Raw genomic sequence first — 115343 nt, 5'->3', positions numbered from 1 at the left:
CGAGGTACTCAGTGATGGCGGTGCATTCAGAGATGTTGGTGCCGTCGTCCAGTTGCAACACGGGCACGGTGCCCAATGGATTGATGGCCAGAAACGCCGGTTGCTTGTGTTCCGCTGCAGGCAGATCGATTGTGATGAACTCAACCTTGGACGCCAGGCCTTTTTCGGCAAGGGCGATCCGGACGCGAAGGGGATTGGGGAAACCGGGAATATCGAAAACTTTCATGCGAGCTCCATAGCTGTCTACCTATCGGTAGGTATACACTGCGCCGAGAGGATTTGAGCTGTCAACGTCTATCTATCGATAGGAAGGTAAATTGTGACGATGGATACCCGGGAAACGATCATGGCGGCTGCCCGAAAAATGGTGCAGACCCGCGGCTATAACGGCTTGAGCTTTCGTGAGCTGGCAAAAGAGGTCGGCATCAAGAGCGCGAGCATTCACTACCATTTCCCCACCAAGGGCGATCTGGGCCAGGCACTCGCCAGGCGATATACCGAAGATGGTCTGGCGTACCTGACGGGATTGCGCGCGGATTCTGACGACCTGAATCTGTGGATGAAGGGCTACACCGAGATTTTTCGTATGGCGTTGGTCAACGACAATCGCATGTGCCTGTGCGGAATCATGGCCGCCGAGTACGACGACTTGCCCCCAGAAGTTCGGGCTGAGGTGGACGCCTTCACCGACGTCAACGTGCGCTGGCTGAGTGACGTGTTGTCCATTTGCCGCCCTCAACTTTCGGATGACGAAAAACAGCAGCAGGCGTTGGCGATCTATGCCGCTGTGGAGGGCGCGCAACTGGTTGCACGTGGACGCGATGACATCAGTGTGTTTGATGCCACCGTTCAGGCATACCGGTCAGCAGGGCTGTTGCCTTGACGGTTTCGGTTTGATGGGAGTGGCGTGAATGTAGTTCGCTGAAAGGGATGTCATGCGTCGCGTGGCTTTTGCGAAAAACGAGGCTAATCTGCAGTCTGTTTTGAGCGGAGGACAACAGTGAAAGCCAGATCCGATGAGTTACAGGTGTTCGTGTCGGTTATCGAAAGCGGCTCTATTTCGGCCGCTGCCGAGCAGATTGGCCAGACGCCTTCGGCCATCAGTCGCACCTTGTCGCGACTGGAGGCCAAGCTCGACACCACGCTGATCAACCGCACGACACGCCGCATGGACCTGACCGAGGAAGGCAAGTTTTTCCTGGAACGGGCCAAGCAGATCCTGGGGCAGATGGAAGAGCTGGAAGAGCGCATGTCGCATCGGCAGCAGACGCCCTCCGGGCGTTTGCGGATCAACGCGGCGTCGCCGTTCATGCTGCATTCCATCGTCCCGTACGTAGCTGAGTTCCGCTCGTTGTACCCGGACATTCAGCTGGAACTGAACAGCAACGACCTGATCATCGACCTGCTGGAACAAAGCACGGACGTGGCGATACGCATCGGCACGCTGGCGGACTCGACGCTGCACGCGCGTTCTCTGGGCACCAGCCCGTTGAACATCCTCGCCAGTCCCGATTACCTGAAGGAACACGGCACGCCCAAGACCGTTGAAGCGTTGAGCGGACATTCCTTATTGGGGTTCACCCAGACCGAAACGTTGAACCACTGGCCGCTGCGCCATGGGGATGGCGATCGCCTGTTCATTCACCCGACCGTGTCCGCGTCCAGCGGCGAAACGTTGCGCCAGTTGGCCTTGGCAGGCGAGGGCATCGTCTGCCTGTCGCACTTCATGACCCATGAGGACATCCGCTCGGGACGCCTGAAGGTCATTCTGCCGCACGCCAACAGCGGCTATCGCCAGCCGATTCACGCGGTGTATTACCGCAACTCGCAACTGGCGCTGAGGATTCAGTGTTTTCTGGATTTCATTCAGCAGAAGCTGGCGAATTATGCGGCGTAAGGTTTCGTCGAGACAGGGCGGGGCAAACGCGATCCTGTGGGAGCGACTTGAACCGGCGATCATGCGCTTCAAATCCCACTGAACTCCGCCCTCAACATCTCCACGAACGCTTCACGTGCGGGGTGATGCTCGGCGTTTTCGTGCCAGTAGAACAGGTTGTCGATGGAGGTCAGCTCCGGGAATTCATAGCCGACCCAGCCCGAGCCTTTGTGGTATTGCTCGAACACGCCCTTGGGCACCAGCGCGACGCCCGCGCCGGCACTGACGCAACCGACGATGGTGCCGTAGCTGGCGATGCTGATGATCGGCTGGGTCTGCCCGTTGTTCAGCAACCAGCGTTCGAGCGCCGCGCGATAAGGGCAACCCTCCGGCCACATGAAAATCGACTTGCCTTGCAGGTCCGCCGCGCTGCGAATCGGTCCCAGGGATTCGGCGGCAATCAACACCAGGTCCTCGCGGTACATCGACGTTCGCTTAAGCCGTGGCCGTTTGACGTCGATGGCGACAATCGCGCCGTCGAGCTTGTGGTTCACCGTGGCCTCCAGCAATTGCGGGCCTGTGCCGGTGGTCAATTCAAGTGACACGTCCGGGTAACGCGCGTGAAAGCGTGCAAGCAATCGAGGCAAGCGTGACGTGGCGGACGATTCGATGGCGCCGATTCGCAACGGCCCGGACGGCGCGGCATCCGGGTGCACCGCGCGCTTGGCTTCTTCGGCGAGGCTGAGCATGCGGCCCGCGTACGTCAGGAAGATTTCCCCCGCCGGGCTGATGCGCAGCCCGCGACCATGGCGGAAAAACAATTCGGTCCCCAGTTCGCTTTCCAGCGCCTTGACGCGCGCGGTGATGTTCGACGGTACGCAATGCAGCACCTGGGCGGCACGCGCGATGCTGCCGGTGTCGGCGACGGTCTTGAACATACGAATCTGGGCCAGTTCCATGCATCACCTAAAGTGAACGGTTGAGTCATTATTGTTCGGTTGTGGTGAGCATAAGTTGTTTCGATACTCGCAGCCAAGCGCGGGCAAAACGCTCGCGGACGGGAGCATCGACATGAGCGTGGTGAGTGAACCGGTTGCAGGCGTGAGCGGTTCTGACGGTTCGGGTGTGCGTTGGCAGGGGCTCAAAGTGGCGCTGGCGACGTTTTTCGTGGTGGCCTGCTGGGGCTTTTCGCCGACCGGAATTCGCATCGGCTTACAGGGGTATGACCCCGGCCATCTGGCCCTGCTGCGCTTTATCATTGCTTCGGTCTTCATGGCGATCATCGCCTCTTCACTGCGCATCTCCCTGCCGCGCCTTAAAGACCTTCCGCTGCTGGGTGTGCTCGGCTTCTTCGCCGTCAGCTTGCACCACATTGCCCTGAACTTCGGTCAGGCCGGTGTCACGGCGGGCGCGTCCAGCGTGTTGATTCAGTCGATGCCGCTGTTCACCGCACTGCTTGCGCACTTTGTGTTCAAGGAACGCGTCAGCGCCTGGCGCTGGACCTGCGTGGCGTGGGGGCTGGTGGGCGTCGCGATTGTCATCACCGGTGACCGTGGGTTTGGGCACATTGATGTGCGCGGGCTGCTGGTCTTGCTCGCGGCGTTTTCCTGGAGCGTGTATTTCTCGCTGCAAAAGCGTTACAGCCACCGTTATGACGGCCTGACCATGGTCTGTTACACCGTCTGGGCAGGGACGTTTTTCTTATTGATTTACCTGCCCGGGCTCATGGGCGAAATCGTCAATGCGCCGTTACGGGTGAACATCGCCGTGGGAGTTTTGGGGTTTTTCCCCAGTGCGCTGGCGTACCTGGCGTGGGCGTATGTGCTCAAACACATGGACGTCAGCCGCGCGTCGATGAGCCTGTACCTGACCCCGCCCATGGCGATCGCCATTGCCTCGGTGCTGCTGGGTGAAATGCCCTCGGCAATGGTGATCGTGGGGTCGTTGGTGGTACTGAGCAGCGTGCTGGCGCTGAACCTGCGGCGGGAGCGGGTGACACCTGTCCCGGTTCTCCAGGCGAATCGATGAGCGCTGTCGGAGGTGGCGACGGTGGCAGATGCGGTGTGTCAGAAAGGCCGCTTTCGCCACCGTCGTAACCTCCGGCAGCTCCTACAGGATTTGCAGTGCCTGCAGGATGGGCAGTGCATACCGGAAGCGAACGGCGCCCGATGGCTGAGTGTGATTCGTGATCTGCAGGCAATAGTCATTTGGCCTGACCTGCCTTTTTCGTAATGAATCACGCGCCGATACTGAGTCCATCACTTACTCAGCAGGAGTCCTCTCATGAACATCTTCATAACCGGCGCCGCAGGTTTTATCGGTGGCTCCATCGCAACCGGCCTGGTCAAGAAAGGTCATCACGTTACCGGGCTGGTGCGCAGCGCCGAGCAGGCGGACGAGCTGGACGCGCTCGGCATCGTCCCGGTCATCGGGACGCTGGATGACACCGCCCTGCTGATCGAGCAAGCCCGTAAAGCCGATGGCGTGATCAACGCCGCCAGCAGCGATCACCGGGGAGCGGTCGAGGCGCTGATCGAGGGGTTGAAGGGCTCGAACAAGCCGTTTCTGCACACCAGCGGTTCGAGCATCGTCGGTGATGCCTCCGGCGGCAAAGGCACCGACGAGGTCTACTACGAAGGCCAGTTGCCCGCTGCGACGCCGGACAAGGCCGCGCGCGTGGCCATTGACGATCTGGTGATCGCCGCAGCCAAAGAAGGCGTGCGTTCGGCGGTGCTGTGCAACACGCTGATTTACGGCCACAGCCTGGGGGTCGATCGTGACAGCGTGCAGCTCCCGCGTCTGGTCAAGCAGGCACGCAAAAGTGGCGTGGTTCGTCACGTCGGCACCGGCGGCAACATCTGGTCCAACGTGCACATCAATGACGTGGTCGAGCTGTATGCGCTGGCCCTGGAAAAGAGTCCGGCGGGCACCTTCTACTTCGTCGAAAGCGGCGAAGCCTCGTTCCTCGACATGAGCAACGCCATTGCAGAGGCTCTGCACCTGGGCAGGGCGCAAGACTGGCCGTTGAAGGATGCCGAAGCGGAGTGGGGTTACGAAATGGCCAATTACGGCCTGGGCTCCAACAGCCGGGTGCGCGGCAAGAACGCTCGCGAGTTGCTGGGCTGGTCGCCCAAGACGACGTCGGTGCTCGACTGGATCAAGCACGACATGCTCAAAGCCTGAGTCGCCAACCTGTAGGAGCACGCATGCCCGCGATCTGCCGCGCAGCGGCAGTAAAAACGGTTGATGCGGTGCGTCAGTGCAACCGGATAAGACGTTTCTACGACTGCTGCGCAGCCGATCGCGGGCAAGCGCGCTCCTACCGTTACGCGCAACGGCGGCCACCTTCGGGTGGCCGTTTGCGTTTACGGGAAGTTTCATCATTAATGAGTGACTGGACCTTTAGTCTCGTCAGCGTTCAGACAGCTTCCATACAGCACGCGCGTACGAAGCTGTCGCCTCCGCTCATTAAGGAAACCCTATGCGAGCCGTGACACTCAAGACCCTCGCCTTGTCGGTCATCTTTGCCGTCAGTTCGCCCGTGTACGCCGTCGTGCTGGAAGGTGGGGCCGTTGCAGCGCCTGACCAGTACGGCGCCGACGTCGCCGCGCAGATCCTGAAAAAAGGCGGCAACGCCGTCGATGCGGCAGTCGCCACAGCGTTCACCCTGGCCGTGACCTATCCCGAAGCCGGCAACATCGGCGGCGGCGGGTTCATGACCCTGTTCATGAAGGGTAAGCCTTACTTTCTCGACTACCGCGAAACCGCACCCAAAGCCGCCAGCCGCACCATGTACCTGGATGAGAAAGGCGACGTGATCCCCGGCATGAGCCTGGTGGGCGCGCGCGCATCCGGGGTGCCCGGCACGGTGATGGGGTTGTGGGAAGCGCATCAGAAGTTTGGCAAGCTGCCGTGGGCCGAGTTGCTGACACCCGCCATCGGCTACGCCAAAAACGGTTTCAAAGTGGCCGACAAGCAATACCTGTATGGCGAAGCCGCGATCAAACAGCTCGAGGGCAAGACCAACTTTGGCGACTACTTCGGCGGGATGAAAGCAGGCGAGACGTTTCGTCAGCCGGAACTGGCCAAGACGCTTGAGCGGATCGCCGACAAGGGCGCGAACGAGTTTTACCAAGGCGAGACAGCCGACCTGCTGGTCGCGCAGATGCAGCACGACAATGGTCTGATTACCCGGCAGGATCTCGCTGACTACAAGGCGGTATGGCGCAAGCCGCTGCGCGTCAACTTCGACGGAAACACCCTCTACACCGCGCCACTCCCCAGCTCGGGCGGTGTGGCTTTGGCGCAGTTGATCGGCATCAAGCAGCAGTTGAGTGACGACTTCAAGGGCGTGCCACTCAACTCTGCGCGTTACATTCACCTGTTGGCGGAAATCGAAAAGCGGGTGTTCGCCGACCGCGCCAACTACTTGGGCGACCCTGACTTTTCACAGGCGCCCGTGAGCCAGTTGACCGACCATGTGTACCTGGTTCAGCGCGCCCATGAGGTTAACCCGAACGCGATTTCTCCCACCGAGCACATTAAACCCGGGCTTGAATCGCACCAGACCACGCACTTTTCCATCGTCGACTCCAAGGGCAACGCGGTCAGCAACACCTACACCCTGAACTGGGATTACGGCAGTGGCGTGGTGGTCAAAGGCGCGGGCTTTTTGATGAACGACGAGATGGACGACTTCAGCGCCAAACCGGGTGTGGCCAATGCGTTTGGCGTGGTGGGCGGCGATGCCAACGCCATCGAGCCGGGCAAGCGCATGTTGTCGTCGATGAGCCCAAGCCTGGTGACACGCGACGGTGCCGTGACGCTGGTGCTGGGAACGCCGGGCGGGTCGCGGATCTTCACCACGGTCTTTCAGGTGCTCAACAACCTTTACGATTTCCACATGCCGTTGAAGGACGCCGTGGCGGCGCAACGTGTTCATCACCAGTTGCTGCCGAAGGACACGATCTTCACCGAGAAATTTGCGCCATTGCCTACGCCGGTGGCCGAAGAGCTGAAGACCATGGGCTACACCCTCAAGGATCAGGGCTGGTCGATGGGCAACGTGCAGGCGATCAAGATTGACGGCACGAAAGTCGAAACGGCGTCGGATCCGCGAGGCAGGGGAGTGGGGAGGGTGGTGCAGTGAAGGGATGACGCTTGCCGCTGTAGGAGCGTGGCTTGTCCCGCGATCGGCGGGGAACCCGTCGTTAATCCGGCATTCGCGGTGCACCTGATGTGGTGGATCTTCAGGTATTGCTGCCGGTTCCCGGCAGATCGCGGGACAAGCCACGCTCCTACAGGTTTTGTCATGATCGTTCCCACGCTCTGCGTGGGAATGCATCCCTGGACGCTCCGCGTCCGCAGCAGGGTGACGCGGGGCGTCACGGTCGGCATTCCCACGCGGAGCGAGGGAACGATCATGGCAGGTTTATTGCGGTGCCAGCGCTTAGTGATGCTCACGCGTCGCACGGAATTTGATGTCCGGCCAGCGTTCTTCCATCAAGGCCAGGTTGACCCGGGTAGGAGCCAGGTAGGTCAGGTGACCACCGCCGTCCACTGCCAGGTTTTCCACCGCCTTGTTCTCGAATTCCTCGAGCTTCTTCTTGTCGCTGCTGTCGATCCAGCGGGCTGACCACACGGTGATCGGCTCGTAGGCGCATTCGACCTTGTACTCTTCCTTCAAGCGACTGGCGACCACATCGAACTGCAGCACACCGACGGCGCCGAGGATGATGTCGTTGCTGCGTGTCGGGAAGAACACCTGCGTGGCGCCTTCTTCGGCCAGCTGTTGCAGACCCTGACGCAATTGCTTGGATTTCAGCGGGTCCTTCAGGCGGACGCGACGGAACAGTTCCGGCGCGAAGTGCGGGATTCCGGTGAAGCCCAGCGCTTCGCCTTCGGTGAAGGTGTCGCCGATCTGGATCGTGCCGTGGTTGTGCAGACCGATGATGTCGCCGGCGTAGGCTTCTTCCAGCTGTTCACGCTCGCTGGAGAAGAACGTCAGCGCATCGCCGATACGCACATCTTTGCCCGTACGGACGTGGCGCATTTTCATGCCCTTGTCGTACTTGCCCGAGCAGATGCGCATGAAGGCGATACGGTCGCGGTGTTTGGGGTCCATGTTCGCCTGGATCTTGAACACGAAGCCTGAGAATTTCTCTTCGACCGGCTCGACGGTGCGCTCGTTGGCAACCCGTGGCAGCGGCAGCGGTGCCCAGTCGACGACCGCGTCCAGCACGTGATCGACACCGAAGTTGCCGAGTGCCGTACCGAAGAACACCGGGGTCAGCTGACCGTCGAGGAACTCCTGCTGATCAAAGGTGTGGCAGGCGCCCTGCACCAGCTCCAGTTGCTCGACGAAACGGTCGTACTCATCGCCCAGGTGGGCGCGGGCCTCGTCGGAGTCCAGATTCTGGATGATCTTGGTTTCGGTGCGCTCATGACCGTGACCGGCGGTGTAGACGATGATGTAGTCGTCGGCCAGGTGATAAACGCCCTTGAAGTCGCGGTAGCAACCGATCGGCCAGGTGATCGGCGCGGCCTTGATCTTCAGGACCGCTTCGATCTCGTCCAGCAGTTCGATCGGGTCGCGGATGTCGCGGTCCAGCTTGTTGATGAAGCTGACAATCGGAGTGTCGCGCAGACGGCAGACGTCCATCAGTGCGATGGTCCGCGGCTCTACGCCTTTACCGCCGTCGAGCACCATCAGCGCCGAGTCCACGGCGGTCAGGGTGCGGTAGGTGTCTTCCGAGAAGTCTTCGTGACCCGGGGTGTCGAGCAGGTTGATCATGTGTTCGCGATACGGGAACTGCATGACCGACGTGGTAATGGAGATACCACGCTGCTTCTCCATTTCCATCCAGTCGGAAGTGGCATGGCGATCGGATTTACGGGATTTGACCGTACCGGCGACGGCAATGGCCTTGCCCATCAGCAGCAGCTTTTCGGTGATGGTGGTCTTACCGGCGTCCGGGTGAGAAATAATGGCGAAAGTGCGGCGTTTCGCGACTTCGGCGGCCTGTCTGGTCATGGGAAATCGCCCGAGAGGTGATTCAAAAAAGGGCCGGGATTATAGCCTAAATGAAGGCGATAACCGAACCGTTCAGTCGATAAAGGGTGGCCAAATAGCATCTCACGTGGGAACCTTTCAGACCGTGGAGACGTCCACTCCCCCGTAACGACACGTTGCAGGGGCTGCAAAATTAGCAAGTTAGCTTGACGAAGCTGCGCTCATGGCTTGTGTTTTCGCCGAGGTTCAACCCTCTCCGGCGACCCACCCGCTGCTCTTCGCGAACGTTCGCAGACTGCCTGACAAGGCCAGCTCCATGCGAGGCGTTCGCCGACTGAAATAAGGAGTCCGCCCGTGGCTAATCGCTATGGCAAGGGGCTAATGGGAGGTGTGATTGTCATCGCACTCCTGGCCCTGCTGGTCCAATGGATCGGCATCAGTACTATCAGGCAGTATCAGGACGATCTGCTTTTTTATCTGCAAGCTCACGTGATGCTGGTGCTGGCATCGATGCTGGCGGCACTGGTGGTCGGAATCCCGACCGGCATTGTTCTGAGCCGACCGAACATGGTTGGCCGCGCCGAACGCTTCATGCAGATCTTCAACATCGGTAACACCGTTCCTCCTCTCGCGGTTCTGGCCATTGCTCTGGGTGTCCTGGGTATTGGCAGCGGACCTGCCATCTTTGCGCTGTTCCTCGCCTCGCTGTTGCCCATCGTGCGCAACACCTACGAAGGCCTCAAAAACGTTCAGGGTTCCCTTAAAGAAGCCGCCACCGGCATCGGCATGACGCCGCGTCAGGTGCTGTGGCGCGTCGAGCTGCCCAATGCCGTGCCGATCATCATCGGTGGCGTTCGGGTTGCCCTGGCGATCAACGTCGGCACCGCGCCGCTCGCCTTCCTGATCGGCGCCAACAGCCTTGGCAGCCTGATCTTCCCTGGCATCGCCCTGAACAATCAGCCGCAACTCGTACTGGGCGCCGCGTGTACCGCGTTGCTGGCCCTGTTCCTCGATGGCGCCGTGACGCTGGCAAGCCGTCTTTGGCTGGAACGTGGCCTCGCTCGTTGAGCGCAGAGAAAGGAATTCGCATGAAGAAGTTATGCACATTGATACTGGGCGCCGGCCTGTTGTTGTCCGGATTTGTCCAGGCGGCCGATGCACCGGCCGAGCGACCGCTGCTGCGCATTGGCGCACGGGTCTTCACCGAGCAGACCATCCTCGCCGAGCTCACCGCGCAATACCTGCGAGACAAGGGGTATCAGGTCCAGATCACCGGCGGCCTGGGGAGTAACCTGGCGCGCAGTGCGCAGGAAAGCGGCCAGCTCGACATGCTTTGGGAGTACACCGGGGTCTCGCTGGTGTCCTACAACCATGTCAACGAAAAGCTCGATAGTGAGCAGACCTATCAGCGGGTGAAAGAACTCGACGCGAAGAAAGGCTTGGTCTGGCTATCGCCGTCCAAGTTCAACAACACCTATGCCTTGGCGCTGCCGGACAAGATCGCCCGCCAGTACCCGCAGATCAACAACATCTCCGAACTGACCACTGTGCTCAAGGATGAGGCCGATAAGGATCATATCGTCGCCCTCGACACTGAGTTCGCCAATCGCTTCGACGGGCTGGTGGGTATGGTCAAGCACTACGACATGAACCTGAGTCGTGAAAACACGCGCCAGATGGACGCCGGTCTGGTGTATACCGCGCTGCGCAACGGTCAGGTGTTCGCCGGGCTCGTCTACACCACCGACGGCCGGCTGAATGCCTTCAAGCTCAAGGTGCTGGACGACGACAAGCACTACTTCCCGGACTACACCGCAGCGCCGGTGATCCGCAAGGAATTCCTGGACAAGCACCCACAACTGGCCGAACAACTCAAGCCGCTGGCGGCCTTGCTGGATAACCAGACGATGATTGATCTGAACGCGCGCGTGGATGTCGATCACGAAAGTCCTACCGTCGTGGCCGCCGACTTCCTGCGCGCGCATCCGATCAACCCTTCCGCTGAAAGCGTGCCGATCAAGCAAACGCCCGTAGAGCAGCAGGAGAAGAAACTATGAGCCTCCTTAGCGCTTTCTCCCATCTGGACTGGAATCAGGTCCTGCACCTGACCCTGCAACACATCACGCTGGTGGGCATCGCAGTGTCGCTGGCCATTCTGGTGGGCGTGCCGTTGGGCGTTTTCATGACGCGCTTTCCGGTGCTCGCCGGCCCCTTGCAGGCCAGTGCCACGGTGCTGCTGACCATCCCGTCGATTGCCTTGTTCGGCCTGCTGCTGCCGTTCTACTCGAAGTTCGGCCAAGGCCTGGGCCCGATGCCGGCGATCACGGCCGTGTTCCTTTATTCACTGTTGCCCATCATGCGCAACACCTACCTGGCGCTGACGGGTGTCGAGCCGGGCATTCGTGAAGCCGCGAAAGGCATCGGCATGACCTTCGGTCAGCGCCTGCGCATGGTCGAGCTACCGATTGCCGTGCCCGTGATTCTCGCCGGTGTGCGCACCGCCGTGGTCATGAACATCGGCGTCATGACCATCGCGGCCACCATCGGTGCCGGTGGCCTTGGCGTACTCATCCTCGCTTCCATCAGCCGCAGCGACATGTCGATGCTCATCGTCGGCGCCGTACTGGTCAGCATTCTGGCCATCTTCGCTGACCTGCTTCTGCAATGGCTGCAACGCTCGCTGACTCCAAAAGGATTGCTCAAATGACTGTCAAAACCATGATCGAACTTCAAAACCTATCCAAAACCTTCCAGAGCAACGGCAAGGAAGTGAAGGCTGTCGATTCCGTGAGCCTGACCGTCAACGAAGGCGAGATCTGCGTCTTCCTCGGCCCGTCGGGCTGCGGCAAAAGTACGACGCTGAAAATGATCAACCGCCTCATCATGCCAACCTCCGGCAAGGTGCTGATCAACGGCGAAGACACCACTCAGCTCGATGAAGTGACCTTGCGTCGCAACATTGGCTACGTGATCCAGCAGATCGGCTTGTTCCCGAACATGACCATCGAAGAAAACATCGTGGTCGTACCCAAACTGCTGGGCTGGGACAAGCAGAAGTGCCACGACCGTGCCCGCGAACTGATGAGCATGATCAAGCTTGAGCCCAAGCAGTACCTGCACCGTTACCCGCGTGAACTGTCGGGTGGTCAGCAACAGCGGATCGGCGTGATTCGCGCATTGGCGGCCGATGCGCCGTTGTTGCTGATGGACGAACCGTTCGGCGCGGTCGACCCGATCAACCGCGAGATGATCCAGAACGAGTTTTTCGAGATGCAGCGCGCGCTGAACAAGACCGTGATCATGGTCAGCCACGACATCGACGAAGCCATCAAACTGGGCGACAAGATCGCGATCTTCCGCGCGGGTAAACTGCTGCAGATCGATCACCCGGACACCTTGCTGGCTCACCCGGCCGACGACTTCGTCAGCAACTTCGTCGGTCAGGACAGCACCCTCAAGCGCCTGCTGCTGGTGAAAGCTGAAGATGCGGCGGATAACGCGCCTTCCGTCAGCCCGGAAACGCCGGTCGCCGATGCGCTGGAGATCATGGACGAACAGGACCGCCGCTACGTGGTGGTCACCGACGGCGACAACAAGGCCATGGGCTACGTGCGCCGCCGCGACCTGCATCGCCAGAGCGGTACATGCGAGCAATACCTGCGTCCGTTCAACGCCACTGCGGCATATGACGAGCACCTGCGCATCCTGTTGTCGCGCATGTACGAGTTCAACCGTTCATGGCTGCCGGTGCTGGATGCCGAGAACGTGTTCCTGGGTGAAGTGACGCAAGAGTCTATTGCGGCCTACCTGAGTTCGGGCCAGTCACGGGGCAAGAAGACCAGCATCGTTTCGCCAGCGGAAGTGGCAGAGCAGGTGGCATCGGTTTGAGGTAAGGGATCAGGTGCGTTACTCGCGCCTGACCTGACGCCCTCGCGAATGAATTCGCTCCCACAGTAGGAATGCATGTTTTCTGTGGGAGCGAATTCATTCGCGAACGATGTCGCAAGGCACCTCTTTTTACCGGTCGGGTACCGAACGGGAGATAGAAGGTATCGCCTGCTTCGGCGAGCCAGGGGAACATCGTCCTGTCACATCGGTCGGTTACTACAGGGTGATGAAACAAACGCGAATGCCCGTCTGGCAAAAACGGGCAGAAAAGCGACATTTTTTGTTGATCTTGAACCCCTCAAGTCCTAAAGTTCGCGCCGAACGTCCATGCTGGAAACGATCCATCCGGCTCAAGTACTGACGACGAGACAGCAAGGCCAACCGGGGAGGTGCACCGGATGGCCTTTTTGCTTTCGGCGAGCAGCCTTGGGAAGTAGGCGAACCAAAGTGGGGATACGGAGGACGTTCAAGAGGGCAAGGCCCTGACACCCATTGTTTTTTACCGTTTGCCAACAGGAGTCCCCCGCATGTCGATTCAGGTCGAAGACTATTTCGAGAAAAGCACCTTCGAAAAAATGAAGGCGTTTGCCGACAAGCAAGAAACCCCGTTCGTGCTCATCGACACCGCGATGATCAGCCAGGCCTATGACGACCTGCGCGCCGGTTTCGAATTTGCCAAGGTTTACTACGCGGTCAAGGCCAACCCTGCCGTCGAAATCATCGACCTTCTGAAAGAGAAAGGCTCGAGCTTCGACATCGCCTCGATCTACGAGCTGGACAAAGTGATGGACCGTGGCGTTGGCCCGGATCGCATCAGCTACGGCAACACCATCAAGAAGTCCAAGGACATTCGCTACTTCTACGAGAAGGGCGTGCGTCTGTACGCGACCGACTCCGAAGCCGACCTGCGCAACATTGCCAAGGCCGCTCCGGGCTCGAAAGTCTACGTGCGCATCCTCACCGAAGGCTCGACCACGGCCGACTGGCCTTTGTCGCGCAAATTCGGTTGCCAGACCGACATGGCCATGGACCTGCTGATCCTGGCCCGTGACTTGGGTCTGGTGCCTTACGGCATCTCGTTCCACGTGGGTTCGCAGCAGCGCGACATCAGCGTGTGGGACGCCGCGATTGCCAAAGTGAAGGTCATCTTCGAACGTCTGAAAGAAGAAGACGGCATCGAGCTCAAGCTGATCAACATGGGTGGCGGCTTCCCGGCCAACTACATCACCCGTACCAACAGCCTGGAAACCTACGCTGAAGAAATCATCCGCTTCCTCAAAGAAGACTTCGGCGATGATCTGCCGGAAATCATTCTGGAGCCAGGCCGTTCGTTGATCGCCAACGCCGGTATTCTGGTCAGCGAAGTGGTGCTGGTTGCGCGCAAATCGCGTACCGCGGTCGAGCGCTGGGTGTACACCGACGTGGGCAAGTTCTCCGGCCTGATCGAAACCATGGACGAAGCCATCAAGTTCCCGATCTGGACCGAGAAGAAAGGCGAAGTCGAAGAAGTCGTGATCGCTGGTCCAACCTGCGACAGCGCCGACATCATGTACGAGAACTACAAGTACGGCCTGCCGCTCAACCTGGCCATCGGTGATCGCCTGTACTGGCTGTCGACCGGCGCGTATACCACCAGCTATAGCGCTGTGGAGTTCAACGGCTTCCCGCCATTGAAGTCCTTCTACATCTAAGTGTGATGCCGCAACGCAAAAAGCCCGCGAGTGATCGCGGGTTTTTTTGTGCCCGGAATATCAGTGCCGCGCCGTTAGCTCGGCCTCATTCAGGGAAGGGATGGCAAGTTCCACCATCAACTGGAAATCGGCCCTGGAGATTGTGGAAAACAGCGTGCTGAACTCCCTCAAAGCAGTGCTCTGCATGCTCACCAAACGCGTGAATCCTTCACTCAGTTGCTCGGTGGCTTGAATCAGACTCTGCTGCTGTTGGGCGATTAGCGTGATCTCGGCGTTAAGGGCAGCGGTATTCGTATCGCCCTGGTTCTGATCGGGTTTATTTTTGCGGATGTACGTTTCAAGGGCGCCGCGCATGAAGTCCATGAAACGCGGCAGGATTTCCCGATTGTTCTGATGCAGTTGATTGAGAGTACCTGCGGCGCTTTCGAACGTCATATAGGTCTGCGACACCCTGGTTTTCATCTGCTGAGCAAATGGCCAGGCAGGTCCTACCGTGAGGACCAACAGCTTGCCCTCCAGCAAAAAAGGCTGTTTGCGCAAGTCGAGGCTTGAAAGAGGGGCTCTACGTTCTGCGGCAGGCATGGACGCAAGCGTGGCTTCAAAGATGGCATTGAACTGACGGATATCAGTATTCAGCCGTTGCTGATCATGGAAAGCGCGAGGGTAAATTGGGGAGAGGTCGGGCCACTGTGTCAGCCGGTTACTTGCGAGCCAAAGCGTCTCGTTGAGTGCCGGTTGATAAACCGTCAAAAACCGCGGGTCAGTGGCGATCCCCAACCGCTTTATTATCCGATCCGCTTGCTGCGGCAAATTAACGAGCGTCGTACGATATTGATAGAGCACATCGAACTGTCGGAAAGAAATGAGTGCGTCCTGCATGGTGATGGTTTCCATGTGCACCGGCGACAACGACGGTCCCTTGGACCGCCATTGTCCGGGTCATGAGCTTGGCGTTTAACGCACGGTCTCAAGGTAGCTGATCAGCGCCTGCGCTGTGTTGACGAAGCGGCTTTCCTTGTCATCATGATCTGCATTTTCGTTCGAGACCAACCGGTCGAATTGTTCGACGGAGTGCTTCACTTTTACCAGTTCATGGGTGACTGAAATGTACTCGGCATACAGGTTGAGAACCGAGTCAACCAGCACGATTTTGTGTCCGCTTTCCGTTTGCTTTTCTTCTACGCGACCACGCACCTCTGTCTCGACTTTAATCTTGGCGATGACACGTTCCCGCTCCTTGTACATCTCCAGATAGTTGAGATTTCGCCCAATGCCTTCCAGCACCTTTTGCATGTGCGCAATGGCAAGCTTGACCAGCTCTGCTTCTGGCGGACTCACACCCAGGTTGTTCACGCTTTCTGCGGACAGCAATGCGTCTTTGGCGATATCGGTAACCCGGTTTTTTCCAGCGGTAGCATGCCGTCGGTGAGCGTCTTACGCTCGATTTCAAGGGTTGCCATCCGGCTGTCGATCGCCGTGATCTCGTCATCGAAGCCTTGGGCGTCAGCTTTCAGCCCCGGTGTATAGGAGATGAGCTGTTCGGTGTTCAGCGTGAGGCCCTCTAGCTCGGACACCTGTTTTAGCAGCAGGCCGAGATAGTCCTTGTATTTTTTCTCCGCCGTACCTAGTTCGAGCTCACGGAGGTGCAGGTTATCGTCCTGATCCTCACTGTCCGTCAACTGAGGGTATTCACTGCGCAGTTTATTGAGCTGCTTCAGCGACCTGGTCAGGTGGATAATCACTGTCTCCGTGTGGCTGCGAATGTTCGTGCGGCCGAGGGAAGCCGTCTTGTACAGTTTTGCCCATTGGGTCTGAACGCCAGGAAGAAACGAGGTAACACTGAACGCATACCGGGCAGCCGCGTCCAGTTTGATCATCTGGGCCAAGCTGTTGTTCAACTGCGAAGCATCGGGATAGGAGAATTCGATTTCACTGTGGATGTTATAAATATTCATGATGTAGTCACTGATTAATTAATAAGATTTTTTGAGGTCTTTGGCCATCTCTGCATCGGCCTCTGCGAAGACGCTCAACAGTTGATCGGCCTCTTCGGCAATCAGCTTCCAGGGGGCAACGACTTGTTCGAAGTGGTAGACAAACAGAGTGGCTCGCATGGCATCGTCAATGCGTTCCGACTCTTCCCTGGATTGCAAGGCGTAGGTGTGAAGTTTGTTCCAGAGCGTGATCAGGTTCTTGGTGGCGCAGTCTGCTTCGATGGTCAGCATTTCCAGATCTTGCAAATCGGCTTTGATATAGCCCAAACGACCGAGGATGATGTCCATTTCGTACATATCATTGATCTTCTGGTCGCGCTTGTTTTTGAGATCATTTCGCTCTTTGCGGATTTTCTCCGCCTCGACCCCGAAGTAGATCGCCATGCCCAGGCCTACAACATTCAGGCCTGCCGCAGACTCCAGCGATGACATGACGGTTTTCTTGTAGGCGGCACTCTTTTCGTCGATTTCCTTATTGAGGTTATCGATTTCCTTCTGAAGTTTTACAATGTTCGCCTTGAGCGGAGAGTTCTCGATGGCTACTAACTGAAGCGCAATCGCGGGACGAACCTCATTCGACAGGTCGTCGCCGTAGTTCGCCAGATCATCTTTCAACTGTCTGGTACGCGCTTCATGATCGGTAACTTTGGCAATGATCCTGTCCAGCAGGTAGCCGAAGTCGATCGCTGCGTCTGCGTCGTCTGCATCGAATTCGATGCCTGGAAACGCGTCGCCCATTTCGATCTGAACACGTTTCAGATCTTCCAGCGTCTTGATGCCCAGCTGACGTAATGTCTGGGCGCTTTTAATGTCGGCAATAATGCTCTGGAAAGAATCGCCATACGTCAGCATCTGCGCAGCAAAGACTTTGAGCTCTCCACTCACATTTTTTACGCGGTGTTGTAGAGGGTTCCAGCGCAGTGCGTGATTGCGAACGACGGTAAAGCACCGTGCAAAATCGGCAGGCGCCAATCCCGGGCCAGCGATGGTGTTGCTGCCATACCCCAGGTAAGCAATAACCTTGCTGATCTCAGTGGGCAAGTTCAGCGCTTTCTTTTCATAACGATGAAGATCAATGATCTGATCTTTTGTGAGGATCAAACCTTTGGGACGGACACTGTTTTCCAATGTTCCCAAAGACGCTTGCATCAGCGTCTCTGACGCCGTGACGGTCTCTTCTATTGCGTCGGGCTGGGTAGAATTATTCATGTTCAGCTATCCTGTCTGAGTCATTAACAAGCCTTCCTGGCTTGGTGTAAAGCATGCGATTTAACAACGAGTGAGTTGTTATTAAGAAGAGTAGGGCGGGGCGTTAAAGCGTGTCAAAGGTAGAGTCTGGTCCGGATATTTCAATGTTTCAATACAACACGCTTCGCCGGCGTGTGCTGGCCTGCGCAGAAGTAACAGCCTGTGTATCTATCAGGCTGTGGTCTTCAAGATTTCGTTCAGGGCCATCTGATCCTGCCTATCACCGATTATCGACGCTTGGTGGTAATACTCGATTGCTAGCGCACGGATTTCCGGTTGAGCGGCCGACATTAGCGTTTCACGGCTCACTCGCAGAAAATTAAGGTTGCCGATGCGTAACGCGGTTCGAAGCCAGGTGATGGCCTCTTCAATATGCCCTTGTTCGGCCAGAACGGCAGCGTGGCTGAACTGGCCTCGGAAATCGCCACCTTCTGCCGAGCGTCGGTACCAGTCGTGCGCTGCGGGCAAATTCTGCTCACAGTACAGGCCTTCCTCCAGGTATCGCCCCAGCAGATTCATCGATTTCGCATGGCCCATGTGCGCTGCCTTGCGGTAACAGGCCAAAGCCCGCGCTTGATCCTTGTTCACGCCGCGACCGGTCGCCAGCAGGTTTGCGTAGTTATAAAAGCCCCAGTCGAGTTCGGCTTCGGCCGCCTGTCGATAGCACTCGGCAGCCTTGACGACGTCGGGTTCGCAACCCCATCCGTGTTCGTGGCAACGTCCTGCCATGTTGATCGCCATGGCGTGGCCGCCGCGGGCGGCGATCTGGAACCAGGTCAGCGCCAGGGCGGCGTCCTGTTCGATGCCGCTGCCATCAAGCAGGATCTGCCCGAGCAAGGCTTGCGCATCGGGCATGTTCTGCTGAGCGGCGATGAGGATCGCGCGCGCTGCGCTGGCAGGGTTGTCCTGCAGCATCGCGCGCAGTTGTTGGCCATCGAGTACTTCCTGACGTCGTAGATTCCAGCTCATCAATCAGACCTCGACCCACTGGCGCAGCAGGTTGTGATAGGTGCCGGTGAGTTGGATCAGCGACGGATGATCGGGCACGTCGCGGCTCAGTTGCTGAATCGCGGTGTCCATCTCGAACAACAGCGTGCGATGGCCGTCGTCGCGCACCAGGCTCTGGGTCCAGAAGAACGAGGCGTAACGTGCGCCCCGCGTCACGGGATTGACCTTGTGCAGGCTGGTCGCGGGGTAGAGGAGCAGGTCACCTGCGGGCAGCTTGACCTGTCGAGTACCGAAGGTGTCCTGAATCACCAGTTCGCCGCCGTCGTAATCGTCCGGGTCGCTGAAGAACAATGTCGAGGACAGGTCGGTGCGCACGCGTTCGACACTGCCCTTGGCCTGCCGTACCGAATTGTCGATGTGAAAATCGAAACTGCCACCGCCGGTGTAACAGTTCACCAACGGCGGAAACACTTTGTGCGGCAGCGCGGCCGACATGAACAACGGGTTATGCCACAGCCGTTCGAGCATTGCCGCGCCGATCTCTTTGGCCAGCGGATGACCTTCGGGCAGTTGCAAGTTGTGCTTGGCTTTTGCCGACTGGTGGCCGGCGGTGATCTTGCCGTCCGCCCACTCGGTCTGCTCCAGGGCTTCGCGGATGCGCTGCACTTCCTCACGGGTAAACAAGCCAGGAATGTGTAAGAGCATGGCGTCGCCACTCAGAATCGAAAAGGTAGCGAATGGTAGTGATTCTTATTGGCTGTGTAAAACCCTGCGGGCGCGCGTAGACGGACGAGTGTGAAAAAGCCGTAAAGGGAAAACGTAAAGAATGTAAGTTTTATGCGAATACAAATGATTCACAACTATATTCCGCGGCCTCAACATTCCTTGGGGAAGGAAAATGTCGCGCCAATCACAATCAACATCCGTATCGTCTCAGCGCTCGATCGCAGGCGCAGTGGGCGTCGCCATTGCTGCGATGTCTGCCGCGCATATGGCTCAAGCCGCAGAGGCCACCCAGGACAAAGCGCTGAACCTCGGGGCCACCACCATCGATGGTGAGCAGGACACTGGTTACAAGACTGAAGAGTCCGCTTCGAAGAAGTACACCGCTCCGCTGCGTGAGACGCCAAAAAGCGTTACGGTGATTCCACAACAAGTGATTCGCGATACGGCTGCGACCAGTCTGGCTGATGCATTGCGCACGACCCCAGGCATCACATTTGGCGCAGGCGAGGGTGGCAACCCGAATGCAGACCGCCCGATCATTCGTGGTTTCAACGCCGAAAGCGACGTGTTCATCGATGGCATGCGCGACGTTGCCGCTCAGAGCCGCGAGATTTTCAACGTTGAGTCCGTTGAAGTAAGCAAGGGGCCGGGCTCTGCGTTCACGGGTGCCGGTTCGACCGGTGGCAGTCTGAACCTGGTCACCAAGGGCGCTCATCTGGGTGATGCCTACAATGGGGGTTATACCTTCGGCTCTGACCAGACCCAGCGCTATACGCTGGACGTCAACCAGCAGATGACCGACACCTCCGCGGTACGCCTGAACCTCATGAAGCACGACGCCAACGTGGCGGGGCGTAACGACGTAGATGTGAGCCGTTGGGGCTTTGCGCCGTCCTTCGCCTTCGGTCTGGGCACCGACACCCGAGTGAAAGTGGATTACTACCACCTCACCACCGATGACATGCCTGACTACAGTATTCCGCTGACCAACACCACTGGTCGCAGCAAATATGTCGTCGACAAACCGGCTCACGTCAATGAGAACAATTTTTACGGCCTGACCGACCGCGACTACCGCAAGAGCGTGAACGACAGCGGTACTTTTCGGATCGAACATGACCTGAACGACAGCCTGACCCTTTCAAACAGCTTCCGCATGTCGCGTTCGACGCTGGATTACATCGTCACCAACCCGGATGACAGTCGTGGCAACGTTGCTAATGGCCTGGTGTCGCGTTCGGCTAAAAGCCGTAACTCCACTTCCAGCGGCTTCGTCAACCAGACCGACCTTCAGGCTAAATTCAACACCGGCTTTGTCGAGCACAGCCTGGTCACAGGTTTCGAATTCTCCTATCAGGACACGCACAATCGAGGCTATAACGTTCTAACCGCAACGGGCGGCACCATTGGCTCAACCTGCAATGCTGCCTTGTTGAGGTCCGGTGATTGCACAAGCCTCTACGACCCTACGCCAAAAGATGCCTGGAACGGCACCATAACCGATAGTCTGGCTTACACGGATACCGACACCAAGACCAGCGCGGCCTACGTGTTCGACACGCTGAAATTCAATGATCAGTGGTCGTTGAACCTTGGCTTGCGCTATGACGATTACGACGTGACGTCGAGCGGGTACAGCACGGGTGGACGTGGCTCGGTGGCCGGGACGTTCAGGCGTGAGAACACCAGCCAGCTCTGGAACTACCAGGTGGGCCTCACCTACAAACCGCTACCTAATGGCAGTATCTACGCGGCGTGGTCAACGTCGAGCAACCCGTCAGGCGAAACCAGTGGCAACGGTGGTCTGGAACTGGCGGCGAACAATACCGATCTTGATCCAGAAAAGAACCGCAACTATGAGATCGGCACCAAGTGGGACTTCTTCGACGACAACCTGTCGCTGACTGCAGCGCTGTTCCGTACCGAAAAGACCAATGCCCGGATCACGGATCCTGACAACGCGACCTTCCAGGTACTCGATGGTGAGCAGCGCGTCGACGGTCTTGAGTTGACTTACAGTGGCAACATCACCAGCAAGTGGAAGGTGTACGGCGGTTACACGTACATGGAGAGCGAAATCGTTAAGGCCAGCAGTGCCGCCGACGAAGGCAACCATATGCCTAGCACGCCGCGTAACAACTTCAATTTCTGGTCCACCTACGAACTGACGCCCAAGCTGACGGTAGGCGGTGGCGCCACCTTCGTCGATTCACGTTTCGGTAACGAGGCCAACTCGGTGGAGGTGCCGTCCTACTGGCGTTATGACGCTATGGCGACCTACGCATTGACCAAGAATGTTGACCTGCAACTTAACGTGCAGAACCTGACTGACAAGCGTTACTACGATCAAGTGTTCACCACTCACTATGCGCATATGGCCGCTGGCCGCACTGCTCTTATGAGCGCCAGCTTCCACTTCTAACCGCACGAGGAACAACTGAGCCCCGCTTGCTTTGGTAAGTGGGGCTTTTTGTGTGAAGGGCCGTCAGGTGCCACCGCCTTCGGTGTGTCGGATCTGAGACCGAATACAGAATCATATACGGATGAGAATAACTGTTGTTTGTGCGCATAATGCGCGTCGCTACGGGTTATCGAGGTGATCGAGGGTGTTGAAGAAAGTCCTGTTTCAGGTGCATTGGTTCTTCGGAATCACCGCTGGTCTGGTGTTGGCCTTGATGGGCATCACTGGCGCGCTGTATTCGTTCGAGGACGAAATTGTTGATGCGCTCAACCCCGAGACGCTGTTCGTTCAGCCGCAGGGCAATCACCTTTCGCTCGCTGAAATGGTCGCCAGGGTCGAGGCTCAGGCCCACGATAAAGTGTCCATGTTCCGCATCGAACCTGACAGTAACCGGATCGCCCAGGTCTGGTTTCAGCCTGCGCCGGGCCAGCGTCGTGGCGAGATGCATAACTTCAACCCTTACACCGGCGAGTTCACCGAAGACGCGGTGGGGCAGGACTTCTTTGGCTTCATTCTGAACCTGCACCGCTTTCTGGCGGCGGGTGAATACGGCAAGCAAGTGACGGCAGCCTGTACCCTGATTCTGGTGTTTTTCTGCCTGTCCGGTCTGTACCTGCGCTGGCCGCGTCAGGCACTGAACTGGCGCGTTTGGCTGACGCTGGACTGGGCGAAGAAGGGACGCAGTTTCAATTGGGATCTGCATTCGGTGTTTGGCACCTGGTGCCTGATCATTTATCTGTTGCTGGCTGTCACCGGGTTGATGTGGTCTTACGACTGGTTCAGCAACGGTGTGACCAAACTGATTGGCGATCCGCCCGTCGCCGGCGAACAGCGTCGGGGTGGTGGCGGTCCGCGTCCGGCTCCTGGCCCGCGGGACGCTGCACCCGTTCAAAGCGCAGCGGCGGATTACGCGGCGATCGCAGACACGGTCCAGAAAACCGCTGGCCCCGATCTCAAGGCCTACAACCTGCGCATGCCGCAGGGGCCGGGACAAATGGCGACCGTTTTTTATGTGCTCAAGGACGCGCCGCATCCACGTGCGCTGAACCAGATCACCCTCGATCCGGCCAACGGACAGCTCAAGGCCGTTTCTCGCTATGCGGATAAAAGCTATGGCGCGCAGCTGTTGGTCAGTAACTACTCGCTGCACACCGGCAGCTATTGGGGGCTCCCTGGCCGCATCGTGATCACGGTCGCGGCGCTGCTGATGCCGCTGTTTTTCATCACCGGCTGGTTGCTGTACCTGGATCGCCGTCGCAAGAAGCGTGAAGTCCGCGCTGCGCGTGGCGAAGTGTCAGCAAGCCCGAGTGGCTATGGCACTCAGGGGCCGGCGTGGCTCATCGGCTTCGCCAGCCAGAGCGGGTTTGCCGAGCAACTGGCCTGGCAGACCGCCGGGCAACTGCAATCGGCCGGACTGCCGGTGCGTGTGCAGCGCCTGTCAGACATGACCGAGCAGGATCTGAACCAGAGCCGCAATGCGCTGTTTGTCGTCAGTACCTTCGGTGACGGCGAAGCACCGGACAGCGCCCGTGGTTTCGAGCGCAAGCTGCTGGGGCGGCCGCTGTCCCTGGAAAACCTCAACTACGCCGTACTGGGACTGGGTGACCGGCAGTATCAGCATTTCTGCGGTTTCGCCCAGCGTCTGCATGTCTGGCTCGGCGAGCGTGGCGGCAGCACCTTGTTTGCGCCCGTGGAGGTGGACAGCGGCGACAGCACGGCGCTGCAACACTGGCAGCAACAGCTCGGTGAACTCACAGGTTCCAAGCCTGCGGCGGCGTGGAAAGCACCGGATTACGAGCACTGGACGCTGAGCCAGCGCGACCTGTTGAACCCGGACAGTGTGGGGTCGAAGGTGTTTATGCTGGGCCTGACGTCGGGCACCGGGACGGGCTGGGAAGCCGGGGATCTGGTCGAGGTCCTGCCTCGCAATGCGCAGTCCGCGGTCGAGCAGTTCCTCGCGGGGCTGGGCATCGCGGCCGACACGCAGGTCAACGTCGACGGTCTGAACGAAACCCTCGGCCAGGCCTTGAGCACTCGCCAGTTGCCTGCCAATCGCAGCCACCTGGTCGGTCTGCACGCGCAAGCGCTGGTCGATGCGTTGGTCCCGCTGGCGATGCGGGAGTATTCGATTGCGTCGATCCCTCAGGATGGCGCATTGCAGTTGATTGTGCGTCAGGAGCTGCATCCGGATGGCGGTCTTGGCTTGTGTTCCGGGTGGTTGACCGAGCACGCTGCAGTGGGCGCTTCGATCAGCCTGCGGGTTCGTCGCAACAGCAGTTTCCACCTGCCGAGCGACCCGGCACCGATGATCCTCATCGGTAACGGTACAGGGTTGGCGGGATTGCGCAGTTTGCTCAAAGCACGCATCGCGCAGGGCGAACAGCGGAACTGGCTGCTGTTCGGCGAGCGTAACGCCGCACACGATTTCCATTGCGCCGATGAGTTGAACGGCTGGCTGGCGCGTGGTGATCTGGCGCGGATGGACCTGGCGTTCTCCCGTGATCAGGCTGAGAAGATTTACGTGCAGGATCGCCTGCGTGAGGCGGCTGATGAATTGCATCGTTGGCTGGCGGACGGCGCGGTCATCTATATCTGCGGCAGTCTGGACGGGATGGCGGCGGGTGTGGATGAAACATTGAAAGCCTTGATCGGTGAAGAGGGCGTCCAAGCGCTGGTTGAGCAGGGGCGGTATCGGCGGGATGTTTACTGACTCGGGCCGGGCGGTATCGCTGTTGCTGTGGGAGCAGTCAGAGGTTACGACGGCCGCGAATGCGGTGGGTCAGAGCCTTCGTTGGTGCGTGGCACAACGCATTCGCTGCCGTCGTAACCTCCGACGTCTCCCACACGTCCTTCATCAACCTGCAGCCGTGCGGCTAGTCGCGTTTTGTGGTGTCTGGACTTTCTCGGTATGAAGATCAAAAGCAGAACCCAACGCAGCTTGCTGCTCTGCTTTTGACTCTGCCGAAGGCGTAGGAGCGCGGCTTGTCCCGCGATGTGCCGGGAACCGGCAGCAAACCCTGTGCGTGCGGAGTGTCAGGTCTCATGGCGTCGCCTGATTTTGCTACCGCTGCGCGGCAGATCGCGGGACAAGCCACGCTCCTACAGAGAAAGCGTCAAACTGATAGCCCTGCTCCTGCTCCTGCTCCTGCTCCTGCTCCTGCTCCTGCTCCTGCTCCTGCTCCTGCTCCTGCTCCTGCTCTTGCTCCTGCCGTTGATTTTGCTCTTCTACATCAATGGCCAAGACACCACCAAACGCGACTTGGGTGCAGGCCAAACGCAGACGACGCGGAGTGGGTCGAGCGGCATGGATGCCGCGAGAGCGCCGTCAGGGCATGGATGCCCGTTCGGCGCGGGCCCACGGAGTGTCGTCGGAGTGCGGGAATCCGACGAAGTCGGACCAAACCAGGAGCAGGGCCTTTTTGGTTACTTTTTCGGCTCTTGGAAAAAGTGACCCGCTGTAAGAGCGGAACCGTAATCAGCCTTGACCGCAGAAACGGATATACACACAACCCCAAACCCCAAACCCCAGCCATAAAAAAAGACCGCTACGCTCACACGCAACGGCCTTTCTTCACTCAGTAATCAGCAGCACATCACGCCACAAACTGCTCCGCGTAATGACACGCCACCTGACGGTTATCCACCGTCCGCAGTTCGGGAACCTCCGCACTGCAGCGCTCTGTCGCATACGGGCAGCGCTTGTGGAACGCGCAACCCGATGGCGGGTTCAGCGGGTTAGGCAACTCACCCACGATCTTGATCTTCGGCTTCGAAGGATCCGGATGAATCGTCGGCGTGGCCGACAGCAATGCCTGGGTGTACGGGTGCAGAGGGCGGTTATAAATCTCCTCCTTCGGACCCATCTCGGCCGGGCGGCCCAGGTACATCACCAGCACCGTGTCCGCGACATGACGCACCACCGCCAGGTTGTGCGAGATGAACACATAACCGGTGTTGAACTCCTGCTGCAGGTCCATGAACAGGTTCAACACCTGCGCCTGGATCGACACGTCCAGCGCCGAAGTCGGTTCGTCCGCCACCAGCACTTTGGGTTGCAGCATCATGGCGCGGGCCAGCGCGATCCGCTGACGCTGACCACCGGAGAACATGTGCGGGTAGCGCTGATAGTGCTCAGGACGCAGGCCGACCTGCTTCATCATGGCCTGCACTTTCTCGCGACGTTCGGCGGCCGACAGGCTGGTGTTGATCAGCAGCGGTTCGCCCAGTTGATCACCGATCTTCTGGCGAGGGTTCAGCGACGCATACGGGCTCTGGAACACCATCTGCACGTCTTTGCGCAGCTGCTTGCGTTGCGCCTTGGTCGCGCCGGCCACTTCCTGGCCGGCGATTTTCAGGGAGCCCGACGACGGCTCCTCGATCAGGGTCAAAGCGCGGGCGAGGGTGGATTTGCCGCAGCCGGATTCACCGACGACCGCCAGGGTCTTGCCGGCTTCCAGTTCGAACGACACACCGTTGAGTGCGCGCACAGTGGCGTGGGGTTTGAACAAACCACGGGATACATCGTAGTGACGGGTGAGGTCACGGGCGGTCAGTACGATTTCGCTCATTACGCCACCTCCTGATTCAGCGGATAGAAGCAGCGCACGATGCTGTGGGCTTTAGGGTCCAGAGCAGGGCGCTCCTGGCGGCATTTTTCTTGAACGTAAGGGCAGCGCGGCGACAGCAGGCAGCCGCTCGGACGGTCGTAACGACCGGGAACAATGCCCGGCAGCGTCGACAGTCGCTCAGCGCCCATGCTGTGCTCGGGAATCGCCGCCAGCAGGGCTTCGCTGTACGGGTGCGCAGGCACGTCGAACAGGCCGGGGACCTGACCGACTTCCACTGCCTGACCGGCGTACATCACGCAGACACGCTGAGCGGTTTCGGCCACGACCGCGAGGTCGTGGGTAATGAGCACCAGCGCCATGTCCTGCTCTTTCTGCAGGGCCAGCAGCAGGTCCATGATCTGGGCCTGAATGGTCACGTCGAGTGCGGTGGTGGGTTCGTCGGCAATCAGCAGCTTTGGCTCGCCGGCAATCGCCATGGCGATCGCGACACGCTGGCTCATGCCGCCCGACAGTTGGTGCGGATAGGCGTCCAGACGCTGTGCGGCGCCCGGGATTTCAACCTTCTGCAGCAGTTCCAGCGCGCGCTGGTGGGCGGCTTTGCCCGACAGGCCGAGGTGCTGCTTGAGGACTTCCTTGATCTGGAAGCCTACGGTGTAGCTTGGGTTCAACGCGGTCATCGGGTCCTGGAAGACCATCGACAAGTCCTTGCCGACGATCTGGCGACGCTGACGCGAGTTGAGCTTGAGCATGTCCTTGCCGTCGAAGATCAACGAATCAGCGGTGACGATGCCGGGGTGATCGATCAGGCCCATCAGCGCCATCATGGTCACGGATTTACCGGAGCCCGATTCACCGACGATTGCCAGGACTTCGCCTTTGTCCACGGCCAGGTCCAGGCCATCGACGACCGGCGTGGCGGTGGCGTCGCCGAAGCGGACGTTCAGGTTTTTGATTTCTAAAAGTGGCATTCGGACGTCCTCAGGCGGCGTTCTTGAGTTTCGGGTCGAGCGCATCGCGCAGACCGTCGCCCATCAGGTTGATTGCCAGCACGCTGAGCAAAATGGTCAGACCGGGCAGGCTCACCACCCACCAGGCGCGTTCGATGTAGTCGCGGGCCGAAGCGAGCATGGTGCCCCACTCAGGCGTTGGCGGTTGTACACCCAGACCGAGGAAGCCCAACGCCGCAGCGTCGAGGATCGCCGAGGAGAAACTCAAGGTCGCTTGAACGATCAGCGGTGCCATGCAGTTTGGCAGCACGGTGATGAACATCAGGCGCGGCAGGGTGGCGCCGGCCAGACGGGCAGCGGTCACGTAGTCGCGGTTCAGTTCGCCCATGACAGCCGCACGGGTCAGGCGCACATAAGATGGCAAGGACACGATCGCGATGGCGATCACGGTGTTGATCAGGCCAGGGCCGAGGATCGCGACAATGGCAACAGCCAGCAGCAGCGAAGGCAGGGCGAGCATGATGTCCATCAGACGCATGATGGTCGGGCCGAGGATTTTCGGGAAGAAACCGGCCAGCAGACCCATCAGGATCCCCGGAATCAACGACATCACCACCGACGACAGGCCGATCAGCAGCGACAGGCGCGAACCCTGGATCAGACGCGACAGCAGATCGCGGCCCAGTTCATCGGTGCCCAGCACGAACTGCCATTGGCCGCCTTCGAGCCAGACCGGTGGGGTCAGCAGGAAGTCGCGGTATTGTTCGCTCGGGTCATGCGGCGCGACCCACGGGGCGAAGATGGCGCAGAAAACGATCAGCAGCATGAATGCCAGACCGGCCACTGCGCCCTTGTTCTTGGCGAAATGCTGCCAGAACTCTTTGTATACGGACGGGTAGAGCAGGCTTTGATCGACTGCTACTACGGGAGTAGGTGTGCTCATAAAAAGTGATCTCAGCGCTGGTGACGAATGCGTGGGTTGGCAAAGCCGTAGAGGATGTCCACCACGAAGTTGACCAGAATCACCAGGCAGGCGATTAACAGGATGCCGTTCTGCACGACAGGGTAGTCACGTGCGCCAATGGCCTCGATGAGCCATTTGCCGATACCCGGCCAGGAGAAGATCGTTTCGGTCAGGACCGCACCGGCGAGCAGGGTGCCCACTTGCAGGCCGAAGACTGTCAGTACCGGGATCAGTGCGTTGCGCAGTCCGTGAACGAATACCACGCGAGCCGGCGACAGGCCCTTGGCGCGAGCGGTACGCACGTAGTCTTCACGCAGGACTTCGAGCATCGAGGAGCGGGTCATCCGGGCGATTACCGCCAGCGGGATGGTGCCCAGCACGATGGCCGGCAGAATCAGGTGATGCAGCGCATCGAGGAAAGAGCCCTCTTCATCGCTGAGCAAGGTGTCGATCAGCATGAAGCCGGTCTTGGGCGGAATGTCGTACAACAAGTCGATACGACCCGATACCGGGGTCCAGCCCAGCGATACCGAGAAGAACATGATCAGGATCAGGCCCCACCAGAAGATCGGCATCGAGTATCCCGCAAGCGAAATACCCATGACCCCATGGTCGAAGAGGGACCCTCGTTTTAACGCTGCGATCACGCCGGCGAGAAGCCCGAGGATGCCCGCGAATATCAACGCCGCAATCGACAGTTCCAGGGTTGCCGGGAACAGCGAGGTGAATTCGGACCACACGCTCGTGCGCGTACGCAGCGATTCGCCGAGGTCGCCATGGGCGAGCTTGCCGACGTAGTCGATGTATTGCGCATAAAGGGGTTTGTTCAGGCCAAGACGTTCCATGGCTTGGGCGTGCATTTCCGGATCGACCCGGCGTTCACCCATCATGACTTCGACCGGGTCGCCCGGAATCAGGCGAATCAATGCGAAGGTCAGCAAGGTGATGCCGAAGAAGGTGGGTATTAGCAACCCCACTCGGCGAGCGATAAAACTAAACATCTTCTCGTGTACCTCATCTGCCGGTTAGGCGTGTACCGGCGGGGCCCGTTGTTGCAGGCCCGCCGGCTTCTTCTTCTACTTCACTTGGGTGGTAGCGAAGTTATTAGTGGTGAGCGGGCTAATGTAATAGCCCTCTACGTTCTTGCGCATTGCAGTGAACATCTTGGTGTGCGCCATGCTGATCCATGGCAGATCCTGATTGAAGATCGCCTGTGCCTGCTCATAGAGCGCAGCACGTTCGGCCGGGTCGGTCTTTTCCCGAGCCTGATCGATCAACGTCTGGAACTTCTGATTGCACCAGCGCGCGTAGTTTTCGCCGTTTTTGGCGGCCTCGCAACTCAGGTTCGGGGTCAGGAAGTTATCAGGGTCGCCATTGTCGCCTGCCCAGCCAGCGGACACCATGTCGTGTTCGCCGTTTTTCGCCCGTTTGAGCATTTCGCCCCATTCCATGACGCGAATATCTAACTTAATGCCGACTTTTGCCAAATCGGCCTGCATCATTTGTGCCCCCATCGTGGGGTTCGGGTTGGTCGCGCCGCCGCCATTACGGGTGAACAGGGTCAGCACGGTGCCTTCCGGTACGCCAGCTTCCTTGAGCAAAGCGCGTGCCTTGTCCAGGTCGTGGGCAGGATTTTTCAGCTCATTGTTGTAGCCCAGCAGGGTCGGCGGGTACGGGTTGACCGCAACGCTCGCATTGCCCGGGCCGAACAGTGCGTTGACGTAGGCTTGCTTGTCGAACGCGATATCGATCGCTTTACGCACTCGTACATCGCTCATGTATTTGTGCGTGGTGTTCATCGCGATATAGGCGGTGGTCATCGCCTGCAGTTCGTCGATCTTCAGGGCTGGGTCTTTCTTGATGTTCGGGATGTCATCGGGCTTGGGATACAGCGCGATCTGACATTCGTTGGCCTTGAGCTTCTGCAGGCGTACGTTGCTGTCGGTGGCGATTGCCAGAATCAGTGCGTCCGCTGGCGGCTTGCCACGGAAATAATCCGGGTTGGCCTTGAAGCGTACCTGAGCATCCTTGGCGTAGCGCTGGAAGATGAAAGGCCCGGTGCCGACCGGGTGGCTGTTCAACTCATCGGTCTTGTTGGCCTTGAGCAACTGGTCGGCGTATTCGGCCGAGTAGATCGAGGCAAAGGCCATCGCGACGTCAGCCAGGAACGGGGCTTCGCGACGGGTCAGGGTGAATTTGACGGTGTTGTCGTCGACTTTCTCGACGCTTTTCAGCAGCTCCTTGAAGCCCATGCTCTCAAAGTACGGGTAACCGACCGTTGATTGCTTGTGCCATGGGTGGTTCGGGTCGAGCTGACGCTGGAAGCTCCAGACCACGTCGTCGGCGTTCATGTCGCGCGTTGGTTTGAAGTATTCGGTGGTGTGGAACTTGACGCCTTTACGCAGGTGGAACGTGTAATTGAGGCCGTCTTCACTGATGTCCCAGGACTCTGCCAGAGCCGGCTGGATGTCAGTGGTGCCGGGCTTGAAATCCACCAGACGGTTGAAAATGGTTTCCGCCGCCGCATCGGCCGTGACGGCGGTGGTGTACAGCGCCGTGTCGAACCCTTCCGGGCTGGCTTCGGTGCAGACCACCAGAGGTTTGGCCGAAACGCCGACCGCGACGCTGAACAGCGCCAGTGCGACCGCGTTGCGCAATGTTGCGAGTTTGAATGTCGATTTCAAGAAAACGCCCTCCGCAAGTGATGAAGCCATTCATGAGTGGGTGTTTCGGGCCATTAAGTTCTGCGCGAACCCAGGGCCCGAACACTCACCGGTTTCTGTGATTACAGGATGTTGAACGGGATGGTGGTGACCAGACGGAACTCGTTGATATTGCCGTCAGCCTGTTCGGCGCTCGCGCGGTGCGTGGTGTAGGTCGCACGAACGGTCGAGGCCTTCAGCGGGCCGGACTGCAGGGTGTACGAGGAGCCGATGCCGTATTCGTAATGGGTTTCGCCGTCCATTCTGGATACGTCGTAAGCGGTGCCTTTGTAGTGCGTACCGTCGATGTCGAAGCCGCGAGCCTGATAGATGTTGAATTTCAGGCCGGGTACGCCGTAGTCAGCCATGTTCAGCAGGTAGCTCAGCTGTACGGACTTCTCGTTCGGGCCGTTGAAGTCAGAGAGCAGGGAGTTGGCCAGGAAGATGCCGTTGGTTTCGTGCAGGTAGTCGAAGTAGGTATCGCCTTCAACTTCCTGATACGCGATGCTGAAGCTGTGCGCCTTGTGGGTAGCGGTCAACGACAGGGAGTAAGTGTCGTTGTCGATTGGGCCCATCTTCTTCTGACCGGAATCTTTGGTCTTGTAGTAGTTCAGGTTGGTGCTCAGACCCAGTACGTCGGTGTCGCCCATTTCATGGGTGAACGCGAAGTAGTATTGGTGCCAGAAGTCTTCGACGTTGGAGGCATACAAGCTGGTGGTCAGGCTCTTGAACGGCTTGTAGTCGATGCCAGCGATATCAACACGATCCGCTGTGGCGGTGTTGTTGGTGTACTCGGAGCGGAACTTGCTCAGGCTCTGCTCGGTACGCGGCGATGCGCGGTCGAAGCTGCCGGCGGTGATCGACAGGTTGTTGAATTCTTCGCTGAGGATGCTCACACCTTCGAAGCTCGAAGGCAGCGCACGGTTGCCGATGTAAGCCAGAACGGGCGTGTTCATCGACTGACGGCCAGCGGTCAGCGTGGTGTTGGAGATACGTGCCTTGATGTTGCCCAGGCCCAGCTTGCTCCACTGGCCGACCGCGTCACCGTTGTTCTTGGTGAGCGTGCGGTTGGCGCCGCCCATCGTGTCGTCCTTGTCACGGTCCAGCGCGACGGCGTTATAAACCGCCAGCTCAGTGGCGAAGCCCACAGTGCCCTGAGTGAAGCCCGAGCTGTAGTCGACGATGGTGCCTTGCACCCAGTTGATACGGCGTGGGTCGCGATCAACCACGACGCCGTTTTCGCTGCGGCTGAAATTGCCACCGCGACGCAGCAGCTCGTTGGCGTACCAGTTCTTGGTCGAACCGGTGATCTTCGAGTCTTCGAGGAAGCCCTTGGCTTCGCTCTGAGCGTTGGTGGTGGCCAGTGTGGTAGGAACGAACTCCTGACTGGTTGGCTCTGCCTGGGCCGCGACGCTTACTGCGAGCAGGGACAAGGCGAATACAGCGGTGCTGGCTTTTTTCACGTTTTGAAGCTCCCGATTACTGCTTTTATAAAGGCCGGCTTTTATGGGTTGGCCGGCTTTGGTGGTGCGGCCTTATGGGCCTTTTTTGCTCCATTCCGCGGATTGCGGATAAAGCGCTGCCAAAGACGAGACTCGCCTCTGGCATGGGTTAACGATTAATCGGCGATGCTCACGCCTGAGAAGTTGTTGCGGTTGAACGGGCTGACCAGAAAGCCTTTCACGTTGGATCGCAGCGGCTGGATCACCGTCGAGTGGGCGATCGGCGTGATCGGAACCTGGCTCTTGAGGTAATGCTGGGCCTGCTGGTACAGGCTGATGCGCTGATCCTTGTCGGCGATGGACACCGCCGATTTGATCAGGGCGTCGTATTTCTCGTCGCACCACATCGAGTAGTTGTTGCCACCAATCGACGCGCAGCTGTAGAGCGTGCCCATCCAGTTGTCCGGGTCACCGTTGTCACCGGTCCAGCCGATCAGCGAGATATCGTGCTCGCCGTTCTTGCTGCGCTTGAGGTACTCGCCCCACTCATAGCTGACGATGGTGGCCTTGATGCCGACCTTGGCCCAGTCGGCCTGAAGCATCTGCGCCATCAGCTTGGCGTTGGGGTTGTAGGGGCGTTGGACGGGCATTGCCCAAAGGGTCAGCTCGGTGCCTTCCTTGACGCCGGCAGCCCGCAACAACTCCCTGGCTTTTTCGGGGTTGTACGGCGCGTCCTTGACGGTGTCATCGAACGACCATTGGGTCGGCGGCATGGCGTTCTGAGCCAGTTGCCCCGCGCCCTGGTACACCGCATCGATGATGGCCTTTTTGTCGACCGCCATGTCCAGCGCTTGTCGCACCTGCAGGTTGTCCAATGGCGCATGACGCACGTTGTAGGCGATGTAGCCGAGGTTGAAGCCGGGCTTCTCGATCACCTTCAAGTGCTTGTCGGCCTTGATCGACTCAATGTCGGCGGGACGAGGGTTGAGGGTGACCTGGCATTCATTCTTCTTGAGTTTCTGAATGCGAACCGAGGCATCGGTATTGATGGCGAAGATCAACTGGTCAATCTTGACCCTGCTCGGGTCCCAGAACTGTTTGTTGGCGACATAGCGAATTTGCGAATCTTTCTGATAACGCTGAAAAACAAAAGGTCCGGTACCAATGGGCGATTGGTTTATATCGCGAACATTGCCTGATGCCATCAGTTTGTCAGCATATTCGGCGGAGAGAATAGACGCGAAGTTCATCGCGATATTCTGAATGAATGCCGCATCCACTTTATTCAGTGAAAACACAACGGTCATGGGACCTGTCTTCTCGACCGACTTTATATTCTTGTCCAGACCCATGCTGGTGAAGTACGGAAACTCGGTCGGGTAGGCAACGCGAAACGGATGATCCTTGTGCAGCATGCGATTGAACGTGAACAGCACATCGTCGGCATTGAAATCCCGTGTCGGCGTGAATGCCTTGTTGCTATGGAACTTCACACCCTCGCGCAGGTGAAACGTGTAGCTCAGGCCATCGGCAGAGATATCCCAGCGCGTCGCCAGGGCAGGCACGACGCTGGTCTGGCCGCGTTCGAACTCGGCCAGTCGGTTGTAGATCGGTTCGGCCGCATCGTTATCGGTGCCCGAGGTGTATTGGCCGATGTCGAAGCCTGCGGGGCTGCCTTCAGAGCAAAACACCAGACTCTTGGTCGCGGCCTGTGTAACCGAAGTGGTGGCTAATAGCCCAGCAGTTAATCCGGCCGTTAATAATGACGAAGCAACAGTGTTCATACGCATGACAATCCTTATCGTCTGGAGCGTGAATAACCAGCAATAGCGGGGGTGAAACTCCCAGGCAATCGTTTGCGCAAATGGAGTTTCAGCGGCTATGGGAAACCCGACCGACCGATAAACAAAAAATATCAGGTGCGGGAACTCGAGAAGGTATGTCCGTCGAGCCGCACAGTAAATAGTTCCGACTGCTTCAGTGTTTGTAGGAAAAATGCATATCGTTAGTAGGCAAATTCTCTGCGCAGCGCATTACTCATCTAACGATATTCAATTTCATTCTGAATTGCGCACATGACTTCACGGTCGCATTACCCGAAGGTAACGCGACCGTGAAGTCATATAGAGGTATTACTTACCGCTGACGCTCACACCGTAGAACGAGTTCAGACCGAATGGGCTGATCTTGAAGTCCTGAACTTCCTTACGCATCGGCTGATAAACAGTCGAGTGCGCAATCGGGGTCATAGGGACTGCGTCCTTGAGCAAGTGCTGAGCCTGTTTGTACAGCTCGGTGCGCTTGGCCTGGTCGGTGGTTTCCTTGGCCTGGTGGATCAAGGTGTCGAAAGGCTTGTCACACCACTTGGCGAAGTTGTTGCCGTTGACCGCGTCGCAACCGAACAGCGTGCCCAGCCAGTTGTCCGGGTCACCGTTGTCGCCGCTCCAGCCAATCAGCATCGCGCCGTTTTCGCCCGCTTTGGCGCGCTTGATGTACTCGCCCCACTCGTAGGAAACGATCTTGGCGTTGATGCCGATCTTCTTCCAGTCGTTCTGGAGCATTTCAGCCATCAGCTTGGCGTTCGGGTTGTACGGACGCTGAACCGGCATCGCCCACAGGGTGATTTCGGTGCCTTCAGCCACGCCTGCCTTTTTCAGCAGCTCTTTGGCCTTGGCGACGTCGTACGGAGCGTCTTTGATGGTGGTGTCATAGGACCATTGGGTCGGCGGCATGGCGTTGACGGCCAGTTGGCCTGCACCCTGATACACCGCGTCGATGATGGCTTTCTTGTCGACAGCCATGTCCAGCGCCTGACGAACTTCCAGCTTGGCCAGCGGGTTCGGCTTGGTCTCGCCCTTGATGGTCGGCATCACGTTGTAAGCGATGTAGCCCAGGTTGAAGCCTGCTTGATCAGGCATCTTCAGCGCCGGGTCGGCCTTCAGCGGAGCGAGGTCCGCAGGACGTGGGTAAGCGGTGATCTGGCATTCGCCTTTCTTCAGCTTCTGTGCGCGGACCGAAGCGTCAGTGGTGATGGCGAAAATCAGGTTGTCGACTTTGACGTCTTCAGGCTTCCAGTAGTCCTTGTTTCCGGTGAAACGGATGTTGGAGTCTTTCTGGTAGCTCTTGAACACGAACGGACCAGTGCCGATCGGCTTCTGGTTGATGTCTTCTGCCTTGCCTTCCTTGAGCAGCTGGGCGGCGTATTCAGCGGACTGAATGGACGCGAAGCTCATCGCCAGGTTCTGAATGAACGCCGCGTCAACGGTGGCCAGGGTCATCTTGACGGTGTGGTCGTCAATCTTCTCGATCTTGGTGATGTTGGTGTCCATCGCCATGTCGGTGAAGTACGGGAATTCGGTCGGGTACGCCTTACGGAACGGATCGTCCTTGTTGATCATGCGGTTGAACGTGAACAGCACGTCATCGGCATTGAAGGTCCGGGTCGGTTTGAAGTACGGCGTGGTGTGGAACTTGACGCCTTCACGCAGGTGGAAGGTGTAGGTCAGGCCGTCCGGGGAAACGTCCCAGCTGGTGGCCAGACCTGGAATAACGGCGGTGCCGCCACGTTCGAACTGGCTCAAGCGGTTGAAAATGGTCTCAGCCGAAGCATCGAAGTCGGTACCGGTGGTGTATTGACCTGGGTCGAAACCAGCGGGGCTGCCTTCGGAGCAGAACACCAGGTTCGATGCTGCTTGAGCGAAGGGAGCGCTGGCGATCAAACCTGCGCCGAGAAGAAACGGAATGACCGCTTTTTTGAGCATGGTGGCCTCAGTTGTTGTCATTTTTTGATTGAGGGATACCGGCCTTTTGAGCCGACCCCGCGGATACTTATGCAGGCGCCATACCCAAAGCAAGATACTGGCGCCAATCGAGTGTCAAAGAGTGGCACGAACGTACACGAATGTCGCAAAACTATAATTTCTGACGCTGTTGAACGTTTGCGTGTCGCATATCGACATCTTTGTTGCACTATTGGGGTGCATCGCAACGTGGCGAATGCACCCGCTTGATCCACAAGTGTTACTTCGCTGTTGTTTTTCTGTGGTGCTATTTCGCCAGGCTCACGCCGTAGAAGGGCGTCAGGCCGAACGGGCTGAGCTTGAAGTCCTGCACCTCCTTGCGCATGGGCTGAAAGACTTTCGAGTTGGCGATCGGGGTAATTGGCACGTCGTTTTTCAGGATGTTCTGCGCCTGCTGATACAGCTTGATCCGCTCGTTGCGATCGCTGGTCAGCTTGGCCTGGGTCACGAGTTTGTCGTAACCGGTGTTGCACCATTTGGCGTAGTTGCTGCCGTTGACTGCCGCACAGCTGTAGAGCACGCCGAGCCAGTTGTCAGGGTCGCCGTTGTCACCTGTCCAACCATAGATCATCACGTCGTGTTCGCCAGCCTTGGCGCGCTTGATGTACTCGCCCCATTCGTAGCTGACAATGTTGGCCTTGATGCCGATCTTGGCCCAGTCGGACTGAATCATCTGCGCCGACATTCGTGCGTTCGGGTTGGAGGCGCGCTGTACGGTCATTGCCCACAGGTTGATTTGCGTGCCGGGTGCGACGCCCGCTTCCTTGAGCAGCTGCCGGGCTTTCTCAGGGTCGTGAGGCGCATCCTTGATGTTGGGGTCATAGCTCCATTGCGCCGGCGGCAAGGCGTTCTGCGCCAGTTGTCCCGCGCCCTGGTAAACCGCCTTGATGATGGCGGGCTTGTCGATGGCCATGTCCAGTGCCTGGCGGACCTTGAGCTGGTCAAGCGGCGGATGGGTTACGTTGTACGCCAGAAAGCCCAGGTTGAAGCCGGCCTGGCTCAGGACCTTCAGGTTAGGGTCCTTCTGCGCTTCTTCAATGTCCTGCGGACGCGGATAGCCGCTGACCTGGCATTCGCCGGTCTTGAGTTTCTGCAAGCGGGTGGCGGCGTCCGTGTTGATCGAAAAGATCAGGTTGTCGAGCTTCACGTCTTCCGGCTTCCAGTAGTCCTTGTTGCCGGCATACCGGATCTGCGCGTCCTTCTGATAGCGCTTGAATACGAACGGTCCCGTGCCGATCGGCTTCTGGTTGATGTCGCCCGCTTTGCCCTCTTTCAGCAGTTGCGCGGCGTATTCGGCCGACTGAATGGACGCGAAACTCATCGCCAGGTTTTGAATGAACGCCGCATCGATGTTGTTCAGGTGAAACCGGACGGTCTGGTCGTCCACTTTTTCGACCTGCTTGATCGTCGTGTTCATGCCCATGTCGGTGAAGTAGGGCGACTCGGAAGGATACGCTTTGCGAAACGGATCATCGGCGTTGAGCAGCCGGTTGAACGTAAAGAGCACGTCGTCGGCGTTGAACTCACGCGTTGGCTTGAAATAGTCGGTGGTGTGGAACTTCACGCCTGGGCGCAGGTGGAAGGTGTAGGTCAGTCCGTCGTCGGACACTTCCCATTTCGTGGCCAGACCTGGCTCGACTTCGGTGCCGCCGCGCTTGAACTGCGTCAACCGGTTGAAGACGGTTTCCGCCGACGCATCGAACTCGGTCCCGCTGGTGTACTGGCTGGGATCGAAGCCGGCGGGGCTGGCTTCGGAGCAATAGACCAAGGTGCTGGCAGCCTGAACGGATGGCACGCAAAGCGCTATCGCAGCGGCCAGCAGCAGTGGCTTGAAGGTTTTCTCCATGTGAACCTCATACAAATGCGGCATTCGCGCCTGAATTCATCGACTGATGATAGACAGCGGAGAATGCCGCACGGTTGTACTGGCTTACAAGGTCATGCGGGCTATCACCTGAGCAGCCCCAGCATCTTCATGATCATGCGTGCAGTGGCGCCTCCGGGCTTGAAGTTCTGCATTTGCCAGATCGGCGAATTGCTGTCCAGCATCTCACCCCGAAGGAAGTCAAGGTAAGCCACGCTGTCCTTTCTCAGCTGTTCTTTCACGTTGTCTGCGGTTTGCGCCAGGCGCTGGCTGATGGTGGCCAGCTCGGTCTTGGACTCGGCTCTGCGGATTTCATGCTGATTGTCCGCGGCCCAGCCTGAGACGATCGGGTCCTGCCAGTCACTGTCCAGCGGATGTCGGAAGTAGTCCGACGCAACCGCGGCCGGATCAACCCCGTGATTGCCATGCCAGTAGTTGTTCATGGCGAAACCTGCGTAGCGCACTGCGGTGCCCGCCAGTAATGCCGAGACGATGTGCAGAGGATGATCGGCATGATCCTTGGCCAACTGCGAATGGGTGGGATCGGTGGAGCCATTGGTATTAGGGTCTTCGCCATAACGGGTTTGCCAGTCATCGACGTGGTTGCCCAGCAGCTTGAACATGTCGTGCTGGATGATGCCAATCGCATTGCCGACGACGGCATTGGCGCCCTTCAGATAGTGCGCACATCGTTGCAGGTATTCGACCATGGGGAGACCGACCCAGGCATCACGTTCTGAGAGGAACGCCTGGTAGATTTCCAGGTAACGCGGGTTTTTATGTTCTTCAAGCAGAATCAACAGAATCTGCTCTCGCTCACTGCGATCTCCCGGCTTGAGGGGTTGATAGGCGACTGTGTCGAGGCCGAACAGGACTTCGCCCAGCGGTTCCGCGAGGCTGGCAATCACATCGGTGGGGCCGAACATGCCGGTCACCAGTGGCAGGCCGGCCCTGCAGTTCGCCGGGGACGTCCAGGGCACCACGTTGCTGTACCCATTCTTGATCAGGCTCAGCTCGACAAAGTTGGAGTGCGCGAAGAAGTCTTCAAGCACATGAAGCGCCGAGCCGAACGCGCGTTTGCCTTCGGGCGTCGGGCCCGCCTTCATCGCCATGTGCAGTTGGGACACCATGAAGCGTTCGGAGCGCTCCAGGTAGCGCTTCATTGAGGTGTCGTAATCCACCTCCAGCAGCGGGTCGCCGGGGAGCACCAACGGCTCGAAGTCGGGGTCGCGCAGCCTGGGATCGGAGGTGTCCGATCCGCTGGATTTCGGGTTGTCGATGTGCTCGGAGGGACGGTAAACCCCCAGCATTTCCGGCGTGACCCTGTAGTGTTGCGGCGCTGCTTTGCGCAAGCGGCCGAAGGGTTTGATCGACAGCACATCGACAATGCGGGTCAGCGCTTCACGCGAGAGTACATCGGGAAAGTTTTTCGGCATGCCGACCGCACGAACCAGCTTCGGGTCCAGCAGCTGTGAATAGTCGCGCAGCCAGTTGCCGAAGTAGATTTGATCACGCTCATCCGGGTTGAACCCTGCGGATTCCAAGGCTTTTTCGATCTGACGGTGCGTCATGTGGTGGTCGTGACCATGACCCGCTTCGAAGGCTTCGCGGTCGGGATTGTCGAGCTTTATCTCCTCATTGGGGCTGCCATGGACGTCCACCGCCGAATCCAGGGCTGTCTGCCAGTCGACGCCTATTGGTTCAGGCCGGGCGTTGTAAAGCAGGTCGGAGTAGAAACCCAGCAGCAGTTCATCGGGCTTGTCGGGATGGAACAGCCAGTCGTCCATGTTTTCCCGATCTTCGGGCTTGAAGATGTCCAGCATGCTCAATGCAAAACGACCCCCTTCTTCGCGTGGTGCGTCGGGCGCCAATGTGGGCAGGCCGTGTTCATCCTTGTCGCATAGGTCGTGGCGCAGGACGTTGTCGATGTGGTGCCCAAACTCGTGCAGCAGGATCACCAGCAGGGAGACGTTCCGGTAAGGGTCGGGTGTCGCAGCAAACATGATGCCTTCCATGATCCCGGAGTTGATGCGAATGATGCGATCACGGTTGTCGTAGTCGGCGATCACCGGGCCACCCTGGACTGGCTCGATATGAGGCGGATGAATGTAGCCCGCCAGTAATGCGTTCCTGAGCGCGGTGTAGGTGTGCTTGGGGATGTCCTGGCCGAACACAGGGCGCATCAGTGCGTCGAATTCGTGCTCATCTTTGAGCTTGGCGACGTTGGTCAGGTAATCCAGCGCGAACGTGCTTTTGAAATACTCGCCCGGTACCGGGGTTTGTGGGCGGTCAAACAATAACTCTTGCATTTGAACTCTTCATCCTTGAAGTAAATAGAGCACACAGACCGACGCCAGGCGTTCAGCACCGACGGCCGCTTGTGTGCATAAGCGTTTTGGGTGAGGTGTTGATTCTATGGATCTGGAAGGCAGGGAAAATCAGCAGACTCGCCGGGCTGTGTAGGCCGAGGATTCACGGCAGTGAGGAGGTGGCGACCGGCAAGGGGAAAACGGGAGCGGAGCGGGGAGGAAACGGCGGCAACCCTTGGCTGCCGCCGTTTTGCGTCAAGGCAGGGTGACTTCGATGACGCCGTCAGCCGTGACACTGACCTGGCTGGTGCCGGCTTCGACCTCAGGCGTTGGCGCAGCGTCTGCGCGTTCGGCCTTCATCATCATGACCGGCGCACGCAGGTAAGGCTGTGGATAACCTGACGTGTTGAGGTTCAGGTTGACCAGTTTGTAGGCACTGCCGCCAAGGGCATCGGTGACCAATTGAGCGCGCGCCTTGAACGCAGTGACCGCGTCCTTGAGCAGCGCGTCTTCGCTGGCTTTGCGCGCCGGGTTGGAAATGGAGAAGTCCATGCCAGCCATTTTCATATCGCTGGCCAGCAGTTCGCCGGTCAGTTTAGACAGTGCGGCGAAATCAGGGCTTTCCAGTCGCAGCTCGGCACGTTCGCGCCAGCCGGTGATCTTCTGACCCTTGTCGTCATAGATCGGGTAGCTGTTACGACTGCCTTGGCGAATGGTCACTTCCTTGACCTTGCGCGCCTCACCCAGCGCCTTGTTCAGCGTCTCTGTGATACCCGCTGCCAGTTTGGCGGGGTCGGCGTTCTGCGATTCGGTGTACACGGTGACCGTCATCAGGTCGCGCTGGACTTCCTGATTGACCTCGGCGCGAACTGAAACCTGGTTGTAATGAACGTCATCGGCCATGACGGGCGCGCTGGCCAGAGCGGCAGCGCCGAGAGCGAAAAGTGTCGCGGTGGGGCGAAGGCTGAACATAGAAACTCCTTGTTTGGCGAACCGTTTGCGGCGTATTGACTGTCGCGCGTCAAACGGATGCCCATGAGACTGTCATCCGGGGATCTTGTTCCGGGCCGGCCCCACAGTTCGATGGCTGCCGCAGGTTCTCGGGCGTATCCAGTACCTGTAGGAGCCGTCCGAGGTTACGAGGGCCGCGAACGCGGTTTGTCATTCAGCATTGCCGTCGACTGACATACCGCAATCGCGGGCAAGCGCGCTCCTACAGTGTCAGCGTAGTCCCCAAGTCTTCGGAACGCCGCGCTCCCTGTACAAGCAGTCCGAGGTTACGAGGGCAGCGAACGCGGTTTGTCAGTCGCAGTTGATGCTGCTGACCCACCGCATTCGCCAGCAAGCCGGCTCCTACGGTCTGGTGCCTGGACACACATTGAGCATCAACGCGAACCCTGTAGGAGACGTCCGAGGTTACGAGGGCAGCGAATGCGGTGTGTCATTCAGCATCAACTGCGGCTGACCCGCCGCATTCGCGAGCAAGCTGGCTCCTACGGTCTGGTGCCTGGACACACATTGAGCATCAACGCGAACCCTGTAGGAGACGTCCGAGGTTACGAGGGCAGCGAACGCGGCGTGTCGGTCGCCGATGATGTACCTGTCCCACCGCATTCGCCACTGTCGTAACCTCCAGCAGCTCCTACAGGTCTTGCGGCGGTCGTGACACCTTGGTCTGCCCGATCTGGGCGTGAGCGAATGCGGCGTGTCGGTCACCGCCGATGTACCTGTCCCACCGCATTCGCCACTGTCGTAACCTCCAGCAGCTCCTACAGGTCTTGCGGCGGTCATCACACCTTGGCCTGCCCGATCTCGGCGGGAGACTCTTAGCTGTGTTGGAGCATGCCACAGAGCTTGGTTGCAATGCAGGACCTGTAGGAAGCCGTCCGAGGTTACGAGGGCCGCGAATGCGGGCTGCCATTCACCACCGTCATCACCGACCCGCCGCGCTCGCCAGCCAGCCGGCTTGTACACAGGGGGTAGCTGCACGCGGAGTTTCGCCCATAACTGTGGCGCTTTGACGCACTTCGAAGGAAAGCGCTGTCGCATTGGTTATACTCGCTCCGATTCGCCTGGAGCGTTCATCAGGAGAGCTCATGCTCGCCCCCGTACAATTGCTTTCTGCCACTCGCCAGAACCTGTGGCGACTGACCTTTATCCGCATTCTGGTGCTGGCAGCCCAAGCCGGTTCGGTCGGGTTCGCCTACCTGTTCGATCTGTTGCACCTGCCGTGGTTGCAACTGGACATCACGCTTGGCTTTTCCGCCATCGTCTGTCTGCTGACGGCGATCCGTCTGCGCACGTCCTGGCCGGTGACCGAGCTTGAATACGCCGTGCAGCTGGCGTTCGACCTGTTTATCCACAGCGCGCTGCTGTATTTCTCCGGTGGCTCGACCAACCCGTTCGTTTCCTATTATCTGGTGCCGTTGACCATCGCAGCCGTGACACTGCCGTGGCGCTACTCGCTGATCCTGTCCGGGATCGCGCTGGCGCTGTACACCTTGATGCTGGCTAATTTCTACCCGGTCGAAGCCTTCGCCATCGCCCGCGAGAAGATGCAGATCTACGGCATGTGGCTGAGCTTCGCATTGGCTGCCGGCGTCATTACCTTCTTCGCCGCACGGATGGCTGAAGAATTACGCCGTCAGGAGCAGATGCGCGCGTTGCGCCGGGAAGAGGGCGCCCGCGATCAGCAACTGTTGGCCGTGGCCACTGAAGCGGCCGGCGCCGCGCATGAGCTGGGTACGCCGCTGGCAACCATGAGCGTGCTGCTCAAAGAGATGCAGCAGGATCACAAGGACCCTGCGTTGCAGGAAGACCTGTCGGTGCTGCAGGATCAGGTCAAGCTGTGCAAGGAAACCCTGCAACAGCTGGTACGCGCGGCCGAGGCCAATCGCCGGTTGGCCGTGCAGGAACAAACCGTCACGCATTGGCTCGATCAGGCGCTCAACCGTTGGCACCTGATGCGCCCGGAAGCCAGCTATCGTTTTCAGCGTCTGGGGCAGGGCGATGTACCCATGATCGCGCCGCCCCCCGATCTGACGCAGGCCCTGCTGAACTTGCTGAATAACGCCGCCGACGCGTGTGCCGAAGGTCTGGAAGTGAACCTGGACTGGAGCGCATTAGAGATCAGCATCACGATTCGCGACCACGGCGCAGGTGTGCCACTGGCCGTGGCCGAGCAGATCGGCAAACCGTTTTTTACCACCAAGGGCAAAGGCTTCGGTCTCGGTCTTTTTTTGAGCAAGGCCAGCGTGACCCGCGCGGGTGGCTCGGTGAAACTCTATCCTCACGAGGAAGGCGGCACGCTCACCGAGCTGCGCCTGCCCCGGAACGCAACAGGAGATGAAGCATGACTGATGAAATCCAGGTCGAAGGTGAAGAACTGCCGCACCTGTTGCTGGTGGACGACGACGCCACCTTTACCCGCGTGATGGCGCGCGCGATGGCCCGCCGTGGCTTCCGCGTCAGCACGGCCAGTTCAGCCGAAGAAGGCCTGACGCTGGCCCAGCAGGACATTCCGGACTACGCCACTGTCGACCTGAAGATGGAAGGCGACTCGGGGCTGGTGCTGTTGCCCAAGCTGCTGGAACTGGACCCGGAAATGCGGGTCCTGATACTGACCGGTTATTCGAGCATCGCCACCGCGGTCGAGGCGATCAAGCGCGGCGCTTGCAATTACCTGTGCAAACCGGCCGACGCCGACGATGTGCTGGCAGCGCTGCTGTCCGAACACGCCGATCTGGACACCCTGGTGCCGGAAAATCCGATGTCGGTGGACCGTCTGCAGTGGGAACACATTCAGCGCGTGCTGACCGAGCACGAGGGCAACATTTCCGCGACAGCACGGGCCCTGGGGATGCATCGCAGAACGCTTCAACGCAAGTTACAGAAGCGACCGGTCCGCCGTTGAGCAAGGACGCCAGGTAAAGATTTCTTCATGGAAGACCGTGTGTGGCGTCTGGCACATTGGTGCCAACGCCCTTAAATGCCTGCCGCCGAGCCATCACCATGAATGTTGATATTGATGAATCCAGGGTCAATGACGCTGTGAACGGGAGCTTCTTTTCCCGGGTCTGGAAACTGGTCACGCCGTACTGGCGCAGTGAAGAAAAAGGCATGGCCTGGGTTCTGCTCATCGCCGTGATTGCACTGTCGCTGTTCAGCGTATTCATTTCGGTACTGGTCAACAGTTGGTACCGGGATTTCTACAACGCCCTGCAGAATAAAGACCTGGGCGCGTTCACTCACCTGATCCTGTACTTCTGCGGTATCGCCACCATCGCCATTCTGGGCGCGGTGTACCGGCTGTACCTCACGCAGATGCTGACCATTCGCTGGCGTCGCTGGCTCACCGAAAAGCATTTCACCAAGTGGCTTGCGCACAAGAACTACTACCGGCTGGAGCAGGGCGGCTACACCGATAACCCTGACCAACGCTTGTCCGAAGACCTCAACAACTTCACCTCCGACACGTTGAGCCTGAGCCTCGGTTTGCTGCGCACGGTCGTCAGCCTGGTGTCGTTCTCGGTGATTCTGTGGGGCGTGTCCGGCAGCATTGAGCTGTTCGGGATCACCATTCCAGGCTATATGTTTTGGGCCGCGCTGCTTTACGCGGCGGTCGGTAGCTGGCTTACCCATCTGATCGGTAAACGCCTGATCGTGCTGAGCAACCAGCAACAGCGCTATGAAGCGGACATGCGTTTTGCGCTGGTGCGGGTGCGTGAGAACGCGGAAAGCATTGCCTTGTCCGAGGGCGAGGCGAACGAAAACCAGCGCCTGAGTGCACGTTTTGGCATGGTCTGGAGTAACTTCTGGACCATCATGAAGGTGCAAAAGCGCCTGACGTTCTTCACTGCGGGCTACTCGCAGATCGCGATCGTGTTTGCCTTCGTGGTGGCCGCGCCTCGCTACTTTGCGGGCAAGATCGAGCTGGGCGGGCTGATGCAGATCAACTCGGCATTTGGGAATGTGCAGGAGAACTTCAGCTGGTTCATCGACGCGTACACCCAGTTGGCGTCGTGGCGCGCCACCTGTGATCGTCTGCTGAGTTTCCGTCAGGCCATGGACGAAAACGAAGCGCGCGTCCCAGCCATCAATGTCACCCACGAAAGCAATGCGCTTCACCTGCAAGGTCTGGGGCTGTCGCTGGTGGGCGGGCGTCAATTGCTGAACAACGCCAATGTCGACATCGCGGCGGGCGACAAAGTCATGCTCAGCGGTCGTTCCGGCAGCGGCAAAAGCACGTTGCTGCGGGCGATGGGCGGCTTGTGGAACGAGGGGCACGGCGCGGTTCGGCTGCCGGCCAAGCGTGCGTTCTTCTTGCCGCAGAAACCCTACCTGCCCATTGGCACGCTGCGCGAAGCACTCAGTTATCCACAGGCGCCTGAGGTGTATCCGCAGGAGCGGTTCGCTCAAGTCCTGGAAACCTGCCGCCTGAGTCACCTGGTGCCGCGCCTGGACGAAAGCAATCACTGGCAACGCATGCTCTCGCCCGGCGAGCAGCAGCGGGTGGCCTTCGCCCGAGCGTTGCTGTATGCGCCGGACTGGCTCTACCTCGATGAAGCCACCTCAGCCATGGACGAAGAAGATGAAGCGGCGCTGTATCAGGCCCTGCTTGACGAGCTGCCAGGCGTGACCCTGCTCAGCATCGGCCACCGCAGCAGCCTCAAGCGCTTCCATCGTCGCCATCTGCGTATAGAAGGCGGCCAGCTTCAGGAACAGCCTCATCCGGAAGCGGTGGTGTAATCGCATCCATTTGATGCCAGCGGCGCCAAAGTGCCGCAAAAACCTACATACTCGCCGGGTTTGTGATGTGATCGTACAACCCGGTGAGCTATTATTAGCGCCTCAGCGTATTTAGAGATGCATGTTGGATATGGAAAATCAGAGTGCTCCGCCTCGCGCACGCAGAAAGCACCGCAGCCTCGCGCAGGAACTCGTCACCGAACTCTCCGAGCGTATTCGCAGCGGAACGCTGAAGCGCGGCGATAAATTGCCCACCGAATCCGCGATCATGGAAGAGCAGGGCGTCAGCCGCACCGTCGTGCGCGAAGCCATTTCACGCCTTCAGGCTTCCGGTCTGGTTGAAACCCGTCACGGCATCGGCACCTTCGTGCTGGACACCCCGAGCCCGAGCGGCTTCCGCATCGATCCCGCGACGATCGTCACCCTGCGTGACGTGCTGGCGATTCTGGAGTTGCGCATCAGCCTTGAGGTCGAGTCTGCCGGCCTGGCTGCTCAGCGCAGGTCCGCTGAGCAACTGGCCGACATGCGTGCGGCGCTCGATGCACTGAATGAAAGCGCCGCCCATGCCAGCGATGCGGTCGGCGCGGACTTCCAGTTCCACATGGCAATTGCGCTGTCCACCGGCAACCGCTATTTCACCGACATCATGAATCACCTGGGCACCAGCATCATTCCCCGCACCCGGTTGAATTCCGCTCGATTGGCGCACGATGATCATCAGCATTACATGAGCCGTCTGAGCCGCGAGCACGAAGAAATCTACGACGCCATCGCCCGTCAGGATTCCGATGCTGCACGCGCCGCCATGCGCCTGCACCTGACCAACAGCCGCGAACGCCTGCGTCATGCCCATGAAGAGGCAGAGTCGCAGCGGGCTTGAGGTCGTATGACCTGATCTTTCGCGTTCGCGTGCTCTTAGGCTGTCTGTGGGAGCGCGCTTGCCCGCGATCTGCCGCGTAGCGGTAGCAGACCCGGCACGCCCGATCTATCTGAAACGCCGCGTCGCCTGATTCCACTGCCGCTGCGCAGCAGATCGCGGGCAAGCGCGCTCCTACAGTCTGGACCTGTCGTCACATCCTGGCGTTCTCAGAATCACCACTCATCCCTCGCCCAAGAAATAATTCCACACCCCTATTGAGTGATCTCATTGCTAGTTGTACGATGACTTACGACATCAGCGCAGGTCTGGTGATCCATTCATACAATTAGCTTCCCAGGGTGTTCGAATAATGAATCCACAAGAACTGAAGTCCATCCTTTCCCACGGTCTGCTGTCCTTCCCGGTTACCGACTTCAATGCCCAGGGCGATTTCCACCGCGCGGGTTACATCAAACGTCTGGAGTGGCTGGCCCCGTACGGCGCCTCTGCACTGTTCGCCGCAGGCGGTACAGGTGAGTTCTTCTCCCTGACCAACGACGAATACTCCGAAATCATCAAGACTGCCGTCGACACCTGCGAGAAGTCGGTGCCTATCCTGGCGGGCGTGGGTGGTCCTACCCGTCAAGCCATCGCGATGGCTCAAGAAGCCGAGCGTCTGGGTGCCAAAGGCCTGCTGCTGCTGCCTCACTACCTGACTGAAGCCAGCCAGGACGGCGTTGCCCGTCACGTTGAAGAAGTGTGCAAGTCGGTCAAGATCGGCGTTGTCGTCTACAACCGTAACGTCTGCCGCCTGACGCCTGCGCTGCTGGAGCAACTGGCTGAGCGTTGCCCGAACCTGATCGGCTACAAAGACGGCCTGGGCGACATCGAGCTGATGGTTTCCATCCGCCGCCGCATGGGCGACCGTTTCTCCTACCTGGGTGGTCTGCCGACCGCTGAAGTCTACGCCGCTGCCTACAAGGCGCTGGGCGTGCCGGTCTACTCCTCGGCCGTGTTCAACTTCGTACCGAAGCTGGCGATGGACTTCTACCACGCGATCGCCAAAGACGACCACGCCACGGTCGGCAAGCTGATCGATGACTTCTTCCTGCCTTACCTGGACATCCGTAACCGTAAATCCGGCTACGCGGTGAGCATCGTCAAAGCGGGCGCGAAAATCGCCGGTTACGACGCAGGTCCGGTCCGCGCTCCGCTGACCGACCTGACCAAGGAAGAGTTCGAAATGCTCGCTGCACTGATGGACAAGCAGGGCCAGCAATAACAGCTGACCTGTCGCAAAACCGCTGAGCGATCAGCGGTTTTTTGCCGTCGGGGCGTTGTTTCTCGAAGGCCGCTGCGACCCGGTATTTTCCGTTTCGAGCAATTCGCGCTGGCAAGGTTGCCCGCGTGTGAGTGTCCCCCAGGCATCAAAGGCTACACCGCAGGACCCGCTTCAATCGCATCTGGATTTAGGGGCAGAGGCGAGCAGCACACACACACACATAAAAGATCGTTTAACCCGCGCAAAAAAATAATTAGTGGGAGTTTTCGAACATGCAAAAAACCAAGCCGACACACGTCCGCTATTTGATCCTGCTCATGCTGTTTCTGGTGACCACGATCAACTACGCCGACCGTGCAACCATCGCCATCGCTGGCTCCAGTCTGCAAAAAAGCCTCGGCATTGACGCCGTCACCCTCGGTTATATCTTCTCCGCCTTCGGCTGGGCCTACGTGGCCGGTCAGATCCCAGGCGGCTGGCTGCTCGATCGCTTCGGTTCGAAGAAGATCTACGCACTGAGCATCTTTACCTGGTCGCTGTTCACCGTGCTGCAAGGCTATGTCGGTGAGTTCGGTCTTTCCACCGCGATCGTTGCGCTGTTCATGCTGCGCTTCCTCGTCGGTCTGGCTGAAGCGCCTTCCTTCCCTGGCAACGCGCGCATTGTGGCGGCCTGGTTTCCGACGTCCGAGCGCGGCACGGCCTCGGCGATCTTCAACTCGGCGCAATACTTCGCCACCGTTCTGTTCGCCCCGATCATGGGGTGGATCGTCTACACCTTCGGCTGGCAGCATGTGTTCGTGGTGATGGGCGGCATCGGCATCGTGTTCTCGCTGATCTGGCTGAAAGTCATCCACAGCCCGCGCAACCACCCAAGCATCAACAAGGCAGAGCTCGACCACATCGCCAACAACGGCGGCATGGTCGATATGGACAATGACAAGGGCAAAGGCAAGAGCGGCGGCCCGAAGTGGGACTACGTGAAGCAGCTGCTGACCAACCGCATGATGCTGGGCATCTACCTGGCGCAGTACTGCATCAACGGCATCACCTACTTCTTCCTGACCTGGTTCCCGGTGTACCTGGTGCAGGAACGCGGCATGACGATCCTGAAAGCCGGTTTCATCGCGTCGCTGCCAGCGATCTGCGGCTTCATCGGTGGCGTCCTGGGCGGCATCATTTCCGACTACCTGCTGCGTCGCGGCAAGTCGCTGACGTTCGCCCGCAAGGCGCCTATCATCGGCGGTCTGTTGCTGTCGACGTCCATCGTCACCTGTAACTATGTCGACATCGAATGGGTTGTCGTGGGCTTCATGGCGCTGGCCTTCTTCGGCAAGGGCGTGGGCGCACTGGGCTGGGCGGTCATGTCCGACGCTTCGCCAAAACAAATCGCCGGTTTGAGCGGCGGTCTGTTCAACATGTTCGGTAACATCGCGTCGATCACCACCCCGATCGTCATCGGTTACATCATCAGCTCCACCGGCTCGTTCAAATGGGCTCTGGTGTTCGTCGGTGCAAACGCACTGGTGGCCGTGATCAGCTACGTGTTTATCGTGGGCGAGATCAAACGTGTGGAATTGAAAGACACCCCAACGCAGGGTGATTTGCCGGCCAGCGAAGCCGGCAAGCTTTCTGAAGCGAAAATCTGAGGAAAACCGTGATGAACTTGATCCAACATGCCGACTCGCCGCGTTACATCCGCTTGCATGAGCGCGATAACGTTGTCGTCGTGGTCAATGACCAGGGCGTACCGGCGGGGACAGAATTCGACAATGGTCTGGTGACCATCGATAACGTGCCGCAGAGCCACAAGGTCAATACAGTGGACATCCCCGAAGGCGGGGCGGTGATTCGTTACGGGCAGACCATTGGTTATGCCCTGCAAGCGATTCCCCGTGGCAGTTGGGTCAAGGAAGATCAATTGCGCATGCCAAGCGCGCCGCCGCTGGACAGCTTGCCGCTGTCGACGGAGGTGCCGGGCAAGGGCGAGCCGCTGGATGGCTTTACCTTCGAGGGTTACCGCAACGCCGACGGCACTGTCGGCACGCGCAACATCCTGGGCATCACCACCACGGTTCAATGCGTCACCGGCGTGCTGGATTTTGCGGTCAAGCGCATCCGTGAGGAGTTGCTGCCCAAATACCCGAACGTCGACGACGTCGTTGCCATCACTCACACCTACGGCTGCGGCGTGGCGATCACGGCCAAGGACGCTTACATCCCGATCCGTACCGTGCGTAACCTGGCGCGCAACCCGAACCTGGGGGGCGAGGCACTGGTCATCGGTCTGGGCTGCGAAAAACTGCAGGCCGATCAGGTGATGCACCAGAACGACCCTTCGGTCGATCTGAGCGATGAATGGATGTACCGCCTGCAGGATTCCAAACACGGCTTCAACGAAATGATCGAACAGATCATGGAGCTGGCCGAAGTGCGCCTGAAGAAGCTCGATCAGCGTCGCCGCGAAACCGTGCCGGCGTCCGAGCTGATCCTGGGCATGCAGTGCGGCGGCAGCGATGCGTTTTCCGGCATCACCGCCAACCCGGCGCTGGGTTACGCCTCCGACTTGCTGCTGCGCGCAGGCGCCACGGTGATGTTCTCGGAAGTGACCGAAGTCCGTGATGCGATCTACTTGCTGACCTCCCGTGCCGAAACCACTGAAGTTGCGCAAGAGCTGGTGCGTGAGATGGACTGGTACGACCGTTACCTGGCCAAAGGCGAAGCGGACCGCAGCGCCAACACCACGCCGGGCAACAAGAAGGGCGGGTTGTCGAACATTGTCGAGAAGTCCCTCGGGTCGATCGTCAAATCCGGCAACAGCGCGATCAACGGGGTGCTTGGCCCTGGTGAGCGCGTCACCCGCAAAGGCCTGATCTTCTGCGCGACACCGGCCAGTGATTTTGTCTGTGGCACGCTGCAGCTGGCGGCCGGTATGAACCTGCACGTGTTCACCACCGGTCGCGGCACGCCGTACGGTCTGGCGATGTCACCGGTGGTGAAGGTCTCGACCCGTACCGAGCTGGCCCAGCGCTGGCCGGACCTGATCGACATCGATGCCGGGCGTATCGCAACCGGTCGCGCCAGCATCGAAGACCTGGGCTGGGAGCTGTTCCATTTCTATCTCGATGTCGCCAGCGGCAAGAAGAAGACCTGGACCGAGCACTACCGTTTGCACAACGACATCACCTTGTTCAACCCGGCGCCGATTACCTAAAGGCAAATCGATGACAACTGTGGGAGCGAATTCATTCGCGATGCGGTGGTACATCCGATGGACATCTGTCGGAGTCACCGAGCAATCGCGAATGAATTCGCTCCCACAGGGTCAGGTATTCGGCAATGCTTCGCGTCATGTTTGATCCTTCACACGTCCCACGGGCACGTGGGAATGACGCCGTCCTCGCCTCAATGCCGTCCATGCTCCTTATGGTGCGGATGTTCCCCGCAGAACCTTGCCAGTGTCAGCACGCTTCGGGTGATGGGCATCGGGATGTTCACCTTTGCCGCCAATTCCAGCACCGCGTCGCCAATCGCCGCCAGCTCCAGCGGCAACCCTTTGTCGAAGTCCTGCAGCATGGATGTCCGCACCGGCCCCATGCTGGCGCCGAACTGCATGAACGTGGTCGGCTCCATGCTTAGCTTGGCGTCGTAAGCGCTGGCAACCTGCATCGCCTCATTGAACGTCACCAACGCCAGCTCGCGCATGTCCGGCAGGCCGTATATCTGCTCCAGTGTTGCGCCCGTCACCACGGACACGGGGTTCGAGGTCAGGTTGGCGATGATTTTTGTCCACAGCTGATCGCGAATACGGTCGGTGCCCTGAGCCTCGATGCCAGCGCTTTCGATCAACGCACGCAGGTTTTCGAGACGCGGCGTCAGTTGGTTGTCCAGTTCGCCAAAGATAATGCGATACGGGTTGTGGGTCTTCACCACCGCGGGCGCTGAGCTTTGCGCCGTGATGAACACCACGCAGCCGATGACCTTGTGCAGGTCCAGCGTGTCAGTGATGCGCCCGTCCGGGTCGACCGTCTCGACCCGGTCGCCGTCAAAACGCCCCCCTTCGCCGTGGAAATACCACCAGGGCACGCCGTTGATCACCGGCACCACGACCGTATTGGGGCCTATCAGCGGACCAATGTTCGGTAGCAGACTACTCAGTGAAGGCGCTTTGGTGCAGAGGAACAGCAGGTCCTGTTCGCCCAGGTGCTCAGCGTTGTCGCTGGCAGTGACCTGAACGTGATGGCGACCCTTGAGATCCTGCAGGTGTATGCCATTGCGCTGAAGCGCGGCCAGCGTACGACCGCGAGCAAACACATTGACCGCACGCCCCGTCAGCGCGAGGCGGGCCGCCAGGGTGCAGCCGATGGCGCCAGCACCCGCGATGCAGATGCGCAGGGGAGAAGAACTCATGATGACTCCCGATGAGCGTAAGAAGGTTGAGGCCGTCGTCAGCAATATGACCTGAACCCGCCTGATCGCCAATGACTGCGACCTCTGTGGGAGCGAATTCATTCGCGATGCGTCAGTGCATCCAACACGGCTTTGTCGCTCGAGCCATTTTTCTTGAATGAATGCGCCACAGAGGACTGTCACGTTGGCGTCCGCTGGTCACCTGCGATCTACCGCTCTGAACTTCACTGCGCCCGCACCTATCCTTATTGCATACGTTCTCAGAACCCGTCTGCCTCGGCGGCTTTGGCTGCAAGACAAGGAGATGTTCATGCGTGCATTGACGTACCACGGCGCCCATGATGTGCGTGTCGAGACCGTTGCAGACCCGATCATTCAAGAAACCGACGATGTGCTGTTGAAGGTCACCGCGACGGCCATCTGCGGTTCTGATCTGCACCTGTATCGCGGCAAGATACCCGCCACGGAGCAGGGCGATATCTTTGGCCATGAGTTCATGGGAATCGTTGAGGAAGTCGGGCCTCAGGTCACGGCCGTCAAACCGGGCGATCGGGTGGTCATTCCGTTCGTTATCGCCTGCGGCAGCTGTTTTTTCTGTCAGATCGATGCCTTTGCAGCCTGTGAAACCACCAACACCGGCCGGGGGGCGATCCTCAACAAAAAATCCATTCCGCCGGGGGCCGCACTCTTTGGCTACAGCCATTTGTACGGCGGTGTGCCCGGCGGCCAGGCCGAGTATGTGCGGGTGCCGAAAGGCAACGTCGGCCCGTTCAAAGTGCCCGGCACGCTGGCGGATGAGAAGGTGCTGTTCCTGTCCGACATCCTCCCGACGGCCTGGCAAGCCGTGCTCAATGCCGGGGTCGGGAAGGGCTCCAGCGTCGCCATTTATGGGGCGGGTCCGGTGGGATTATTGAGCGCCGCCTGCGCGAAAATGCTGGGTGCCGAGAAGATCTTCATGGTCGATCATCATGCTTATCGTCTGGCGTATGCGCAGTTCACCTATGGCGTGATCCCGATCAACTTCGATGACGACGACGACCCGGCCGACACCATCATCCGTCAGACCGCCGGCATGCGTGGCGTGGACGCTGTGATCGATGCCGTGGGGTTCGAAGCCAAGGGCAGTACCACGGAAACCATCCTCGCCACGCTCAAGCTCGAAGGCAGCAGCGGCAAGGCGTTGCGACAGTGCATCGCCGCCGTGCGTCGCGGCGGGACGGTGAGCGTGCCGGGCGTGTATTCGGGGTTCATTCATGGCTTCATGTTTGGCGATGCCTTCGACAAGGGCCTGACCTTCAAGATGGGTCAGACCCACGTGCATCGTTACCTGCCGCAGTTGCTGACGATGATCGAGGAAGGCGCGCTGGCGCCCGATGCGATCATCACCCATCGCCTGTCACTGGAAGAAGCCGCGGACGGGTATGCCATCTTCGACAAGAAAGAAGAAGACTGCCGCAAGATCATCCTCACGCCGGGGTTCGACAGCCGGGTGGATGCGTCGGCGAATGACGCGGATCTATCGAGTTAGTGCCGCAAGCCCAGAGCAAGCGCGCTCCTACGCCCTTCGGGCAGAATCAAAGCCTCCAGAAGAGGCTGTACATGTAGCGTGAGGAAGACAGTTGCTACAGCCAGCAAACATCCGCGACGGTATTACGAATACGCCGCTGAATGATGCGGGTAATCCACAAGCCGCGAGCCGATGACCATTTCGCTGATCCAGTCGGTCAGCAGCGTCGTGTACGCATGCTGGCTGGTGTCGGTGGTCAAGCCGTGATCGGCCCCGTCCAGCAGGCGATAGGTCAGCGAATGCGCCAGGTCGAAGGCGGTGCGATAGCTCATTAACGTGGCATGAGGCACGTAGTCGTCCTGCTCGGATTCCACCAGCAGCACGTCGCCCTTGAAGTCTTTGCAAGCGGCCAGCGCGCGGTTGTCCGACGCTGTCACTGCGGAGCGCCGGTAATGCGCTAGCTTGTCGCGGTCCAGCGCCTGTTTCGGCATGTCCCAATCAGCGTCCCAGTACAGGGCCGGAACCCGCAGCGCGAGCCAGCGCACCGGGCGCATGCCGCTGAGAATGGTCGCCAGGTAACCGCCGTAACTGCTGCCGATCACCGCAATTGCGTTGTTATCCACCGCCGGATGGCTGGCGAGCCGGTCGTACGCCGCCAGCAAGTCTTCCATGCTGTGTTCGCGTGAGACCGACGCGCGCATTTCATGGGTGCGCTCGTGGCCCCGAAGGTCGAACGTCAGGCACACGCAACCCAGACCGGTGATGTTCTTCGCTCGCGCCAGATCGCGCTGCTGGCTGCCGCCCCAACCGTGAACGAAGAGGATGCCGGGCATTTTCGCGCCCGGTGTGAGGATGGTGCCGGAGATGTAATCGTCGCTTACGGTGATGTCGATGGTTTCACTGCGTACGGTCATAAGGCTGGACCTGTGTGAATTTACTGATAAGGCCGACCTCGGGGTCGTCGCCTTCGTAGAGAACATGGGCATCGGCGGGCAAGGTGGTGGGCCCGTAGATTTCGTGGCTGGAGGCGCAGATCCGTTGCAATTGAGGATCGGCAGCGAACGCCACCAGCGCCTCGACTTCGGCAGGGCTGGCACCGCCGATGCGCCATGACTGCTCGAGCACGCCAGAGCACACCTGCCCACGGGCATTGGTGCCGTGGGCGATGTCGTAATTGCGGCGCGACGCGAGGAAGTCAGGGAAGCACGCCAGCGCGGCCTTCTCGTAACGCATGGCCTGGGTGACGGACCGACGCACGTCGTCTTCAAGATCGAGGGTGAGCAGCTCGTCGTAGTCGCCGCGCACCAGCCACAGTTGTGAGCCGCCGTAGACCGTCTCGCCGTTGTTGTCCTGGGTCAGGCTCTGGGTGCCGTGGTAGCTCACCATGATGCCCGCGACCTGGACCTGCCCGACGCTGTAGGTGATGACGTCGCTCAGGTCCTCCTCCAGTACCAGCCCCCATTCTTCGACCTCGGCCATGTCCTGTTCGGCGATGGCCTTGTCCAGCTCCGCGTCCGTGGTGACGACCACCTGACCGCGACCTGCCGTCGCCAGCACGGGTTTGATGCGCACGGGCCCGTTTTCGAGCAACTGCCGTCCCGCACGCCTGGCATCGGCTTCGTTGAAGACGCTGAAGCCTGAGAGTACGGCGTCAGCGGCGTCCTCGAAGAAACGGACCGACCAACCCTCGGGTTTGGCCGTCGCATCGTCGAGCATCGGGTGAGAGATCGCTTTGGTGGCCATGAACGGGTAATCGATCAGGCCGCCAAAGAAGTCGTCGACGCTGTGAATGCCCAGTGCGTCGCCTGCTTTTTTGCCAATCAGCGTGTCGGACGGGATGTAGTAGAGCGCAGGATCTTTGTGCTGCGCCGGGTCGTAAGCCCCGACGAATGTGGCGCCGAGCAGTTTGGCGATGCGTTCGCCGAGCGCTTGCTGGACAACGGTTTCATGAGTGGCCAGTTTTTTGTGAGTCGCCAGTAGAACGACTTGAGACTTTGCAGCACTGCGTGATCCGCTCATGGGCGAACTCCCTGTCGAGACCGAGGTATTTCGCAATACACCTGTTGGGTCTGACACATCTTTCGCGAATGAATTCGCTCCCACAGTTCAGAAGCCGCGCCGCTCGGCTGTCGGTGGCGCCTGCACTCTACTGTGGGAGCGAAAGCTGGCCCGCTGTTTCCCTCGCGTCATCCGCGTCACATTTCGGGAACGGCTGGGTGTGATCCGCCTCCTCCTGATCGCCCATCGCTTTATATTTCTTGCGCAGTTGTCGCAGTTCCTTCTGGTCCAGATTGTCCAGGCTCAACACCGCGTTTTGCGCATCCTTGGTGACCCGCAACAACTCATCGATCTTGATGTGAAGCTCGTCGGTGTCGCGGTTCTGGGTGTTCTGGATCAGGAAGACCATCAGAAAGGTAATGATGGTGGTCGAGGTATTGATGATCAGCTGCCAGGTGTCGTTGTAATGGAACAACGGCCCGGTCGCGGCCCACATGCAAATCATCAGCACGGCAACGAGAAAGGTCCGGGGGCTGCCCGTCCATTTCGACAACGCCTGTGCGAACTTGGAGAATTTCATTGCCGGTGTCCTTAGCGAATCGAGGAGATAACCAAGGGACCGCGGCGGAGCGTTGAAATTTCTTCTTACAAAATGAAATCAGGCGGGCGGCGTGTCAGGTCCAGCCGAACAGCTCATTACTCAGTCAGTTTCATGATCGTGTCGTAGTCGGGAAAGCCCCAGTCGGTGAGGGGGGTTAACTGGGATAGAAAGGCGAGGTGCTCGATGATTTTCACTTTCTGCAAATGCTTCAATTCAACGGGGCCTCCGAGCGCGATGGCGGGGACGAAGCCATACATTTCGTCGTATCTGAGGCGACCGAGTTTTTTTACCGCTTCTTCGAAGAGGTTGTCGAAGTCGTTGGATTCACGCCTTGTAAAGGCGAAGAAAGCCTTGATTTCTTCATCAAAGTCTTTTGCCAACGCAGTTTTTTTATCTTCATGATATCGAGCGTAAACAAGAGCGATTTTCAGTACGGTACCCGTAGTTTGTTGCCATAGGTACAAGTCGCCGAACGCTCCCCTTGCGATGACATGGTATTGATCTGCGGAAGATATCCCAGATTGCTTCAGCCATTCATGAACAACGTCCTCGTAGTCAGCAGGGTTAACGGTCCAGAAAACACCTTCGCCGTAGCCGCTCCAGCCATATTTCGCCCACTGCTCCAAGAGCTGTCCTGGCAGCTTGTTTTTATACTGATCCATGACTGATGAAGGAATCTTATGCGGTTCGATAGCGGGTCCCATTTTGCTTAAAAAATATTCAAAATATTCGTCCATTCGAACCTCTATTTGCAGCGTGTCAATTTGGTGTTGATTTTGGTGTCTGCTCTTTGGCTTACGTTGATTTTTTTCGCCGCCTCGTCAAGTCCGTCGATCCGTCTGCGCCATTGAGCTCCAATACTTGAGTTGACATTCCGATCTCCAAAATCCGAGATTTTGTCTTTTCCTCCAGCAACTAAATCTGGGTTGTGCAGCGCCGCGAGCATGCTCATCTTTTTTTGGGTGATCTTTATTGCAGCTTGCTCAGCCTCCCATAGGGGCATCCCTTTACTACTCAGTTCGGCACTCGTTGTCTTGATCAAAAAATCAGAAAGATCCAGTCGCGCTTTCGTAGCAACCTTTGGATCCCTTATCACATCCCCCGTCTTGAATGCCGCCCGCCCCCTCAAATACTCATCTACCGTCAAATCATTCAAACCACCTTGTTGCCCGTCCAACTGCCGATCAAACTCCGGAATCTTCTTCGTTGGTAGGTTACCAGCGTTGAAACACGGCACGTTGTGCTCCGGCATTCCCAAAGGCTTTTTAACGCGCGGCTGTTCTTGTCGCTGCCGTTCTGAGGGAGGCTTCTGAGCATCCGCTGAGTCGATCCGACCATTGCCCACCGGACCACGATGTTGCAAGTCCGAACGCCGTTTCAACGCGTCTTCGTGTTTGAGCATCCACTGAGCAAGCTTCGAGCCCTTGGCGGTCTGTTGCATCTCGCTTGCGAGCGCTTGAGCTTGGCCACGTCCTCGGGTCAGGTAGGCGCCGATGGCGCTGAGCAGCAGCGCAACCATGGCGACGTGGCCGAGGGCGATTTCGCGGGCCGCACGTGCTACGACCATTGGATCGCCGCAGCAATATCGGTCGAGGGGTTGCGGAGAATCCCAGGCGATGTTGATGCCGCGCCAGTAATAACCGGCTATCTCTGGCAATCCGTCGACAAAGAACTCGGCCACCGCCGTGAGTCCCAGTGCAGCGAGGATCGAGCCGCTGGCCTTGAGCCCGATGGCGGAACCCGCGACGGCACCGGGCAGCGCGCCGATACCACCCGCGAGCGCCCCGACCCCGCCACCAATCAAGGCACCGGTAAGGAGACTAGCTACCATGATCATCGCGGCTTGGCTGACGACATCGAGCAGTTCGCTCATGACATCGTCGATGTCGAGATCGGCAAAGCGTTGTCGCATCATCTGCGCGGCAATCGACAGGGCTTGATGGAACGCCATGCGCACCTTATGGGCGCGGTTGACCGGGGAGTGTGCCGCCGGCCCGGACAAATGGGTGTGGTCGTTTGGATGTCGATGAGTTCGGCGCGCGAACGTGTCGGCGATCAGTTTCTCAAGCTCGAACCACGAAGGTACGATGTTGCGGAAGAACACGCCTGCCTCTCTGGCAACGCCTTGGTAAGAAAAGACGCTATTCAAGGCGTGGATGAGCGGGCGTGACAGCGGCGCGGAGATGCCTAAAACGTACTCACCGTCTGCTGTGGGCGTAAGGTTTTTCTTACGGAGAGGGTGGAATGGCCAACTAACGGGCGTGGACGTTCAAACCGTAGTATTACTGCCAGCCAAACACCTCTTTGGCATTCAAGGTGCTGGCGTGGGCCAGGCGTTCGGCAGAAATGTTCATCAGGTCAGACAGTGCGGTGCAAATGTCCGGCAAATGCTCCGGGCTATTGCGTTGGCCGGGATACATCGCGGGCGCCATGTCGGGTGAGTCGGTTTCCAGCACCACACTGTCCAGCGGCAACTCGGCGATGACCCGGTGCATGCGCAGCGCTTGTGGCCAGGTCGCGGCACCGCCCAGGCCCAGTTTGAAACCCAGCTTGATGTACGCCTTCGCCTCTTCACGGCTTCCGGCAAACGCATGAACGATGCCGCCGCGTTTGAGTTTGAAGCGCTTGAGGGTGGCAATCGTGTCGGCGTGGCTGCGACGCACGTGAAGCAGGGCGGGAAGGTTGAAGTCGGCGGCCATCTGCAATTGACTGTCGAACACGGTTTGCTGACGTTCGCGGTCCAGGGACTCGACGTAGTAATCCAGCCCGATTTCTCCCACCGCGGCGAGCTTTGGATGGCCGGCCACGGCGGCCAGGCGGTCGCGCAGGTCCTGCAGATGTTCCGGGAGATGCTCGTCGAGGTAGATCGGGTGCAGCCCCAGCGCGGCGTAGACCTGAGGTTCACTCAACGCCAAATCCCACACGCGTTGCAGATTGCGCTGATAGACACCCAACACGACCACGCGCTCGACGCCCAATTGCTGGCAGTGAGTGAGCACTGCCTGGCGATCGGCATCGAAATCGTCGAAATCCAGGTGCGTGTGGGTGTCGATCAGCCTCACGTTCAGGCCTCGTGAATCCGCTGTTTGAAGGTCCGCACGATGGCGTGGACGCCCGGCTCGTACTGGTCCTGCTCAATGGCAGACAGCGCCAGCGACAAGGCTTTCTCGGCGATCAACTGGTGTTGCTGAGCCATGGCGTTGACCGGCAAGGGCAGGAAGTCCAGCAGTTGAGTGTCGCCGAACGTACCCAGATGGAGTTGATCGGGGTTGAGGCGGCGTTGATGCAGCAGGTCGAACACGCCCTGAAGCAGCACATAGGACGTGGTGATCAGCGCATCCGGAAAATACCCGAGGCGATCCAGCATTTCACCGGCGATCTGCAGGCCACAGTCGCGACTGAAGGATTCGCCGTGCTCAACGATCACCGAGCCCTTGAAGCCATCCAGCGCATCTTCGAAACCGCTGGCGCGGGCTTTACTGACGCTAAGCTCAGGGCGGGCGCCAATCAGTGCGATGTGTTTCGGTCGGGTTTCCAGCAGGCTGCGGGTCAATTGCTGGCTGGCGTCGTGGTCGTCGCTGACCACCGAGCAGAAATGCGCCGGGTCCATCTCGCGGTCGATGGCGATCACGGGAATCCCTTGCTGTTGCAGCGCGCGATAACTGTCATCGCTGGCGGGCAGGCAACTGGCGACGAACAGCGCGTCGCAACGTCGGGCGCGGAATAACTGCAACAATTGCAGCTCGCTGATGGGATCGTCGTCGGAACTGGCGATCAGCAACTGGTAGCCTCGTGCCCGGGCACCTTGTTCCAGTTGCTTGGCAATTCTGGCGTAGCTGGGGTTTTCCAGATCGGGAAGGATGAAACCCAACGTGCGGGTGTGACGGCTGCGTAAGCCGGCGGCCTGTGGATTGGGCCGGAAATCATGGGCTTCGACCACGGCACGGACGCGCTCCACCGTTGCATTGCTGATGCGCTGCTGTTCGGCCTTGCCGTTGATCACGTAGCTGGCGGTGGTCACTGAAACACCGGCCAGACGCGCAATATCACTGAGTTTCAAGCCGAACTTCCTTTTGTTATGGGCAGGTCATTGAGGTGGATCGATGCGCGGAGGATTTTCACCGATTCGCGGTCATCATTACAGCAGACCATTGGCATGAATGAAGCTCCGAGGTTTTTAGGACCCTTCCTACAGCAATCGACCAGATGAGCTTCAATCCGCAGAGATTATCGAGTAACGTGCCCGCCCATCTAGATTAAACGATTCAGCAAGCCTGTTTATTGCTGTAATCGAGCAAAAACGCTGGTCGAAGTCTGGCGTTCGTTGCGGTAATCGACCGTAGATAAGCGGTCTTACAACAAAAATCAGGCGCAACCGTGCGCTGCACAGGAGAAAGGCATGCTCGAGCTGACTGTTGAGCAAATTTCCATGGACCAGGTGGCGGCCGACAAACCCGCCGCATTGCAGTTGCTCGCTGACTTGCTGGTGGCCGATGGCTTGGTAGCGCCGGGTTACTTGCAAGGTTTGCAGGCGCGCGAACAGCAGGGCTCGACCTTCCTGGGGCAGGGCATTGCGATCCCTCACGGCACGCCGCAGACCCGCGAGCAAGTGTTCGCCACCGGCGTGCGTCTGATGCAATTCCCGCAGGGTGTGGATTGGGGCGATGGCCAGATGGTCTACCTGGCCATTGGTATCGCCGCCAAGTCCGACGAGCACCTGCGTTTGCTGCAACTGCTGACACGCGCTTTGGGTGAAACCGACCTCGGCGAAGCCTTGCGTCAGGCGAAGAATCCCGAGGCGCTGCTCAAGCTGCTGCAAGGGGCGCCGCAAGCGCTTGCGCTGGACGCGCAGATGATCAGCCTGGGCGCCTCGGTGGATGATTTTGAAGAACTGGTCTGGCGAGGCGCGCGCCTGTTGCGTCGCGCGGACTGTGTGAACAACGGCTTTGCCGCTGTGCTGCAACAGGTCGAGCCGCTGCCGCTGGGCGAGGGCCTCTGGTGGCTGCACAGCGAACAGATGGTCAACAGACCCGGCCTGGCGTTCGTCACCCCGGACAAACCGATGCGTCATCTGGGCCAGCCCCTGACCGGCTTGTTCTGCCTGGCCAGCCTGGGTGAATCCCATCAAGCGTTGCTGGAGCGGCTCTGTGCGCTGTTGATCGAAGGGCGAGGCCATGAATTGGGCCAGGCGACCAGCAGCCGTGCCGTGCTTCAGGCGCTGGGCGGTGATGTGCCGCCGGACTGGCCGAGCGAGCGTGTGGCGCTGGCCAATGCTCACGGCTTGCACGCACGGCCGGCCAAGATCCTCGCGCAGTTGGCGAAGGGCTTCGAGGGCGATGTGCGGGTGCGCATTGTCGATTCCACCGAGAACCCGGTGTCGGCCAAAAGCCTGAGCAAACTGCTGAGCCTGGGCGTGCGCCGTGGACAAGTGCTTGAGTTCATCGCAGAACCCGCCGTGGCCGCTGATGCGTTGCCCGCACTGATCGCCGCCGTGCTCGAAGGCCTGGGTGAAGAGATCGAGCCGCTGCCCACCGAAACTGCGCCGACGCCTGTCGCCGCCGTGCTGGAAAAATCCCTGACGGCACCGGCTGCCGGTTCACAGATACAAGCGGTGCCCGCCGCGCCGGGGATCGCCTCCGGCCCTGCCCATGTGCACGTGTTGCCCATGTTCGATTACCCATTGCGTGGCGAGTCTCACACCGCCGAGCACGAACGCCTTCACGCGGCATTGGCGCAAGTGCGGGAAGACATCGAGGGGCTGATCCAGCGCAGTACGGCCAAGGCCATTCGCGAGATTTTCGTCACCCATCAGGAAATGCTTGCCGACCCCGAACTGGTTGACGACGTGGCGTTGCGTTTGAAGCAAGGCGAGAGCGCGGCCGCCGCGTGGATGAACGTGATTGAAGCCGCCGCCTTGCAACAGGAACAGCTCAAGGACGCGCTGCTGGCCGAACGCGCCGCCGACCTTCGCGATGTGGGCCGCCGCGTGTTGGCGCAGATCTGCGGTGTCGACAACCTGATCGAGCCAGAAGAGCCTTACATTCTGGTGATGGACGAAGTCGGTCCGTCCGATGTGGCACGTCTGGACCCGGCCCGCGTCGCTGGCATTCTTACTGCACGCGGCGGGGCGACGGCGCATAGCGCCATCGTTGCCCGAGCGCTGGGCATTCCTGCGCTGGTCGGTGCAGGCGATGGCGTGTTGCTCATCAAGCCGGGCACGCTGCTGCTGATCGATGGCCAGCGCGGCCGTCTCGACGTGGCGCCGGATGACCTGACGCTGCAACGCGCGCTGCTGGACCGCGACACCCGCGAGCAACGACTGAAAGCCGCTGCAGCCTTGCGCATGGAACCGGCCATCACCAAGGATGGCCATCCGGTCGAAGTGTTCGCCAACATTGGTGACAGCGCCGGTACACCCGCGGCGGTGGAGCAGGGCGCCGAGGGCATTGGTCTGTTGCGCACCGAGTTGCTCTTCATGGCGCACAGTGCCGCGCCCGATGAAGCGACGCAAGAAGCCGAATACCGCCGCGTGCTCGACGACCTCCAGGGGCGTCCGCTGGTGGTTCGCACCCTGGACGTCGGTGGTGACAAACCGCTGCCGTACTGGCCGATCGACAAGGAAGAAAACCCTTTTCTCGGCGTGCGCGGCATTCGTCTGACCCTGCAACGTCCCGACGTGATGGAAAGCCAGTTGCGCGCTTTGCTGCGCGCGGCCGACAACCGTCCGCTGCGCATCATGTTCCCGATGGTCGGCACCGTCGAAGAATGGCGACAGGCGCGGGACATGACCGAGCGGCTGCGTCTGGAGATTCCGGTGGCCGACCTGCAACTGGGGATCATGATCGAAGTGCCGTCGGCCGCCCTGCTGGCGCCGGTGCTGGCCAAGGAAGTGGACTTCTTCAGTGTCGGCACCAACGACCTGACGCAATACACGCTGGCCATCGACCGTGGCCATCCGACGTTGTCCGCTCAGGCCGACGGTTTGCACCCTGCGGTGCTGCAACTGATCGACATCACCGTGCGCGCGGCCCATGCCCATGGCAAATGGGTCGGGGTGTGCGGCGAGCTGGCGGCGGATCCGCTGGCGGTGCCGGTGCTGGTCGGTCTGGGTGTGGATGAATTGAGTGTCGCGGCACGCAGTGTTGGCGAAGTGAAAGCCTGCGTACGTGAATTGAATGTGATCGGTGCCCGACAGCTCGCGCAGGCCGCGCTGGCTGTGGGGAGTGCCGCTGAAGTGCGTGCCCTCGTGGAGGGGCTGTAATGGCGAAAATTCTGACATTGACCATGAACCCGGCGCTCGACCTGACCGTACAGTTGGGGCCGTTGCAGGTCGGGCAGGTCAACCGCAGCGAGTGCATGCTCACTCATGCGGCGGGCAAAGGCATCAACGTGGCGCAGGTCCTCGCCGATCTGGGGCATGAAGTGACCGTGGCGGGGTTTCTCGGGGTCGACAATCAGTTGCCGTTCGAGTCGCTGTTCGCCAAGCGAGGTTTTGTCGACGAGTTCGTGCGGGTGCCCGGCGAGACGCGCAGCAACATCAAACTGGCCGAAAGCAGCGGCCGAATCACCGACCTCAACGGCCCGGGGCCTGAGGTCAGTGTGGCGGCGCAGCAAGCGCTGGCCGCACGTGTCGAACAGATCGCGGGTGGTTTCGATGCCGTGGTGGTGGCGGGCAGCCTGCCGCGCGGCGTCGATGCACAGTGGCTGAAAACCTTGCTTCTGCGCCTGAATGCGATGGGTCTGAAAGTCGCGCTGGACACCAGTGGCGAAGCGTTGCGGGCCGGTCTTGAAGCGTCGCCCTGGATGATCAAGCCCAACACTGAGGAGCTGGCTGACGCGCTGGACGCGCCGATCATCTCGATCGCGGCCCAAGCCCAGGCGGCAGCGGCGTTGCACCAATGCGGTATCGAGCACGTGGTGATTTCTCAAGGCGCCGAGGGCGTGCACTGGTTCAGTTCCACGGTGGCCTTGCAGGCGTTGCCGCCGACTGTCACGGTCGCGAGCACCGTGGGTGCAGGCGATTCGTTGCTGGCGGGCATGGTTCACGGTGTGCTCAGTGGCCACTCGCCCGAAGAAACATTGCGCACGGCAACGGCGATTGCGGCGATGGCAGTCACCCAGATCGGTTTCGGTATTAACGACACCGCGCAACTCAAACGGCTGGCAAGCGGCGTCAGCGTACGCGCACTGACTGCATAACGCCGAATCGAACAAGAAGAGAGGAAACGGGATGAAGTTAGCCATTGTTACGGCCTGTCCGAACGGAAAAATCAGCAGTGTGCTCAGTGCCCGTCTGCTCGACGCGGCTGCGCAGCGTCAGGGCTGGAGCACGTGCGTTGAAGTGCACGACCCGCGTCATCCGGAAAAACAATTGTCGGCCGCTGACATCGAAGCGGCGGACTGGGTGCTGGTGGTCAACACCGGTCCGCTGGATTTGCAGCGTTTCTCGGGCAAGCGTTTGTATCAAGCGACGCCTTCCCGTGCGTTGCAGGATGTTGACGGCTTTGTACGTTCGGCCAGTGACCTGGCGTCGATCTACAGCGCCAGCGTAAACGCTGAACCTGCGGCGCCTGCTGTCAATGCGGTGCCGCGTCTGGTGGCCGTGACCGCCTGCCCTACGGGTGTGGCGCACACATTTATGGCCGCCGAGGCGATCCAGCAAGCGGCGAAGAAACTGGGCTATGACCTGCAGGTGGAAACCCAGGGTTCGGTCGGCGCGCGTAACCCGCTCAGCGCTCAGGCGATTGCCGACGCGGACGTGGTGTTGCTGGCTGCTGACATCGAGGTGGCCACCGAGCGTTTCGCGGGCAAACGTATCTATCGCTGCGGCACCGGCATTGCGCTGAAGCAGTCCGAGGCGACGTTGAAAAAAGCGCTGGCCGAAGCGCAAGTCGAATCGGCAGCTTCGACATCGAAGGCCTCGACCAAGAAGGAAAAAACCGGCGTCTACAAGCACCTGTTGACCGGTGTGTCGTTCATGCTGCCGATGGTGGTGGCTGGTGGTTTGTTGATCGCGCTGTCGTTCGTGTTCGGCATCACTGCCTTCAAGGAACAAGGCACGCTGGCCGCTGCGCTGATGCAGATCGGCGGTGATGCCGCATTCAAGCTGATGGTGCCGCTGCTGGCGGGTTACATCGCTTACTCCATCGCGGATCGGCCGGGCCTTGCGCCGGGCATGATCGGCGGCCTGCTGGCCAGCACCCTGGGTGCGGGGTTCATTGGCGGCATTATCGCGGGCTTTCTGGCGGGCTACAGTGCGGCGGCGATCAACCGTTATGCCAGGCTGCCGGCCAGTGTCGAGGCGCTCAAGCCGATCTTGATCATTCCGCTGCTGGCGAGCCTGTTCACCGGTCTGGTGATGATCTACGTGGTCGGAAAACCTGTCGCAGGCATGCTCGAAGGCCTGACCCACTTCCTCGACAGCATGGGCACCACCAACGCGATTCTTCTGGGTGTGTTGCTGGGCGCCATGATGTGCGTCGACCTGGGCGGCCCGATCAACAAGGCGTCGTACGCGTTCTCGGTCGGTCTGTTGGCGTCGCAGAGTTATGCGCCGATGGCCGCCGCGATGGCTGCCGGCATGGTGCCGCCGATCGGCATGGGCATCGCCAGCGTCATCGCCCGCAGCAAGTTCGCCCAGAGCGAGCGTGAAGCAGGGAAGGCCGCGTTTGTATTGGGTCTGTGCTTCATCTCCGAAGGCGCGATCCCGTTTGCCGCGAAGGACCCGCTGCGGGTGATTCCGGCCAGCATCGTCGGCGGCGCCCTGACCGGCGCGCTGTCGATGTTCTTCGGCTGCAAACTCATGGCGCCGCACGGCGGCTTGTTCGTATTGCTGATCCCGAACGCGATCAACCATGCCTTGCTGTACCTGCTGGCGATCATCGTGGGCAGCGTGGTGACGGGCGTGTTGTACGCAGTGTTGAAGCGGCCGGAAGCGGTGGAGCTGGACGCGGTGCCCGCGGGCGCTTGATGGTCGTTCAAATCTTCCCCTCCTGAGCGCTATCCGCTGTGGGAGCGGATTCATTCGCGATGGAGCCGTACATACGCCACGTCATCTGTCGGATGTACCACCGCATCGCGAATGAATTCGCTCCCACAGGTTCTGCACTGGCCTTCGGCTTCAGGCCTGTCACATTCCCCCAACAAACCATTGTTAGGTTCCTTGCTTTGGCATTCGCTTGAGGGGCAAACAATGACTCAGTTCGACCTGACACGCCGTCGCATCATTCAAGCCGCTGGCGCCGGCTTGCTTTTGCCGGGTCTGGCGCCCGCCGTCATCGCTTCGGTCAAGGACCGTCCGAAAATGACCGATGGCGTGCAGTCAGGCGACCTGCAGGGGGATCGCGCGATGGTCTGGAGCCGCAGTGATCGCCCCTCGCGCATGGTCGTCGAGTGGGACACCCGCAGCATGTTCACCAACCCGCGCCGCACGGTTTCGTTGCTGGCTGACCAGCGTACTGATTTCACCGCCCGCGTCGAACTGACCGGGCTGCCGACCGACCAGGCCATTTTCTATCGCGTGTTCTTCGAAGACGCCCAGACCGGCGTGGCCAGCGAGCCCTGGTTCGGCCATCTGCGCAGCGTGCCTCAGGCCCGCCGCGACATCCGTTTCGTCTGGAGCGGCGACACCGTCGGCCAAGGCTTCGGCATCAACCCGGACATCGGTGGCATGCGCATCTACGAAGCCATGCGCCTGCGTCTGCCGGACTTCTTCATTCACAGCGGCGACACCATTTACGCCGACGGTCCGGTGCCTGCTGAAGTCGTCACCGAGGGCGGGCGCATCTGGCGCAACATCACCACCGAGGAGAAGAGCAAGGTCGCTGAAACCCTCGATGAATACCGCGGCGCCTACCGCTACAACCTGATGGACGAAAACCTGCGTCGGTTCAACGCCGAAGTCCCGCAGATCTGGCAGTGGGACGACCACGAAGTGAGCAATAACTGGTCGCCGAGCAAGCAGCTGGATGACCGCTACAAGGTGAAGGACATCCAGCTGCTGGCCTCGCGCGGGCGTCAGGCGTTTCTGGAGTACGCGCCGATGCGTCTGCAAAGTGCCGACAACGGCGGACGGGTGTATCGCAAGCTCAGTTACGGTCCGATGCTGGACGTGTTCGTGCTCGACATGCGCAGTTACCGCGATGGCAACGACGCCAACCTCGCCGACAAGCCCGGGCCGACCACGGCATTTCTTGGCCGCGAGCAACTGGACTGGCTCAAGCGCGAACTGCAGGCGTCCGGCGCGCAGTGGAAAGTGATCGCAGCCGACATGCCCATCGGTCTGGGTGTGCCGGATGGCGAAATCAGCCCCGGCGTCATGCGCTGGGAAGCGATCGCCAACACCGACAACGGCGCGCCAAAGGGGCGTGAGCTGGAAGTCGCCGAGCTGCTCGGTTTTCTGCGCCAGCAAAAAATTCGCGACACGGTGTGGCTGACCGCCGACGTGCATTACTGTGCTGCGCATCACTACCACCCGGATCAAGCGGTGTTCCAGGATTTCGACCCGTTCTGGGAGTTCGTCGCCGGGCCCTTGAACGCCGGCAGCTACGGCCCGAACACGCTGGACAAGACCTTCGGCCCCGAGCTGGTGTTTCAGAAAGCCCCGCCTGCGCAGAACACCTCACCGTTTGCCGGCTTCCAGTTTTTCGGCGAGGTGAACATCGACGGGCAAAGCGGCGAGATGACTGTGACCCTGCGCGATCTGGATGGCGTGTCGGTGTTTGAGAAGAAGCTGGCGCCTGCTCAGGTTTGATGAAAAACCGAATGAATAGCACCGCGTAATCCTGTGGGAGCGAATTCATTCGCGATTGGCCCGTGCATGTGCCACATCTGTGTTGCGTGTACCACCGCATCGCGAATGAATTCGCTCCCACGGAGAAGCGGGTCGCCTTCAATGACTGCGGTTGTACGATCACTGCGCAATTCCCGGTAACACTCTCCGGCCCGCTGGCCTATCATTAGGCACCTAACGACGGCTCAGGGTTTGGCGTGCATGCTGGCAATCTTTCTGGAAACCCTGAACATCACGGCGCCGGTGTTCGCCATGCTGTTTCTGGGCATGGTGCTTAAACGCGTTGGCTGGATCAACGACAGCTTCATTCACACCGCGTCCGCGCTGGTGTTCAACTGCACAATGCCGGCGCTGCTGTTCCTCGGCATCATCCACGCGGACCTGCACGCGGCCCTGCAACCGAGCGTGCTGATCTACTTCATCGTCGCGACCCTGGCGGGCTTTGCCCTCGTCTGGGGCTGGGCGATTTATCGCGTGCCGTTCGTGGAGCGCGGGATTTACGTTCAGGGCGCGTTCCGCGGCAACAACGGCGTGATCGGGCTTGCGCTCGCCGCGAGCATGTACGGCGACTACGGCATTTCCTTGGGCGCGATTCTCGCGGCGCTGGTGATCCTGTTCTACAACACGCTTTCCACGGTGGTGCTGGCGGTCTACAGCCCGGTGATCAAGTCGGACCCGTGGAGCATCTGCAAAAGCGTCTTGGCCAACCCGTTGATTATCAGCATCGTCGCGGCGACGCCGTTCGCGTACTTCGGCATCGGCTTGCCGAAATGGCTCGACACCTCCGGCAGCTACCTGGCGCAAATGACATTGCCGCTGGCCCTGATGTGCATCGGCGGCACGCTGTCGTTGAAATCGCTGCGCGAAAGCGGTGGGCTGGCGGTCAGCGCGAGCTTGATGAAGATGGTCTGGCTGCCGCTGATCTGCACGATTGGCGCTTGGCTGCTGGGCTTCCGGCACGCGGAGCTGGGAATTCTGTTCCTGTACTTCGGCGCCCCGACCGCCTCGGCGAGCTTCGTCATGGCGCGCGCGGCGCAAGGCAATCACGAACTGGCGGCCTCGATCATCGTGATAACCACCCTCGCCGCAGCGGTAACCACCAATATCGGGATTTTCATTCTGCAGTGGGGCGGCTGGATTTAGCGCCCCTGCAAGGTCCTGTTCCTCAGTGCTGCCTGCGCCACGCCCTGACGGTGCCGATCAGCACGGCAATGCCCAACACCGGCAGCGCGTAATGAATCATCAAGCGCTCCAGCCGTCCCGCCAGGGGCATGCCCGTGGTGAAGGAGACGATATGCAGGCCGTACACCGCATACAGTCCCAACAGCAGCAATCCTTCCAGCCGGGTGATGCGATAACCCGAATAGAACAGCGGCAGGCATAACACCGCGACACCCAGCATCACCGGCAAGTCGAAATCCAGCGCATTGGGTGAGATCGACAGGGGCCCGGAGGCAATCAGCGACGTGATACCGAGCACGCCTAGCAGGTTGAACAGGTTGCTGCCAATGATGTTACCGACCGCAATGTCCCGCTCCCCGCGCAGCGCGGCGACCAGCGAGGTCATCAAGGCGGGCAGGGAGGTCGCGACTGCGATCACGGTCAGGCCGATCACCCGTTCCGACAAGCCAAGGTCCTGAGCGACCACCACGGCCGCGCCGACCAGCAGATGGCTGCCCAGAATCAGCAGCGCCAGACCACACGCCATCAGCGCCAGCCTGCCCAGGATCGGCCACACCTTGCGCCTTGGTACGGCGTCCGTCGCTTCGAAATGCCGTGCACCGTGGGCGAACTGGCGGATCACGACCGCCAGGTAACCGGCCATTGCAATCAGCAGAATCACGCCGTCCAGACCGCTCAGGACGCCGTTCCACGCCAGCGCGGCGACCAATGCCGTGGCGCCGATCATCAAGGGCAGGTCGACCCTGACCATCTGCCGCGCCACCCGCAGGGGAATGATCAACGCAGACAGGCCGAGCGTGACAAGGATGTTGAAGATGTTGCTGCCGATCACGCTGCCCACGGCAATGTCCGTGCTGTCGGTCAGCGCCGCTTGCAGGCCGACCGCCATTTGCGGCGCGCTGCTGCCCAGCGCGACCACGGTCAGACCGAGGAACAACGGGCGTGTTTTGAGTAGGGCAGCCAGCACCACGGCGGCACGCACCGACAGTTCGGCACCGATGATCATCATCAGCAGCCCGCCGATCAGTTCGATCAGCGTGGGCAACGGAAGGGTAGAGAAGGAAAGAATTCAGGGCACCTTTCGGTCAGGGTCAGTCGTCGAGGGCTTGCACCCGGACTTGGGCGGTTCCGCTGCGCAGCATACCCAATTGTTCGGCGGCTGCACGTGATACGTCGATGAGCCGGCCGCGAGTGTGTGGACCACGGTCGTTGATGCGGACCACGACCTTGCGGTCATTGTCCAGGTTGGTGACTTGTACGCGGGTGCCGAACGGCAGTTGGCGATGCGCAGCCGTCAGAGCGTTCTGGTCGAAGCGCTCACCGCTGGCGGTGCGCTTGCCTTGATGTCGGGCGCCGTAATAAGAAGCGCCACCTGTTGCGTTGTAGCCGTGTGGATCAATGATGCCTTCGCTGGCGCAACCGGCCAGCAGAGAGAACAGGGCGCAAGCGCCGAGAAGCCGCCACATGGGTCACAGTCCTTAGGAAATTTTGCATATGACCTGTAGGAGCGAGGCTTGTCCCGCGATCGGCTGCGAAGCAGTCGTCAAATCGGTAAATGCGGTACATCAGGACCCTATGCATTTGCTGATCTGCTGCCGCTTTGCGCCAGATCGCGGGACAAGCCACGCTCCTACAGTTCAGACCGATGCTGACTGGATCAACCTTCCAGCTTGCGCTTCAACAGTTCGTTGACCTGCCCCGGGTTGGCCTTGCCTTTGGACGCTTTCATGGCCTGCCCGACGAAGAAGCCGAACATCTTGCCGCGTTTGGCTTCATCGGCGGCGCGGTACTGTTCGACCTGCTCGGCGTTGGCCGCCAGCATGTCGTCCAGAATCGACTCGATGGCGCCGCTGTCGGTCACTTGTTTCAGGCCGCGTTTTTCGATGATCTCATCGGCGCTGCCTTCACCATTGGCCATCGCCTCGAAGACCATTTTGGCGATCTTGCCGGAAATGGTGTTGTCGGTGATGCGTTGCAGCATGCCGCCCAGTTGCTCGGCGCTGACCGGTGACTCGTCGATTTCCACGCCTTGCTTGTTCAGCAACGAACCCAGTTCGACCATGACCCAGTTGGCGGCCAGTTTGGCGTCGCCCGCAATGCCAACCACCTTCTCGAAGTAATCCGCCTGTTCGCGGCTGGAAGCCAGCACGCTGGCGTCGTACAGCGACAGGCCGAACTGCGACTGGAAGCGCTCGCGTTTCTGCGGTGGCAGTTCCGGCAACAGGGCGCGGGTCTTCTCCAGGAACGCGTCCTCGATGATCACCGGCAGCAGGTCAGGATCGGGGAAGTAACGGTAGTCGTTGGCTTCTTCCTTGCTGCGCATGGCGCGGGTTTCATTGGTGTTCGGGTCGTACAGGCGTGTTTGCTGGATGACCTTGCCACCGTCTTCGATCAGGTCGATCTGACGTTGAATCTCGCTGTTGATCGCTTTCTCGATGAAACGGAACGAGTTGACGTTCTTGATCTCGCAGCGGGTGCCGAACTCGACCTGGCCTTTCGGGCGAATCGAGACGTTGCAGTCACAACGCAGCGAGCCTTCGGCCATGTTGCCGTCGCAAATGCCCAGGTAACGGACCAGCGCGTGCATCGCCTTGACGTAGGCGACCGCTTCTTTGGCCGAACGCATGTCCGGTTCGGATACGATTTCCAGCAGTGGCGTGCCGGCGCGGTTCAGGTCGATACCGGTCATGCCGCTGTAGTCTTCGTGCAGGCTCTTGCCGGCGTCTTCCTCAAGGTGCGCGCGGGTGACGCCGATGCGCTTGATGGTGCCGTCTTCAAGGGTGATGTCCAGGTGACCCTTGCCGACAATCGGCAATTCCATCTGGCTGATCTGATAGCCCTTCGGCAGGTCCGGGTAGAAGTAGTTCTTGCGGGCGAACACGTTGTGCTGACCGATCTCGGCATCGATCGCCAGGCCGAACTTGACCGCCATTTGCACGGCTTCCTTGTTCAACACCGGCAGCGTGCCGGGCATGCCCAGGTCGACGAGGCTGGCCTGGGTGTTGGGCTCGGAGCCAAACGTGGTGGCGCTACCGGAGAAAATCTTCGATTGGGTGGTGAGCTGGGTGTGAATCTCCAGCCCGATGACGACTTCCCATTGCATGCGTTTTCTCCTTAGAAGCCTTCAGGCGAGCGAGTGTGCCAGTCGGTTACCAATTGATATTGGTGAGCGACGTTCAGCAAGCGACCTTCCTGGAAGTACGGCGCCAGCAATTGCACGCCCACCGGCAGACCGTCGGCAAAACCGGCCGGCATCGACAGGCCCGGCAGGCCCGCGAGGTTGGCGGTGATGGTGTAGAAGTCTTCCAGGTATTCCGCGATCGGGTCGGCGTTCTTGGCGCCGATCTTCCAGGCCGGGTTCGGCGTGGTAGGGCCCAGGATCACGTCGACTTCGGTGAAGGCGTTCATGAAGTCGTTCTTGATCAGACGACGAATCTTCTGTGCTTGCAGGTAGTAGGCGTCGTAGTAACCGGCCGACAGCGCGTAGGCACCGACCATGATCCGGCGCTGCACTTCAGGCCCGAAGCCTTCGCCGCGCGAACGCTTGTACAGGTCGGTCAGGTCTTTCGGGTCTTCGCAGCGATAGCCGAAGCGCACGCCGTCGAAACGCGACAGGTTGGAGGAAGCCTCTGCTGGCGCGATCACGTAATAGGCAGGGATCGCGTGCTGCAGGTTCGGCAGGCTGACTTCCTTGACCACGGCGCCCAGCTTTTTCAGCGCTTCGACGCTGGCCATGACCAGATCGGCGATGCGCGGGTCGAGACCGGCGCTGAAGTATTCCTTCGGCACACCGATGCGCAGACCCTGCAGCGAGGCGTTCAGCCCGGCGCTGTAATCCGGCACGGGCTCGTCGATGCTGGTGGAGTCATTGATGTCGAAACCGGCCATGGCTTGCAGCAGCAACGCGCAGTCTTCGGCGGTGCGTGCCATCGGGCCCGCCTGATCGAGGCTCGACGCGTAGGCGATCATGCCCCAGCGCGATACGCGACCGTAGGTCGGTTTCAGGCCGGTCAGGTTGGTCAGCGCCGCCGGTTGGCGGATCGAGCCGCCGGTGTCGGTGCCAGTTGCCGCCGGTAACAGACGAGCGGCAACGGCCGCCGCCGAACCACCCGACGAGCCGCCCGGCACGTGAGCCAGGTTCCACGGGTTTTTCACCGCGCCGTAGTGGCTGGACTCGTTGGCCGACCCCATGGCGAATTCGTCCATGTTGGTCTTGCCCAGCGTCACGGTGCCTGCTGCTGCCAGCTTGGCAACGACGGTCGCGTCGTAGGGCGCCTTGAAGTTGTCGAGCATCTTCGAGGCGCAGCTGGTGCGGATGCCCTTGGTGCAGAACAGGTCCTTGTGCGCCAGCGGGGCGCCCAGCAGGGCACCGGTTTCGCCAGCGGCACGACGGGCGTCCGCGGCCTGGGCCTGAGTGATGGCCAGGTCTTCGGTGACGGAAATGAAGCTGTTGAGCTGCGGGTCCAGCTGGGCGATACGCGCCAGCAGGGTGCGGGTCAATTCTTCGGAAGAAAACTTTTTATCGGCAAGTCCGCGAGCGATCTCTGCCAGAGTCATTTGATGCATTGCAGGCTCATTCCCTTAGTCGATGACTTTCGGAACCAGATAAAGGCCGTCTTCGACCGCTGGTGCGATGGCTTGATAGGAATCGCGATGATTGGCTTCGCTGACCACGTCTTCACGCAGCCTTTGCGAGGCTTCAAGCGGGTGTGCGAGGGGTTCGATACCGGTGGTGTCGACCGCCTGCATCTGGTCAACCAGCCCGAGAATGCTGTTCAGTGCTTCGGTAGTACGCGGGATATCGGCGTCATTGAGCCCCAGTCGGGCCAGATGAGCGATTTTTTCCACGTCGGAGCGATCAAGCGCCATGGGGTTCTCCAGTGGAATGCGTACGGGATGGACCGTACGTCAGATTGCGGAACACTACGCCCTTTAAACGGTCATAAGGCCGCGATCGTCGAGGGTAGTGCTCGGAAAAACAGCCAATTTAGCATATTGGCTCCTTGCCCAAAATCCCTGTCGTTGTTAGAGTTTGCCGCACTTTTTTACCCACGCGTTCCCTAGGGTCCCTTTCCCATGTTCAAGAAACTGCGTGGCATGTTTTCCAGCGATCTTTCCATCGACCTGGGCACTGCCAACACCCTTATTTACGTGCGTGAGCGCGGTATTGTCCTGAACGAGCCATCGGTTGTGGCCATTCGGACCCACGGAAATCAGAAGAGCGTCGTTGCTGTCGGGATGGAAGCCAAGCGTATGCTGGGCCGTACCCCGGGCAACATCGCTGCCATTCGTCCGATGAAAGACGGCGTAATCGCCGATTTCAGCGTGTGCGAAAAGATGCTCCAGTATTTCATCAACAAAGTGCATGAAAACAGCTTCCTGCAGCCGAGCCCTCGTGTGCTGATCTGCGTACCGTGCAAATCCACTCAGGTTGAGCGTCGCGCCATTCGCGAATCGGCCCTGGGGGCTGGCGCACGTGAAGTGTTCCTGATCGAAGAGCCCATGGCAGCGGCCATCGGTGCCGGTCTGCCGGTCGAAGAAGCTCGCGGGTCGATGGTCGTCGACATCGGTGGTGGTACCACTGAAATCGCCTTGATCTCCCTGAACGGTGTGGTTTACGCCGAATCCGTGCGCGTCGGCGGCGACCGTTTCGACGAAGCGATCATCACCTACGTGCGTCGCAACTACGGCAGCCTCATCGGTGAATCCACCGCTGAGCGCATCAAGCAGGAAATCGGTACGGCCTACCCGGGCGGCGAAGTACGTGAAGTCGACGTGCGTGGCCGTAACCTGGCCGAAGGTGTCCCACGCGCCTTCACTCTGAACTCCAACGAAGTGCTGGAAGCGTTGCAGGAATCCCTGGCAACCATCGTTCAGGCGGTCAAGAGCGCGCTGGAACAGTCTCCGCCAGAGCTGGCATCGGACATCGCCGAGCGCGGGCTGGTGTTGACCGGTGGTGGCGCCTTGCTGCGTGACCTGGACAAACTGCTGGCCCAGGAAACCGGTCTGCCGGTGATCGTTGCCGAAGACCCGCTGACCTGCGTGGCACGCGGCGGTGGCCGTGCGCTGGAAATGATGGACAAGCACACCATGGACCTGCTCTCCAGCGAGTAAGTCGCCGGAGCGCTACCCTGATGAGCTCGACAGGCAGCATCTCCCGGTGCTGCCTGTGCGTGTTTGATTTGTTGACGTCCTGCTGTTGTATTGAACGCCTGATGCTGCAAATCTGACGCCCCTGTATTTCCATCAATCCGCACCAGGCCGGTTTCATGTCGCATGAATAAGCACAGCCAAACACAAGCATCCCTGGAAGGAGCGGCCCATTAAACCGCTTTTCTCAAAGGGCCCGTCGCTGGGCGTTCGTCTGTTGGTGCTGGTCGTCCTGTCCGTGGCCGTCATGGTCGTGGACGCCCGCTTCACGCTGCTCAAGCCTGTTCGCAGTCAGATGTCGCTGGTCCTGATGCAGTCTTACTGGATCGCTGACCTGCCTGAGCGCCTGTATCAGGGCGTTGCCAGCCAGTTTGGCAGTCGCACCGAGCTCGCCGCCGAAAACGAAAAACTCAAGACCGAAAACCTGCTGCTGCAAGGCCGCCTGCAAAAGCTGGCCGCCCTGACCGAGCAGAACGTTCGACTGCGCGAGTTGCTGAACTCCTCGGCGCTGGTCAACGAGAAGGTCGAAGTCGCCGAGCTGATCGGCATGGACCCCAACCCCTTCACGCACCGCATCATCATCAACAAAGGTGAGCGCGACGGTGTGGTGCTGGGCCAGCCAGTGCTCGATGCACGAGGCCTGATGGGCCAGGTGGTCGAGCTGATGCCGTACACCTCACGTGTCCTGCTGCTGACCGACACCACCCACAGCATTCCGGTCCAGGTGAACCGTAACGGTCTGCGCGCCATCGCCAGCGGCACCGGCAACCCTGAGCGTCTGGAGTTGCGCCACGTCGCCGACACCGCCGACATCAAGGAAGGCGACCTGCTGGTGAGTTCCGGTCTGGGGCAGCGTTTCCCGGCGGGTTATCCCGTGGCAACGGTCAAGGAAGTGATTCACGACTCCGGCCAGCCGTTTGCGATCGTTCGTGCGGTGCCGACGGCCGCCTTGAACCGCAGCCGTTATCTGTTGCTGGTGTTTTCTGACGGTCGTTCGCCTGAAGAGCGCGCCGCCGACGCTGCGCAACAGCAGGAGTCGCTGGACCGTCAGGCCGCCGACCCTGCCGCCGTGCCTTCGGCCACCGTGCCGGGCGCCGCGCCAGCGGCGACACCGAACAAACCGGTCGTGCCGGCCACGGTGCCCAAACCTGCAGCGACGGGTCACAGCACATCGCCAACGCCGGCGGCGACAACGCCCGCCGCAGCCCCTGCGTCTGCCGCGACGCCCGCCAAGCCTGCCGCAAGCAAGCCAGCCGCCAAGCCGGCAGTGAAGCCCGCCGCACCTAAACCGGCTACGCCGGCTGCCACGCCAGCGGCGCCGCGCCAGAGGGAAGAATAATGGCTCGTCACGCTCCCGCACGAAACGGCTGGGTGGTCTGGCTGACCTTTGCAATCGGTCTGCTGCTCAGCGTCTCGCCGCTCCCGCAATTCATGGAAATCTTTCGCCCGCTCTGGCTGGCGTTGCTGTTGGCGTTTTGGGCGCTGGCTTTGCCACACAAGATCGGCATGGTCACCGCCTGGATGCTGGGCCTGGCCGAGGATGTGCTGTATGGCACGCTGCTGGGGCAGAACGCGTTGATCCTGACGCTGATTACCTTCCTGGTTCTGTCATTGCAGCAACGCTTGCGTATGTTCCCGATGTGGCAGCAATGCCTGGTGCTTCTGGTGATTTTCGGCCTCGCGCAACTGGTCCAGCTGTGGCTCAGCGCGCTGACCGGCAACCGCCAGCCGACCCTTGCGCTGGTCTTGCCAGCGTTGGTGAGCGCCTTGCTCTGGCCTTGGGTCAGCTACGGACTGCGCGGATTGCGCCTGCGTTTGAAGATCAATTGACTGGCTGACCGCTGATTGACCCTGTGGGAGCGGTTTGCTTGGGCAATGTCTGGCAGATGTCTTGTGAAACACTGGATCGATCTGAACGCCGATGTGCTCTTCGCCGGTTCTCACGCAACGCCTAAGCTGAAAGTCAAAGACACGGAGACGTCCCATGCCACAACTGCTTCTCGCCTCCGGCTCCCCGCGCCGTCGTGAATTGCTGACGCAAATCGGCGTGCCGTTCACCACGCTCAGCGCGGACATCGACGAAACCCCGCTCCAGGACGAAACGCCTGCCGCGTATGTCGAGCGTCTGGCGCGTGGCAAGGCCGACGCCGGCCTGCTGCAACTCGCCAACGACCCTGCTTATCCCACTGCCTGCGTACTGGGCGCCGACACCGCCGTGGTGCTCGATGGGCGCATCCTCGGCAAACCCGCCGATGAAGCCGAGGCGCTGGCCATGCTCGCCGGGCTGTCGAACCGTGAGCATGAGGTGTTGACCGCCATCGCCGTGGTCGATGAACAGCATTGCGAAACCCGCGTCGTCAGCAGTCGTGTACGTTTTCGCTCCATCTCCACCGAAGAAGCCCACGCGTACTGGGCCAGCGGCGAGCCTTGCGACAAGGCCGGCAGCTACGGCATTCAGGGACTGGGGGCGGTGTTCGTTGAGCACCTGAGCGGCAGCTATTCTGCGGTCGTCGGCTTGCCGTTGTGCGAAACCGCAGAAATCCTGCAGCGTTTCGGCATACCCTGTTGGCAATGCCTGGAAGGTGACAAGCCATGAGTGAAGAGATTCTGATCAACATCACGCCGATGGAGTCGCGCGTGGCCGTCGTTGAGAACGGGGTTTTGCAAGAGGTTCACGTCGAGCGGACCCAACGTCGCGGGATCGTCGGCAACATCTACAAGGGCAAGGTGGTACGTGTGCTGCCAGGGATGCAGGCCGCATTCATCGACATCGGCCTGGACCGCGCTGCGTTCATTCACGCGTCGGAAATCTCCATGCGTGAAGGCCCGGCGGTTGAAACCATCAGCTCGCTGGTTCATGAAGGCCAGAGCCTGGTCGTGCAGGTCACCAAAGACCCGATCGGCAGCAAAGGCGCACGCCTGACCACCCAACTGTCCATTCCGTCACGTTATCTGGTGTACATGCCGCGCACGGCGCATGTCGGCATTTCCCTGAAGATCGAGGACGAAACCGAACGCGAACGCCTGAAACAGGTGGTCAGCGATTGCGTGGCCAAGGAAGGGATCAAGGAAAAGGGCGGTTTCATCCTGCGCACGGCGGCCGAAGGCGCCGGGGCGGATGAAATCATGATGGACATCCGTTATCTGCGCAGGCTTTGGGATCAGATCGGCGAACAGATCAAAACGATCAGTCCGGCGAGCGTGATCTACGAAGACCTCGGTCTGGCGCTGCGAACCCTGCGTGACCTGGTCAGCCCCCGCATCGAAAAAATACGCATCGACTCCCGTGAAACCTTCCAGAAAACCACGCAGTTCGTCGCCGAGCTGATGCCGGAAATTGCCGACCGTCTGGAGCACTACCCGGGCGAGCGGCCGATTTTCGACCTCTACGGCGTTGAGGACGAAATTCAGAGGGCGCTGGAGCGCAAGGTGCCGCTCAAGTCCGGCGGCTATCTGGTGATCGATCCGGCAGAAGCGATGACCACCATCGACGTCAACACCGGCGCGTTCGTCGGTCACCGGAATCTTGAAGAGACCATCTTCAAAACCAACCTGGAAGCCGCCACCGCGATTGCCCGCCAGCTGCGTCTGCGCAACATCGGCGGGATCATCATCATCGACTTCATCGACATGGAAGACGGCGAGCACCAGCGGCAGGTCCTGCGTACGCTGGAAAAACAGCTCGAACGCGACCATGCCAAGACCAATATCATCGGCATCACTGAGCTGGGTCTGGTGCAGATGACCCGCAAGCGTACCCGCGAGAGCCTTGAACAAGTGTTGTGCGAGCCGTGCAGCAGTTGTCAGGGCCGTGGCAAGCTGAAAACCCCCGAGACGATCTGCTACGAAATCTTTCGTGAGATTCTGCGTGAAGCGCGCGCTTATCAGGCGTTGGGTTATCGGGTGCTGGCCAACCAGAAAGTCGTGGATCGTTTGCTTGATGAGGAGTCGGGTAACGTGGCCGAACTCGAGGTGTTCATCGGAAGAACCATTCGGTTCCAGGTCGAAACCATGTATTCCCAGGAACAATATGACGTTGTGCTGCTCTGACAGTGCTTGAAAGCAGTGGCGCGGGCTTCATAAAGCGTGTGCCGCTGTCGAAACCAGAACACCGAGCCCGACCGGCCGATGGCACGGATGCCCTTCAAAGAGAACGATGCGTGGCGAATGAGTTTTTTCCGGACGAACACACACCTGCAAGATTGAGCCGGATGCCCTGTGCAGGCTCTCTGCACGGAGGTTCGGCGACATGGAGCGTCTGACCCGATTTTTCGCAGCTCTGACGCGTTGGGGCCTGATCCTGTGCGCGCTGGTTCTGGTGCTGGTGGCGTTGTACGTCAGCCTCGGCCGTGGACTGGTGCCCATGGTGGCCGAATACCGGGCCGACGTTGAAAGCAAGGCGCAAGCTGCGGTCGGGATGCCCGTCAGCATCGGACGCCTGGAAGGCAGCTGGAGCGGATTTTCACCGATCTTCGTCGCTCGGGATGTGACGGTCGGCCAAGGCAACAATTCCCTGCGGCTGGACCATGTGCGTGCAGTGCCCGACCTGTGGGCGAGTGTGAAAGCGCGCCAGGTGCGCATCGCCCGGCTTGAACTCGACGGGCTGCAACTGGGGCTCAAGGAAGACAAGGACGGCCATTGGGCGCTTCAGGGCCTTCCCGTGCAGGACGACAAGCCTTTCGACCCCGAGCAAGCGTTGAAGCAGATGCAGATGATCTCGCAGCTGTCGTTGTTCGACAGTCAGATCACGCTGCAACCCTACGAGCAATCCCCGCTCACCCTGACCTACGTCAGCATGACCCTGAAGACCGGGAGCCTGCATCAGCGTCTGGATGCGCGCGTGACCTTGCCTGACGGCCAGCCGCTGTCCCTTAACGTGCGTTCAAAAGTACGCGCCAGCGAATGGCGAGATGGCGAGGCCGAGGTGTACCTGAGCCTGCCGCAGAGCGACTGGGCGAAATGGTTGCCGAAGAGCCTGACCCGTGACTGGAAGATCAAGAACCTCAAGGCCGGTGGTGAGTTCTGGCTGACGTGGGGCAAAGGCACGCTGCAGACCGCCGTTGCGCGGCTTAACGCGCCGCAGTTCAAGGGCGGCTACGCCGATCACAAGACCTCAAAGATCGACAACCTGGCGCTCAATGCGTGGTTTCAGCGCAATGACAAGGGATTCGCGGTTACGGCGAATTCACTGGCCATGGACATCGCCGGCAAGCGTTGGGAAAGCCGGATTGATCTGACCCAGACCGCGGCAACGTCTGACAACGAAGAGTTGTGGCACGTCCAGGCCGACCGGTTGGACCTGACCCCGGTCACGCCGTTGCTGGATTCACTCGCGCCGCTTCCGGACAAGCTGATGGTGGTGCTCGATCACCTGAATTTCACGGGCGGCGTGCGTAATCTGCTGCTCGACTACCGCCCGCAGGCTGAAGGGCCCAAGCGCGTCAGCTTTGCGGCAAATCTGGACAAACTGGGCTTCGACGCCTATCACGGCGCGCCGGCCGCCGGAAACGTCAGCGGCGCGATCAGTGGGGATCTGGGGCAGGGCGAGCTGCGCCTGAACACCGACGACTTCATGCTTCATCTGGCGCCGATCTTCAACAATGAATGGAAGTACCGGCATGCCGAAGCACGCTTGACCTATGCGCTGGACGATCAGGGTTTCACGCTGATCGCGCCGTACATCAAGGTCCTCGGCGACGAAGGCAAGATCGCCAGTGACTTCCTGATTCGTCTGCACTTCAACCACGACCAGGAAGATTACATGGACCTGCGCGTGGGCATGGTCGATGGCGACGGTAAATACACGTCCAAGTACCTGCCCGCGATGCTCAACCCTGGCGTCGATCAATGGCTGCGCACGGCCGTGTTGAGCGGCAATGTCAAAGAAGGCTTCTTCCAGTATCAGGGCTCGATCAACCACGATGCGCCGGACGTGGCGCGCGTCATCACGCTGTTCTTCAATGTGAAGAACGCGAATCTGGCGTTCCAGCCGGGCTGGCCGCAGCTCACGGGCGTGGACGGCAACGTGTTCGTTGAAAACAGCGGTGTGCGGATCCGGGCCAGTAAAGGCCAGTTGCTGGGCACCCAGGTCAGCAACGTTGCTGTGGATGTTCCCCACACCCCGGCCGGCCAGCCTGGCCATCTGCTGGTGGACGGCGACTTCAACGGTAGCCTTCAGGACGGCATGAAGATTCTGCAGGAAGCGCCGATCGGCACCGGTCAGACGTTTGCCGGATGGCAGGCGGAGGGCCCGCTGCAGGGACATATCAACCTCGATGTGCCGCTGGTCAAGGGCCAGGAGCCCAAGGTTGCCGTGGACTTCAACACCGACAGCGCGCGCTTGAGGCTGGCAGACCCCGTGCTTGATCTGACGCAGCTCAAGGGCAATTTCCGCTTTGACTACGCCAAAGGCCTGAGCGGCAAGAACATCAAGGCAACGGCCTTCGACAAACCGCTCAACGCCGAAATCTTTGCCGAGGGAAAACCCGGCGCCCCGGTGACGCGTATCGTCGCCAGCAGTCAGATCGCGACCAAGCGTCTGACCGATTGGCTGAATGTCACGCAACCCCTGCCGGTGTCGGGCGACCTCCCGTACCAGTTGCAAGTCACGCTCAGCGGTGCCGACAGCCAGTTGCTGATCAACTCGAATCTCAAAGGGGTAACGGTCGACCTGCCTGCGCCGTTCGGCAAGGCCGCCGATGAAACCCGCGATACCGATTTCCGGATGAACCTGCAGGGCGCGGAACGGCGTATCGGTGTGGGATACGGCAACCTTGCCAACTTCGCGTTCGCGGCGCCTGCAGGCAAGTTTGCGGACGGACGGGGTGAGTTGTTCCTGGGCCAGGGTGGCGCGATCGTTCCGGACGCCAAAGGCCTGCGCGTTCGGGGCTCCTTGTCCGAACTGGACATTGCGCCGTGGCAGGCGATGGTCGAGCGTTATGCCGGCAATGATCCGGGCGGCAGCGCCAAACAGCTGCTGAACAGCGTCGATCTGCAAATCGGCAAGCTCACCGCCATGGGCACCACACTCGATCAGGCCGACGTGCAGCTCAAGCGCAGTGACGCCAGTTGGGGCCTGTCGCTGGACAGTTCGAAGATCAAAGGTTCAGCCACGCTGCCGGATAACAAGGCGACGCCTGCCGACATCAATCTTCTGTACGTGAAATTGCCTGCGCCGGACCCGAACGCCGCAGTCGTTGAAAACGCGCCGGACCCGCTGGCCGATGTCGATCCCCGTAACATCCCGGCGATGAACATCAAGATCACCCAGCTGTTCCAGGGCGATCAACTGGTCGGCGCCTGGTCGCTGAAGGTCAGGTCGACGCCAAACGGTATTCAACTGAGTGATCTGAACCTGGGCCTCAAAGGCATCAACCTGTTGGGCAATGGCGGCTGGGAAGGCACGCCGGGTGCGACCAGCAGTTGGTTCAAGGGCCAGGTGGCGGGCAAGAATCTGGCCGATGTGCTGAAAGCGTGGGGTTTCGCGCCGACGGTGACCAGCCAGGAGTTCGAAATGAACGCCGATGGCCGCTGGCCGGGCTCGCCTGCCTGGGTAGGGCTCAAGCGTTACTCCGGCACGCTCGATGCGACGCTCAAGAACGGACAGTTCGTCGAGGTTGAAGGTGGCGCACAGGCGCTGCGAGTGTTCGGTCTGCTTAACTTCAACTCCATCGGGCGTCGTTTGCGCCTCGACTTTTCGGACTTGCTGGGCAAGGGCCTGAGTTATGACCGGGTGAAAGGCCTGCTGGTGGCCAGCGACGGCGTCTATGTCACCCGTGACCCTATCACCATGATCGGCCCGTCGAGCAACCTGGAGCTCAATGGCACGCTGGACATGGTGCGAGATCATGTCGACGCCAAGTTGCTGGTGACCTTGCCGGTCACCAACAACCTGCCTATCGCGGCATTGATCGTCGGGGCGCCGGCCATTGGTGGCGCATTGTTCCTGGTTGACAAGCTGCTGGGCGATCGCGTCGCCCGATTCGCCAGTGTCCAGTACAAGGTCGAGGGTCCTTGGAAAGAGCCTAAGATTACGTTCGACAAGCCGTTTGAAAAGCCGCAATAGTCAGAAGCCATTGGCGCTCGTGGGCAATCGGGGTCAATAAAGATGGTGCAGTTTTATCGATCAAGGAGCACCCATGTCCTTTGCAGTGATCCAGATGGTCAGCCAGAGCGACGTCGAGGGCAATCTGGCTCAGGCGCGCGCGCTGCTTGAGCAGGCCGCGGCGTCGGGTGCGAAGCTGGCCGTGCTGCCGGAGAACTTCGCCGCCATGGGCCGTCGTGACGTCGCTGCCCTCGGTCGTGCCGAAGCGTTGGGCGAAGGTCCTATCCTGCCATGGTTGAAACTTGCCGCGCGCGACCTCACGTTATGGATTGTCGCCGGGACAGTGCCGCTGCCGCCCGAAGGTCGGCCGCAAGGCAAAGTCACGGCGTGTTCGCTGTTGGTCGACGATCAGGGTCAACAGGTGGCGCGATACGACAAGCTGCACCTGTTTGACGTGGACGTGGCGGACAGCCGCGGTCGTTACCGCGAGTCGGACGACTATGCTCATGGCGATAACGTGGTGGTCGTCGACACGCCAGTGGGCCGGTTGGGCCTGACCGTGTGTTACGACCTGCGCTTCCCCGAGCTGTACACCGCCCTGCGTGAAGCAGGTGCCGAATTGATTACCGCGCCGTCGGCCTTTACCGCCGTGACCGGCGCGGCGCACTGGGAAATCCTGCTGCGCGCGCGAGCCATCGAGACCCAGTGCTACATGCTGGCGGCCGCGCAGGGCGGGGTTCATCCGGGGCCGAGGGAAACATTTGGGCACGCGGCGATCATCGATCCATGGGGCCGCGTGCTGGCCGAGCAGGCACAGGGTGAAGCCGTGCTGCTGGCCGAGCGAGACAGTCAAGAACAAGCGTCCATACGGGCGCGCATGCCGGTATCGAATCACCGGCGATTTTTTTCGCAGGACGCTTTGCGGCCTGCCAACACCCCGGAGTGAATATGAGCGACGTGTCCTCTGTCAGCGAACACCTACTGGCGCCAGGCGGCCTGAGTATCGACAGCCTGCAATCGGTGCTGGGAGAGCTTGCCGGTCCCGGGATCGACGCTGCCGACCTGTATTTTCAGGGGCAGATTTCCGAGTCCTGGGCTCTGGAAGACGGCATCGTCAAGGAAGGCAGTTTCAACCTCGACCAGGGTGTCGGCGTGCGGGCTCAATCGGGTGAGAAAACCGGTTTCGCCTACAGCAACGCGATCACCCCGGAGGCCCTGAGCCAGGCGGCCCGTGCCGCGCGCTCGATCTCCCGCGCAGGCCAGAACGGTCGCGTTCAGGCGTTCACCACGCAGGACGTCGCTCAGTTGTACGCGCCGGACAACCCGCTGGAAGTCATGACCCGTGCCGAGAAAGTCGAGCTGCTCAAGCGCGTCGATGTCGCCACCCGTGCCCTTGATCCGCGTATCCAGCAGGTTACGGTGAGCATGGCCGGTGTCTGGGAGCGCATCCTGGTCGCGTCGACCGATGGCGGTCTGGCTGCCGACGTGCGTCCGCTGGTGCGTTTCAACGTCAGTGTGATCGTCGAGCAGAACGGTCGTCGCGAGCGTGGCGGGCATGGTGGTGGTGGCCGTACCGATTACCGTTATTTCCTCACTGAAGACCGCGCCATGGGCTATGCCCGTGAAGCGCTGCGTCAGGCCCTGGTCAATCTGGAAGCGATTCCGGCGCCGGCCGGTACACTGCCGGTCGTGCTGGGCTCGGGCTGGTCTGGCGTGTTGCTGCACGAAGCGGTCGGTCATGGTCTGGAAGGCGACTTCAACCGCAAGGGCAGCTCAGCCTACAGCGGTCGCATGGGTGAAATGGTCGCCTCCAAACTCTGCACCATCGTTGACGACGGCACACTGGCCGGTCGTCGTGGCTCGCTGAGTGTCGATGACGAGGGCGTGCAGACCGAATGCACCACGCTGATCGAGAACGGCGTGCTCAAGGGCTACATGCAGGACAAGCTCAACGCCCGCCTGATGGGCGTTGCGCGCACCGGTAACGGCCGTCGCGAGTCCTACGCGCACCTGCCGATGCCGCGCATGACCAACACCTATATGCTGGGCGGTCAGAGCGACCCTGAAGAAATCATCAAGTCGGTGAAGAAAGGCATTTACTGCGCCAACCTCGGCGGCGGTCAGGTCGACATCACCAGCGGCAAGTTCGTGTTCTCCACCAGCGAAGCCTATTTGATCGAAGACGGCAAAATCACCGCACCCGTCAAAGGCGCCACCTTGATCGGTAACGGTCCTGAGTGCATGAGCCGGGTGTCGATGGTCGGTAACGACCTGTCGCTGGACAGCGGTGTGGGCACCTGCGGCAAGGACGGGCAATCGGTGCCGGTCGGCGTGGGTCAGCCGACGCTGAAGATCGATGCGATCACGGTTGGCGGGACAGGGTCGTAAGAAGCAGCGATGCCTTGTAGGAGCGCGCTTGCTCTGGGCCGCATTCGGACGATAGCGTCAGGCCAGACGCCATGATGTCGACTGATACACCGCCATCGCGGGCAAGCGCGCTCCTACAGGTGCGATACAGGTTTAACGCAGTCCGCGTTTGGTTTCGTCCAGTTCGCGGATGTATTTGAAGATTTTGCGGGTCGCGGTCGGGGCCTTGTTTTGCTTGGCCTCGTGCTGGGCCTGACGGATCAGCGAACGCAGTTGCTGACGATCGGCTTCCGGGTATTCGTTGACGAACTGTTCAAGCACATCGTCAGTACCGGTCACCAGACGATCGCGCCAGCGTTCCAGGTTATGAAAGCGCTCGTTGTATTGGCGCGTGGAGGCATCGAGTTGATCGAGCAGGACCAGGATTTCATCCAGGTTCTGATCGCGCATCAGCCGGCCAATGAAGGAAATGTGGCGTTTGCGCGCGATGTGCGCGGTGTGCTTGGGAGCATCGGCCAATGCCCGACGCAACTCATCGGTCAGCGGCAGCTTGGCCAGCACATCGGGCTTGAATGTCGTCAAGCGTTCGCCCAGATCCACCAGAGCGTGCAGCTCTTTTTTGATCTGGGTTTTGCTTTTCTCTCCGTCAAAGGAGTCGTCGTAAGAATCAACCATGGGGGCCGTCCGCAAATAAACGCCGCCATGATAACCAGTCAGGGGCCAATTGTCCGGCCCAGTGGGCACTTGGTCAGTGCCGAAACCGGAATTTGATGGAGAAAGTCATGAGTGCATCAGAAAGCGTCGGCCCGCAGGCCTTGCCGGCACTGCAACAACAGGTCGAGCAGATCGTCGCCGAAGCCAAGCGTCAGGGCGCGACCGCCTGTGAGGTCGCAGTGTCGCTGGAGCAGGGACTGTCGACATCGGTTCGCCAGCGCGAAGTCGAAACCGTCGAGTTCAACCGTGACCAGGGCTTTGGCATCACCTTGTACGTTGGTCATCGCAAGGGTTCGGCCAGCACATCGGCCAGTGGGGCCGATGCGATCCGCGAAACGGTGGCTGCCGCGTTGGCCATCGCCAAGCACACCTCCGAGGACGAAAGTTCGGGGCTGGCCGATGCCGCCTTAATGGCCAAGGAGCAGCCGGATTTCGACCTGTTCCACCCCTGGAACATCAGCCCGGAAGAAGCCATCGAGCGCGCGTTGATCTGCGAAGCCGCGGCGTTCGATGCCGACAGCCGGATCAAGAACGCCGACGGCACGACGCTCAATGTGCATCAGGGCTGCCGCGTATACGGCAACAGCCACGGTTTCATTGGCGGTTACGCCTCGACCCGTCACAGCCTGAGCTGCGTGATGATCGCCGAGAAAGACGGCCAGATGCAGCGCGATTACTGGTACGACGTCAATCGTCAGGGCGAGCTGCTGATGGACGCAAAACTCATCGGCAAGAAAGCCGCCGAGCGCGCCGCTAGCCGCCTGGGCGCGCGCCCGGTGCCGACCTGTGAAGTGCCGGTGTTGTTTTCGGCCGAGCTGGCGGGCGGTCTGTTCGGCAGTTTTCTGGGCGCGATTTCCGGTGGCAACCTGTACCGCAAGTCGTCGTTCCTGGAAGGTGCCATCGGTCAGCGTCTGTTCCCTGAGTGGATGACCATCGACGAGCGTCCGCATCTGATGCGCGCGATGGGCAGTTCGGCATTCGACGGTGACGGCCTGGCCACCTACGCCAAGCCATTCGTCGAGAACGGTGATCTGGTGTCCTACATCCTGAGCACCTATTCGGGCCGCAAGCTGGGCCTGCCAAGCACCGCAAACGCGGGCGGCGTGCACAACCTGTTCGTCTCCCATGGCACGGAAGACCAGGCGGCGCTGATCCGCCGCATGGGGCGTGGCCTCTTGGTCACTGAATTGATGGGCAGCGGTTTGAACATGGTCACCGGCGACTATTCACGTGGCGCGGCGGGTTTTTGGGTCGAGAACGGCGAGATCCAGTTCCCTGTTCAGGAAGTGACCATTGCCGGCAACATGAAGGACATGTTCAAGCAGATCGTCGCCGTTGGCAGCGATCTTGAAATGCGCAGCAACATACGCACGGGTTCTGTGTTGATCGAGAAGATGATGGTGGCCGGGAGCTGATTCTCCCTTCGCCCAGCATCACCAAGGCCTGCCTCGCGCAGGCCTTTTTTATGCGCGCGCGCTCGCTATTTCCGCTGAAACCTCCGGCAGCTCTCACCGAGAGCAGTGTCGTTCCTTGAATGCGCGTTCTTGCACCGATGTCATGCCAATGTCGGGGTTGTTTTGATTCTTAAACTCACCTAATAATGAATATCATTCGCTCGATTGGTCCTTTGCCGTATAGGCCCGCCAATCATCGACCGCGCCCCGAAAAAGCGCTGCTGGCGGTATCTGATTTGCCGCTGGCGCCGGCCCCTGTCCTTTGGAGTCCATTGATATGCCCTACACCTTGCCTGCCTTGCCCTATGCCTACGATGCCCTTGAGCCGCACATCGATGCGCAGACCATGGAGATCCATTACACCAAGCACCACCAGACCTACATCAACAACCTCAATGCCGCCGTCGATGGCACCGAGTACGCCGAATGGCCGATCGAGAAACTGGTCGCCAGCGTCGCTCAGTTGCCTGAAAAACTGCGCCCGGCGGTGATCAACCAAGGCGGCGGTCACGCCAATCACTCGTTGTTCTGGGACGTCATGAGTCCCCAGGGCGGCGGTCTGCCAAGCGGGCCGCTGGCCAACGCCATCGATGAGCAACTGGGTGGTGTGGACGCCTTCAAGGACGCGTTCACCAAAGCCGCGCTGACCCGCTTCGGCAGTGGCTGGGCCTGGCTGAGCGTCACCCCGGAAAAGAAACTGGTCGTGGAAAGCAGCGGTAACCAGGACAGCCCGTTGATGAACGGCAACACGCCGATCCTCGGTCTGGACGTCTGGGAGCATGCCTACTACCTGCGCTATCAGAACCGTCGCCCGGAATACATCGCTGCGTTCTATAACGTCGTGAACTGGGATGAAGTCGCCAAGCTGTACGCAGCCGCGCTGGCTTAAATTCCCTGACGAGAAGTAGACGCTCTATGCCTTCGGATTTGCTCACCCTCAGTAGCGCACGCCTGTTCCGTCTGGCCATCGGTTCGATCCTGTTACTGGTCGGTACGGGGCTGCTCATCGCCCAGGGGCTTTCATGGTTGAGCCTTGAACCCCGCATGCTGAGGGCGCTGGAAGGCGGAGCGCTGTGCGCCTTGGGCACTGCCTTGGGCGCCGTTCCGGTGTTGGTGATCCGCGGGATGCCGGTGGCGGTGTCCGACGGGCTGCTCGGCTTTGGCGCGGGCATCATGCTCGCCGCCACGGCGTTCTCGCTGATCGTGCCCGGCCTGGGTGCGGCTCAAGGCCTGGGCTTCTCACCGTGGGGCGCGGGCGCGCTCATCAGCGTCGGGATGCTCGCGGGCGCTGTGGGGCTGTTTATCGTCGATCTGCTGGTGTCTCAGGGCTCGGTTGGGTCGAACGTCACGGAAAAGCCGGCGATCCCGTCGAACATCTGGCTGTTCGTCATCGCGATCATTGCCCACAACATTCCGGAAGGCATGGCGGTGGGCGTCTCGGCGGGCGGCGGTCTGGCCCATGCCGACAGCCTGGCCATGGGCATCGCGTTGCAAGACGTGCCGGAAGGCCTGGTGATCGCGCTGGTGCTGGCGGCAGCCGGCATGTCACGCCTGAATGCCTTCTTGATCGGTGCGGCGTCGGGGCTGGTCGAGCCGGTGTTCGCCGTGCTTTGCGCCTGGCTGGTTGAAATCGCCGCGCTGCTGTTACCGCTGGGCCTGGCGCTGGCTGCCGGGGCGATGTTGTTGGTCGTCACCCACGAAATCATCCCTGAATCACGCCGCAACGGGCACGACAAGATCGCCAGCTTCGGGCTGCTGGTGGGCTTCTGCCTGATGATGGTGATGGACACGGCGTTGGCGTGATTGTCAGCCGCAACGTGATCTCTCGCGATAAAAACCCTTATAATCCTGCGCCTATTCATCCTGATGCGAGATCCGCCGTGAGCTTACCGCCGTGCCCAAAATGCAGTTCCGAGTACACCTATGAAGACGGCGCCCAGCTTGTCTGCCCGGAATGCGCCCACGAGTGGTCCGCTGATGGCGCCGCCGACGCAGGCGATGACGTTAAGGTCATCAAGGATGCCGTCGGCAATACCCTGCAGGACGGCGACACCGTCACCGTGATCAAGGACCTCAAAGTCAAAGGCTCTTCGCTGGTGGTCAAGGTCGGCACCAAGGTCAAGAACATCCGCCTGGTCGATGGCGACCACGACATCGACTGCAAGATCGACGGCATCGGCGCGATGAAGCTGAAATCGGAGTTTGTGAAGAAGGGGTGAGGATCGTCAAATCGCCGCTTGACCCCCTGTAGGAGCGTGGCTTGTCCCGCGATCTGGCGCGAAGCGGCAGCAAACCCGGCTAACTCGGTGCGTCAGATACAACCAAGGCGCCTGATTTTACTGCCGGTGCCCGCCAGATCGCGGGACGAGCCACGCTCCTACAAGGGTGTTGCCGATATCGCAGTCAGCTCAATGACACAGATATCGCTGACAAGGCGGAGCGCCACTCCGGCAAGTCCCACATGATCGTAGTGTAACGGCGGCCTCAACTCGGCAAATTGATCCCGAACGTATTCTCCCCGTGCTCACTGCGTGCAAACACGGTTCCGCCGTGCATCAAGGCAATCGCTTTGACGATGGCCAGCCCCAGGCCATGATTGGCGCCGCTGTTGCTGCGCGACGCATCCACCCGATAAAAACGCTCGAAGAGCCTGGGCAAGTGCTCGCCTGAAATCTGCGCGCCGGGGTTGGTCACGCTGATGCAGACGTGATCGCGTTCATCCTTGATGTCCACATGAATGACCTGCCCCGGCGAGGTGTGCTGAACCGCGTTGTGCAGCAGGTTGATCAGCGCGCGCCGCAGGTGGGCCTTCTCGAACGGGACATGCGCATCGCCGCGCACTTGAACCTGAACCTGCGCGTCTTCCAGAATGAAATCCAGATAATCCAGTGTCGTCGCCACTTCCTCGGCCAGCGACGACTGAGTCAGTTCAGTGGCTTTGCTGCCCTGATCGGCGCTGGCCAGAAACAGCATGTCATTGATGATCGAGCGCAGCCGCTCAAGTTCTTCCAGGTTCGACTGCAAGACCTCAAAGTAATGCTCGGCGGAACGTCCACGGGTCAGCGCCACCTGCGTTTGGCCGATCAGGTTGGTCAGCGGCGAGCGCAGCTCATGGGCCACGTCGGCGTTGAACGACTCCAGACGGGAATAGGCCTGCTCGACGCGCTCCAGCGTGGAGTTGAACGACATCACGAACTGATCCAGTTCAGGCGGCAGCGGCGACAACTGCAAACGCCCGGACAGCCGCGGCGGCGCCAGTTTTTGCGCCTCCAGCGAGAGGTCGAACAACGGCTTGAGGCCGATGCGCGCCACCCAGTAGCCCAGCGCCGACGCCAGCGCGATCCCGATGGCCGCCAGGCTGATCAACGCGATCAGCAACGAGTGCTGAGTCTGCCAGAACGTCTCGGTGTCGATGGCGGTCAAGAAACGCAACGGCGGTCGTTGGTCCTTGGCCGGGAACTGGCTGACCAGCACCTTGAACGGATAGTCGTGATCGGTCAGGTTTAAATCGCGCATGCCCAACGGGCCGTTGGCGAAGGCACGAATCTGCGCGTCTGGATTGCCGAACTCATAGGTCGGGTTATCACTCACCACCCAGAACCGCAGCCGTTTGTCTTCTTCGCTGAGCAGCCTGAGCTTGGCGTTTATCTTCACCCAGTGCTCGGGTGTGCTGTAACGCTGCACGGCGGATTCAAGCACGCTGTAACGCGCGTCCACCTCGGCTTCCGGCAACAGACCCAGGCCTTTGTCCACTTGCAGGTACAAGGCCCAGCCGATCAGCAGAAACACCAACAGCGCCACGAGCGCGAACATGCCGCTCAGGCGCAGGGCGATGGAGTTACTCGACACGACGGCTCTCCAGCACATAACCCATGCCACGAATGGTGTGCAGCAGCTTCTGTTCGAACGGGCCATCGAGCTTGGCGCGCAGGCGTTTGATCGCCACCTCGACGACGTTTGCGTCGCTGTCGAAGTTGATGTCCCAGACCATCTCGGCAATCGAGGTCTTCGAGAGGATTTCACCCTGACGCCGGGCCAGTACGCTGAGCAGCGAAAACTCCTTGGCCGTCAGGTCCAGGCGAGCGCCGGAACGGGTGGCCTTGCGGCTGATCAGGTCGATCCACAGGTCGGCGACGCTGATCTGAACCGGCTCATGGCCGCCGCTGCGGCGGGTCAGTGCCTGCAAGCGGGCGACCAGCTCCAGAAACGAAAACGGTTTTCCCAGATAATCGTCGGCCCCTTCACGCAACCCACGAATACGATCGTCGACGTTTTCCCGGGCGGTGAGCATGATCACCGGCGTCTGCTTGCGCGCACGCAAGGCGCGCAGCACACCGTAGCCATCCAGGCCCGGCAGCATGACGTCGAGAATGATCACGGCGTATTCGCTTTCCAGCGCCATGTGCAGCCCTTCGATGCCCTCCCGGGCAACGTCCGTGGTGTAACCCTGTTCGGTCAGACCGCGATGCAGGTAGTCGGCGGTCTTCTCTTCGTCTTCGATAATCAGGACACGCATCGGTCCACGCTCACTTATTCGATTCTTGCTGTCGGATGCTTACTTTTCGGCCACCAGCATGGCCGTCGGTTTTTTCTCCGTCGGTGGCGGCGTCGGGGTCGAGGTCGGGTGCCTGCGGTGGAAGATTCGCTCCAGTTGCAGGTAAATCACCGGCGTGGTGAACAGCGTCAGCGCCTGACTCACCAGCAAACCACCGACAACCGCGATGCCCAATGGTTGACGCAGTTCAGCACCGACACCATAGCCGAGCATCAATGGCAGTGCGCCCAGCAGCGCCGCCAGAGTGGTCATGATGATCGGCCGGAAGCGCGTCAGGCACGCTTCATAAATGGCGTCCTGCGGGGACAGGCCGCGATGCCGCTGCCCTTCGAGGGCGAAGTCCACCAACAGAATGCCGTTCTTCTTGACGATGCCGATCAACAACACAATACCGATCAAGCCCATGATCGAGAAATCCTGTCCCATCAACCACAGCAGCAACAGGGCACCGATGCCGGCGGAGGGCAGGGTGGAGATGATGGTCAGCGGATGCACGAAGCTTTCGTACAGCACGCCGAGAATGATGTACACCGCCACCAGCGCGGCCAGAATCAACCAGGGTTGGTTGGCGAGCGAACTCTGAAACGCCTGGGCGGCGCCCTGGAAGTTGCCAATGATCGAGGCCGGCATGCCGATCTCGTTCTTCGCCTGATCGAGCAGCACCACGGCATCACCCAACGCCACGCCCGCCGACAGGTTGAACGACAGGTTGGCGGCCGGGAACATGCCGTCGTGAGCAATCGACAACGGGCCCATTTTCGGTGCGCCGACCTTGGCGAGCGCCGACAGCGGCACCATTTCGTTGGTCAGCGGTGAGCGCAGATAGAAGTAATTCAGGCTTTCGGCCTTGCCGCGTTGTTGCGGTTCGAGTTCCAGAATCACTTTGTACTGGTTGATGTCGGTCTGGTATTCGTTGATCTGGCGCTGCCCGAACGCGTCGTACAGCGCCTGATCGACATCCGCCGTGGTCAGCCCGAAGCGGGCGGCGGCGCTGCGGTCGATGTCCAGATGGGTCACGCTGCCGCCCAGTTGCAGGTCGTTGGACAGGTCGCGGAAGGCGGGTATCGACCGCAGCTTTTCAGTCAGCTTCTGCGTCCATTCGTTCAGCAGCGCGCCGTTGTTGCTCTTGAGCACGTATTGGTATTGCGCGCGGCTCGGGCCGGAGCTCAGGTTGATGTCCTGGCCCGCGCGCAGGTACAGGACAATGCCCGGAATCTTCGCCAGCTTGGGCCGGATGCGGTCAATGAACTGGCTGGCGGACACGTCACGATCACCGCGATCTTTCAACGCAATCCAGACCCGGCCGTTGGCGATGGTCTGGTTGCTGCCGCTGACGCCGACCGAGTGAGAGAACGCTTTGACGGCGGGATCGGCAGCGATGATTTTCGCCAGTTGTTTGTGTTTCTCGACCATGTCGGGGTACGAAATATCCGCCGCTGCCTCGCTGGTCCCCAGCACCATGCCGGTGTCCTGAACCGGGAAGAAACCTTTGGGGATCAACACATACCCGGCCACGGCCAGAACCAGCGTCAGGCCGAAAATGCCCAGCATCGTGCGCTGATGGGCGAGGGCGAAACGCACGCCGCGAGCGTACTGCGCCAACAGTTTTTCGCCGAAACCGGGGTTGGCGTGGGCATCATGTTTGGGCGCGCGCATGAACAGCGCGGCCAGGGTCGGGGCCAACGTCAGCGAGACCAGCACCGAGATCAGAATGGTGGACGTCGCGGTCAGGGCGAACTCCTTGAACAGCCGCCCGACGACACCGCCCATGAACAGCAATGGAATGAACGCGGCGATCAGCGAGAAACTGATCGACACCACCGTGAAGCCGATTTCGCCAGCACCCTTGATCGCGGCGTCACGCATGCTTTCGCCGGCTTCCAGGTGTCGATGGATGTTCTCCACCACCACAATGGCGTCGTCGACCACAAAGCCGACGGCCACCACGATCGCCACCAGCGTCAGGTTGTTGAGACTGAATCCGAGCACATACATGAGGGCGAAGCTGGCGACCAGCGACACGCCGAGCACGGCCGTCACGATCAGTGTGGCCGAGAGCTGGCGCAGGAACAGCGCCATCACCGCGATGACCAGAATGATCGCGATCATCAGGGTCATTTCCACTTCGTGAAGGGACGCTCGAATGGTCTTGGTCCGGTCGCTGAGCACCGTGACATCGACCGACGCCGGCAGCATTTCCTGCAAGCGGGGCAATTCACCCAGCACGCGATCCACGGTCTCGACGATGTTGGCGCCGGGCTGGCGGAACACTACGATGTTCACGCCTTGCTGCTCGCCGGACCAGGCTTTGACGTAGGCGTTTTCGGAACCGTTGATCACTCGCGCGACATCGCGCAGGTGAACGGGGGCGCCATCCTTGTAGGAAACGATCAGGTTTTCGTAATCCTTGGCTTGAAACAACTGGTCGTTGGAGGCCAGGGTCGAAATGCTGTCCTTACCGTACAGCGCACCTTTGGCCAGATTGAGGCTGGTCTGCTGCAACGTGCCCCTGAGGTCCGCCAGGGTCAGCCCGATGGAGGCGAGCTTTTCCGGCGCCGCCTGAACGCGAATCGCCGGACGTTGCTGGCCGGTGATGTTGACCTGACCGACCCCGTCGATCTGGCTCAACTGGCGTGCCAGCAGGGACTCGGTAATGTCACTCAGTTCGGTGCCGGGCATCAGGTTGGAACTGACGCTGAGGATCAGCACCGGGCTGTCGGCCGGGTTGACCTTGCGCCAGGTCGGAGCCGTCGGCAGGTCGGCGGGCAGCCGCCCCGATGCCGTGTTGATCGCCGCCTGCACTTCCTGAGCGGCGGTGTCGATGCTCTTGTCCAAGGTGAATTGCAGGGTCAGGTTGGTCGAGCCCAGCGCACTGCTCGAGGTCATCTGGGTCATGCCGGGAATGGCACTGAATTGCACTTCAAGCGGCGTGGCCACCGAGGACGCCATGGTTTCCGGGCTGGCGCCGGGCAAGGTCGCCGAGACCTGAATGGTCGGAAATTCCGCTTGCGGCAAGGGGGCGACCGGCAGGCGAGGAAACGCGATACACCCCAACAGCACCAGCGCGAAGGTCAGCAGAACCGTGGCAATCGGATGATTCACGCACCAGGCGGAGATCGAACCGTGGCCCTTCATTTGGCCGCCCCTTTTGCGCTACCGGCAGCAGCGGCCAACGTATCAACCGCCTGCGCTTTGACCACTTCGATGCGAGCGCCATCCTTGAGGCGTGACTGCCCGTCGCTGACCAGCACGTCGTTGACGTTGACCCCGCTGATCAGCATCAGGTCGCTGTCCTGGTACTCGACTTTCACGGGGACCACTTCAACCTTGTCGCCTTTGACGCGGTACACGTAATGCTGATCGATGCCGCGCTGCACCACTTGTGGCGGCACCTTCAGTGCATTGCGATCCAGCGCCGTCTGGATACGCACCGTCACCAACTGACCGGGCCAGAGTTTCTCGGCGGCATTATCGAACGTGGCCTTGGCGCGAATGGTGCCGGTGGTCGCCGCGACCTGGTTGTCGATCAGCGTCAATTTGCCCTCGCCCAGCAGCGTGCCCGTCGCGCCCTCGCCGAGATAGGCGTTGACCGGGGCAGGCGTCGTGGACGCGAGCAGATCGTGCAGCGTAGGGAGCATCTGTTGTGGAAGGGAAAACTCTACCGAGACCGGGTCGATCTGAGTCACCGAGAACAGACCGGTGGCATCGCTGACCCGCAGGAAGTTGCCTTCATCGACATTGCGAATCCCGACGCGACCCGTCACCGGAGAGCGGATCTGAGTGTAGGAAAGCTGTACTTGTGACGCATTGATCGAGGCTTGATTGCCCAGCACGGTGGCCTTGAGCTGATTGACCAAGGCTTGCTGCTGGTCGTATTGCTGCTTGGAGATGCTGTTGTCGACGGTCAGTAACTTGTAGCGTTTGAGGTCCACCTGGGCCACGTCGAGTTGCGCCTGGCTCTGACTCAGTTGCGCCTTCGCTTGCTCCAGTGCTGCGCGAATGGAACGGTCGTCAATGGTCGCCAGCAGATCTCCGCTTTTGACTTGTTGCCCTTCCTTGACCAAGAGTTTGGTCAGGATGCCGTCCACTTGCGGACGAATCACCACGCTTTGCAGCGACAGCACCGACCCGATGCCGGTCACGTAGCGGGGCACGTCCTCCTCAATGACGTTGATCACCTGAACCGGCACTGCCGCAGGAGCGCTGACTTTCTTTTCGGCCGGACGCGTGGAAAACCAGACACCGACCGCAATAAGCAACGCCAGTCCGGCAACGGCAATCACAGAGTTTTTCTTCTTGTGCATACGGGGATAACGCCAGCGAAAGTGTGGAGGCAGGTAATCGAGAGCCTCCTTTATAACCCTTCGACCCGGTCAGCAAAATGACTGCTACCTGTCAATATTGTCAGCCGGAATAGGGCGGAGCATGAAGTGGCGTAAAGAAACGGCGCAACAGGGCGATAGCCAGAGAGAGGGCACGATTTTCGATCAACGGGATCTAGCTTAATAACGACAATTCCTACAGCGATGTTCGTGATTTTTCTGGCTGGCTGTCCCTGGCTCGACTTCTAAAAGCGGGCCTTCACTGCGGAGTATGGCGATGAACAGTAAAAAGACAGTCTCGGTGTTTTTTTCGATCGCGTTGGTGGGGGCCTGGGTTCTGGCCGGACCGGTCGCTTCGGCGACAGAAAGCGCACTGAGGTTTCACGGTCGGATTGTGAATGCCGGTTGTGACGCGAGGGTTCTCGACGCTGCCCAGCAAACGGATTCGGTCAAGATGCTGAAGGTCAGCGAGAACCTGACAGTGGAACTCGCCCCGCGCGACGATGCGTGTGGTGGGGCATTGACGCCGTTGTCCGCCGTCTATGTCGAACGCTCTTCGGTTATCGCGGGTGAGCGGATTGGCGTTGTGACGTTGAGTTACCAGTAAGGCCGGTGAGTCTACGCATCCATGTTGAACGACACATCGCATTCGTCCGGATGCGGCGCACACCAAGCTGACTTGGATGGTGTGCATCTCGACTTTCTGGGGTGACGCTGATGGCTTGGTTTGTCCTAACGGCCAAACTGTTCTGCGTTCGGCGGGTTACTTGAAAGGACACCCCTCTTTGTTTCAAGAGTCAGCCAGCGTCCTGGCCCCTGGTTTGGCCTCGACTTCGTCGAGATTCCGTAACGAAGGCGACGCTCCTTAGGCCCGCGCCGAACGGACATCCATGTCCTGACGGCGCTGTCTATGTAGGAGCGCGCTTGCCCGCGATCTGCCGCGTAGCGGCAGCAAAACCGGTACATGCGGTGTGTCAGGCATAACTGAGGCGCCTGATTTTGCTACCGCTGCGCGGCAGATCGCGGGCAAGCGCGCTCCTACAGGATCCCGTCATCTGATGCTTTTGATTTTGCTTTTCTAGCGCGACAGTCCGGACACCACAAAATGCGACTTGGGTGCAGGCTGAACGCAGGCGGCGTGGAGTGGGTCGAGCGGCATGGATGCCGCGAGAGCGCCGTCAGGACATGGATGTCCGTTCGGCGCGGGCCCACGGAGCGTCGCCGGAGTGAAGGTACCCGACGAAGTCGGGCCCAACCGGGAGCCAACCCTTGGTTACTTGGGGTCTTTTCAAGTAACCCGCCGAAGGCGGAACAGGTCTGGCGTTAGCCAGAACCCTCCAGCGCCACCCAAACTAACCGACAGATCGCACTCCCGCGCCTGGGCTCCCAAGGCGCCATCCTCGCCCCCGCCCCACGCCAATCCTTACAAATCAGCTGCAAAGGTCGGCGCACCTTTTTTTTCGGCGATTACCCTACAGACCACGCCAGCCGCCAGGTACAGCTGAGCTCTGCCAGATCCTACGGAAACGTCTGGCACGCTGCACTGTAGATTCTGCAGGTTCAAGGTAGAAAGCCTGACATCCGCCAATCACCCGTCCGCTTATAGTTCTCGCCGTCCTCTAGGGCACACACGAATTGACACAAGGAACGTCGTTAACATGAAAAAGATTTCTCTTTCTCTGGCTATCGTGGCCGCAATGGGGTTCAGCGTATCGGGTACGGCCCACGCTGCAAACAACGGCAAGCTGGTTTTTAACGGCACCCTCACCAACATCACCTGCGACATCGGTGCTGGCACTGGCGCAAGCCCGGGCAACAACCCGGGCGAAATCAACGTCGATCTGGGCAACGTTTCTTTCTCCGATATCGGCCGCTTCGCCGACAACAAACTGGAAACCGCGTCGCCGATTCAATTGTTGGTCAACTGCACCGGCGGTGCCTCGCAGTACAACACCGTGAACATGCGTTTCATCGCACGTCAGGGCAGCGGCCTCGATAATCTGGACCAAAAACTGCTGCGCACCACTGGCGCTGCCGACGGTGTGGGCATCGGCCTGCTCAACGCCTCCAATCAGCTGATGGACCTGAGCGGTAATGAAACCATCGATACTCCGCTGATCAAGGATGGCGCTGACGGCGCCACCGCTGAAATCAACTTCGGCGCGGTGTATGTGCTGAACGGCGCCGCGACCAATCCTGGCAATGCCGACGGCTTCCTGCCGTTCGTGATGGACTATCAGTGATGCAACAGGCGGGGTGAGCGATGCTCGCTCCGCCTACCCCTGAACCTGAGACGATTCCATCATGTTTTCTACTTTTTTTCGTTGCTCCGCCTTGTGGATCTGCTCCGGGCTGGCGATGGGGCTGGCCGCGCAAGCTCACGCCGGCATCGTGCTGAACACGACACGGTTGATTTACCCGGCCAGCAACAAAGAAGTCAGTCTGATCGTGCACAACACCGGGACGAGCGACATCCTTGCGCAATCCTGGCTTGAAGGCGGCACCGACAGCGTCTCCCCGGACACGCCACCGTTCGCCGTGACCCCGCCGCTGGCGCGGATGGCGGGCGATGCCAAACAGCTGATCAGGGTGATGTATTCAGGCGAGGGTCTGGCAAGCGACCGCGAGTCCGTACTCTGGCTCAACGTTCAGGAGATCCCTCAGGCCGCCAACGAAAATGAGCTGCAGATCGCGATCCGGCAGCGCATCAAGGTGTTTTACCGGCCGCAAGGTTTGGTTGAAGACCCGCTGAAAGCGGCGCAAGCGCTGCAGTGGCGCGTGTCTGGCGGCTTCATTGAAGTGAGCAACCCCGGTCCTTATCACGTCTCGATGATCAAGCTTGAGGCCCGTAAAAACGGGCACGTCATGTTTCAAGAGGACAGCCGGATGCTCGCCCCACGGCAGCGAATCCAGTTGCCATTGGGCCCTTCGGCGCCGGGTGGACCGGTGGAATTGTCCTTCATCAGCATCAACGACTTCGGCGCTCAGGAGCCCTATCACGCCAGGGTGTCCAGTGAACGAGTGACCCAGGCCAGTAAGGCCGAGCCTCATCCCGACTAGCAGTGACACGCTGGTCGGGATTTTTTCGTTGACCCATTTTTCGGGCCGGACCTGTTTTCCGGCTTCAGCTTCGCGCGCCTGCGAGAAAGGAATCAGCGGCGCATCGAGACTCAGAACACGAGTGAAACCAGCTAATGGAACGGCGAGACAAGAACAACAAGGGATGTCCCTCGAAAGCAGTAGCGCCAGGCACTCGGACGTGCACGGCAAAACCTCCCCGGACGCTCAGACGTCACGCCCTGCCGGCCTGTATAGCCACCGCAGCCTGGATGGTCAGCAGCGGGTCGATGGCGATGACCGACGCGGGGAACCAGGGTGCCGCCACCGTGAAATTCAACACGGCGTTCATTCAAGGCACGGACCAGCCGGCAGACCTCAACACCTTTCTGCAAGGCAACAGCGTCGTGCCCGGCACGTACCGTGTGGACGTCTACGTCAACCGGGCACTGACCGGGCGACGTGACATCAGCTTTGTCGCCAACCCGGTCAGCGGTGCGGTCCAAGCCTGTCTGACGCTGGAGATGCTGCACCAGTTCGGCATGAACATCGACGACATGAAGCGCTCAGCCGACGCGTCCGGTGCGTGCTTCGATCTGCCCGCAAACGTGGCGTTCGCACACGTCGAGTACCAGCCCGCGAGTCTGCGCCTGAGTATCAGCATTCCTCAGTCAATGATGTCGCGCAGTGCGCGTGGCTACGTGCCGCCGGAATTGTGGGACGAAGGCGAAACGGTCGGTTTCGTCAATTACAGTTTCAGCGGTGCGCGGCGCACCCGGGGCAATCAGACGCAGGACCAGTATTACCTGGGGCTGCGAAACGGTTTTAACCTGGGGGCGTGGCGACTGCGCAACGAGTCCTCGCTGGTCTATGGAGATGCGCAGCCTTACCGGTTTCGCAGCAACCGGACCTTTGCGCAGCGCGACATCAGCGCACTCAAGAGCCAACTGACGTTGGGTGAAACCTTCACCGATTCCCAGGTGTTCGACAGCGTCCGGTTCATCGGCGCGACACTGGCGTCCGACGACGGGATGCTGCCTGACAGCGAGCGCGTTTATGCGCCGGTCATTCGAGGCATCGCCGAGACCAACGCAACGGTGGAGGTCCGCCAGAACGGTTTCATGCTCTACAGCGGCAATGTGTCGCCCGGCCCGTTCGAGATTTCTGATATCTACCCCAGCGGTTCCAATGGCGATCTGGAAATCACCGTGGTCGAGGCGGACGGCCGCAAGCGGGTGTTCGTCCAGGCCTATGCATCGCTCCCGATCATGGTGCCCAAGGGCGCGTTGCGTTACAGCGTCGCGGCAGGGCAGTACGACAGCAACGACGGCGGTCAGGCGCCGAACTTCGCCAGTACCACATTGATTTACGGCTTGACCGAGCGAGTGACGGCGGCCGGTGGCCTTCAGGTTGCCGAGGATTATCAGGCGGGCAACGTCGGCGCCGGCGTCAACACCGGCGTGGGCGCTGTGTCGCTGGACCTCACGCAGTCACTCAGTCAGCAGCGGCGTGAACGCTACAGCGGGCAAAGCCTGCGCGTGCGGTATGCCAACACGCTGGACCTGACCAACACCACGTTGGCGGTGGCGGGTTATCGCTACTCCACCGACCGATACCGGACCCTCGATGAGCACGTCGAAGCCCTGCACGCCCGCAACGGCACGGCGTCGGCGCGGGCCAAGGATCGTGTCGAGTTCAACCTGACGCAGGCGTTGCCCGAACAGTCAGGCTCACTGAGCTTCATCGGCTCAGAACAACGTTACTGGGACAGAGCGGGCAAGACGCGACAGTTCTACCTGTCCTGGAACGCCGCTTGGCGCAGCCTGAGTTACAGCCTGTCGGTGGAGCGCAACCAGGCGTTCGAGCGTGACGGCGACAGTCAGACCGATAACCGTATTGCGCTGACGTTCAGCCTTCCTCTGGGTGACAGTCCTGGCGCGTCGCGCGCGTTCTTGAACGCAGTGCGTGACAGTGCTGGCGATTACGACATGCAGACCGGCCTCAACGGCCAGGTCTTCGATGACCGCAATACGTTCTATTCGGTGCAGGCCGGTCACGACAATCGCTCGGGCTCGGCCGGATTCGGCAAACTGAGCACCACGACGCCGTATGGTCGATTCGATACGGGATACGGTCAGGGTCGTGACTACCGCGCCCTCAGTGTCGGCGCGTCCGGGTCGGTGGTCGCTCATGCAGGCGGCGTGAACCTCGGTCAACCGCTGGGCGACACCTTTGCATTGGTCGAGGTCAAAGGGGTTGGTGGCGCGAAGCTCTCCAATTTCAGCCAGGTTGAAACGGCGGATAACGGCTACGCAATTCTGCCGTACGCCCAGCCCTATCGCGCCAACTGGGTCAGCCTCGACACCCGGGCATTGGGTGCGGATGTCGAACTGGACAATGCGGTGACGCAGGTGGTGCCGCGTCGCGGTGCGGTGCCACGGGTCTCCTTCAAGACATCGGTCGGTCGTCGGGTGCAGTTCGAACTGCTGCGCGCCGACGGCAGCGCCATACCGCTCGGCGCTGTCGTGGAAGACGAGAATGGAAAACTCCTGGCTGCCGTCGATCCCGGCAGTCGGGCCTTGGTCTTGAGCGAGCAGGACAGTGGCGAGTTACGCGTCAGATGGGGCGATCAGCACTGTCGGGCGCGTTTCGATCTGCCGGCCCGAAACCCGCAACGCACTTACGATCGCGTCAAAGTGGTGTGCCAATGAAGTGGGCGTGCCTGTTGTGCGCAGCATCCGCGTTTTCCAGCACCGCCGTCGAGGCTGCGGTGTCGCTGGCGGGGACGCGCCTGGTGTTCGATGGCCGGTTCCGCGAATCGAGTATCGAAGTCAGCAATCCGGCGTCCACCAGCGCGCTCATTCAGGCGTGGCTGAGTACACCTGACGCCGAGCCGTCTGTAGCGTCCGACCTGCCGTTCGTGGTGACACCGCACCTTGCGCAATTGCCAGCGCAGGGAAAACAGATGTTGCGCCTCCTGTACGAGGGCGTCGGCATGCCGGGGGATCGTGAATCACTGCTGCACCTCTACGTGCTGGAGGTGCCGCGTCGCAGTGAAGCCCCTCAGCAATTGAGCATTGCCATACGGCAACGAATCAACGTGTTCTACCGCCCTGATTCGTTGCCGGGCGATCCCGCCGATGCAGCGAAAAACCTTGAGTGGCAGCGCTCGGCCAAAGACGACCACGCGCTCCGAGTGCGTAATCCGACGCCGTTCTACGTGGCGTTGCAAGACCTCGAATTCGAGGGCCACAAGGTCAGCGAATACCTGCTGATCGAGCCGCTGTCCGAGCGTTCGCTGACCTGGGAGTCGATCCCGAGCAGGCGCTCAGCGCAGGGACGCCTGGCGTTCAAGGCGCTGACCGATTACGGCGGTCAACGCGATTTCTGTGCCCGAGCCCAAGGCGATCAACCTTTCAACGCACGACTGCGCACACCCGGTGCTGAGTCACCCGCAGCCCTTACCGCACCGCCCACCGCAGTCACCACCGCAGTGCCTGCCGCCGATTCAACGATGGAGAAATGCTGACCATGACGACGTTTTCTTTTACCCGATGGTGTCCGACCTTTCTTCTGAGCCTGGCGCTGCCTGTGACCGGCATGGCCATGACCTGTAAAACACAGGGTTCAGGTGAGGCGGTAATTCGTGCTGACTTGAGCAGCAGCGTCGCGATTCCGGCGACCTTGCCCGATGCCAGTGTGGTCTGGCGTTCCGAGCGACTGAATGTTGCCGTCGAATGCGCGAGGGAGCAGCCAGGGGGCGCAGAGGAGGTGTTTCTTTACTTGAATCCGGACAACCTGCAGATCGGTCAGGGTATTCGCGCCGGGCTCACCCTCAACGGCATCGACTACCTGCAAAGCAACGGGCGAATTCCTGCACAGCAGACACTGCCCGGATGCAGTGAAGCATCCGGCCGGATTACGACCTGTCCAACTGTCAGCTTCAACCTGCCGTTCTCGGTGTTCATCCTGAAGTACGGGCCGACGCCGCCTTCGGGCGTGGCCAGCGATGTGTTGAATTACCGTGTGTTTCAGATCGACAGTGGCAGCGGGATGAATCCGGTGCCGGACAACAACCTCAATTACGTCATCAACGACCTCAGAGGACTGCGTTTTGTCGCGTGCAACGCCGAGTTGCGGGTGATGCCGGAAACGGTCGAGTTTGGCGATGTGGCGATCAGAAATGTGCGCGTGGGCGAGGTGGCGACCTTTCAGCGATTTGCCCTGGCGACCAGCCGAATCTGCGATTCGCCGTTCAGCCTCAATGCGCGTTTTACCCCGGTGTCGGGCACGCTGTCTGGCGATGTGCTGGTGCCCACGAACAACGACAGCATTGGCATCCGCATTACGAATGCACGCAACAACAACCCGGTGCGTTACAACGAGCCGTTTCACGCCACCCATTTGCTCGGTGACGATTATTCGGCAACCGCCGACTTCAATGCCGAGCTGCTGTGGCAAACCAACACGCCGACCCCAGGGCCGTTCTCGGCGGAGGTGATGGTCGATCTGTTCTACAAATAGGCGGTAAACAGGCCGTTGCTCGGTTGTCACAGGCGGTTGCACGACGATTCAGGTATGCTGCGCGCCTTGCGGGCATTGCCTGTTCATCCTTCGACCGTTTTGCGATTCTGGAGCTTTCATGACCACCCCCGAACACACCCCAGCGCTTGACGTTGACGTCGAATCGGTCGATGCCGGTGCCGAATCAGAGGCAAAGAAAACAGAGATCCCAGCCTTCAGTTTTCCGTTCAAGCCGGGTGAGCTGATGCAGGCCAAAAAGAATCCGGCGCACTACAAGGGGCCGGGTAAATCCAACCACGACAAACGCCCAGGCGCCGCACCGTCCGGCACCCGTCGCTCAATGGGCAAGCGCTGATTCAAATGTCGATGCCGCCCAATCGGTATCGACGAGTCAACCTTCCTTGCGAAAACTGTCCCGGTACTGCGTTGGCGTCACGCCCAGACGCTGGCTGAAGATCACGCGCATCCGCGCCGCGCTGCCGAAACCACAGTGATACGCCACGGCCTTGATCGCCTTTTCGCTGCCCTCCAGCAAACGGCGGGCCGCGTCGATTCGCGCGCGCTGCACGAACTCGGCAGGCGTGACTTTCGCATCGCGGGCGAACACGCGGGCAAAGCTGCGCGGACTCATCGCCACGACTTCGGCCAGACGCTCCACCGAAAACGGCTCGCCGATGTGCTCCATGACATAGCGCTGGATCTTTGCCACCGGTGAGTCGTCGTCCACCGATGCGGTGAGGTAAGGGCTGAATTGCGACTGTCCGCCCTGACGTTGCGCAACCACCAACAAACGTTTGGCCACCGCCAGGGCAATCGCCGGCCCGTGATCTTCGCTGACCAGCGCCAGAGCCATGTCGATTCCGGCCGTCACGCCCGCTGAGGTCATCAGCAGGCCATCACGCACGTAGATACGATCCGCCTCCACCTTTGCGTGCGGGAACAAATCGGCCAGCTGCTGCGCGTGGCTCCAGTGCGTGGCGACCTGTTTGCCATCCAGCAACCCGGCATGCCCGAGAATGAAGGCGCCTGTGCAGATCGAGCCGTAGCGGCCGGCCAGCGGCGTGGCCTCTCGCAGCCACGCGGTGATGTTGGGCATTTCGTTGCCTTCGGGCAGGCGCGGCCCGCCGGGCACCAGCAAGATGTCGACGTGCTTCGGCGCAGTCTCAAGCGTGTATTTGGCACCGAGCGGCATGCCGTTCGAGGCGAGCATCGGGTAGGGCGCGGCTCCGATAGTGGTGATCTGATAGCCATCGTCTTCGGCGACGAAACGGTTGGCTTCGGCGAACACGTCCAGCGGACCTGCGACGTCCAGAGACTGCACGTGGGGAAACAGCACGATCGCTACACGTCTCATCGAAAAGTCTCAGGCGCTCTGCAAAGGGATGAACATATAGCTCATCGACTCTGCTGTCTCCAGTCGGGCGCCGGCTCGTGCCAATGCCTGCGTGGCGGCCTCACCGGCAACGCGAAATCGCCAGCCGTCGTCGGCAGTCGGTGGCAACTCGCCGGTGATGAATCGCTCAACCGCAGCAGCAAAGGCGTTCATGTCGGGCAGGTAGGCGACGAAACCGTTGCCCTTGAGCGCGGTGGTATTGATCCCCAGCGACATGCAGATCGCCTGCTTGCGGGCGATGTCATCGCGGTCTGCCTGCCGTGAGGCTTCGATCAGTGCCATCAGTTGATGATCCACCAACTGGCCGCCGACGATCAGGTCCGGGCCTTGTTCCCAGGATTCGGGCGGGCAGTCTTTGGCCTCTGGGCGCAGGGGAATGTGCGGGTTGATCTCCATCGGGTAAATCCGGCAGACCAACGGGCGACGTTCGTAGATGCGGCAGAGGTTCTCTGCGTCAAGATTTCGGCATCGACCGGCGTTGTAGGCGGCAAAGGTGATCGCGACCATCGCCTGCGCGGTTCCACTGCTGACCGGATGCGAGCGTCGGGTGGCGTGAGTGAGCTGCTCGGCAGGCACACCGTATCCGTCCGCCAGAAACGCCTCGGTGAGGACGATCACAGAACCGCCGTCAGCCGCCCACTGCGCGGCTTCGGACAGGGTGAGCGGGACGTGGTGGTCAGTGCAGCACTTGCCGCAACCGACACAGGAAAACTGAGTGTTCATTGAAGAAAATGACCCGCCAATTCGAAAGAAAAGCGCCTGACCCGCGTTGGCAATCTGTCATCGCGGGTGTGTTTTTCACGTTGGCGGGAATTGCAGCAAGTTATGCGCCAGCGCCCATTCTTCATGGGCGCTGCGCATTGGCTGAAGGCGTAAGCGCGTTACTTCTTTGGCAACGTGGTGACGTTGTCCCACTCGGTGATGAGCGCTTTCTTGTTCTTGCGGTCGTACAGGCACAGCTCGGTGCCCGTTTTATTCTTCATGAACGCCTGTTTGTACTGACCTTTGATCAGCAGCGCGTTATAGCCGACGCTGTCATCGAACATGGCCGGCGCCCCTGCGGGTTTGGCGTTTTTCAGCGAGCTGGCGGCAACGCAGCTGTCGACCAACGTTTTGTCGAATGCCTTCCATGCGTCCGGGCTTGAGGCACTGGCCTGGCCCGCAAAAGCAGTCAGCGCCAGCAGCAACAGGGTGGTGGTCTTCATGCAAATCTCCATCGTCGTCGTTATGAGCGTGTATGACGTCGAGTTAGAGTGGCTTATCGGGGTTCCAGTTCGCTGCGCTGCACATAGTGCATGCCGACACGTTCATACAGGCGTCGGGCCGTCAGGTTACTTTCCATGACTTTCAGATCGACATGACCCTCGTTTCGCTGGGCGAAGGCTTCGAACACGCGCGCCAGCAGGGCCGAGCCCACGCCTCGCCCTTGCACGCGAGGGTGGACCACCAGATTGCGGATAAAGGCGCTGGTCCAGCATTGCGCAACGCCGACCACGCCGAGCGGGTCTTCCACGACAAAACACAGCGCCCGATCAAATTCAGGATCGCGTTCGAAAGCGTTCAACCAAGTAGTGAGGTCGGCGACCCGTCCGCCCCCGTGCTGCGTGCCCAAGGCCAACAAGCGGTGAACCGCCGGTGCGTTCTCGGCATTGAACGGCACCTCGTGCAGCGCTTCCGGCCAAATCACCGGACGCCGTGGAAGTGTCAGGTCCCGACGCATCAACCAGTAATGACCGGTGGACGCGGCGGTGGGGCCGGGCCTTAGATCCCTTGGGCTTCGACTGTACGGGCGGCTTCGATCAAGCATCGTGTCAGCTCGGGCGAGGAGAATTTGGTCAGTACGGCGTTGGCGCCAGCGGCCTTGGCCTTCTCGGCGTTCATCGCACTGTCCAGCGAGGTGTGCAACAGCACATACAGCTCTTGGAAGTCAGGGGTTTCACGCAGGGTGCGGGTGAAGGCATAGCCATCCATTTCGGACATTTCGATGTCGGACACCACCACGTTGATCTGCTGCGCCGTGCCTTGCAAATCGAGCAGATGATCGATGGCTTCCCGCGCGCTGCGGGCGGTGTGGCATTCGATCCCCAGATTGCGCAGGGTAATGACCGACTGTTGCAGCGCCACCTGGCTGTCATCGACTACCAGAATCCGCGCTTTGGTCAATACTTCAACCTCTTCAGGGCTGAGCTCGGTCGGTTCGACAGCAATCCGCGCCGGCGCGATGCCATGGATGACTTTCTCGATGTCCAGCACCTGAACCAGCGTGCCGTCCACCTGGGTGACGCCCGTGATGAACGATTTGTTGCCCGAACCGAAAGGCGGCGGGCGGATATCGGTGGTCAGGCAGTGGACGATCTTGCTCACCGCCTGCACATGCAGGCCCTGTTTGGAGCGGCTGACGTCGGTGACGATCAGGCAACCACCGTCCGGGTCGAGCAAAGGACGCTCACCAATCGCGCGACTCAAGTCGATCACCGACAGCGAGTTGCCGCGCAAGGTGGCGACACCTTTGACGTGCGGGTGCGACTCCGGCAAGCGGGTGAGGGGAGGGCAAGGAATGATTTCGCTGACCTTGAGCAGGTTGATCGCCATCAGCTTTCCGCTGCGTAACGTGAACAGCAGAAGCGAGAGTGAATCTGCACGGACGTTTTTGGACATATGAACCTTCTGTCATGCGGTGTCTGATCGCCTCTCATGCGAGCAATCAGCTGTCGATGACGGTTTATCGACCCCACGCGGGCAGGCTTTAACGCTTTTGGCAAAGACCTGAGTGGTTGCTGCCGCGAAACCGTGCAGTCGAAATGACCTGTCGGATGTCGTTATGACCATCGGCGAGATCGGGTCATATTGACCACTGTTTATTAGGTGTCTGATTTATAAGGAAATAATATCTGGCACGCTTCCTGATATACCCAAGGTAGTCCTTACTAACCGAGTCTCAGGAGTCAATCATGTTGAATGCTTCGGATCGTGCCATCGTCAAATCGACCGTGCCGCTGCTGGAAAGCGGCGGCGAAGCCCTGACCACTTACTTCTACAAGAAATTGCTCACCCGATACCCGCAGGTTCAGCCTCTTTTCAACCAGGCGCACCAGGCGAGCGGCGATCAGCCCCGCGCGTTGGCCAACGGCGTGCTGATGTACGCCCGCCACATCGATCAGCTCGAGCAACTGGGCGATCTGGTGGCCAAGATCATCAACAAGCACGTCGCCCTGCAAATCCTGCCGGAACATTACCCGCTGGTGGGCGAGTGCTTGCTGGAAGCCATCCGCGAAGTGCTGGGCGCCGAGATCGCGACCGACGAAGTCATCAATGCCTGGGGCAATGCCTACGGGCAACTGGCCGGCATTCTGATCGGCGCTGAAAAAACCATCTACGACGAGAAGGCGGCAGCGCCTGGTGGCTGGCGCGGTGCTCGTGAGTTCAAGGTCGCGGCCAAGGTGCAGGAAAGCGCCGAGATCACTTCGTTCTACTTCGAGCCTGCTGATGGGCAGCCGATCCTGGCGTTCACCGCCGGTCAGTACATCGGCATGCAGCTGTTTCTGGACGGCGAAGAAATCCGCCGCAACTACTCGCTGTCGGCACTGGCGGGCAATAACCAGTACCGCATCAGCGTCAAGCGTGAACCGGGTGGCCGTGCTTCCAACTACCTGCACGACCAATTGAACGTGGGCGACAGCATCAACCTGTTCACGCCGTCGGGCGAGTTCACCCTGGCGCACAGCGACAAGCCGCTGGTGCTCATCAGTGGGGGTGTAGGGATTACTCCGACGCTGGCCATGCTGGAAGCGGCTCTGGAAACCGAGCGTCCGATTCACTTCATCCACTGCGCGCGCAACGGTTCGGTTCACGCCTTCCGTGACTGGATCGAAGCGCTGGCGGGCAAACACCCGCAGCTCAAGCGCTTCTACTGCTACAGCGAAGACGACGGCGTCAGCCCGGCTGCCCATGCAGTTGGCTTGCTCGACCAGGCACGTCTGGAGCAGTGGCTTCCGGTGGACCGCGACGCTGATGTGTACTTCCTGGGGCCGAAGGGTTTCATGGCCGCGATGAAGCGCCAACTCAAAGCGGCAGGCGTGCCTGAAAAACAAGCGCGTTACGAGTTCTTCGGTCCGGCTTCCGCGCTGGAGTGATTTGGCGGTGCGACATAAAGCCGCATCCTTCTATATATAAGGAAGGGTGCGGCGATCGGTCCCTGCGGCAAAGCGTCGCATGCTTCTATATATAGAAGGGGTTGTGTTGGGTGTCGGTCGATTGTTACGTGTCAGGCTTAATGTTCGGGTAATTCGGGCATGGTCACCATCTGCGCCAGCGTGTGGCTGAGACGATGGTAGAATTGCTGGCTTTCCCGACTGGCCGGGCACGTAACAACGCAGATCGTTGATCTGGATGGACACCAATTCAAAGGGTATGTGAATGACTGACGAGATGTTTTACCTGCGACGCGAGAAGCAGTTCCTGGTGCTGCTGGGTATCATCTGCCTGGCGCTGATCGGCGGAGCCCTGTACATGCAGGTCGTATTGGGTGAGGCACCTTGCCCGCTGTGCATCCTGCAGCGTTACGCGTTGCTGTTCATCGCGCTCTTCGCCTTCATCGGCGCAGCCATGCCGGGCCGACTGAGCCTGAGCATCTGCGAAGTGCTCGTTACACTGAGTGCGGTCGGCGGGATTGTTGCAGCAGGGCGTCATGTCTACATCCAGACCCACCCGACCGAGAGCTGCGGCATCGACGTCCTGCAACCGATCGTTGATGGCTTGCCACTGGCATCGCTGTTTCCGCTCGGTTTTCAGGTCGGCGGCTTTTGCGAGACGCCATATCCGCCAGTCCTCGGACTGTCGCTGGCGCAGTGGGCTTTGATCGCTTTTGTTCTGACCGTAATTCTGGTACCGCTGGGCATCATTCGGAACCGATTGAAAGCGCGTTAATTACAAAGTGTTGCGTAAGAGATCGCCCCGAATTCCTTAACAAATTTGGGGCTATCAAGGCTTTTTGATGTGCGACAAATGATCGCATTCTTACAGAATCGGAAATTAACTGTTGCGCAATAACTCATAGTCAATAAAACTTTACGTATCTACAATCGCCCCCACTTAACGCCCCCAACTCTTGTTGGACGGCGAAAAATGAGGTCAGAAAGCGTTTTTACGCCTTTGTAGACGCCGTTTGGATGGCCTCCTGCGTTACGTTCAGAATGTCTGCGCCAAAGGATTTGGTCCGCATAGGCGGTTGCCACCATTCGAATAAGAAACCACAGCTAAACCCGGATTTGTTACGAGGCCACACGCTTCCTGACAGGCCCCTGTTCAATCCAAAAATTTGCCAGCACCTGGCAGGGTGAAGTGTTGGCGGTCGAAACCCAACTGCGATGCGAAAGCTGCTTTTAGAGGTCGTGAGATGAGTAAAAAAAGGTACCCCAGGTTTTTTGGCTTCTTGGCCCTTTTCAGCATGCTCCTGCTCAGCGGGTGCGATTACACCCTGCTGGATCCCAAGGGCCATGTCGGCGTGCAAGAGCGTGATCTGATCATCACCGCTACTCTGCTCATGCTGCTGGTGGTGGTGCCGGTCATTTTCATGACCATCATCTTCGCCTGGAAGTATCGCGCCTCGAACAAGAGCGCGACCTACACGCCTGACTGGGCGCATTCGACCAAGATTGAACTGGTTGTCTGGCTGGTTCCGCTGGCCATCATCATCGTGCTCGGCTATGTGACCTACAAGTCGACCCACGCGCTGGACCCTTATCGTCCTCTTGAATCCGACGTGAAGCCGCTGACCATCGAAGTGGTCGCGCTGGACTGGAAATGGTTGTTCATCTATCCGGACCAAGGCATTGCCACCGTCAACAAGATCGTGTTCCCGGCACACACCCCGATCAATTTCCGCATCACCTCTGATTCGGTCATGAACTCGTTCTTCATCCCTGCACTGGGCGGCCAGATCTACGCCATGGCCGGCATGCAGACCAAGTTGCACTTGATCGCCAACGAAAACGGCGAGTTCGATGGTATCTCCGCCAACTACAGCGGCGCAGGTTTCACCGGCATGAAATTCAAGGCAACCGCAACCGATCAGGCTGGTTTCGACGCCTGGGTTGCCGAGGTCAAGAATTCACCTAAACAGCTGGCATCGGCTGAGTACACCGCTCTGGCCAAACCTAGCGAACGTAACCCCGTTGAACTCTACTCCACGGTCACTCCCAACCTGTTCCAGACCATCATCGACAAGTATGAAGGTATGAAGCCGGGCAAGATTGAGCACGAGAAGAAAGAAGTGGCCGGTATGGAAGGGATGGACATGGGTAAGCATTCAGCTGCTGAGGCAGAGGAGTAAACGATGTTTGGTAAATTAAGTCTGGACGCGATTCCGTTCCACGAACCGATAGTCATGATCACGATTGCCATGATCGCTATCGGCGGTGCGGCGGTCTTCGGTCTGATCACGTATTTCAAGAAGTGGACCTACCTGTGGACCGAGTGGTTGACCTCGGTTGACCACAAGAAGATCGGCGTGATGTACATCATCATCGCCATGGTCATGCTGCTGCGCGGTTTTGCCGACGCCATCATGATGCGTTCCCAGCTGGCCCTGGCCACTGAGGGTTCGCCCGGCTATCTGCCGCCTGAACACTATGACCAGATCTTCACCGCTCACGGTGTGATCATGATCATCTTCATGGCGATGCCGTTCTTCACCGGTCTGATGAACATCGTTCTGCCTCTGCAGATCGGCGCTCGCGACGTTGCCTTCCCGTTCCTGAACTCGCTGTCCCTGTACCTGCTGATCTCCGGTGTGGTCCTGGTCAACGTGTCTCTGGGCGTCGGCGAATTCGCACGTACCGGCTGGGTTGCCTATCCACCGCTGTCCGAGCTGGGCTACAGCCCGGGCGTGGGTGTTGACTACTACATCTGGGCACTGCAGCTATCGGGTCTGGGTACAACGCTAACGGGCGTGAACTTCCTGGTCACCGTCCTGAAGATGCGTACACCTGGCATGAAGCTGATGGACATGCCGATCTTCACCTGGACCTGCACCTGGGCCAACGTCCTGATCGTGGCTTCGTTCCCGATCCTGACCGGCACCCTGGCGTTCCTGACCCTCGACCGTTACCTGGACTTCCACATCTTCACGAACGAATTGGGTGGTAACCCGATGATGTACGTGAACCTGTTCTGGGCATGGGGTCACCCTGAGGTTTACATCCTGATTCTGCCGGCGTTCGGTGTCTTCTCCGAAGTCATCTCCACGTTCACTGGCAAGCGCCTGTTCGGCCACCACTCGATGATCTACGCTTCCGGCGCGATCTCGGTACTGGGCTTCATGGTCTGGCTGCACCACTTCTTCACCATGGGTTCGGGTGCAAGCGTCAACGCCTTCTTCGGTCTGGCGACGATGCTGATTTCCATCCCGACGGGTGTGAAGCTGTTCAACTGGCTGTTCACGATTTATCAGGGCCGTCTGCGCTTCACCGCGCCGGTACTCTGGACCCTGGGCTTCATGATCACCTTCTCCATCGGCGGTATGACTGGCGTTCTGCTGGCTATCCCGGGTGCTGACTTCGTGCTGCACAACAGCCTGTTCGTGATCGCGCACTTCCACAACGTGATCATCGGTGGTGCCGTATTCGGTTACATCGCAGGTTTCGCGTTCTGGTTCCCGAAAGCGTTCGGCTTCAAGCTGAACGAGAAGTGGGGCAAGGCAGCGTTCTGGTTCTGGATCTCGGGCTTCTACGTGGCATTCATGCCGCTGTACGCTCTGGGCTTCATGGGCATGACCCGTCGTCTGAACACCACTGATAACCCGGACTGGACGCCGTATCTGCACGTTGCCTTCTGGGGCGCCGCGCTGATCATGGTCGGTATCGCCTGCCAGCTGATCCAGATCTACGTGAGTATCCGTGACCGTGAGCAGAACCGCGATCTGACCGGTGACCCATGGAATGGCCACACCCTGGAATGGTCCACTTCGTCGCCACCTCCGTTCTACAACTTCGCAGAACTGCCGAAGGCGAACGAGATCGACCCGTTCTATGCGGCCAAGCGTGATGGCGAAGCGTATTCGGTTCCGGCCAAGTACACCGACATCCACATGCCTAACAACACCGCGACCGGCCTGGTAATGGGCGCACTGCTCACCGTCTTCGGCTTCGCGATGATCTGGCACATCTTCTGGCTGGCGGGCGTGAGCCTGGTAGGCACCATCGTCTACTTCGTCATCCACGCTGCACGTGACGATCAGGGCTACATGGTTCCTGCTTCGGAAGTGGCACGTATCGAAGGCGAGCAACACAAGATCCTGGCCTCGGTGCGTAACGCCCAGGCGAACACTCCTGTCAACAAGCTGGAGCAGGCATAAACAATGTCGAACTTAGTATTTGAAGGTGCGAAGGGTCACGACCACGGTCATGACCATGAGCATGACCACGGTCACCATGACGCCGGCGAGATGAAGATCTACGGCTTCTGGATCTACCTGATGACCGACTGCATCCTGTTTGCGTCGATCTTCGCAATCTATGCAGTGCTGGTGAACAACGTTGCCGGTGGTCCTTCGGGCCACGACATCTTCGAACTGCCATACGTGTTGGGCGAGACCGCCTGCCTGTTGCTCAGCTCGATCACCTACGGCTTCGCCATGCTGGCGATGCACAAAGGTAACAAGGCTGGCGTTCTGGGCTGGTTGTTCGTGACCTTCCTGTTCGGCCTGGGCTTCATCGGCATGGAAGTCAACGAGTTCCACATGCTGATCTCCGAAGGCTACGGCCCGAACCGCAGCGGCTTCCTGTCGGCGTTCTTCACGCTGGTCGGTACCCACGGTCTGCACGTGACCAGCGGTCTGATCTGGATGGCGATCATGATGTATCAGGTCAGCAAGAACGGCCTGACGTCGACCAACCAAACCCGTCTGAGCATGCTCAGCCTGTTCTGGCACTTCCTGGACGTGGTCTGGA

The 115343-nt window shown here is 59.9% G+C and carries 93 protein-coding genes (2 of these 93 only partly in view); 49 read left to right on the top strand and 44 right to left on the bottom strand.

The window, feature by feature from the left end:
* Window positions 1-226, bottom strand: partial view of a glutathione S-transferase family protein gene (locus BLS87_RS23320; RefSeq protein WP_074756099.1) — the beginning only. It extends 419 nt beyond the left edge of the window; 226 of the gene's 645 nt are visible here — the first part of the coding sequence; its start codon is at window positions 224-226; the stop codon falls past the left edge of the window.
* 120 nt (window positions 227-346) lie between these two features.
* On the opposite strand from BLS87_RS23320, the gene BLS87_RS23315 reads away from it, so the two are divergent.
* Window positions 347-883 carry a TetR/AcrR family transcriptional regulator gene (locus BLS87_RS23315; protein ID WP_143024464.1) on the top strand — a complete coding sequence of 179 codons (537 nt, stop codon included), beginning with the start codon at window positions 347-349 and terminating at the stop codon, window positions 881-883.
* Between the two features lie 117 nt (window positions 884-1000).
* Window positions 1001-1897 carry a LysR family transcriptional regulator gene (locus BLS87_RS23310; protein ID WP_074756095.1) on the top strand — a complete coding sequence of 299 codons (897 nt, stop codon included), beginning with the start codon at window positions 1001-1003 and terminating at the stop codon, window positions 1895-1897.
* Window positions 1898-1965: 68 nt separating this feature from the next.
* On the opposite strand, the gene BLS87_RS23305 is transcribed toward BLS87_RS23310, so the two are convergent.
* Entirely contained in the window at window positions 1966-2835 is an 870-nt protein-coding gene (locus BLS87_RS23305) for a LysR family transcriptional regulator (protein ID WP_074756093.1), read from the bottom strand.
* 112 nt (window positions 2836-2947) lie between these two features.
* Between BLS87_RS23305 and BLS87_RS23300 the strand changes: the two genes are divergently transcribed.
* From BLS87_RS23300 to ggt, 3 genes are all read left to right on the top strand, one after another.
* Window positions 2948-3904, top strand: coding sequence for a DMT family transporter (locus tag BLS87_RS23300; protein ID WP_083370744.1), 957 nt, complete (start codon window positions 2948-2950; stop codon window positions 3902-3904).
* A 255-nt stretch (window positions 3905-4159) separates the two neighbouring features.
* Window positions 4160-5059 carry an NAD-dependent epimerase/dehydratase family protein gene (locus tag BLS87_RS23295; RefSeq protein ID WP_074756092.1) on the top strand — a complete coding sequence of 300 codons (900 nt, stop codon included), beginning with the start codon at window positions 4160-4162 and terminating at the stop codon, window positions 5057-5059.
* A gap of 298 nt (window positions 5060-5357) precedes the next feature.
* Complete coding sequence (gene ggt, locus BLS87_RS23290; protein ID WP_074756090.1) at window positions 5358-7025, top strand: gamma-glutamyltransferase; 1668 nt, start codon at window positions 5358-5360, stop codon at window positions 7023-7025.
* A gap of 300 nt (window positions 7026-7325) precedes the next feature.
* Here the strand turns inward: ggt and BLS87_RS23285 are convergent, their stop codons facing one another.
* Entirely contained in the window at window positions 7326-8909 is a 1584-nt protein-coding gene (locus BLS87_RS23285) for a peptide chain release factor 3 (RefSeq protein WP_074756089.1), read from the bottom strand.
* A gap of 333 nt (window positions 8910-9242) precedes the next feature.
* Here BLS87_RS23285 and BLS87_RS23275 point away from each other — a divergent pair, with 333 nt between their 5' ends.
* From BLS87_RS23275 to BLS87_RS23255, 5 genes are all read left to right on the top strand, one after another.
* A complete protein-coding gene (locus BLS87_RS23275; RefSeq protein WP_074756088.1) occupies window positions 9243-9956 on the top strand; it encodes an ABC transporter permease in 714 nt (237 codons plus the stop codon).
* Window positions 9957-9976: 20 nt separating this feature from the next.
* Window positions 9977-10945: a glycine betaine ABC transporter substrate-binding protein gene (locus BLS87_RS23270; protein ID WP_083370743.1), complete on the top strand. Its 969-nt coding sequence runs from the start codon at window positions 9977-9979 to the stop codon at window positions 10943-10945.
* Entirely contained in the window at window positions 10942-11595 is a 654-nt protein-coding gene (locus BLS87_RS23265; RefSeq protein ID WP_074756086.1) for an ABC transporter permease, read from the top strand. Before BLS87_RS23270 ends, BLS87_RS23265 begins: the two co-directional genes overlap by 4 nt.
* An 11-nt stretch (window positions 11596-11606) precedes the next feature.
* Entirely contained in the window at window positions 11607-12776 is a 1170-nt protein-coding gene (locus BLS87_RS23260) for an osmoprotectant ABC transporter ATP-binding protein OsmV (RefSeq protein WP_074756165.1), read from the top strand.
* 527 nt (window positions 12777-13303) lie between these two features.
* Window positions 13304-14467, top strand: coding sequence for a type III PLP-dependent enzyme (locus BLS87_RS23255; protein WP_074756084.1), 1164 nt, complete (start codon window positions 13304-13306; stop codon window positions 14465-14467).
* 60 nt (window positions 14468-14527) lie between these two features.
* On the opposite strand, the gene BLS87_RS23250 is transcribed toward BLS87_RS23255, so the two are convergent.
* The 6 genes from BLS87_RS23250 to BLS87_RS23225 form a co-directional block, all read right to left on the bottom strand.
* Window positions 14528-15361, bottom strand: coding sequence for a hypothetical protein (locus tag BLS87_RS23250; protein ID WP_143024463.1), 834 nt, complete (start codon window positions 15359-15361; stop codon window positions 14528-14530).
* A 60-nt stretch (window positions 15362-15421) separates the two neighbouring features.
* Entirely contained in the window at window positions 15422-15820 is a 399-nt protein-coding gene (locus tag BLS87_RS23245; RefSeq protein ID WP_143024462.1) for an alpha-xenorhabdolysin family binary toxin subunit B, read from the bottom strand.
* On the bottom strand, window positions 15817-16353 hold the full coding sequence (locus tag BLS87_RS23240; RefSeq protein WP_143024461.1) for a hypothetical protein: 537 nt from the start codon (window positions 16351-16353) through the stop codon (window positions 15817-15819). The genes BLS87_RS23245 and BLS87_RS23240 overlap by 4 nt, the downstream gene beginning before the upstream one ends.
* A gap of 87 nt (window positions 16354-16440) precedes the next feature.
* The gene (locus tag BLS87_RS23235; RefSeq protein WP_074756076.1) at window positions 16441-17670 is read right to left on the bottom strand and encodes an alpha-xenorhabdolysin family binary toxin subunit A; all 1230 of its coding nucleotides are present in this window, start codon (window positions 17668-17670) and stop codon (window positions 16441-16443) included.
* Between the two features lie 210 nt (window positions 17671-17880).
* Entirely contained in the window at window positions 17881-18678 is a 798-nt protein-coding gene (locus tag BLS87_RS23230; protein ID WP_074756074.1) for a tetratricopeptide repeat protein, read from the bottom strand.
* A 3-nt stretch (window positions 18679-18681) separates the two neighbouring features.
* Window positions 18682-19362, bottom strand: a complete 681-nt coding sequence (locus BLS87_RS23225) for a Fe2+-dependent dioxygenase (RefSeq protein WP_074756072.1) — start codon at window positions 19360-19362, stop codon at window positions 18682-18684.
* Between the two features lie 193 nt (window positions 19363-19555).
* Here BLS87_RS23225 and BLS87_RS23220 point away from each other — a divergent pair, with 193 nt between their 5' ends.
* Complete coding sequence (locus tag BLS87_RS23220; RefSeq protein WP_074756070.1) at window positions 19556-21805, top strand: TonB-dependent receptor; 2250 nt, start codon at window positions 19556-19558, stop codon at window positions 21803-21805.
* Between the two features lie 187 nt (window positions 21806-21992).
* Window positions 21993-24554: a sulfite reductase flavoprotein subunit alpha gene (locus BLS87_RS23215; RefSeq protein ID WP_074756163.1), complete on the top strand. Its 2562-nt coding sequence runs from the start codon at window positions 21993-21995 to the stop codon at window positions 24552-24554.
* A gap of 351 nt (window positions 24555-24905) precedes the next feature.
* Here the strand turns inward: BLS87_RS23215 and BLS87_RS34250 are convergent, their stop codons facing one another.
* The 12 genes from BLS87_RS34250 to BLS87_RS23155 all read right to left on the bottom strand — a co-directional run bounded on the left by BLS87_RS34250 (window position 24906) and on the right by BLS87_RS23155 (window position 41412).
* Entirely contained in the window at window positions 24906-25085 is a 180-nt protein-coding gene (locus BLS87_RS34250; RefSeq protein WP_167362093.1) for a hypothetical protein, read from the bottom strand.
* A gap of 352 nt (window positions 25086-25437) precedes the next feature.
* Complete coding sequence (locus BLS87_RS23205) at window positions 25438-26412, bottom strand: peptide ABC transporter ATP-binding protein (RefSeq protein WP_074756066.1); 975 nt, start codon at window positions 26410-26412, stop codon at window positions 25438-25440.
* Entirely contained in the window at window positions 26412-27380 is a 969-nt protein-coding gene (locus BLS87_RS23200) for an ABC transporter ATP-binding protein (protein ID WP_074756064.1), read from the bottom strand. Before BLS87_RS23200 ends, BLS87_RS23205 begins: the two co-directional genes overlap by 1 nt.
* Before the next feature lie 10 nt (window positions 27381-27390).
* Window positions 27391-28302, bottom strand: a complete 912-nt coding sequence (locus BLS87_RS23195; protein WP_074756062.1) for an ABC transporter permease subunit — start codon at window positions 28300-28302, stop codon at window positions 27391-27393.
* 11 nt (window positions 28303-28313) lie between these two features.
* Window positions 28314-29324, bottom strand: coding sequence for an ABC transporter permease subunit (locus BLS87_RS23190; protein ID WP_074756060.1), 1011 nt, complete (start codon window positions 29322-29324; stop codon window positions 28314-28316).
* 75 nt (window positions 29325-29399) lie between these two features.
* The gene (locus tag BLS87_RS23185) at window positions 29400-31007 is read right to left on the bottom strand and encodes an ABC transporter substrate-binding protein (RefSeq protein ID WP_244165887.1); all 1608 of its coding nucleotides are present in this window, start codon (window positions 31005-31007) and stop codon (window positions 29400-29402) included.
* A gap of 101 nt (window positions 31008-31108) precedes the next feature.
* Window positions 31109-32488, bottom strand: coding sequence for an OprD family porin (locus BLS87_RS23180; RefSeq protein WP_074756056.1), 1380 nt, complete (start codon window positions 32486-32488; stop codon window positions 31109-31111).
* Between the two features lie 155 nt (window positions 32489-32643).
* Window positions 32644-34257, bottom strand: coding sequence for an ABC transporter substrate-binding protein (locus BLS87_RS23175; protein ID WP_074756054.1), 1614 nt, complete (start codon window positions 34255-34257; stop codon window positions 32644-32646).
* A gap of 342 nt (window positions 34258-34599) precedes the next feature.
* Window positions 34600-36228 (bottom strand): ABC transporter substrate-binding protein, encoded by a 1629-nt coding sequence (locus BLS87_RS23170; protein ID WP_074756052.1) that lies wholly within the window; start codon window positions 36226-36228, stop codon window positions 34600-34602.
* 286 nt (window positions 36229-36514) lie between these two features.
* Window positions 36515-38113, bottom strand: coding sequence for an ABC transporter substrate-binding protein (locus BLS87_RS23165; protein ID WP_074756050.1), 1599 nt, complete (start codon window positions 38111-38113; stop codon window positions 36515-36517).
* Between the two features lie 104 nt (window positions 38114-38217).
* Window positions 38218-40440, bottom strand: a complete 2223-nt coding sequence (locus BLS87_RS23160; protein ID WP_074756048.1) for an HET-C-related protein — start codon at window positions 40438-40440, stop codon at window positions 38218-38220.
* Between the two features lie 255 nt (window positions 40441-40695).
* Window positions 40696-41412: an SIMPL domain-containing protein gene (locus BLS87_RS23155; RefSeq protein ID WP_074756046.1), complete on the bottom strand. Its 717-nt coding sequence runs from the start codon at window positions 41410-41412 to the stop codon at window positions 40696-40698.
* 1124 nt (window positions 41413-42536) lie between these two features.
* Between BLS87_RS23155 and BLS87_RS23145 the strand changes: the two genes are divergently transcribed.
* The 7 genes from BLS87_RS23145 to garD all read left to right on the top strand — a co-directional run bounded on the left by BLS87_RS23145 (window position 42537) and on the right by garD (window position 51540).
* On the top strand, window positions 42537-43796 hold the full coding sequence (locus BLS87_RS23145; protein ID WP_074756041.1) for an ATP-binding protein: 1260 nt from the start codon (window positions 42537-42539) through the stop codon (window positions 43794-43796).
* Window positions 43793-44353, top strand: coding sequence for a response regulator transcription factor (locus tag BLS87_RS23140; protein WP_074756039.1), 561 nt, complete (start codon window positions 43793-43795; stop codon window positions 44351-44353). Before BLS87_RS23145 ends, BLS87_RS23140 begins: the two co-directional genes overlap by 4 nt.
* A gap of 98 nt (window positions 44354-44451) precedes the next feature.
* Window positions 44452-46188, top strand: coding sequence for an ABC transporter ATP-binding protein/permease (locus tag BLS87_RS23135; RefSeq protein ID WP_074756037.1), 1737 nt, complete (start codon window positions 44452-44454; stop codon window positions 46186-46188).
* Window positions 46189-46318: 130 nt separating this feature from the next.
* Window positions 46319-47068 carry a FadR/GntR family transcriptional regulator gene (locus BLS87_RS23130; RefSeq protein WP_074756161.1) on the top strand — a complete coding sequence of 250 codons (750 nt, stop codon included), beginning with the start codon at window positions 46319-46321 and terminating at the stop codon, window positions 47066-47068.
* A 349-nt stretch (window positions 47069-47417) separates the two neighbouring features.
* On the top strand, window positions 47418-48329 hold the full coding sequence (kdgD, locus tag BLS87_RS23125; RefSeq protein ID WP_074756035.1) for a 5-dehydro-4-deoxyglucarate dehydratase: 912 nt from the start codon (window positions 47418-47420) through the stop codon (window positions 48327-48329).
* A 272-nt stretch (window positions 48330-48601) separates the two neighbouring features.
* Window positions 48602-49975 carry an MFS transporter gene (locus BLS87_RS23120; protein WP_074756033.1) on the top strand — a complete coding sequence of 458 codons (1374 nt, stop codon included), beginning with the start codon at window positions 48602-48604 and terminating at the stop codon, window positions 49973-49975.
* An 11-nt stretch (window positions 49976-49986) separates the two neighbouring features.
* Window positions 49987-51540, top strand: coding sequence for a galactarate dehydratase (gene garD / locus BLS87_RS23115; RefSeq protein WP_074756031.1), 1554 nt, complete (start codon window positions 49987-49989; stop codon window positions 51538-51540).
* A 191-nt stretch (window positions 51541-51731) separates the two neighbouring features.
* Here garD and BLS87_RS23110 read toward each other — a convergent pair whose 3' ends face one another.
* Entirely contained in the window at window positions 51732-52736 is a 1005-nt protein-coding gene (locus BLS87_RS23110) for a ketopantoate reductase family protein (RefSeq protein WP_208605190.1), read from the bottom strand.
* A gap of 310 nt (window positions 52737-53046) precedes the next feature.
* On the opposite strand from BLS87_RS23110, the gene BLS87_RS23105 reads away from it, so the two are divergent.
* On the top strand, window positions 53047-54264 hold the full coding sequence (locus BLS87_RS23105) for a zinc-dependent alcohol dehydrogenase (protein ID WP_074756029.1): 1218 nt from the start codon (window positions 53047-53049) through the stop codon (window positions 54262-54264).
* Between the two features lie 122 nt (window positions 54265-54386).
* Here the strand turns inward: BLS87_RS23105 and BLS87_RS23100 are convergent, their stop codons facing one another.
* From BLS87_RS23100 to cra, 7 genes are all read right to left on the bottom strand, one after another.
* Entirely contained in the window at window positions 54387-55157 is a 771-nt protein-coding gene (locus tag BLS87_RS23100; RefSeq protein WP_074756027.1) for an alpha/beta hydrolase family protein, read from the bottom strand.
* Window positions 55141-56262: a DUF3182 family protein gene (locus BLS87_RS23095; protein ID WP_074756025.1), complete on the bottom strand. Its 1122-nt coding sequence runs from the start codon at window positions 56260-56262 to the stop codon at window positions 55141-55143. The genes BLS87_RS23100 and BLS87_RS23095 overlap by 17 nt, the downstream gene beginning before the upstream one ends.
* Before the next feature lie 127 nt (window positions 56263-56389).
* On the bottom strand, window positions 56390-56821 hold the full coding sequence (locus tag BLS87_RS23090; protein ID WP_083370742.1) for a low affinity iron permease family protein: 432 nt from the start codon (window positions 56819-56821) through the stop codon (window positions 56390-56392).
* Window positions 56822-56937: 116 nt separating this feature from the next.
* Entirely contained in the window at window positions 56938-57579 is a 642-nt protein-coding gene (locus tag BLS87_RS23085) for a GAD-like domain-containing protein (RefSeq protein ID WP_074756023.1), read from the bottom strand.
* A gap of 8 nt (window positions 57580-57587) precedes the next feature.
* Complete coding sequence (locus BLS87_RS23080) at window positions 57588-58946, bottom strand: DUF6861 domain-containing protein (RefSeq protein WP_074756021.1); 1359 nt, start codon at window positions 58944-58946, stop codon at window positions 57588-57590.
* 178 nt (window positions 58947-59124) lie between these two features.
* Window positions 59125-59910, bottom strand: coding sequence for a TatD family hydrolase (locus tag BLS87_RS23075; RefSeq protein WP_074756019.1), 786 nt, complete (start codon window positions 59908-59910; stop codon window positions 59125-59127).
* Window positions 59907-60902 (bottom strand): catabolite repressor/activator, encoded by a 996-nt coding sequence (cra, locus tag BLS87_RS23070; RefSeq protein WP_074756017.1) that lies wholly within the window; start codon window positions 60900-60902, stop codon window positions 59907-59909. Before cra ends, BLS87_RS23075 begins: the two co-directional genes overlap by 4 nt.
* Window positions 60903-61241: 339 nt before the next feature.
* Between cra and ptsP the strand changes: the two genes are divergently transcribed.
* The 5 genes from ptsP (at window position 61242) to BLS87_RS23045 (ending at window position 69776) form a co-directional block, all read left to right on the top strand.
* Complete coding sequence (gene ptsP, locus BLS87_RS23065; protein WP_074756015.1) at window positions 61242-64103, top strand: phosphoenolpyruvate--protein phosphotransferase; 2862 nt, start codon at window positions 61242-61244, stop codon at window positions 64101-64103.
* Window positions 64103-65041 carry a 1-phosphofructokinase gene (gene pfkB / locus BLS87_RS23060; RefSeq protein WP_074756013.1) on the top strand — a complete coding sequence of 313 codons (939 nt, stop codon included), beginning with the start codon at window positions 64103-64105 and terminating at the stop codon, window positions 65039-65041. Before ptsP ends, pfkB begins: the two co-directional genes overlap by 1 nt.
* A 31-nt stretch (window positions 65042-65072) precedes the next feature.
* Window positions 65073-66812, top strand: coding sequence for a PTS fructose-like transporter subunit IIB (locus BLS87_RS23055; protein WP_074756011.1), 1740 nt, complete (start codon window positions 65073-65075; stop codon window positions 66810-66812).
* Between the two features lie 222 nt (window positions 66813-67034).
* Window positions 67035-68594, top strand: coding sequence for an alkaline phosphatase D family protein (locus BLS87_RS23050; RefSeq protein WP_074756009.1), 1560 nt, complete (start codon window positions 67035-67037; stop codon window positions 68592-68594).
* 240 nt (window positions 68595-68834) lie between these two features.
* The gene (locus BLS87_RS23045) at window positions 68835-69776 is read left to right on the top strand and encodes an AEC family transporter (RefSeq protein ID WP_074756007.1); all 942 of its coding nucleotides are present in this window, start codon (window positions 68835-68837) and stop codon (window positions 69774-69776) included.
* A gap of 22 nt (window positions 69777-69798) precedes the next feature.
* On the opposite strand, the gene BLS87_RS23040 is transcribed toward BLS87_RS23045, so the two are convergent.
* The 5 genes from BLS87_RS23040 to gatC form a co-directional block, all read right to left on the bottom strand.
* A complete protein-coding gene (locus tag BLS87_RS23040; RefSeq protein WP_074756157.1) occupies window positions 69799-70851 on the bottom strand; it encodes a calcium/sodium antiporter in 1053 nt (350 codons plus the stop codon).
* A gap of 55 nt (window positions 70852-70906) precedes the next feature.
* The gene (locus BLS87_RS23035; RefSeq protein WP_074756005.1) at window positions 70907-71281 is read right to left on the bottom strand and encodes a septal ring lytic transglycosylase RlpA family protein; all 375 of its coding nucleotides are present in this window, start codon (window positions 71279-71281) and stop codon (window positions 70907-70909) included.
* Window positions 71282-71472: 191 nt separating this feature from the next.
* Window positions 71473-72918, bottom strand: a complete 1446-nt coding sequence (gene gatB / locus BLS87_RS23030) for an Asp-tRNA(Asn)/Glu-tRNA(Gln) amidotransferase subunit GatB (RefSeq protein ID WP_074756003.1) — start codon at window positions 72916-72918, stop codon at window positions 71473-71475.
* An 11-nt stretch (window positions 72919-72929) separates the two neighbouring features.
* Window positions 72930-74381 carry an Asp-tRNA(Asn)/Glu-tRNA(Gln) amidotransferase subunit GatA gene (gene gatA / locus BLS87_RS23025; protein ID WP_074756001.1) on the bottom strand — a complete coding sequence of 484 codons (1452 nt, stop codon included), beginning with the start codon at window positions 74379-74381 and terminating at the stop codon, window positions 72930-72932.
* A 15-nt stretch (window positions 74382-74396) separates the two neighbouring features.
* Entirely contained in the window at window positions 74397-74684 is a 288-nt protein-coding gene (gene gatC / locus BLS87_RS23020; protein ID WP_074755999.1) for an Asp-tRNA(Asn)/Glu-tRNA(Gln) amidotransferase subunit GatC, read from the bottom strand.
* 207 nt (window positions 74685-74891) lie between these two features.
* Here gatC and mreB point away from each other — a divergent pair, with 207 nt between their 5' ends.
* The 8 genes from mreB (at window position 74892) to tldD (ending at window position 86397) form a co-directional block, all read left to right on the top strand.
* Window positions 74892-75929, top strand: coding sequence for a rod shape-determining protein MreB (gene mreB / locus BLS87_RS23015; RefSeq protein ID WP_020292894.1), 1038 nt, complete (start codon window positions 74892-74894; stop codon window positions 75927-75929).
* A 256-nt stretch (window positions 75930-76185) separates the two neighbouring features.
* A complete protein-coding gene (mreC, locus tag BLS87_RS23010; protein ID WP_425262247.1) occupies window positions 76186-77304 on the top strand; it encodes a rod shape-determining protein MreC in 1119 nt (372 codons plus the stop codon).
* Window positions 77304-77795 (top strand): rod shape-determining protein MreD, encoded by a 492-nt coding sequence (gene mreD, locus BLS87_RS23005; RefSeq protein WP_074755995.1) that lies wholly within the window; start codon window positions 77304-77306, stop codon window positions 77793-77795. The genes mreC and mreD overlap by 1 nt, the downstream gene beginning before the upstream one ends.
* 154 nt (window positions 77796-77949) lie before the next feature.
* On the top strand, window positions 77950-78561 hold the full coding sequence (locus BLS87_RS23000) for a Maf family protein (RefSeq protein WP_074755992.1): 612 nt from the start codon (window positions 77950-77952) through the stop codon (window positions 78559-78561).
* The gene (rng, locus tag BLS87_RS22995; RefSeq protein WP_074755990.1) at window positions 78558-80015 is read left to right on the top strand and encodes a ribonuclease G; all 1458 of its coding nucleotides are present in this window, start codon (window positions 78558-78560) and stop codon (window positions 80013-80015) included. The genes BLS87_RS23000 and rng overlap by 4 nt, the downstream gene beginning before the upstream one ends.
* A 199-nt stretch (window positions 80016-80214) precedes the next feature.
* Entirely contained in the window at window positions 80215-84030 is a 3816-nt protein-coding gene (locus tag BLS87_RS22990) for a YhdP family protein (RefSeq protein WP_074755988.1), read from the top strand.
* A 73-nt stretch (window positions 84031-84103) separates the two neighbouring features.
* Entirely contained in the window at window positions 84104-84955 is an 852-nt protein-coding gene (locus BLS87_RS22985; RefSeq protein WP_074755986.1) for a carbon-nitrogen hydrolase family protein, read from the top strand.
* A gap of 2 nt (window positions 84956-84957) precedes the next feature.
* The gene (tldD, locus tag BLS87_RS22980; protein ID WP_074755984.1) at window positions 84958-86397 is read left to right on the top strand and encodes a metalloprotease TldD; all 1440 of its coding nucleotides are present in this window, start codon (window positions 84958-84960) and stop codon (window positions 86395-86397) included.
* Between the two features lie 132 nt (window positions 86398-86529).
* On the opposite strand, the gene yjgA is transcribed toward tldD, so the two are convergent.
* Window positions 86530-87051: a ribosome biogenesis factor YjgA gene (yjgA, locus tag BLS87_RS22975; protein ID WP_074755982.1), complete on the bottom strand. Its 522-nt coding sequence runs from the start codon at window positions 87049-87051 to the stop codon at window positions 86530-86532.
* Window positions 87052-87158: 107 nt separating this feature from the next.
* Between yjgA and pmbA the strand changes: the two genes are divergently transcribed.
* The 4 genes from pmbA to BLS87_RS22955 all read left to right on the top strand — a co-directional run bounded on the left by pmbA (window position 87159) and on the right by BLS87_RS22955 (window position 90763).
* Entirely contained in the window at window positions 87159-88505 is a 1347-nt protein-coding gene (gene pmbA / locus BLS87_RS22970; protein ID WP_074755980.1) for a metalloprotease PmbA, read from the top strand.
* 316 nt (window positions 88506-88821) lie between these two features.
* Window positions 88822-89433: a superoxide dismutase gene (locus BLS87_RS22965; protein WP_074755978.1), complete on the top strand. Its 612-nt coding sequence runs from the start codon at window positions 88822-88824 to the stop codon at window positions 89431-89433.
* Window positions 89434-89459: 26 nt separating this feature from the next.
* Window positions 89460-90347, top strand: coding sequence for a ZIP family metal transporter (locus BLS87_RS22960; protein WP_074755976.1), 888 nt, complete (start codon window positions 89460-89462; stop codon window positions 90345-90347).
* A 77-nt stretch (window positions 90348-90424) separates the two neighbouring features.
* Window positions 90425-90763 (top strand): zinc ribbon domain-containing protein YjdM, encoded by a 339-nt coding sequence (locus tag BLS87_RS22955; RefSeq protein WP_074756155.1) that lies wholly within the window; start codon window positions 90425-90427, stop codon window positions 90761-90763.
* Between the two features lie 265 nt (window positions 90764-91028).
* Here the strand turns inward: BLS87_RS22955 and BLS87_RS22950 are convergent, their stop codons facing one another.
* The 4 genes from BLS87_RS22950 to BLS87_RS22935 are packed head-to-tail and all read right to left on the bottom strand — an operon-like array spanning window position 91029 to window position 97403.
* Window positions 91029-92393, bottom strand: coding sequence for a heavy metal sensor histidine kinase (locus BLS87_RS22950; protein WP_074755974.1), 1365 nt, complete (start codon window positions 92391-92393; stop codon window positions 91029-91031).
* On the bottom strand, window positions 92383-93060 hold the full coding sequence (locus BLS87_RS22945) for a heavy metal response regulator transcription factor (protein WP_074755972.1): 678 nt from the start codon (window positions 93058-93060) through the stop codon (window positions 92383-92385). Before BLS87_RS22945 ends, BLS87_RS22950 begins: the two co-directional genes overlap by 11 nt.
* Before the next feature lie 39 nt (window positions 93061-93099).
* Window positions 93100-96234, bottom strand: coding sequence for a multidrug efflux RND transporter permease subunit (locus BLS87_RS22940; RefSeq protein WP_074755970.1), 3135 nt, complete (start codon window positions 96232-96234; stop codon window positions 93100-93102).
* Window positions 96231-97403 (bottom strand): efflux RND transporter periplasmic adaptor subunit, encoded by a 1173-nt coding sequence (locus BLS87_RS22935; RefSeq protein WP_074755968.1) that lies wholly within the window; start codon window positions 97401-97403, stop codon window positions 96231-96233. Before BLS87_RS22935 ends, BLS87_RS22940 begins: the two co-directional genes overlap by 4 nt.
* A gap of 295 nt (window positions 97404-97698) precedes the next feature.
* On the opposite strand from BLS87_RS22935, the gene BLS87_RS22930 reads away from it, so the two are divergent.
* From BLS87_RS22930 to BLS87_RS22900, 7 genes are all read left to right on the top strand, one after another.
* Window positions 97699-98028 carry a hypothetical protein gene (locus BLS87_RS22930; RefSeq protein WP_074755966.1) on the top strand — a complete coding sequence of 110 codons (330 nt, stop codon included), beginning with the start codon at window positions 97699-97701 and terminating at the stop codon, window positions 98026-98028.
* A gap of 1051 nt (window positions 98029-99079) precedes the next feature.
* Window positions 99080-99664 carry a fimbrial protein gene (locus tag BLS87_RS22925; protein ID WP_074755964.1) on the top strand — a complete coding sequence of 195 codons (585 nt, stop codon included), beginning with the start codon at window positions 99080-99082 and terminating at the stop codon, window positions 99662-99664.
* A 61-nt stretch (window positions 99665-99725) separates the two neighbouring features.
* Window positions 99726-100481, top strand: a complete 756-nt coding sequence (locus BLS87_RS22920) for a fimbrial biogenesis chaperone (protein WP_074755962.1) — start codon at window positions 99726-99728, stop codon at window positions 100479-100481.
* Between the two features lie 287 nt (window positions 100482-100768).
* A complete protein-coding gene (locus BLS87_RS22915) occupies window positions 100769-103189 on the top strand; it encodes a fimbria/pilus outer membrane usher protein (protein ID WP_244165886.1) in 2421 nt (806 codons plus the stop codon).
* Complete coding sequence (locus BLS87_RS22910) at window positions 103186-104007, top strand: fimbrial biogenesis chaperone (RefSeq protein ID WP_074755958.1); 822 nt, start codon at window positions 103186-103188, stop codon at window positions 104005-104007. The genes BLS87_RS22915 and BLS87_RS22910 overlap by 4 nt, the downstream gene beginning before the upstream one ends.
* A gap of 2 nt (window positions 104008-104009) precedes the next feature.
* Window positions 104010-105002 (top strand): fimbrial protein, encoded by a 993-nt coding sequence (locus BLS87_RS22905; protein ID WP_074756153.1) that lies wholly within the window; start codon window positions 104010-104012, stop codon window positions 105000-105002.
* A 118-nt stretch (window positions 105003-105120) separates the two neighbouring features.
* Window positions 105121-105357 carry a hypothetical protein gene (locus tag BLS87_RS22900; RefSeq protein WP_074755956.1) on the top strand — a complete coding sequence of 79 codons (237 nt, stop codon included), beginning with the start codon at window positions 105121-105123 and terminating at the stop codon, window positions 105355-105357.
* 36 nt (window positions 105358-105393) lie between these two features.
* On the opposite strand, the gene BLS87_RS22895 is transcribed toward BLS87_RS22900, so the two are convergent.
* The 5 genes from BLS87_RS22895 to BLS87_RS22875 form a co-directional block, all read right to left on the bottom strand.
* Window positions 105394-106356 (bottom strand): GlxA family transcriptional regulator, encoded by a 963-nt coding sequence (locus BLS87_RS22895; protein WP_074755954.1) that lies wholly within the window; start codon window positions 106354-106356, stop codon window positions 105394-105396.
* A gap of 9 nt (window positions 106357-106365) precedes the next feature.
* Window positions 106366-107118 carry a YkgJ family cysteine cluster protein gene (locus tag BLS87_RS22890; RefSeq protein ID WP_074755952.1) on the bottom strand — a complete coding sequence of 251 codons (753 nt, stop codon included), beginning with the start codon at window positions 107116-107118 and terminating at the stop codon, window positions 106366-106368.
* A 158-nt stretch (window positions 107119-107276) separates the two neighbouring features.
* On the bottom strand, window positions 107277-107600 hold the full coding sequence (locus BLS87_RS22885) for a hypothetical protein (RefSeq protein ID WP_074755950.1): 324 nt from the start codon (window positions 107598-107600) through the stop codon (window positions 107277-107279).
* Between the two features lie 53 nt (window positions 107601-107653).
* Window positions 107654-108115 (bottom strand): GNAT family N-acetyltransferase, encoded by a 462-nt coding sequence (locus tag BLS87_RS22880; protein ID WP_074755948.1) that lies wholly within the window; start codon window positions 108113-108115, stop codon window positions 107654-107656.
* 41 nt (window positions 108116-108156) lie between these two features.
* Entirely contained in the window at window positions 108157-109053 is an 897-nt protein-coding gene (locus BLS87_RS22875) for a chemotaxis protein CheV (RefSeq protein ID WP_074755946.1), read from the bottom strand.
* 293 nt (window positions 109054-109346) lie between these two features.
* On the opposite strand from BLS87_RS22875, the gene hmpA reads away from it, so the two are divergent.
* From hmpA to BLS87_RS22850, 5 genes are all read left to right on the top strand, one after another.
* Window positions 109347-110528 carry an NO-inducible flavohemoprotein gene (gene hmpA, locus BLS87_RS22870; protein WP_074755944.1) on the top strand — a complete coding sequence of 394 codons (1182 nt, stop codon included), beginning with the start codon at window positions 109347-109349 and terminating at the stop codon, window positions 110526-110528.
* Window positions 110529-110811: 283 nt separating this feature from the next.
* The gene (locus BLS87_RS22865; RefSeq protein WP_074755942.1) at window positions 110812-111321 is read left to right on the top strand and encodes a disulfide bond formation protein B; all 510 of its coding nucleotides are present in this window, start codon (window positions 110812-110814) and stop codon (window positions 111319-111321) included.
* A gap of 469 nt (window positions 111322-111790) precedes the next feature.
* Entirely contained in the window at window positions 111791-112726 is a 936-nt protein-coding gene (gene cyoA / locus BLS87_RS22860; protein WP_074755940.1) for a ubiquinol oxidase subunit II, read from the top strand.
* A gap of 3 nt (window positions 112727-112729) precedes the next feature.
* Window positions 112730-114748, top strand: coding sequence for a cytochrome o ubiquinol oxidase subunit I (gene cyoB / locus BLS87_RS22855; protein ID WP_074755938.1), 2019 nt, complete (start codon window positions 112730-112732; stop codon window positions 114746-114748).
* Between the two features lie 3 nt (window positions 114749-114751).
* Window positions 114752-115343: the 5' portion of a cytochrome o ubiquinol oxidase subunit III gene (locus BLS87_RS22850; RefSeq protein ID WP_074755936.1), read on the top strand. It continues 41 nt past the right edge of the window; 592 of the gene's 633 nt are visible here — the first part of the coding sequence; its start codon is at window positions 114752-114754; the stop codon falls past the right edge of the window.

Origin of the sequence: Pseudomonas abietaniphila (genome assembly GCF_900100795.1) — a bacterium.
Classification (GTDB): Bacteria; Pseudomonadota; Gammaproteobacteria; order Pseudomonadales; family Pseudomonadaceae; genus Aquipseudomonas; species Aquipseudomonas abietaniphila.
Note: the sequence above shows the minus strand (reverse complement) of the source record. Positions and strands in the feature narration are given on the sequence as shown.

Bases quoted from the DNA above. Each gene is read 5' to 3' on its own strand.
- BLS87_RS22910 (WP_074755958.1), top strand. From the start codon at position 103,186: ATGAAGTGGGCGTGCCTGTTGTGCGCAGCATCCGCGTTTTCCAGCACC.
- BLS87_RS22890 (WP_074755952.1), bottom strand. From the start codon at position 107,118: ATGAACACTCAGTTTTCCTGTGTCGGTTGCGGCAAGTGCTGCACTGAC.
- BLS87_RS23090 (WP_083370742.1), bottom strand. From the start codon at position 56,821: ATGAAATTCTCCAAGTTCGCACAGGCGTTGTCGAAATGGACGGGCAGC.
- ggt (WP_074756090.1), top strand. From the start codon at position 5,358: ATGCGAGCCGTGACACTCAAGACCCTCGCCTTGTCGGTCATCTTTGCC.
- BLS87_RS22905 (WP_074756153.1), top strand. From the start codon at position 104,010: ATGACGACGTTTTCTTTTACCCGATGGTGTCCGACCTTTCTTCTGAGC.
- BLS87_RS23170 (WP_074756052.1), bottom strand. From the start codon at position 36,228: ATGCTCAAAAAAGCGGTCATTCCGTTTCTTCTCGGCGCAGGTTTGATC.
- BLS87_RS23195 (WP_074756062.1), bottom strand. From the start codon at position 28,302: ATGAGCACACCTACTCCCGTAGTAGCAGTCGATCAAAGCCTGCTCTAC.
- pmbA (WP_074755980.1), top strand. From the start codon at position 87,159: ATGAGTGCATCAGAAAGCGTCGGCCCGCAGGCCTTGCCGGCACTGCAA.
- BLS87_RS23095 (WP_074756025.1), bottom strand. From the start codon at position 56,262: ATGAGCGGATCACGCAGTGCTGCAAAGTCTCAAGTCGTTCTACTGGCG.
- cyoB (WP_074755938.1), top strand. From the start codon at position 112,730: ATGTTTGGTAAATTAAGTCTGGACGCGATTCCGTTCCACGAACCGATA.
- BLS87_RS23220 (WP_074756070.1), top strand. From the start codon at position 19,556: ATGTCGCGCCAATCACAATCAACATCCGTATCGTCTCAGCGCTCGATC.
- BLS87_RS22940 (WP_074755970.1), bottom strand. From the start codon at position 96,234: ATGAAGGGCCACGGTTCGATCTCCGCCTGGTGCGTGAATCATCCGATT.
- BLS87_RS23270 (WP_083370743.1), top strand. From the start codon at position 9,977: ATGAAGAAGTTATGCACATTGATACTGGGCGCCGGCCTGTTGTTGTCC.
- gatC (WP_074755999.1), bottom strand. From the start codon at position 74,684: ATGGCGCTTGATCGCTCCGACGTGGAAAAAATCGCTCATCTGGCCCGA.
- BLS87_RS22960 (WP_074755976.1), top strand. From the start codon at position 89,460: ATGCCTTCGGATTTGCTCACCCTCAGTAGCGCACGCCTGTTCCGTCTG.
- BLS87_RS22965 (WP_074755978.1), top strand. From the start codon at position 88,822: ATGCCCTACACCTTGCCTGCCTTGCCCTATGCCTACGATGCCCTTGAG.
- BLS87_RS23120 (WP_074756033.1), top strand. From the start codon at position 48,602: ATGCAAAAAACCAAGCCGACACACGTCCGCTATTTGATCCTGCTCATG.
- BLS87_RS23145 (WP_074756041.1), top strand. From the start codon at position 42,537: ATGCTCGCCCCCGTACAATTGCTTTCTGCCACTCGCCAGAACCTGTGG.
- BLS87_RS22895 (WP_074755954.1), bottom strand. From the start codon at position 106,356: ATGAGACGTGTAGCGATCGTGCTGTTTCCCCACGTGCAGTCTCTGGAC.
- BLS87_RS23265 (WP_074756086.1), top strand. From the start codon at position 10,942: ATGAGCCTCCTTAGCGCTTTCTCCCATCTGGACTGGAATCAGGTCCTG.
- BLS87_RS23035 (WP_074756005.1), bottom strand. From the start codon at position 71,281: ATGTGGCGGCTTCTCGGCGCTTGCGCCCTGTTCTCTCTGCTGGCCGGT.
- BLS87_RS22930 (WP_074755966.1), top strand. From the start codon at position 97,699: ATGAACAGTAAAAAGACAGTCTCGGTGTTTTTTTCGATCGCGTTGGTG.
- kdgD (WP_074756035.1), top strand. From the start codon at position 47,418: ATGAATCCACAAGAACTGAAGTCCATCCTTTCCCACGGTCTGCTGTCC.
- BLS87_RS23045 (WP_074756007.1), top strand. From the start codon at position 68,835: ATGCTGGCAATCTTTCTGGAAACCCTGAACATCACGGCGCCGGTGTTC.
- hmpA (WP_074755944.1), top strand. From the start codon at position 109,347: ATGTTGAATGCTTCGGATCGTGCCATCGTCAAATCGACCGTGCCGCTG.
- BLS87_RS23225 (WP_074756072.1), bottom strand. From the start codon at position 19,362: ATGCTCTTACACATTCCTGGCTTGTTTACCCGTGAGGAAGTGCAGCGC.
- BLS87_RS23160 (WP_074756048.1), bottom strand. From the start codon at position 40,440: ATGCAAGAGTTATTGTTTGACCGCCCACAAACCCCGGTACCGGGCGAG.
- BLS87_RS22915 (WP_244165886.1), top strand. From the start codon at position 100,769: ATGGCGATGACCGACGCGGGGAACCAGGGTGCCGCCACCGTGAAATTC.
- BLS87_RS23105 (WP_074756029.1), top strand. From the start codon at position 53,047: ATGCGTGCATTGACGTACCACGGCGCCCATGATGTGCGTGTCGAGACC.
- BLS87_RS23085 (WP_074756023.1), bottom strand. From the start codon at position 57,579: ATGGACGAATATTTTGAATATTTTTTAAGCAAAATGGGACCCGCTATC.
- BLS87_RS23000 (WP_074755992.1), top strand. From the start codon at position 77,950: ATGCCACAACTGCTTCTCGCCTCCGGCTCCCCGCGCCGTCGTGAATTG.
- BLS87_RS22925 (WP_074755964.1), top strand. From the start codon at position 99,080: ATGAAAAAGATTTCTCTTTCTCTGGCTATCGTGGCCGCAATGGGGTTC.
- BLS87_RS23110 (WP_208605190.1), bottom strand. From the start codon at position 52,736: ATGAGTTCTTCTCCCCTGCGCATCTGCATCGCGGGTGCTGGCGCCATC.
- BLS87_RS23315 (WP_143024464.1), top strand. From the start codon at position 347: ATGGCGGCTGCCCGAAAAATGGTGCAGACCCGCGGCTATAACGGCTTG.
- BLS87_RS23255 (WP_074756084.1), top strand. From the start codon at position 13,304: ATGTCGATTCAGGTCGAAGACTATTTCGAGAAAAGCACCTTCGAAAAA.
- cyoA (WP_074755940.1), top strand. From the start codon at position 111,791: ATGAGTAAAAAAAGGTACCCCAGGTTTTTTGGCTTCTTGGCCCTTTTC.
- gatB (WP_074756003.1), bottom strand. From the start codon at position 72,918: ATGCAATGGGAAGTCGTCATCGGGCTGGAGATTCACACCCAGCTCACC.
- BLS87_RS23200 (WP_074756064.1), bottom strand. From the start codon at position 27,380: ATGCCACTTTTAGAAATCAAAAACCTGAACGTCCGCTTCGGCGACGCC.
- garD (WP_074756031.1), top strand. From the start codon at position 49,987: ATGAACTTGATCCAACATGCCGACTCGCCGCGTTACATCCGCTTGCAT.
- BLS87_RS22945 (WP_074755972.1), bottom strand. From the start codon at position 93,060: ATGCGTGTCCTGATTATCGAAGACGAAGAGAAGACCGCCGACTACCTG.
- BLS87_RS23130 (WP_074756161.1), top strand. From the start codon at position 46,319: ATGGAAAATCAGAGTGCTCCGCCTCGCGCACGCAGAAAGCACCGCAGC.
- ptsP (WP_074756015.1), top strand. From the start codon at position 61,242: ATGCTCGAGCTGACTGTTGAGCAAATTTCCATGGACCAGGTGGCGGCC.
- mreB (WP_020292894.1), top strand. From the start codon at position 74,892: ATGTTCAAGAAACTGCGTGGCATGTTTTCCAGCGATCTTTCCATCGAC.
- BLS87_RS23235 (WP_074756076.1), bottom strand. From the start codon at position 17,670: ATGAATAATTCTACCCAGCCCGACGCAATAGAAGAGACCGTCACGGCG.
- BLS87_RS23205 (WP_074756066.1), bottom strand. From the start codon at position 26,412: ATGAGCGAAATCGTACTGACCGCCCGTGACCTCACCCGTCACTACGAT.
- BLS87_RS23135 (WP_074756037.1), top strand. From the start codon at position 44,452: ATGAATGTTGATATTGATGAATCCAGGGTCAATGACGCTGTGAACGGG.
- BLS87_RS23140 (WP_074756039.1), top strand. From the start codon at position 43,793: ATGACTGATGAAATCCAGGTCGAAGGTGAAGAACTGCCGCACCTGTTG.
- BLS87_RS22900 (WP_074755956.1), top strand. From the start codon at position 105,121: ATGACCACCCCCGAACACACCCCAGCGCTTGACGTTGACGTCGAATCG.
- BLS87_RS23050 (WP_074756009.1), top strand. From the start codon at position 67,035: ATGACTCAGTTCGACCTGACACGCCGTCGCATCATTCAAGCCGCTGGC.
- BLS87_RS23295 (WP_074756092.1), top strand. From the start codon at position 4,160: ATGAACATCTTCATAACCGGCGCCGCAGGTTTTATCGGTGGCTCCATC.
- BLS87_RS23175 (WP_074756054.1), bottom strand. From the start codon at position 34,257: ATGCGTATGAACACTGTTGCTTCGTCATTATTAACGGCCGGATTAACT.
- BLS87_RS22885 (WP_074755950.1), bottom strand. From the start codon at position 107,600: ATGAAGACCACCACCCTGTTGCTGCTGGCGCTGACTGCTTTTGCGGGC.
- BLS87_RS23165 (WP_074756050.1), bottom strand. From the start codon at position 38,113: ATGGAGAAAACCTTCAAGCCACTGCTGCTGGCCGCTGCGATAGCGCTT.
- BLS87_RS23250 (WP_143024463.1), bottom strand. From the start codon at position 15,361: ATGGAAACCATCACCATGCAGGACGCACTCATTTCTTTCCGACAGTTC.
- yjgA (WP_074755982.1), bottom strand. From the start codon at position 87,051: ATGGTTGATTCTTACGACGACTCCTTTGACGGAGAGAAAAGCAAAACC.
- BLS87_RS22935 (WP_074755968.1), bottom strand. From the start codon at position 97,403: ATGCACAAGAAGAAAAACTCTGTGATTGCCGTTGCCGGACTGGCGTTG.
- BLS87_RS22990 (WP_074755988.1), top strand. From the start codon at position 80,215: ATGGAGCGTCTGACCCGATTTTTCGCAGCTCTGACGCGTTGGGGCCTG.
- BLS87_RS23285 (WP_074756089.1), bottom strand. From the start codon at position 8,909: ATGACCAGACAGGCCGCCGAAGTCGCGAAACGCCGCACTTTCGCCATT.
- pfkB (WP_074756013.1), top strand. From the start codon at position 64,103: ATGGCGAAAATTCTGACATTGACCATGAACCCGGCGCTCGACCTGACC.
- tldD (WP_074755984.1), top strand. From the start codon at position 84,958: ATGAGCGACGTGTCCTCTGTCAGCGAACACCTACTGGCGCCAGGCGGC.
- BLS87_RS23100 (WP_074756027.1), bottom strand. From the start codon at position 55,157: ATGACCGTACGCAGTGAAACCATCGACATCACCGTAAGCGACGATTAC.
- BLS87_RS22875 (WP_074755946.1), bottom strand. From the start codon at position 109,053: ATGTCCAAAAACGTCCGTGCAGATTCACTCTCGCTTCTGCTGTTCACG.
- BLS87_RS22865 (WP_074755942.1), top strand. From the start codon at position 110,812: ATGACTGACGAGATGTTTTACCTGCGACGCGAGAAGCAGTTCCTGGTG.
- BLS87_RS23300 (WP_083370744.1), top strand. From the start codon at position 2,948: ATGAGCGTGGTGAGTGAACCGGTTGCAGGCGTGAGCGGTTCTGACGGT.
- BLS87_RS22920 (WP_074755962.1), top strand. From the start codon at position 99,726: ATGTTTTCTACTTTTTTTCGTTGCTCCGCCTTGTGGATCTGCTCCGGG.
- BLS87_RS23055 (WP_074756011.1), top strand. From the start codon at position 65,073: ATGAAGTTAGCCATTGTTACGGCCTGTCCGAACGGAAAAATCAGCAGT.
- gatA (WP_074756001.1), bottom strand. From the start codon at position 74,381: ATGCATCAAATGACTCTGGCAGAGATCGCTCGCGGACTTGCCGATAAA.
- BLS87_RS23190 (WP_074756060.1), bottom strand. From the start codon at position 29,324: ATGTTTAGTTTTATCGCTCGCCGAGTGGGGTTGCTAATACCCACCTTC.
- BLS87_RS22985 (WP_074755986.1), top strand. From the start codon at position 84,104: ATGTCCTTTGCAGTGATCCAGATGGTCAGCCAGAGCGACGTCGAGGGC.
- BLS87_RS23155 (WP_074756046.1), bottom strand. From the start codon at position 41,412: ATGTTCAGCCTTCGCCCCACCGCGACACTTTTCGCTCTCGGCGCTGCC.
- BLS87_RS23230 (WP_074756074.1), bottom strand. From the start codon at position 18,678: ATGAGCTGGAATCTACGACGTCAGGAAGTACTCGATGGCCAACAACTG.
- BLS87_RS22880 (WP_074755948.1), bottom strand. From the start codon at position 108,115: ATGCGTCGGGACCTGACACTTCCACGGCGTCCGGTGATTTGGCCGGAA.
- mreD (WP_074755995.1), top strand. From the start codon at position 77,304: ATGGCTCGTCACGCTCCCGCACGAAACGGCTGGGTGGTCTGGCTGACC.
- BLS87_RS23305 (WP_074756093.1), bottom strand. From the start codon at position 2,835: ATGGAACTGGCCCAGATTCGTATGTTCAAGACCGTCGCCGACACCGGC.
- BLS87_RS23260 (WP_074756165.1), top strand. From the start codon at position 11,607: ATGATCGAACTTCAAAACCTATCCAAAACCTTCCAGAGCAACGGCAAG.
- rng (WP_074755990.1), top strand. From the start codon at position 78,558: ATGAGTGAAGAGATTCTGATCAACATCACGCCGATGGAGTCGCGCGTG.